General features: G+C 64.7%; 105 protein-coding genes, 1 tRNA gene and 2 pseudogenes (2 of these 108 running past the window's edge). 55 read left to right on the forward strand and 53 right to left on the reverse strand.

Annotated features, from left to right (window positions below; translation table 11 throughout):
- On the forward strand, positions 1 to 391 hold the end of the coding sequence (locus ARTSIC4J27_RS11050) for a PAC2 family protein (protein ID WP_050055257.1). 515 nt of this gene lie to the left of the window's left edge; the window shows 391 of its 906 coding nt (coding positions 516-906); its start codon lies off the left edge, out of view; it ends in the stop codon at positions 389 to 391.
- A 71-nt stretch (positions 392 to 462) separates the two neighbouring features.
- Here the strand turns inward: ARTSIC4J27_RS11050 and mshC are convergent, their stop codons facing one another.
- Together mshC and ARTSIC4J27_RS11060 are read right to left on the reverse strand one after the other, a co-directional pair.
- Positions 463 to 1,740, reverse strand: coding sequence for a cysteine--1-D-myo-inosityl 2-amino-2-deoxy-alpha-D-glucopyranoside ligase (gene mshC / locus ARTSIC4J27_RS11055; protein WP_050055258.1), 1,278 nt, complete (start codon positions 1,738 to 1,740; stop codon positions 463 to 465).
- Positions 1,741 to 1,755: 15 nt separating this feature from the next.
- Complete coding sequence (locus ARTSIC4J27_RS11060) at positions 1,756 to 2,589, reverse strand: undecaprenyl-diphosphate phosphatase (RefSeq protein ID WP_050055259.1); 834 nt, start codon at positions 2,587 to 2,589, stop codon at positions 1,756 to 1,758.
- 51 nt (positions 2,590 to 2,640) lie between these two features.
- On the opposite strand from ARTSIC4J27_RS11060, the gene ARTSIC4J27_RS11065 reads away from it, so the two are divergent.
- Positions 2,641 to 3,576, forward strand: a complete 936-nt coding sequence (locus ARTSIC4J27_RS11065) for an aldo/keto reductase (protein WP_050055260.1) — start codon at positions 2,641 to 2,643, stop codon at positions 3,574 to 3,576.
- Between the two features lie 32 nt (positions 3,577 to 3,608).
- On the opposite strand, the gene ARTSIC4J27_RS11070 is transcribed toward ARTSIC4J27_RS11065, so the two are convergent.
- Entirely contained in the window at positions 3,609 to 3,881 is a 273-nt protein-coding gene (locus tag ARTSIC4J27_RS11070) for a hypothetical protein (RefSeq protein ID WP_050055261.1), read from the reverse strand.
- 40 nt (positions 3,882 to 3,921) lie between these two features.
- On the opposite strand from ARTSIC4J27_RS11070, the gene ARTSIC4J27_RS11075 reads away from it, so the two are divergent.
- Positions 3,922 to 4,155, forward strand: a complete 234-nt coding sequence (locus tag ARTSIC4J27_RS11075; RefSeq protein WP_050055262.1) for a DUF5703 family protein — start codon at positions 3,922 to 3,924, stop codon at positions 4,153 to 4,155.
- A 23-nt stretch (positions 4,156 to 4,178) separates the two neighbouring features.
- On the opposite strand, the gene ARTSIC4J27_RS11080 is transcribed toward ARTSIC4J27_RS11075, so the two are convergent.
- Positions 4,179 to 5,339, reverse strand: a complete 1,161-nt coding sequence (locus ARTSIC4J27_RS11080) for an acyl-CoA dehydrogenase family protein (protein WP_050055263.1) — start codon at positions 5,337 to 5,339, stop codon at positions 4,179 to 4,181.
- Positions 5,340 to 5,349: 10 nt separating this feature from the next.
- A complete protein-coding gene (locus ARTSIC4J27_RS11085) occupies positions 5,350 to 6,654 on the reverse strand; it encodes a M20/M25/M40 family metallo-hydrolase (protein ID WP_050055264.1) in 1,305 nt (434 codons plus the stop codon).
- A 172-nt stretch (positions 6,655 to 6,826) separates the two neighbouring features.
- Here ARTSIC4J27_RS11085 and ARTSIC4J27_RS11090 point away from each other — a divergent pair.
- From ARTSIC4J27_RS11090 to ARTSIC4J27_RS22785, 3 genes are all read left to right on the forward strand, one after another.
- Positions 6,827 to 6,909 (forward strand) — tRNA-Leu (locus ARTSIC4J27_RS11090).
- A 138-nt stretch (positions 6,910 to 7,047) separates the two neighbouring features.
- Entirely contained in the window at positions 7,048 to 7,497 is a 450-nt protein-coding gene (locus tag ARTSIC4J27_RS11095; protein WP_050055265.1) for a hypothetical protein, read from the forward strand.
- On the forward strand, positions 7,494 to 7,664 hold the full coding sequence (locus ARTSIC4J27_RS22785) for a hypothetical protein (protein WP_161799570.1): 171 nt from the start codon (positions 7,494 to 7,496) through the stop codon (positions 7,662 to 7,664). Before ARTSIC4J27_RS11095 ends, ARTSIC4J27_RS22785 begins: the two co-directional genes overlap by 4 nt.
- 63 nt (positions 7,665 to 7,727) lie before the next feature.
- Here the strand turns inward: ARTSIC4J27_RS22785 and ARTSIC4J27_RS11100 are convergent, their stop codons facing one another.
- Positions 7,728 to 8,000, reverse strand: coding sequence for a hypothetical protein (locus tag ARTSIC4J27_RS11100; RefSeq protein ID WP_050055266.1), 273 nt, complete (start codon positions 7,998 to 8,000; stop codon positions 7,728 to 7,730).
- Between the two features lie 152 nt (positions 8,001 to 8,152).
- The gene (locus ARTSIC4J27_RS22920; protein WP_167344673.1) at positions 8,153 to 8,314 is read right to left on the reverse strand and encodes a hypothetical protein; all 162 of its coding nucleotides are present in this window, start codon (positions 8,312 to 8,314) and stop codon (positions 8,153 to 8,155) included.
- A gap of 115 nt (positions 8,315 to 8,429) precedes the next feature.
- Between ARTSIC4J27_RS22920 and ARTSIC4J27_RS11105 the strand changes: the two genes are divergently transcribed.
- Both ARTSIC4J27_RS11105 and ARTSIC4J27_RS11110 read left to right on the forward strand, forming a co-directional pair.
- Positions 8,430 to 10,232 (forward strand): SARP family transcriptional regulator, encoded by a 1,803-nt coding sequence (locus tag ARTSIC4J27_RS11105; RefSeq protein ID WP_235436644.1) that lies wholly within the window; start codon positions 8,430 to 8,432, stop codon positions 10,230 to 10,232.
- Between the two features lie 44 nt (positions 10,233 to 10,276).
- Positions 10,277 to 10,942, forward strand: a complete 666-nt coding sequence (locus ARTSIC4J27_RS11110; protein ID WP_235436645.1) for an SGNH/GDSL hydrolase family protein — start codon at positions 10,277 to 10,279, stop codon at positions 10,940 to 10,942.
- A gap of 85 nt (positions 10,943 to 11,027) precedes the next feature.
- Here the strand turns inward: ARTSIC4J27_RS11110 and ARTSIC4J27_RS11115 are convergent, their stop codons facing one another.
- Together ARTSIC4J27_RS11115 and ARTSIC4J27_RS11120 are read right to left on the reverse strand one after the other, a co-directional pair.
- Complete coding sequence (locus tag ARTSIC4J27_RS11115) at positions 11,028 to 11,999, reverse strand: glycosyltransferase family 9 protein (RefSeq protein WP_050055269.1); 972 nt, start codon at positions 11,997 to 11,999, stop codon at positions 11,028 to 11,030.
- On the reverse strand, positions 11,996 to 13,138 hold the full coding sequence (locus tag ARTSIC4J27_RS11120) for a glycosyltransferase family 9 protein (protein WP_235436646.1): 1,143 nt from the start codon (positions 13,136 to 13,138) through the stop codon (positions 11,996 to 11,998). The genes ARTSIC4J27_RS11115 and ARTSIC4J27_RS11120 overlap by 4 nt, the downstream gene beginning before the upstream one ends.
- Positions 13,139 to 13,348: 210 nt before the next feature.
- Here ARTSIC4J27_RS11120 and ARTSIC4J27_RS11125 point away from each other — a divergent pair, with 210 nt between their 5' ends.
- Positions 13,349 to 13,651: a DUF4193 domain-containing protein gene (locus ARTSIC4J27_RS11125; RefSeq protein ID WP_009358564.1), complete on the forward strand. Its 303-nt coding sequence runs from the start codon at positions 13,349 to 13,351 to the stop codon at positions 13,649 to 13,651.
- Positions 13,652 to 13,733: 82 nt separating this feature from the next.
- Here ARTSIC4J27_RS11125 and ARTSIC4J27_RS11130 read toward each other — a convergent pair whose 3' ends face one another.
- Positions 13,734 to 14,198: a GatB/YqeY domain-containing protein gene (locus ARTSIC4J27_RS11130; RefSeq protein WP_050055270.1), complete on the reverse strand. Its 465-nt coding sequence runs from the start codon at positions 14,196 to 14,198 to the stop codon at positions 13,734 to 13,736.
- Between the two features lie 133 nt (positions 14,199 to 14,331).
- On the opposite strand from ARTSIC4J27_RS11130, the gene ARTSIC4J27_RS11135 reads away from it, so the two are divergent.
- The 4 genes from ARTSIC4J27_RS11135 to ARTSIC4J27_RS11150 all read left to right on the forward strand — a co-directional run bounded on the left by ARTSIC4J27_RS11135 (position 14,332) and on the right by ARTSIC4J27_RS11150 (position 18,529).
- Positions 14,332 to 15,072, forward strand: a complete 741-nt coding sequence (locus ARTSIC4J27_RS11135) for a M50 family metallopeptidase (protein WP_050055271.1) — start codon at positions 14,332 to 14,334, stop codon at positions 15,070 to 15,072.
- 9 nt (positions 15,073 to 15,081) lie between these two features.
- Positions 15,082 to 16,173 (forward strand): glutathione S-transferase family protein, encoded by a 1,092-nt coding sequence (locus tag ARTSIC4J27_RS11140; RefSeq protein WP_050055272.1) that lies wholly within the window; start codon positions 15,082 to 15,084, stop codon positions 16,171 to 16,173.
- A gap of 32 nt (positions 16,174 to 16,205) precedes the next feature.
- A complete protein-coding gene (locus ARTSIC4J27_RS11145) occupies positions 16,206 to 17,315 on the forward strand; it encodes a serine hydrolase domain-containing protein (protein ID WP_050055273.1) in 1,110 nt (369 codons plus the stop codon).
- An 80-nt stretch (positions 17,316 to 17,395) separates the two neighbouring features.
- The gene (locus tag ARTSIC4J27_RS11150) at positions 17,396 to 18,529 is read left to right on the forward strand and encodes an FUSC family protein (protein ID WP_235436647.1); all 1,134 of its coding nucleotides are present in this window, start codon (positions 17,396 to 17,398) and stop codon (positions 18,527 to 18,529) included.
- On the opposite strand, the gene ARTSIC4J27_RS11155 is transcribed toward ARTSIC4J27_RS11150, so the two are convergent.
- The 3 genes from ARTSIC4J27_RS11155 to ARTSIC4J27_RS11165 are packed head-to-tail and all read right to left on the reverse strand — an operon-like array spanning position 18,526 to position 22,155.
- Complete coding sequence (locus tag ARTSIC4J27_RS11155) at positions 18,526 to 19,449, reverse strand: MaoC family dehydratase (RefSeq protein ID WP_050055274.1); 924 nt, start codon at positions 19,447 to 19,449, stop codon at positions 18,526 to 18,528. The two genes, ARTSIC4J27_RS11150 and ARTSIC4J27_RS11155, sit on opposite strands and share 4 nt — an antisense overlap.
- Positions 19,446 to 20,786: a 3-oxoacyl-ACP reductase gene (locus ARTSIC4J27_RS11160; RefSeq protein ID WP_050055275.1), complete on the reverse strand. Its 1,341-nt coding sequence runs from the start codon at positions 20,784 to 20,786 to the stop codon at positions 19,446 to 19,448. The genes ARTSIC4J27_RS11155 and ARTSIC4J27_RS11160 overlap by 4 nt, the downstream gene beginning before the upstream one ends.
- A 10-nt stretch (positions 20,787 to 20,796) precedes the next feature.
- Positions 20,797 to 22,155 carry an acetyl-CoA C-acetyltransferase gene (locus tag ARTSIC4J27_RS11165; protein WP_050055276.1) on the reverse strand — a complete coding sequence of 453 codons (1,359 nt, stop codon included), beginning with the start codon at positions 22,153 to 22,155 and terminating at the stop codon, positions 20,797 to 20,799.
- Between ARTSIC4J27_RS11165 and ARTSIC4J27_RS11170 the strand changes: the two genes are divergently transcribed.
- Both ARTSIC4J27_RS11170 and ARTSIC4J27_RS11175 read left to right on the forward strand, forming a co-directional pair.
- Positions 22,154 to 22,906 carry a TetR/AcrR family transcriptional regulator gene (locus ARTSIC4J27_RS11170; RefSeq protein ID WP_083435421.1) on the forward strand — a complete coding sequence of 251 codons (753 nt, stop codon included), beginning with the start codon at positions 22,154 to 22,156 and terminating at the stop codon, positions 22,904 to 22,906. The two genes, ARTSIC4J27_RS11165 and ARTSIC4J27_RS11170, sit on opposite strands and share 2 nt — an antisense overlap.
- Before the next feature lie 101 nt (positions 22,907 to 23,007).
- Positions 23,008 to 25,119, forward strand: coding sequence for an acyl-CoA dehydrogenase family protein (locus ARTSIC4J27_RS11175; RefSeq protein WP_050055277.1), 2,112 nt, complete (start codon positions 23,008 to 23,010; stop codon positions 25,117 to 25,119).
- A gap of 85 nt (positions 25,120 to 25,204) precedes the next feature.
- On the opposite strand, the gene glgA is transcribed toward ARTSIC4J27_RS11175, so the two are convergent.
- The gene (gene glgA, locus ARTSIC4J27_RS11180; protein WP_050055278.1) at positions 25,205 to 26,410 is read right to left on the reverse strand and encodes a glycogen synthase; all 1,206 of its coding nucleotides are present in this window, start codon (positions 26,408 to 26,410) and stop codon (positions 25,205 to 25,207) included.
- 102 nt (positions 26,411 to 26,512) lie between these two features.
- Between glgA and glgC the strand changes: the two genes are divergently transcribed.
- The 3 genes from glgC (at position 26,513) to ARTSIC4J27_RS11195 (ending at position 29,938) form a co-directional block, all read left to right on the forward strand.
- Complete coding sequence (gene glgC, locus ARTSIC4J27_RS11185) at positions 26,513 to 27,922, forward strand: glucose-1-phosphate adenylyltransferase (RefSeq protein WP_050055279.1); 1,410 nt, start codon at positions 26,513 to 26,515, stop codon at positions 27,920 to 27,922.
- Between the two features lie 80 nt (positions 27,923 to 28,002).
- The gene (locus ARTSIC4J27_RS11190; protein ID WP_050055280.1) at positions 28,003 to 29,454 is read left to right on the forward strand and encodes an SDR family NAD(P)-dependent oxidoreductase; all 1,452 of its coding nucleotides are present in this window, start codon (positions 28,003 to 28,005) and stop codon (positions 29,452 to 29,454) included.
- 16 nt (positions 29,455 to 29,470) lie between these two features.
- Positions 29,471 to 29,938, forward strand: a complete 468-nt coding sequence (locus ARTSIC4J27_RS11195) for a pyridoxamine 5'-phosphate oxidase family protein (RefSeq protein WP_050055585.1) — start codon at positions 29,471 to 29,473, stop codon at positions 29,936 to 29,938.
- A 21-nt stretch (positions 29,939 to 29,959) separates the two neighbouring features.
- Here the strand turns inward: ARTSIC4J27_RS11195 and ARTSIC4J27_RS11200 are convergent, their stop codons facing one another.
- The 3 genes from ARTSIC4J27_RS11200 to ARTSIC4J27_RS11210 are packed head-to-tail and all read right to left on the reverse strand — an operon-like array spanning position 29,960 to position 33,351.
- Positions 29,960 to 30,811 (reverse strand): transglutaminase family protein, encoded by an 852-nt coding sequence (locus ARTSIC4J27_RS11200; protein ID WP_050055281.1) that lies wholly within the window; start codon positions 30,809 to 30,811, stop codon positions 29,960 to 29,962.
- Positions 30,808 to 31,734: an alpha-E domain-containing protein gene (locus tag ARTSIC4J27_RS11205; protein WP_013600945.1), complete on the reverse strand. Its 927-nt coding sequence runs from the start codon at positions 31,732 to 31,734 to the stop codon at positions 30,808 to 30,810. Before ARTSIC4J27_RS11205 ends, ARTSIC4J27_RS11200 begins: the two co-directional genes overlap by 4 nt.
- Before the next feature lie 60 nt (positions 31,735 to 31,794).
- Entirely contained in the window at positions 31,795 to 33,351 is a 1,557-nt protein-coding gene (locus ARTSIC4J27_RS11210) for a circularly permuted type 2 ATP-grasp protein (protein ID WP_050055282.1), read from the reverse strand.
- A gap of 113 nt (positions 33,352 to 33,464) precedes the next feature.
- Here ARTSIC4J27_RS11210 and ARTSIC4J27_RS11215 point away from each other — a divergent pair, with 113 nt between their 5' ends.
- Both ARTSIC4J27_RS11215 and pepN read left to right on the forward strand, forming a co-directional pair.
- On the forward strand, positions 33,465 to 34,550 hold the full coding sequence (locus tag ARTSIC4J27_RS11215) for a YeiH family protein (protein WP_050055283.1): 1,086 nt from the start codon (positions 33,465 to 33,467) through the stop codon (positions 34,548 to 34,550).
- A gap of 33 nt (positions 34,551 to 34,583) precedes the next feature.
- A complete protein-coding gene (gene pepN / locus ARTSIC4J27_RS11220) occupies positions 34,584 to 37,193 on the forward strand; it encodes an aminopeptidase N (RefSeq protein WP_050055284.1) in 2,610 nt (869 codons plus the stop codon).
- 106 nt (positions 37,194 to 37,299) lie between these two features.
- On the opposite strand, the gene ARTSIC4J27_RS11225 is transcribed toward pepN, so the two are convergent.
- The 7 genes and pseudogenes from ARTSIC4J27_RS11225 to ARTSIC4J27_RS11250 form a co-directional block, all read right to left on the reverse strand.
- The gene (locus ARTSIC4J27_RS11225) at positions 37,300 to 38,391 is read right to left on the reverse strand and encodes a lipoate--protein ligase family protein (protein WP_050055285.1); all 1,092 of its coding nucleotides are present in this window, start codon (positions 38,389 to 38,391) and stop codon (positions 37,300 to 37,302) included.
- A 127-nt stretch (positions 38,392 to 38,518) separates the two neighbouring features.
- Positions 38,519 to 38,776 carry a type B 50S ribosomal protein L31 gene (locus ARTSIC4J27_RS11230; RefSeq protein WP_009358283.1) on the reverse strand — a complete coding sequence of 86 codons (258 nt, stop codon included), beginning with the start codon at positions 38,774 to 38,776 and terminating at the stop codon, positions 38,519 to 38,521.
- 157 nt (positions 38,777 to 38,933) lie between these two features.
- Positions 38,934 to 39,353, reverse strand: a pseudogene (locus ARTSIC4J27_RS11235) (TrmH family RNA methyltransferase); the annotation flags it as partial.
- Positions 39,354 to 39,516: 163 nt separating this feature from the next.
- Positions 39,517 to 40,572 (reverse strand): RES family NAD+ phosphorylase, encoded by a 1,056-nt coding sequence (locus ARTSIC4J27_RS11240; protein WP_050055286.1) that lies wholly within the window; start codon positions 40,570 to 40,572, stop codon positions 39,517 to 39,519.
- A complete protein-coding gene (locus ARTSIC4J27_RS11245) occupies positions 40,565 to 41,497 on the reverse strand; it encodes a sce7725 family protein (RefSeq protein WP_050055287.1) in 933 nt (310 codons plus the stop codon). The genes ARTSIC4J27_RS11240 and ARTSIC4J27_RS11245 overlap by 8 nt, the downstream gene beginning before the upstream one ends.
- A 6-nt stretch (positions 41,498 to 41,503) precedes the next feature.
- Positions 41,504 to 42,394: a sce7726 family protein gene (locus ARTSIC4J27_RS22520; protein WP_161799571.1), complete on the reverse strand. Its 891-nt coding sequence runs from the start codon at positions 42,392 to 42,394 to the stop codon at positions 41,504 to 41,506.
- A 154-nt stretch (positions 42,395 to 42,548) separates the two neighbouring features.
- A pseudogene (locus ARTSIC4J27_RS11250) lies at positions 42,549 to 43,001 on the reverse strand (TrmH family RNA methyltransferase); the annotation flags it as partial.
- 176 nt (positions 43,002 to 43,177) lie between these two features.
- On the opposite strand from ARTSIC4J27_RS11250, the gene ARTSIC4J27_RS11255 reads away from it, so the two are divergent.
- Positions 43,178 to 44,563, forward strand: a complete 1,386-nt coding sequence (locus ARTSIC4J27_RS11255) for an NAD(P)-binding protein (RefSeq protein WP_152683857.1) — start codon at positions 43,178 to 43,180, stop codon at positions 44,561 to 44,563.
- A gap of 681 nt (positions 44,564 to 45,244) precedes the next feature.
- Here ARTSIC4J27_RS11255 and ARTSIC4J27_RS11260 read toward each other — a convergent pair.
- Together ARTSIC4J27_RS11260 and ARTSIC4J27_RS11265 are read right to left on the reverse strand one after the other, a co-directional pair.
- Entirely contained in the window at positions 45,245 to 46,729 is a 1,485-nt protein-coding gene (locus ARTSIC4J27_RS11260; RefSeq protein ID WP_050055288.1) for an ApeA N-terminal domain 1-containing protein, read from the reverse strand.
- A gap of 162 nt (positions 46,730 to 46,891) precedes the next feature.
- Positions 46,892 to 48,169: an AlbA family DNA-binding domain-containing protein gene (locus ARTSIC4J27_RS11265; protein ID WP_050055289.1), complete on the reverse strand. Its 1,278-nt coding sequence runs from the start codon at positions 48,167 to 48,169 to the stop codon at positions 46,892 to 46,894.
- Positions 48,170 to 48,272: 103 nt separating this feature from the next.
- Between ARTSIC4J27_RS11265 and ARTSIC4J27_RS22525 the strand changes: the two genes are divergently transcribed.
- Entirely contained in the window at positions 48,273 to 48,833 is a 561-nt protein-coding gene (locus ARTSIC4J27_RS22525; protein ID WP_152683858.1) for a hypothetical protein, read from the forward strand.
- Between the two features lie 197 nt (positions 48,834 to 49,030).
- On the opposite strand, the gene ARTSIC4J27_RS23415 is transcribed toward ARTSIC4J27_RS22525, so the two are convergent.
- Positions 49,031 to 49,294, reverse strand: a complete 264-nt coding sequence (locus ARTSIC4J27_RS23415; protein ID WP_268794392.1) for an alpha/beta hydrolase family protein — start codon at positions 49,292 to 49,294, stop codon at positions 49,031 to 49,033.
- Entirely contained in the window at positions 49,255 to 49,626 is a 372-nt protein-coding gene (locus tag ARTSIC4J27_RS23420; protein WP_050055291.1) for an alpha/beta hydrolase, read from the reverse strand. The genes ARTSIC4J27_RS23415 and ARTSIC4J27_RS23420 overlap by 40 nt, the downstream gene beginning before the upstream one ends.
- Positions 49,627 to 49,929: 303 nt before the next feature.
- Between ARTSIC4J27_RS23420 and ARTSIC4J27_RS11280 the strand changes: the two genes are divergently transcribed.
- The 4 genes from ARTSIC4J27_RS11280 to ARTSIC4J27_RS11295 all read left to right on the forward strand — a co-directional run bounded on the left by ARTSIC4J27_RS11280 (position 49,930) and on the right by ARTSIC4J27_RS11295 (position 53,643).
- Entirely contained in the window at positions 49,930 to 50,940 is a 1,011-nt protein-coding gene (locus ARTSIC4J27_RS11280; protein ID WP_083435425.1) for a restriction endonuclease, read from the forward strand.
- A 148-nt stretch (positions 50,941 to 51,088) separates the two neighbouring features.
- On the forward strand, positions 51,089 to 51,859 hold the full coding sequence (locus ARTSIC4J27_RS11285; protein WP_050055293.1) for a YfbU family protein: 771 nt from the start codon (positions 51,089 to 51,091) through the stop codon (positions 51,857 to 51,859).
- Between the two features lie 150 nt (positions 51,860 to 52,009).
- Complete coding sequence (locus ARTSIC4J27_RS11290) at positions 52,010 to 53,185, forward strand: hypothetical protein (RefSeq protein ID WP_050055294.1); 1,176 nt, start codon at positions 52,010 to 52,012, stop codon at positions 53,183 to 53,185.
- On the forward strand, positions 53,182 to 53,643 hold the full coding sequence (locus ARTSIC4J27_RS11295) for a hypothetical protein (RefSeq protein WP_050055295.1): 462 nt from the start codon (positions 53,182 to 53,184) through the stop codon (positions 53,641 to 53,643). The genes ARTSIC4J27_RS11290 and ARTSIC4J27_RS11295 overlap by 4 nt, the downstream gene beginning before the upstream one ends.
- Before the next feature lie 136 nt (positions 53,644 to 53,779).
- On the opposite strand, the gene ARTSIC4J27_RS11300 is transcribed toward ARTSIC4J27_RS11295, so the two are convergent.
- The 4 genes from ARTSIC4J27_RS11300 to ARTSIC4J27_RS11315 form a co-directional block, all read right to left on the reverse strand.
- The gene (locus ARTSIC4J27_RS11300; protein WP_050055296.1) at positions 53,780 to 56,917 is read right to left on the reverse strand and encodes a hypothetical protein; all 3,138 of its coding nucleotides are present in this window, start codon (positions 56,915 to 56,917) and stop codon (positions 53,780 to 53,782) included.
- Between the two features lie 342 nt (positions 56,918 to 57,259).
- Positions 57,260 to 58,153 carry a TrmH family RNA methyltransferase gene (locus tag ARTSIC4J27_RS11305; RefSeq protein WP_050055297.1) on the reverse strand — a complete coding sequence of 298 codons (894 nt, stop codon included), beginning with the start codon at positions 58,151 to 58,153 and terminating at the stop codon, positions 57,260 to 57,262.
- 7 nt (positions 58,154 to 58,160) lie between these two features.
- Positions 58,161 to 58,946 (reverse strand): sulfite exporter TauE/SafE family protein, encoded by a 786-nt coding sequence (locus tag ARTSIC4J27_RS11310; RefSeq protein WP_050055298.1) that lies wholly within the window; start codon positions 58,944 to 58,946, stop codon positions 58,161 to 58,163.
- 18 nt (positions 58,947 to 58,964) lie between these two features.
- The gene (locus ARTSIC4J27_RS11315) at positions 58,965 to 59,750 is read right to left on the reverse strand and encodes an ABC transporter ATP-binding protein (protein ID WP_050055299.1); all 786 of its coding nucleotides are present in this window, start codon (positions 59,748 to 59,750) and stop codon (positions 58,965 to 58,967) included.
- Positions 59,751 to 59,870: 120 nt separating this feature from the next.
- Here ARTSIC4J27_RS11315 and ARTSIC4J27_RS11320 point away from each other — a divergent pair, with 120 nt between their 5' ends.
- Positions 59,871 to 60,227, forward strand: a complete 357-nt coding sequence (locus tag ARTSIC4J27_RS11320; protein ID WP_050055300.1) for a VOC family protein — start codon at positions 59,871 to 59,873, stop codon at positions 60,225 to 60,227.
- 68 nt (positions 60,228 to 60,295) lie between these two features.
- Complete coding sequence (gene serB / locus ARTSIC4J27_RS11325) at positions 60,296 to 61,189, forward strand: phosphoserine phosphatase SerB (protein WP_050055301.1); 894 nt, start codon at positions 60,296 to 60,298, stop codon at positions 61,187 to 61,189.
- An 82-nt stretch (positions 61,190 to 61,271) separates the two neighbouring features.
- Here serB and ARTSIC4J27_RS11330 read toward each other — a convergent pair whose 3' ends face one another.
- Complete coding sequence (locus tag ARTSIC4J27_RS11330) at positions 61,272 to 62,033, reverse strand: SDR family oxidoreductase (RefSeq protein ID WP_050055302.1); 762 nt, start codon at positions 62,031 to 62,033, stop codon at positions 61,272 to 61,274.
- Positions 62,034 to 63,164: 1,131 nt separating this feature from the next.
- On the opposite strand from ARTSIC4J27_RS11330, the gene ARTSIC4J27_RS11335 reads away from it, so the two are divergent.
- On the forward strand, positions 63,165 to 65,108 hold the full coding sequence (locus ARTSIC4J27_RS11335) for an oxidoreductase (RefSeq protein WP_050055303.1): 1,944 nt from the start codon (positions 63,165 to 63,167) through the stop codon (positions 65,106 to 65,108).
- A 368-nt stretch (positions 65,109 to 65,476) separates the two neighbouring features.
- Here the strand turns inward: ARTSIC4J27_RS11335 and ARTSIC4J27_RS11340 are convergent, their stop codons facing one another.
- The gene (locus ARTSIC4J27_RS11340) at positions 65,477 to 66,682 is read right to left on the reverse strand and encodes an LLM class flavin-dependent oxidoreductase (RefSeq protein ID WP_152683860.1); all 1,206 of its coding nucleotides are present in this window, start codon (positions 66,680 to 66,682) and stop codon (positions 65,477 to 65,479) included.
- Between the two features lie 247 nt (positions 66,683 to 66,929).
- Between ARTSIC4J27_RS11340 and ARTSIC4J27_RS11345 the strand changes: the two genes are divergently transcribed.
- Positions 66,930 to 68,096: an LLM class flavin-dependent oxidoreductase gene (locus tag ARTSIC4J27_RS11345; protein WP_050055305.1), complete on the forward strand. Its 1,167-nt coding sequence runs from the start codon at positions 66,930 to 66,932 to the stop codon at positions 68,094 to 68,096.
- Positions 68,097 to 68,608: 512 nt separating this feature from the next.
- Here the strand turns inward: ARTSIC4J27_RS11345 and ARTSIC4J27_RS11350 are convergent.
- Positions 68,609 to 70,525 (reverse strand): oxidoreductase, encoded by a 1,917-nt coding sequence (locus ARTSIC4J27_RS11350; protein ID WP_200900817.1) that lies wholly within the window; start codon positions 70,523 to 70,525, stop codon positions 68,609 to 68,611.
- A 451-nt stretch (positions 70,526 to 70,976) separates the two neighbouring features.
- Positions 70,977 to 71,702: a beta-ketoacyl-ACP reductase gene (locus ARTSIC4J27_RS11355; RefSeq protein WP_050055306.1), complete on the reverse strand. Its 726-nt coding sequence runs from the start codon at positions 71,700 to 71,702 to the stop codon at positions 70,977 to 70,979.
- Between the two features lie 153 nt (positions 71,703 to 71,855).
- Here ARTSIC4J27_RS11355 and ARTSIC4J27_RS11360 point away from each other — a divergent pair, with 153 nt between their 5' ends.
- Genes ARTSIC4J27_RS11360 through ARTSIC4J27_RS11375 form a run of 4 tightly spaced genes read left to right on the forward strand, consistent with a single transcriptional unit; the run spans position 71,856 to position 73,912 of the window.
- Positions 71,856 to 72,290: a DUF3099 domain-containing protein gene (locus tag ARTSIC4J27_RS11360; RefSeq protein WP_050055307.1), complete on the forward strand. Its 435-nt coding sequence runs from the start codon at positions 71,856 to 71,858 to the stop codon at positions 72,288 to 72,290.
- Positions 72,287 to 72,556 carry a hypothetical protein gene (locus ARTSIC4J27_RS11365; RefSeq protein WP_050055308.1) on the forward strand — a complete coding sequence of 90 codons (270 nt, stop codon included), beginning with the start codon at positions 72,287 to 72,289 and terminating at the stop codon, positions 72,554 to 72,556. Before ARTSIC4J27_RS11360 ends, ARTSIC4J27_RS11365 begins: the two co-directional genes overlap by 4 nt.
- Positions 72,557 to 73,432, forward strand: a complete 876-nt coding sequence (locus tag ARTSIC4J27_RS11370; RefSeq protein ID WP_050055309.1) for an SURF1 family cytochrome oxidase biogenesis protein — start codon at positions 72,557 to 72,559, stop codon at positions 73,430 to 73,432.
- 3 nt (positions 73,433 to 73,435) lie between these two features.
- Positions 73,436 to 73,912: a YbaK/EbsC family protein gene (locus ARTSIC4J27_RS11375; protein WP_050055310.1), complete on the forward strand. Its 477-nt coding sequence runs from the start codon at positions 73,436 to 73,438 to the stop codon at positions 73,910 to 73,912.
- A gap of 45 nt (positions 73,913 to 73,957) precedes the next feature.
- Here ARTSIC4J27_RS11375 and ARTSIC4J27_RS11380 read toward each other — a convergent pair whose 3' ends face one another.
- Positions 73,958 to 75,556: an ABC-F family ATP-binding cassette domain-containing protein gene (locus tag ARTSIC4J27_RS11380; RefSeq protein ID WP_050055311.1), complete on the reverse strand. Its 1,599-nt coding sequence runs from the start codon at positions 75,554 to 75,556 to the stop codon at positions 73,958 to 73,960.
- 239 nt (positions 75,557 to 75,795) lie between these two features.
- Between ARTSIC4J27_RS11380 and arfB the strand changes: the two genes are divergently transcribed.
- From arfB to ARTSIC4J27_RS11410, 6 genes are all read left to right on the forward strand, one after another.
- Positions 75,796 to 76,218, forward strand: coding sequence for an alternative ribosome rescue aminoacyl-tRNA hydrolase ArfB (gene arfB, locus ARTSIC4J27_RS11385; protein ID WP_050055312.1), 423 nt, complete (start codon positions 75,796 to 75,798; stop codon positions 76,216 to 76,218).
- Between the two features lie 444 nt (positions 76,219 to 76,662).
- A complete protein-coding gene (locus tag ARTSIC4J27_RS22535; RefSeq protein ID WP_152683861.1) occupies positions 76,663 to 77,061 on the forward strand; it encodes a hypothetical protein in 399 nt (132 codons plus the stop codon).
- Positions 77,045 to 77,728 carry a DUF4166 domain-containing protein gene (locus tag ARTSIC4J27_RS11395; RefSeq protein WP_050055314.1) on the forward strand — a complete coding sequence of 228 codons (684 nt, stop codon included), beginning with the start codon at positions 77,045 to 77,047 and terminating at the stop codon, positions 77,726 to 77,728. The genes ARTSIC4J27_RS22535 and ARTSIC4J27_RS11395 overlap by 17 nt, the downstream gene beginning before the upstream one ends.
- A 52-nt stretch (positions 77,729 to 77,780) precedes the next feature.
- Positions 77,781 to 78,845, forward strand: a complete 1,065-nt coding sequence (locus ARTSIC4J27_RS11400; protein WP_050055315.1) for a spore photoproduct lyase family protein — start codon at positions 77,781 to 77,783, stop codon at positions 78,843 to 78,845.
- A gap of 82 nt (positions 78,846 to 78,927) precedes the next feature.
- Positions 78,928 to 79,311, forward strand: coding sequence for a DUF1304 family protein (locus ARTSIC4J27_RS11405; RefSeq protein WP_050055316.1), 384 nt, complete (start codon positions 78,928 to 78,930; stop codon positions 79,309 to 79,311).
- A gap of 72 nt (positions 79,312 to 79,383) precedes the next feature.
- A complete protein-coding gene (locus ARTSIC4J27_RS11410) occupies positions 79,384 to 80,196 on the forward strand; it encodes a hypothetical protein (RefSeq protein ID WP_050055317.1) in 813 nt (270 codons plus the stop codon).
- 55 nt (positions 80,197 to 80,251) lie between these two features.
- Here the strand turns inward: ARTSIC4J27_RS11410 and ARTSIC4J27_RS11415 are convergent, their stop codons facing one another.
- Complete coding sequence (locus ARTSIC4J27_RS11415) at positions 80,252 to 80,788, reverse strand: GNAT family N-acetyltransferase (RefSeq protein WP_050055318.1); 537 nt, start codon at positions 80,786 to 80,788, stop codon at positions 80,252 to 80,254.
- A 106-nt stretch (positions 80,789 to 80,894) separates the two neighbouring features.
- On the opposite strand from ARTSIC4J27_RS11415, the gene ARTSIC4J27_RS11420 reads away from it, so the two are divergent.
- The 5 genes from ARTSIC4J27_RS11420 (at position 80,895) to ARTSIC4J27_RS11440 (ending at position 83,950) form a co-directional block, all read left to right on the forward strand.
- On the forward strand, positions 80,895 to 81,104 hold the full coding sequence (locus ARTSIC4J27_RS11420; protein ID WP_050055319.1) for a hypothetical protein: 210 nt from the start codon (positions 80,895 to 80,897) through the stop codon (positions 81,102 to 81,104).
- 89 nt (positions 81,105 to 81,193) lie between these two features.
- The gene (locus ARTSIC4J27_RS11425; protein ID WP_050055320.1) at positions 81,194 to 81,775 is read left to right on the forward strand and encodes a dihydrofolate reductase family protein; all 582 of its coding nucleotides are present in this window, start codon (positions 81,194 to 81,196) and stop codon (positions 81,773 to 81,775) included.
- A gap of 154 nt (positions 81,776 to 81,929) precedes the next feature.
- Positions 81,930 to 82,589, forward strand: a complete 660-nt coding sequence (locus ARTSIC4J27_RS11430; protein WP_050055321.1) for a biotin transporter BioY — start codon at positions 81,930 to 81,932, stop codon at positions 82,587 to 82,589.
- Positions 82,590 to 82,598: 9 nt separating this feature from the next.
- Positions 82,599 to 83,330 carry an energy-coupling factor ABC transporter ATP-binding protein gene (locus ARTSIC4J27_RS11435; RefSeq protein ID WP_050055322.1) on the forward strand — a complete coding sequence of 244 codons (732 nt, stop codon included), beginning with the start codon at positions 82,599 to 82,601 and terminating at the stop codon, positions 83,328 to 83,330.
- The gene (locus ARTSIC4J27_RS11440) at positions 83,327 to 83,950 is read left to right on the forward strand and encodes an energy-coupling factor transporter transmembrane component T family protein (protein WP_050055323.1); all 624 of its coding nucleotides are present in this window, start codon (positions 83,327 to 83,329) and stop codon (positions 83,948 to 83,950) included. The genes ARTSIC4J27_RS11435 and ARTSIC4J27_RS11440 overlap by 4 nt, the downstream gene beginning before the upstream one ends.
- Here ARTSIC4J27_RS11440 and ARTSIC4J27_RS11445 read toward each other — a convergent pair.
- On the reverse strand, positions 83,947 to 85,140 hold the full coding sequence (locus ARTSIC4J27_RS11445; RefSeq protein WP_050055324.1) for a thiolase family protein: 1,194 nt from the start codon (positions 85,138 to 85,140) through the stop codon (positions 83,947 to 83,949). The genes ARTSIC4J27_RS11440 and ARTSIC4J27_RS11445 overlap by 4 nt on opposite strands.
- Entirely contained in the window at positions 85,130 to 86,536 is a 1,407-nt protein-coding gene (locus ARTSIC4J27_RS11450; RefSeq protein WP_050055325.1) for a class I adenylate-forming enzyme family protein, read from the reverse strand. Before ARTSIC4J27_RS11450 ends, ARTSIC4J27_RS11445 begins: the two co-directional genes overlap by 11 nt.
- 59 nt (positions 86,537 to 86,595) lie before the next feature.
- Between ARTSIC4J27_RS11450 and ypfJ the strand changes: the two genes are divergently transcribed.
- A complete protein-coding gene (gene ypfJ, locus ARTSIC4J27_RS11455; protein ID WP_050055326.1) occupies positions 86,596 to 87,474 on the forward strand; it encodes a KPN_02809 family neutral zinc metallopeptidase in 879 nt (292 codons plus the stop codon).
- Between the two features lie 188 nt (positions 87,475 to 87,662).
- Here ypfJ and ARTSIC4J27_RS11460 read toward each other — a convergent pair whose 3' ends face one another.
- The 6 genes from ARTSIC4J27_RS11460 to ARTSIC4J27_RS11485 all read right to left on the reverse strand — a co-directional run bounded on the left by ARTSIC4J27_RS11460 (position 87,663) and on the right by ARTSIC4J27_RS11485 (position 92,852).
- Positions 87,663 to 87,995: a metal-sulfur cluster assembly factor gene (locus ARTSIC4J27_RS11460; RefSeq protein ID WP_050055327.1), complete on the reverse strand. Its 333-nt coding sequence runs from the start codon at positions 87,993 to 87,995 to the stop codon at positions 87,663 to 87,665.
- A gap of 13 nt (positions 87,996 to 88,008) precedes the next feature.
- Positions 88,009 to 88,797 carry a Fe-S cluster assembly ATPase SufC gene (gene sufC / locus ARTSIC4J27_RS11465; protein ID WP_050055328.1) on the reverse strand — a complete coding sequence of 263 codons (789 nt, stop codon included), beginning with the start codon at positions 88,795 to 88,797 and terminating at the stop codon, positions 88,009 to 88,011.
- Positions 88,798 to 88,876: 79 nt separating this feature from the next.
- The gene (locus tag ARTSIC4J27_RS11470; protein ID WP_050055329.1) at positions 88,877 to 89,236 is read right to left on the reverse strand and encodes a non-heme iron oxygenase ferredoxin subunit; all 360 of its coding nucleotides are present in this window, start codon (positions 89,234 to 89,236) and stop codon (positions 88,877 to 88,879) included.
- A 24-nt stretch (positions 89,237 to 89,260) separates the two neighbouring features.
- A complete protein-coding gene (sufD, locus tag ARTSIC4J27_RS11475; protein WP_050055330.1) occupies positions 89,261 to 90,544 on the reverse strand; it encodes a Fe-S cluster assembly protein SufD in 1,284 nt (427 codons plus the stop codon).
- A 2-nt stretch (positions 90,545 to 90,546) separates the two neighbouring features.
- A complete protein-coding gene (gene sufB / locus ARTSIC4J27_RS11480) occupies positions 90,547 to 92,010 on the reverse strand; it encodes a Fe-S cluster assembly protein SufB (protein ID WP_050055331.1) in 1,464 nt (487 codons plus the stop codon).
- On the reverse strand, positions 92,010 to 92,852 hold the full coding sequence (locus tag ARTSIC4J27_RS11485; protein ID WP_407681127.1) for a helix-turn-helix transcriptional regulator: 843 nt from the start codon (positions 92,850 to 92,852) through the stop codon (positions 92,010 to 92,012). Before ARTSIC4J27_RS11485 ends, sufB begins: the two co-directional genes overlap by 1 nt.
- A 117-nt stretch (positions 92,853 to 92,969) precedes the next feature.
- Here ARTSIC4J27_RS11485 and ARTSIC4J27_RS11490 point away from each other — a divergent pair, with 117 nt between their 5' ends.
- The 3 genes from ARTSIC4J27_RS11490 to ARTSIC4J27_RS11500 are packed head-to-tail and all read left to right on the forward strand — an operon-like array spanning position 92,970 to position 95,708.
- The gene (locus ARTSIC4J27_RS11490) at positions 92,970 to 93,938 is read left to right on the forward strand and encodes an ABC transporter ATP-binding protein (RefSeq protein WP_050055332.1); all 969 of its coding nucleotides are present in this window, start codon (positions 92,970 to 92,972) and stop codon (positions 93,936 to 93,938) included.
- A gap of 47 nt (positions 93,939 to 93,985) precedes the next feature.
- On the forward strand, positions 93,986 to 94,756 hold the full coding sequence (locus ARTSIC4J27_RS11495) for an ABC transporter permease (RefSeq protein ID WP_050055589.1): 771 nt from the start codon (positions 93,986 to 93,988) through the stop codon (positions 94,754 to 94,756).
- A gap of 7 nt (positions 94,757 to 94,763) precedes the next feature.
- A complete protein-coding gene (locus tag ARTSIC4J27_RS11500; RefSeq protein WP_050055333.1) occupies positions 94,764 to 95,708 on the forward strand; it encodes a COX15/CtaA family protein in 945 nt (314 codons plus the stop codon).
- Positions 95,709 to 95,808: 100 nt separating this feature from the next.
- On the opposite strand, the gene ARTSIC4J27_RS11505 is transcribed toward ARTSIC4J27_RS11500, so the two are convergent.
- Both ARTSIC4J27_RS11505 and ARTSIC4J27_RS11510 read right to left on the reverse strand, forming a co-directional pair.
- Entirely contained in the window at positions 95,809 to 98,151 is a 2,343-nt protein-coding gene (locus ARTSIC4J27_RS11505; RefSeq protein ID WP_050055334.1) for a SulP family inorganic anion transporter, read from the reverse strand.
- Between the two features lie 327 nt (positions 98,152 to 98,478).
- Positions 98,479 to 99,435 (reverse strand): heme o synthase, encoded by a 957-nt coding sequence (locus tag ARTSIC4J27_RS11510; protein WP_050055590.1) that lies wholly within the window; start codon positions 99,433 to 99,435, stop codon positions 98,479 to 98,481.
- Positions 99,436 to 99,976: 541 nt separating this feature from the next.
- On the opposite strand from ARTSIC4J27_RS11510, the gene tkt reads away from it, so the two are divergent.
- The 6 genes from tkt to pgl are packed head-to-tail and all read left to right on the forward strand — an operon-like array spanning position 99,977 to position 108,209.
- Positions 99,977 to 102,094 carry a transketolase gene (tkt, locus tag ARTSIC4J27_RS11515; RefSeq protein WP_050055591.1) on the forward strand — a complete coding sequence of 706 codons (2,118 nt, stop codon included), beginning with the start codon at positions 99,977 to 99,979 and terminating at the stop codon, positions 102,092 to 102,094.
- A gap of 27 nt (positions 102,095 to 102,121) precedes the next feature.
- Positions 102,122 to 103,237: a transaldolase gene (gene tal, locus ARTSIC4J27_RS11520; protein ID WP_050055335.1), complete on the forward strand. Its 1,116-nt coding sequence runs from the start codon at positions 102,122 to 102,124 to the stop codon at positions 103,235 to 103,237.
- A gap of 6 nt (positions 103,238 to 103,243) precedes the next feature.
- Positions 103,244 to 104,878 (forward strand): glucose-6-phosphate isomerase, encoded by a 1,635-nt coding sequence (locus ARTSIC4J27_RS11525; RefSeq protein WP_050055336.1) that lies wholly within the window; start codon positions 103,244 to 103,246, stop codon positions 104,876 to 104,878.
- 13 nt (positions 104,879 to 104,891) lie between these two features.
- The gene (gene zwf, locus ARTSIC4J27_RS11530) at positions 104,892 to 106,463 is read left to right on the forward strand and encodes a glucose-6-phosphate dehydrogenase (RefSeq protein WP_050055337.1); all 1,572 of its coding nucleotides are present in this window, start codon (positions 104,892 to 104,894) and stop codon (positions 106,461 to 106,463) included.
- Positions 106,460 to 107,401, forward strand: coding sequence for a glucose-6-phosphate dehydrogenase assembly protein OpcA (locus ARTSIC4J27_RS11535; protein ID WP_050055338.1), 942 nt, complete (start codon positions 106,460 to 106,462; stop codon positions 107,399 to 107,401). Before zwf ends, ARTSIC4J27_RS11535 begins: the two co-directional genes overlap by 4 nt.
- Positions 107,391 to 108,209: a 6-phosphogluconolactonase gene (gene pgl, locus ARTSIC4J27_RS11540; protein ID WP_050055339.1), complete on the forward strand. Its 819-nt coding sequence runs from the start codon at positions 107,391 to 107,393 to the stop codon at positions 108,207 to 108,209. Before ARTSIC4J27_RS11535 ends, pgl begins: the two co-directional genes overlap by 11 nt.
- On the opposite strand, the gene ARTSIC4J27_RS11545 is transcribed toward pgl, so the two are convergent.
- The 5 genes from ARTSIC4J27_RS11545 to gap all read right to left on the reverse strand — a co-directional run.
- Complete coding sequence (locus ARTSIC4J27_RS11545; RefSeq protein WP_050055340.1) at positions 108,162 to 108,554, reverse strand: RNA polymerase-binding protein RbpA; 393 nt, start codon at positions 108,552 to 108,554, stop codon at positions 108,162 to 108,164. The two genes, pgl and ARTSIC4J27_RS11545, sit on opposite strands and share 48 nt — an antisense overlap.
- A gap of 113 nt (positions 108,555 to 108,667) precedes the next feature.
- A complete protein-coding gene (gene secG / locus ARTSIC4J27_RS11550) occupies positions 108,668 to 108,925 on the reverse strand; it encodes a preprotein translocase subunit SecG (protein WP_050055341.1) in 258 nt (85 codons plus the stop codon).
- 49 nt (positions 108,926 to 108,974) lie between these two features.
- Positions 108,975 to 109,790, reverse strand: coding sequence for a triose-phosphate isomerase (gene tpiA, locus ARTSIC4J27_RS11555; RefSeq protein WP_050055342.1), 816 nt, complete (start codon positions 109,788 to 109,790; stop codon positions 108,975 to 108,977).
- Between the two features lie 116 nt (positions 109,791 to 109,906).
- The gene (locus ARTSIC4J27_RS11560) at positions 109,907 to 111,133 is read right to left on the reverse strand and encodes a phosphoglycerate kinase (protein WP_050055343.1); all 1,227 of its coding nucleotides are present in this window, start codon (positions 111,131 to 111,133) and stop codon (positions 109,907 to 109,909) included.
- Positions 111,134 to 111,143: 10 nt separating this feature from the next.
- Positions 111,144 to 111,851, reverse strand: the 3' portion of a protein-coding gene (gap, locus tag ARTSIC4J27_RS11565; RefSeq protein ID WP_050055344.1) for a type I glyceraldehyde-3-phosphate dehydrogenase. The gene runs 303 nt beyond the window's last position; only the last 708 of its 1,011 coding nucleotides appear in the window; its start codon lies beyond the right edge, outside the window; its stop codon occupies positions 111,144 to 111,146.

The raw sequence follows: 111,851 nt of genomic DNA on the forward strand, positions 1-111,851 counted from the left end.
GAACCTGGAAGCGCCGCAGTATGAAGGGCCCGTGGGCATCGTGGGAGTCCTCTCCGAGGTTTCGCTGCTGGCCGGCATCCCCGCCGTCTCGCTGTGGGCTGCGGTTCCGCACTACGTTGCCCAGGCCCCTTCGCCGAAGGCGCAACTGGCTCTCCTCCACCGCATCGAGGAGCTCCTCCAGGTGCCGCTGGACACGCACGAGCTGGCGGAGGAAGCGGACGCCTGGGAGCGCGGCGTGGACGAACTTGCCACCGAGGATCCGGAAATCGCGGCTTACGTCCGGCAGCTTGAGGAGGCGAAGGACACGGCAGATCTTCCGGAAGCAACCGGTGAGTCCATCGCCCGCGAGTTCGAACGCTACCTCAAACGCCGGGGCCAGGACCGGCCCTAGCCGGCACAGCCGCCCCGAAGCTGCCCCCGGACCTGCCCTCGGGCGGGTGCGGAGGCAGCCCTTTTTTACCTTTAAAGGCGGATGCCGAGGAGGGCGTCGACGGCGTCCCGCACCAATGCCTGGTCCTCGCCGCTGGCGGGGCTTCCGGCGGCGTTAGCCTGTCCTGCCCAGCGGGTGACGGCCGCCACGGCCGCGGGAGCGTTGAGGTCAGCAGCGAGGGCTGCGCGCATTTCAGCGATCAGGGGGGCAGCCGAGCCGGCGGGCGCGGAGGCCAGCGCCTGGCGCCACGCGGCGAGATCCGCCTTCGCGGCCTCGAACCCTTCTTCAGTCCAGGACCAGTCAGAACGGTAGTGGTGGCCGAGGATGGCCAGGCGGATGGCGGCCGGGTCCTCCCCTGCCGCCCGCAGCTTCGAGACCAGCACCAGGTTGCCTTTGGACTTGCTCATCTTCTCGCCGTCCAGCCCCACCATGCCGGCGTGCGCGTAGTGCTTGGCGAGCGGGACGCCGGCCAGGGAATAGGCGTGGCCCGCTCCCATTTCGTGGTGCGGGAAAATCAGGTCGGACCCGCCGCCCTGAACCGTGAACGGCGACGGCAGGTACTTCTGCGCGATCACCGTGCATTCAATGTGCCAGCCGGGCCGCCCTGCTCCGAGGCTGCCGCCGGGCCAGCTCGGCTCGCCTTCCCGCGCCACCCGCCACAGCAAAGGATCCAGGGCCTGCCGCTTGCCGGACCGGCCGGGATCTCCGCCGCGTTCGGCAAAAAGCTCCAGCATTTCGCTTTCCGCCAGCCCGGAGATGGAACCCAGGGTCCAGGCTTCCGGGGACACTGACTGCTTGCCGGCCGCTTCGACGTCGTAATAAACATCGCCGTCAGGCTCGCCGTTGGTGCCCTGCACCTTGTAGGCCAGCCCGAGGCTGACGAGGCGTTCCACCTCCGGAACGATGAGGGAGATGGATTCGACGGCGCCGACGTACTGGTCCGGAGCGAGGACGTTCAGCGCCTCCATGTCCGTCTGGAAGAGCTCGATCTGGCTGGCCGCCAGGTCCCGCCAGTCCACGCCGGTGGCCGTGGCGCGTTCCAGCAGCGGATCATCCACATCCGTGACGTTCTGGACGTAGGAGACGCGGTGGCCGGCGTCCCGCCAGGCCCGGTTCAGGAGGTCGAACGCTACATAACTGGCCGCATGGCCCATGTGCGTGGCGTCGTACGGGGTGATGCCGCAAACGTACATGGACGGCTGCCCGTCCGGTTCCAGGGCCACCTCGCGCCCTACAGCGGTGTCGAACAACCGGATGGCGGGCATGCTGCCGGGCACGTCAGGAACAGGGCGGGAAGTCCAGGATTTCACAGACCAAGCCTAGTGCTAGGCGCTGATGACACCGAAACCGAGAAGCAGGTACAGGGCGAGGCCCAGGAGGATCCGGTACCAGACAAACAGGCGGTAGCTGCGGGTGGAGACGAACTTCAGGAACCAGCCGATGATGACGTAGCCCACCACCAGGGCGATAACGGTGGCGAGGGCCGTTTCCGGCAGGCCGTAGGGGCCCGTGATGCCCTCTTTGGATACCGTTTTGTACAACTGGAAGAGTCCGCTGCCAAAAACGGCCGGAATGGCCAGCAGGAAGGAGTAGCGCGCGGCGGCTTCACGGGTATAGCCCATCAGGAGGCCGGCCGTTATAGTGCCGCCGGACCGGGACACGCCAGGGATCAGGGCCATGGCCTGCGCGAAGCCATAGAGAATGCCGTGCTTGTAGGTGAGATGGTTAAGGTCCCGCTTCTGCTTGCCAACCGCGTCTGCGACGGCCAGGAACAGGCCGAACACAATCAGCATGGTGGCGACGATCCACATGCTTCGAAGCACGGACTCGATCTGGTCCTGGAACAGCAGGCCCAGGACGATGATGGGAAGGCTGCCCAGGATGACAAGCCAGCCCATCCGGGCGTCAGGGTCCTGCCGGGACACTTTTCCGGTGAGCGACCCGGCCCACGCCTTGACGATCCGGACGATGTCCCGCCAGAAGTAGATCAGCACCGCGGTTTCGGTTCCCAGTTGGGTGATGGCGGTGAAAGCCGCGCCCGGATCCTCGGCGTTGGGCAGGAATTGCCCCACAATCCTCAGGTGCGCACTTGATGAAATAGGAAGAAATTCGGTCAGTCCCTGCACAAGGCCCAGCAGGGCCGCCTCAAACCAGTTCACGCTAAGACCCTACGGCATGCCAGTGCTGCTTCTGCCCGTAAGCTTGCTGCTATGCAGCAGCGTTACGTCGGCAACAGTGGATTGCGAGTCTCCGCCCTTTCCCTTGGCACCATGTCCTGGGCCGGCGAGACGGACGAACAGGACGCTTCGGAATTGCTGCGCACCTTCCTCAATGCCGGCGGCCGGCACGTTGACACGGCGGCGTCCTACGCGGACGGACGGTCCGAGGCGATGATCGGTTCGCTGCTGGGCGACGTCGTGGCCCGCACCGAGATTTCCATTTCCACCAAGGCCGGAATGACGACGCCGGATGGCCGGCGGGGTGTGGACACGTCCCGCAACGCTATGCTCAGCGGCCTTGAGGCCAGCCTGGCCAGGCTCGGCACCGACTATGTGGACGTCTGGTTCGCGCAGGCCTGGGACGGCAATGTGCCGTTGGACGAGACACTGTCCGCTTTGGAGTTTGCGGTGCGGACCGGCCGTGCCCGTTACGCCGGAGTCTCGAACTTCAACGGCTGGCAGACGGCCAAGGCTGCGGCGATCGCCGGGATTCCGCTGGTGGCTGCGCAGGCCGAATATTCGTTCCTGGAGCGGAAACCGGAGGCGGAGCTTATCCCCGCCGTCGAGGATGCCGGCCTGGGCCTTATGGCGTGGGCGCCGCTGGGCCGTGGTGTGCTGACCGGCAAGTACCGCGGCAGTATCCCGTCCGGTTCCCGCGGAGCGTCGGCGGCGGCAGCCGGCTACGTTGAACCGTACCTTGATGGCAAGGCATCCCGGACGGTCGAAGCCGTGTGCATGGCGGCGAAAGGGCTGGGCCGGACACCGCAGGATGTGTCCTTGAGCTGGCTTTTGTCGCAGCACGGGGTTTCCACCGCAATTGTCGGGCCCCGCACGCCAGCGCAGCTGAAGGAAATTCTGGATGCGCAGCTGACACCGCTGCCGCCCGAAATTGCCTGCGCCCTGGAAGACGCTTCAGCACTCAACTAGGGCTTCGGCCGGACCATGGTGCGGCCTTTGTATCAGAGGTTCCGGTCCTCGACGATTTCCAGGTCCTCGTCATCGACGTCGCTCTCTTCATCCTCTTCGTCCTCGTCATCAAAGACCTGGAGCGGGGTGACCTCGTTGTAGGCCTCGTAGAGGGCGTCCTCGTAGACTTCAAAGGCATCGGCAACAGCAAAAAAGGCCGCTTCGACGGAGGGATCTCCATCTCCGCGGCGGTTCGATGCTGCTATAAGGTGTTCTTCCAAAGCGGTGGTCAAGGACTGAAGCGCGACACGCGGATCGATGCTCATGACTTCACGTTAGCCGGAAAAGGACGAAAATGGAGAGCAAATGAAGGAACAATTTCTCACCAGCTCGGTCCAGCGGGAACGGGACTATGCGAAGCAGTACGAGTACCTCGTACTGACGGTCAGCCCTGTGGATTCACTGCACGAAGCACGGCGCCGCCTGGTGGAACACTCCGAATACGGCAAGTGGGAGCTGGAGCGCAGCAAGCTGTATCTGGGCGGAGGCAGGCGGTTCTGGCTCCGTCGCCGGGTTATGCAGGTCCAGCGGACCGTCTAGGAAACACCTGCCCAGCGGACCGTCTAGTCCTCCAGCGGCCCCAGCCAGGCGGTGGCTACCGTGTTGTGGGCCGATTCGTCGTCGGACGGGTGGAACATGCCCGCCAGGACGTCCCGGTACAGCCGCTCGAGCTCGGAGCCGCGGAAGTAGCTTGATCCCCCGCTCACCCGGACGGCCAGGTCCACCACGCGCCGTGCGGTTTCGGTGGCATTCACTTTCAGGCCCACGAGCTTGGGGACCCACTGCGGGCCGTGGTCTGCGAGGCTGTCGACGTCGGCCGTGACCGTTGCCAGCTGCGGGTAGAGGTTGTCCATGGCCATCGCCGCGTCCGCGACTTTCCAGCGGATGTCCGGGTCCTGCGCGTAGCTGCGTCCGGCGTTCTTGAACGAGGTACGCCGTTTGACGGCCTCCACCCCCACCGCCAGCGCACGCTCCCCCACGCCGGTGTAGACGGCGGCCAGAAGCGTCTCGAAGCACGCGAAGATGGCGAAGATCAGGGGATCCCGGTTGGGACCCACGGGGAGCAGGCGGAAGATCCGCTCTGCCGGGACTTCAACGCCTTCCAGGACCGTGGTGTTGGACTGGCTGGCGCGCATCCCGAGTGTGTCCCAGTCGTCAAGGATCCGGTAGCCCGGCGTTTCCCGGGTGATAAAACCGTGGACGAGTTCGCCGTCGCCGTCCCTGCCGGATGGATCCTTCCCGAAGATCCCCAGCCTGGTCCAGGCCGGCGACAGGCTGGTAAAGATCTTGGTTCCCGTGAAGGCGTAGCCGCCGCCGGGCAGTGGCTCCGCCATGGTGCGGGAGTCGAAGAGGACCGAGTCGTTGCCTGCTTCGGAATTGCCGAAGGCGAAGATTTCACCGGCGGCCGCTTCCTTCAGGACGAAGTCCAGTGATGTGTCCCCGCGCATGCCGAGGACCTGCGCGACGCCGGTCCATACCAGGTGCATGTTCACCGCCAGGGCCGTGGCGGGGGCAGCCGTTGCCAGCCTCCGCTGGCACTGCGCCGCCGCCGCGAGCCCCAGTCCCTTGCCGCCGTCGTCCGTGGGGACAAAAAGCTTCAGGTAACCGGCCTCCACCAGCTCCAGCAGATCCTCGTGGAAGAAAGTGTTGTGCTGGTCGTAGCCGGCGGCGCGGGCGCGGATCCGATCCAGCAGTTCCTCCGGCAGGACGTCTTCCGGGGTCATGGCCGCCTTCTCAGTAGTTGGTGAGCAGGGTGTTGAGCACCCTGGCGCCGAACTTGAGCGAGTCCGCGGGGACGCGTTCGTCCACCCCGTGGAACATGCCGGTGAAGTCCAGCTCGTCCGGGAGCATCAGCGGTGCGAAGCCGTAGCCGGTGATGCCGAGCCGGCTGAGGGACTTGTTGTCCGTGCCGCCGGAGAGCGTGTACGGCAGGACCTTTGCGCCGGGATCTTCCGAGTGCAGGGCGTCGATCATGGAGTCCACGAGGTTGCCGGCGAAGGGAACTTCGAGGGAGACATCGTTATGGACGTAGCTCACATCCACGCCGGTTCCCGCCAGTTCCCGCACGATTTCCAGGACGTGCTCCTGCTGGCCCGGCAGGGTGCGGCAGTCGATGAGCGCCTCCGCGGATTCCGGGATGACGTTGTGCTTGTAGCCGCCCTTGAGCAGCGTGGGGTTGGTGGTGTTCTGCAGCGTGGCGCCAACGAAACGGGATACGGTGCCCAGCTGGTCCAGCAGGAGGTCCGGATTGTCGGCGTCGAACTCCACTCCCGTGAGTTCGGTCACGCCGTCCAGGAACTGCCGGGTGGTGGGGGTCAGTTCGATGGGCCACTTGTATTGGCCGACCCGGGTCACTGCGGCCGCCAGGCGGGTGACAGCGTTGTCCGTGCTGATCTGGGAACCGTGGCCGGCCCTGCCGTGCGCTACCAGGCGCAGCCAGGAGATACCCTTCTCCGCGGTCTGGAGCAGATACGTGCGCTGCCCCCCGATGGTTGCCGAGAATCCGCCAACCTCGGAAATTGCCTCCGTGGCGCCCTCGAACAGTTCGGGCCGCTTGTCCACCGCATACCGGGCACCGAGGGCTCCACCGGCCTCCTCGTCTGCGAAGAAGGCGAAGATGATGTCCCGCTTGGGCTTCTTGCCGGTCCGGGCAAAGCTCCGCAGGACCGAAAGAATCATGGCGTCCATGTCCTTCATGTCCACGGCGCCCCGGCCCCAGATGAGCCCGTCCTTCAGTTCGGCTCCGAACGGGTCCACGGACCACTGGTCCTGGAGCGCGGGAACCACATCGAGGTGGCCGTGCACTACCAGGGCGCTGGCGGAAGGATCCTGGCCGGCCATCCTGGTCACAACATTCGCCCGCCCGGGAGCAGACTCGAAGATCTCGGCATCCATGCCGACTTCTTCAATGAGCCCGGCTGCGTACTCAGCGGCTGCCCGCTCACCCGGCCCCGACCCGTCACCGTAGTTTGAGGTGTCTATCCGGATGAGCTCCTGGCAGATACGGACAACTTCATCCTCGGGCAGGACATCAGGCATGTGAAAGCTCCTCACTTGGAAATGACAGGTGGAACACAGCGCCGGTTCGCTGCCCTCAGCCTACCCATGTGGCCCGATTCGTTGTTCCCGAAAAGTCGTGTTAGAGTTTTTCTCGCTGCTTCGGAGAGATGCGAAACGCTGAAAGGCGGAAACGGTTCCCGAAATACCACCTGCGCGGGTGGCGGAATGGCAGACGCGCTAGCTTGAGGTGCTAGTCCTCGAAAGGGGGTGGGGGTTCAAGTCCCCCTCCGCGCACAAACGGAAGCCCCGGAAAATCATTGATTTTCCGGGGCTTCTTTGTTTTTGGGCGCTGCTCCCCCGCTGCTTGCCATGCGCGGGCTGTGTGAGATGTCCCACTCTTTCAGCCGGCAGGTGCCGAACTAAGCTGGGTCGGTGAACACCACCACACCACCGCCAGGTCCCGTCCATGTCACGTTGGACAGCGGACCAGCCGAGTGGTGGCAGATCGTTGCCGCCCTGGGTCCGCTGGCCGTGGTGCTCGGCGCCCTGCTGGCGGCCTTTATAGGGTGGAATACGCTTCGGCAGCGGACGGTCGCTGATGATCGGGCCTTACGGCAAAAAGCCGAAGCGGACAGCCGTGCCGAATGGTGGCGCAGGGCCCAGTGGGCCCTGGAGGCATCGGTGGACAGCAAACCCGAGAAACAGGACATTGGCCTCGCGGTGCTGGAGCTGCTTAGCACCAGCAATCTTGCCGGACCGGAAGAGGCCCAAATCATTGCAGAAGCCTGGACCCGGCCCTTGGCCAACGGAGAGGCCACACTGGACCTGTTGCCTCCGTTGCCGGACAATGAAGTGGACGAGGACCCGAAGGAGGATCGATGAGTGCAGTAGCGGAAAAGAAAACGTCAGACGGCGAGCAGAAGCCTTACGTCTCGCCCGCGCAGGAACGCGTCATCGTCCGGGCCGCCCGCCTTCGTCTCTCAACTGATAAGAAGCAAGGCCTCGAGTCCCCCGCGTGGGTCAAGAAAATCGCCAAGCGCCCGTTATGACATAACAGCTTCCCGGCGGAGTTTTCCGGGCGGCCTGCGTTCCTCGACCTTGCCGGGCTTCAGTTAGTCCTGCCGCCCCATTCCGGGATACACGCGCACAAAGTCGATCTTGTTGCCTGAGCCCGTCTTCTTCCGGGGCCCCCGCTGGAAGCCTTTAGCATCCAGGTGGTTCTGCCCGCGGTATTCAGCCAAAGCGTCATCGTAAGCACGGTTGAGCCGGCGGCCCGGGAACTCCTCCGTTACACCATCGGCGAAGACCACGGTGACAGTGAGGTTCTCGGGAAAGTGCCGGTTCATCCGGATAAAACCGTCGGCGTCCTGCTGGAGCTTGATCAAGGTGGTCCGCTTTCGTCGTGGGGCTTCCAGTGTCCCGCGTTTTCCCGTTCCGGCAAGCGCCGGGCCCCTCGCCTGTACACAAGCGCGACGGCGGGAGCCGGCACCGCAGCCGGCTCCCGCCGTCGTACTTCCTGCTGATTGGACCGAAGGACCTACATGCGAAGCGCCGCGTAAGGCTCGCTGGGAAGGTTACCTGCTGACCAGGGCGCGGTGGAGCGGACGTCGGGCGTGTGGCCCCGGCCGTCCGCCAGGACACCGCAAACGGTGGCGATGAGGACCCAGAGTCCCAACAGCAGTAGGCCGAGCAGTTCCATGATGCACCTCGTGTGAGTGTGGGTTGATGTGGTGAAGCCAGTGTGTGCGGCGGGCGTGTGAGCAAGCGTGTGAGCGCCACAGACGCCCGGCACGGGTGGCAGTAGCATGGGCCGTATGGCCGAGAAATGGATTCGGCTCCTCGGTCCCCCTGTGATCGAGTCCCTTGGCGCACCTCCCCTGCAGCCCAGAGGCCGCAAGGCCTGGGCCGTGCTTGCCTACGTTGCCCTGCAGGGCGAAGGCACCAGCAGGTCACGCCTGGCATCGCTGCTGTTTCCGGATGCTGCCGACGCCCTCGGTGCCCTGCGCTGGAATCTGTCCGAGCTGCGGCGCGCACTGGACGGCATGACAATGGCCGGTGATCCCCTGCGGCTGGTGCTCCAGCCCCCGTGGCGCTGCGACGCCCTGGAAGTGGTGGACTCGGCCGCCAATCCTGGCACGGACCCGCGCGGTTTCACCGGACAATTGCTGGAGGGATTGTCCTTCGTCGACTGCCCAGTCTTCGATTCCTGGCTGGCGGACCAGCGCTACCGCTTCGACAACATCGTCCAGTCCCTGCTTTACGAGGCAGCCCTGGCAGCCCTGGCCGCGGGCACTCCCGGGAAGGCAGCGGAGCTGGCAACCCTGGCCCTTGACCGGGATCCCTTCCATGCAGACAGCAACGCCGTCCTGGTCAAGGCCCTGGTAGCCCTGGGCGAGCACCGCCGGGCCCGCCAGCACGTCACCAAGTGCGGGGACCTCTATCGGCAGGAGCTGGGCCTGCCGCTGCCCGCGGAAGTCCGGCAGGCACTGTCCGATGCGACCCCGGAGAAGGACCCTTTGATGCCGGCTACCCCGGCGACGGTGCGTTCTTATCTGGACGCCGGCGGCGCATCGCTGTGGGCGGGCGCCGTGGACCGGGGGCTGGAGCAGCTGCGGCTCGCCGTGGTGCTGGCGCGCGGCACGGGCAACGGCCATCTGCTCGCCGAGTCCTTGGTGGCATTGTCCGGGGCGCTGATTCACCAGGCGGGCGGCCGCGGTGCCGAAGTGGCGGACTTCCTGCACCGGGCCCTCCAGGCTGAAGGGCCCGTGGGCCCGTCCCGCACCGCCGCTGCCGCCTACCGCGAGCTGGGCTACTTATCCGTGCAGCGGGGTGTGCCGGATCGTGCTGCCGGCTGGCTGGACCGGGCGATGCTCGCAGCTGAGGGATACCCGGATGAACAGGCGCGGGTCCTGGCAATCCAGGGCATGCTGGCCTCGGACACTGCGCGGTATGACGCCGCCGTGACCGCGCTGGTGGAGTCCGGGCGGCTGGCTGAGGCTGTGGGGAACCGGCGGCAGCAGGCGTTCAGTGCGGCGCTGCTGGGACGGGTCCGCCTGCTCCGTGGAGAGCTGGAGCAGGCGGCCGTGTCCCTGGACCGTGCGCAGGCCTGGATCGCGGAAGAACACTGGACCTCGTTCGAGCCGTTTGTGGCCGGGCTCCGGGGAGAGACGTACTTGGCATCCGGGCAGCTGGAGGAGGCTGCAGCCCTGATCGACCGGTCATGGGTGATGGCCGAACTGGCCGGTGACCACTGCTACATGGCCCTGGCGGCCGGTGCGGAAGCACGGCTGTTCATGGAGCACGGCGACCTCACGGCTGCCGCGCACTGGATAGACCGGGGCCTCGGACCCAAGCCGTGGTACCTCTGGTATTCGGCGCGGCTGCTGGATACGGCAGCGGAAGTTTCCATTGCCAGCCGCTCGCCGCGTGCCTCGGCCTTCGTGGACCAGCTGGCTGAGCTGGCGAGCCGGAGCGGAATGCGGGAATTCGTGGTGCGGGGACAGTCCCAAAGGGCTGTGCTCGGCGATGAAGCGGCGGCGCAGGCAGTTCCCTGGCTTTCCCGCGAGATTGACAACCCGGCGTTGGCGGCATTTTTGGCTGCCAGGCATGGCATCTAGGCCGGCCGTCCCCCGGGGTGCCCTTGAGCGGGCAAGGGTGGAACATGGCATCCATGAATAATGCAGCCGACCAGGGCCGTGAGCCGGGCCACGTGGTGCTCCTGGGCGATTCCATCTTCGACAACGGCGCCTACGTTAGTGGCGGCCCGGACGTCGTCACCCAGCTGCGGCAGGAACTGCCGGGGTGGACATGCTCCCTTTTGGCGATCGACGGGGACGTCACCACCGGCGTCGCCCGCCAGCTTGGCCGCCTGCCTGAGGACGCGAGCCACCTCGTGGTAAGCGTCGGTGGAAACGACGCGCTGGGCTACGTGCCGCTGTTGCAGGAGCAATCCGCCTCAGTTGCCGGGGCGCTGCTGCTGCTGGCGGAGGCGAGGGACAGGTTCGACGCCGACTACCGGGCCATGCTGGCTGCGGTCCTGGCATTGGGGTTGCCGACGGCGCTATGCACCATCTACGACACGCCGTCCTCCGAGCCGAACCAGAAGGTCATCAAGGCGGCACTGGCCCTTTTCAATGATTCCATTACCAGGGCTGCCTTTTCGCAGGGAACAGCACTGGTAGACCTAAGGCTCATTTGCAGCCAGGACGCGGACTACGCGAACCCCATCGAGCCGTCGGCCAAAGGCGGACGGAAGATAGCCCGGGCCATCGCCGCACTGGTTCGGCTTGCCCATCCCGGCCCGCATTCGGTTGTCGTGGCGCAATGACCGTTGCCGGCGTCAATGCGGGTGCAGGATGCGCGGATGCTTGCCCCGGCCGCCCGGTACCTGATCTGGCTGTGCCCTGCCGGACCTACATCACGCCCAACTCCCGCACCGCCGCCAGGACGTCCTGGACGGTAACGGCCAGCAATGCGGGATCCGGTTGGTCTGCAAAGGTGTCGCCGCGCCGAAGTTCGGCACGCGTCAGGACAACGTGCGGACCAGGGGGCGGACCCCAGATCTCTGGTGGAGCCGGCCCAAACAGCACTACTGACGGCGTCCCGTACGCAGACGCCAGGTGGGCTGCTCCGGTATCCGCAGAGACTACAAGCCGTGCTGCTGCGATGGTTGCTGCAAACTCGGCCAGCCCCAGCCGCCCCGCCAGCACCCTGTCCTCCGAAAAGCCGGACCGGCGGCAGACGTCCAGGGCGCGGTCCCGTTCTCCGCTCCCACCGGTGAAGACAACGTTGTGCCCCGCCGAGGCAAGGGTGGAGGCGACTGCCGCGAAGCGTTCAGCCGGCCAGAGGCGGCTGCCGTAAGCGGCGCCCACGTGCAAAACCGTGGCGCCGGGAACCGGGCTCGGCACGTGGGGTGTGTTCAGGTGGATATCCAAAGGGTCGGCCTCGATGCCGTGCCATTCCAGGAGCTTCACCCAGCGCTCGCGTTCATGCAGTTCGGCACGCCACGGCGGACCATCCCGGTACTGGCTGCGGTGCCCTATTGTCTGCCGGGCCTGCAACGCCTCGATCCGGTCCTGGCTTTCCGGCCCGCTGCCGTGCAGGTTCACGGCAACGTCCACAATGCCGGGCTCCATGGCCAAAGGCTCATCAAGGCCATGGGTGGGGAAAAGCTCATAACCGCCGACGAGTCCCAATGCCTCGGACAACCATCCCTGGGCCGCATACCGGAGCCTGTGCTCCGGGAAGGTCCGGCGGAGGGCCTTTAGTGCCGGCACTGCGACGAGCAGGTCCCCGAGTTTGAGCGCCCGGAGGACCAGGAGTTCGGGTTTCCCGTCATGCACTTCATTGGCCGTTGCGGCGGACGCAGTCTCCTGGAGGCTCATACGCCCTGCCCGCTCACATCAGTTGCCGCCAGGCTGCGGACGTCCTCATGCACATCACGCACCGAAACGCCGGCCACCACGGAATCGTCATGGGCGCAGCGTGGCGCCGTCCAGCCCACCTGCGTGACATCGATCCCGCAGGTGGGGCAGGCAGTAACCCAGGAGGCGTGGAGGCGGTGAAGACTCCTGCCAAGCGCCCCGGCATTGATGACATTTCCGGCCCAGAAAATTCCCACGGTGGGCACGCCCAGGGCTTGTGCAAGGTGCCGCGGGCCGCTGTCGTTTCCCACTACCACTGCCGCTCCGGCCAGGAGCGCCACCAGACCAGCCATGTCCAGTTCTCCCGCCAGGGACCGGACCGGTCCCGCGGCGGCAAGTTGGACGATGCTTGCGGCAAGTTCCTGCTCACTCTTGTCCCCCGCAACAATGACCTCGAAGCCGTCGGCGGCGCAGGCCGCAGCCAATTCGGCGAACCGCCCGGCGGGCCAACGACGGCGGGGGTCGGTGGCGCCGGGATGCATCACCACCAAAGGCTGGGTGCCGTCGTCGGACGTTCCCGAAAAGAGGCGCAACCCTTCCGCCGGAGCGAGCCGCGCCTCAAGGTCAACCGGGAACGCGCCGGCGAAACCCGCCACTTCGAGGGCCCGCAGCGGTTCATGCTGGTAATAGAGGTAAGGGACTGTACGCTCGAGGCTCGCCGCGTCCGGTGTGCGGGTCCCCACCGTATGCCGGGCGCCCAGCCGGAGCAGGAACGGATTCGAGTACCGTCCGCCGCCGTGGAGCTGGACTGCCAGGTCAAAGCGGCGTTCCCGCATGTCCTGGAAAAACCGGTCGAGTTCTTCCTCGTTTTCCTCGCCTGGCCGGACGCCTTCGGAAAAGGGCAGGACACAGACTTCGTCCACCGGGCTTTTTGTCGCGGCTATCAGTGCCTGGTGCGTTGGAGTGCCAAGAAGCGTTATGGCAGCCCCCGGGTAAGCTGCTTTCAGCGCGGCCATGGCAGGGATGGCAAAAATCAGGTCACCCAGGCCGCCGCCGCGCAGGACGGCAATCCTGTCCACTGCATCGAACTTTTCGAGGACGGGACCAACGCCCATACCGGCCTGTCCGGCACCACCAAATTCTGCAGTCAGCTGCTCCACATATACCCCTTCGACTCAAGCCGGGGCCGCTTCTTTTCCGACGGCCTCCCCTGCCCCTGCGGCCGGCGCAGCAGAACGAATACTGCCCCGGCCTTCGTTTAAACCTGTACCCAGAGGGCGGTCAATATACTCCGGCTATTGGGGAATACCCGGATGATGCTGTACGTTTCATACGCGACAGACGAACCAAAGAAAAGAGAAGCACCTAAATTGGCAACCGATTACGATGAACTGCGTTCCGACGTCAAGGAATCGCAGGACAACTCACTCGAGCAGCTCCAGTCAGCAAATGCTCCCGACGCACGCAGCGTTGTGCTTGAGCTGGACGAAGCTGACGGCCTGGACGGTGCGGGCGTACCCGGCGGCGAATTCGTCGCCGAGGAGCTCGTGGTGCAGGTCATTCCGCAGGCCGATGACGAATTCACCTGCTACTCATGCTTCCTGGTCCGCCACCGCTCGCAGATTGCGCGCCAGAAAGACGGCCACAGCTACTGCACCGAGTGCGAGGGCTAATCAGGCGGTCATGTGGAGCGGCGGATTCAGCCATTCCAACTGAGCAAGAGGCACGTCCCATCGGGAGACGTGCCTCTCGCCTTTAAGCGAGCTTCCGCCGGACGATCTGGCTGACTTCCTTGCCGTCGAAGCGCCCTGCCACCTCCGCCGTCACAGGCTTCATGACTTCGCCCATCTGCCGCGGTGTCAGCTCACGGCCTGCGGCGCGCAGTCCGGCAATGACCTCGTCCACGATCGCCTCGACTTCCTCCTGCGACAGCGGTTTGGGCAGGTACGACTCTATGACTTCCGCCTCAGCGATTTCCGCCGCGGCACGGTCCGGCTGCCCCGCTTCTGCGTAGATTCCCGCCGTTTCGCGGCGCTTCGCGGCTTCCTTCTGCAGCAGGGACGTCACCTGCAGGTCGTCGAGCTGCACCGGAGTTTTACCCGATTTCTCACGGGTCTCGATTTCGCCCAGGACGTTCCGGACGGTGGTGAGCGCGGTTTTGTTGCGCTCCTTCATGTGGATGACCACGTCGGCCTGCAGCCGTTCTTTCAGTGATGACACGTTGTTCCTCTGTTCCTGGTTTCCAGTTGGCCCTTGTTCGCTGGGCGGCACCGTACTCCGGCCGCACCCAGCCATCCCTAGTACCGTAGGGGCTTATGCCCGAAAAAGCCCACCCCTTCCCGGACCGCACCCCGTGAGCCTCCCCACCGACCCCTGGACCACGTTCCTGGATGCATTCGGCCGAACGGATATCCCCACCATCACCGCCACTGAGCTGCTGCTGGTGGTGTGCGTCGCCACTGCCTTGGCAATCCCCCGCCGTTCCTGGCGGTACGTGGGCCTGCTCGCCACCGCCACCCATGAACTGGGACACGCCGTCGCTGCTGTCACCAGCGGACAGCGGCTCTCCGGCATCCGGCTCAGGTTTGACCATTCAGGCACCACCACCACCTACAGCCGGAGCAAGCTTGCCACCGCCTGGTCCTGCTTCTGGGGCTACCCCGTGCCCGCCCTGGTTGGCGCAGCATTTGCATGGTGCGGATTTAATGGATGGGGGCCGGCTGTGATTGCTGCAAGTGCCGTGGCCCTGGCCGCCACCCTGATGTTCCTCCGCAACGCCGCAGGCTTCCTGATCACCACTGGAGCGATCCTTGGCTGCATTGCGCTGATTTTCCTGGTTCCTGCAGCGTTTGCCGGCCACGTAACAGTCATTCTGGGCCTGGTACTCCTGGTCGGTGCGGTACGGGACCTTTGCAAGCTCACCCATGTCCACCTGCGCCGGAGGGACAGGCTTGCCACGTCCGACGCCTACTTGCTGTACCGCGCGACGGCGGTCCCCTCCGGCGTCTGGATCCTCCTGTTTGCTGCCCTGGTGGCCGGATCCTGGCTGGCGGCCTGGCAGCCAATCTCAGCAATCCTGCGGCAGGGCGCATAGGGTGGTTTTATGAGCCAGGAAACGGACAGCACCCAGCAGACGGCAAGTGGCAAACCCGCCGGGCACAGCACCCGCGGCGCCTACGTAACGGGCGGCGCGGAGTTCAACCGCGACACCAACTACATCGAAGACCGGATCACGGCCGACGGCAGGCCCGGCCCCAAAGGAGAACCCGGTTGGCCGGTTGAGGCCGGACGCTACCGCCTTATTGCGGCACGGGCCTGCCCCTGGGCCAACCGGACTGTGATTGTCCGGCGCCTCCTGGGGCTTGAGGATGCGATTTCCCTTGGCCAGCCCGGCCCCACCCACGACGCCCGGTCCTGGACGTTTGACCTGGACCCCGGCGGCCTGGATCCGGTCCTGGGCATTGAACGCCTCCAGCAGGCCTTTTTCAAAAGGTTCCCGGGCTACCCCCGCGGAATCACTGTCCCTGCGATCGTGGACGTCACAACCGGTGAGGTGGTCACCAATAATTTTCCGCAGATCACGCTGGACTTTTCCACCGAATGGACCCGGTTCCACCGGCCCGGCGCACCCCTGCTGTACCCCGGCCATCTCCGGGACGAGATCGACCAGGTCAACAAGCGGGTGTTCACCGAGGTCAATAACGGTGTGTACCGCTGCGGCTTCGCCGGTTCGCAGGAAGCCTATGACGCTGCCTATGAACGGCTCTGGACGGCCATGGACTGGCTGGAAGAGCGCCTTTCCCGGCAGCGGTACCTGGTGGGCGACACCATCACCGAAGCAGACGTGCGGCTGTTCACCACCCTGGCCCGGTTCGATGCCGTCTACCACGGCCACTTCAAATGCAACCGGCAGAAACTCAGTGAGATGCCGGCACTGTGGGGATATGCCCGCGACCTCTTCCAGACTCCCGGATTCGGGGACACCATCGACTTTGTCCAGATCAAGCAGCACTACTACATCGTGCACGAAGACATTAATCCCACGGGGATCGTTCCCGCCGGCCCCGCGCTTGGCGGATGGCTTGAACCTCACGGGAGGGAGTCACTGGGGGGAAGGCCATTCGGAGACGGAACGCCGCCTGGGCCGGTGAAGCCCGGTGAGGAAGTTGCGCCGGGGCACGGCGCTACTTCCTGAAGGAAAGCGGTTTCTCGCTTTAGACTGACGGGATGCAGATTTCTCAAGGCTTTGTAGCGCCCGGTTTCGCAAATGTACAGGAGTTGTTCGAATCCCTCCTGGCCGAGGACCCGCAGTACAGTGCGCAACTGGCCGCGTACCGGAACGGGGCCCAAGTGGTCCAGCTTGCCGGCGGCCCGGACATGGACCAGGAAACCATCACGGGTGCCTACTCCTGCTCCAAGGGAGTGGCCGCCATGGTCATCGCACTCCTGGTCCAGGACGGTTTGCTTGACCTTGACGCCCCCGTGGCGAAGTACTGGCCCGAGTTCGCTGTCCATGGCAAGGACCGGCTCCTGGTGCGGCAGGCGTTGTCCCACCAGGCCGGCCTCATGGGGGTGGAGGGCGGGTTCGCCCTGGATGAGTTCACCACTGCTGAGGCTGCTGCCCGGCTGGCCGCGGCGCAGCCCTCCTGGCAGCCCGGCCGGCAGTTCGGCTACCACGCACTGACCATTGGAATCATCATGGAGGAACTGTGCCGCCGCACGGCGGGGGAATCCCTGCAAAGCATCTATGACCGGCGGATCCGGACAGCGCTGGGCATCGACTTCTTCCTCGGCCTCCCCGCAGAGCTGGAGCCCCGTTACCGGGATGTCCTTTACACCGCGGCTGCGGACGAGCCGTGGGTCGATCCCCTGAGCCTCGAGGGACTGAACAGCAACGCACCCGTCAGCACCATCATGGAACTGCCCAATATCCGCAGCGTCCGGAGCGCAGGTATGTCCGCTGCCGGCGGGGTGGGCTCCGCGGAGGGACTGGCCCGGCTTTACGCGGCGGCCACCACGGGAGTTGACGGCACGCAGGGTTTCCTCACCCCACAGACACTGGAGCTGATGTCCCAGGAGCAGGTGTGGGGCCTGGACCGGTCATCCGGGCTGGACAACGCCTTCGCCGTGGTGTTTATGAAACCGCATCCGTCCCGGAACTTCGGCAGCCACCGCGCGTTCGGCCACGAAGGAGCCAACGCCGCCCTCGGGTTCGCCGACCCCGCCTACGGCCTCGGTTTTGGTTACGTTCCACGGCGCGCGGAGGACGGGCGGACCCCCGGAAAGGCGCACCGGCTGGCTGCTGCCGTTCGCCGTTCAGCGGCTGTTTTGTCCTGAACTGGCCGCCCGGCCCGATTTCTGCGGGGACCTGACCTGCGCCTTTGTGGTTGCGGACCAGGCACCCTAGTGTTGGCCGGATGGGCAAATCTCAAGCACGACCGGCCGTCCGGTGGGCCGGGGGAACCCGATTCCTGAAGCAGGCAGTCGAAGGACTGTCCGCTGCGTTCGCTGCACAACGGCTGCAGTTGGCGGCAAAAGCGGCACTGGCCGCAGGTCTCGCCTTCCTCATTGCCCCGCTGATGCCCGGCAGCGCGGCACACTATGCCTACTACGCGCCCCTGGGAGCCCTGGTGGCCATGTACCACAACGTTGCGGGCTCGGTCCGGCAGGGCGTGCAGGCCCTCACCGGGCTGGCCGTGGGCATCGGGCTCGCCGTGATCCTGGTGAATATTACCGACCCCTCACCACTGACGGTGGCCATCTTTATGGGGATAGGGGTGCTGCTGGGCGGTTTGCCGGGCCTCGGCTCAGGCAGTGATTGGATTCCGACGGCGGCCCTGCTGGTCCTGCTGGTGGGCGGAAGCAATGCCGACGACTTTTCCTTCGGCTACCTGGTGCAGATGGGTGCCGGCGTCGCAGTGGGTATTGCCGTCAACTTCCTGGTCTTCCCCCCTCTGCACCTCAAAGCGGCGGCGGCGAGCCTGGACGACCTCCGCCTCGCCCTGGGCAGGCAGATGACGGACATGGGTACCGCGCTCAGGGAAGAGTGGCCGCCCGAGCACGAAGAATGGTCGCGCCGTTCGGACGAGCTGGCCTCGGCCACCCGCTCGGTCCGGCACCTCGTCAAGGAGGCCGACGCCAGCCGAAGGGCCAACCCCCGGCGCAAGCTCCATCCACGCGACATCGATCTGGATTACCAGAATCTTCGGCAACTGGAGCGGGTCTCGTTCCACGTCCAGGACATGACCGACGTCCTGTCCGACGTGATCTGGGAAAGCGATGTGCCGTACACCGTCCCCCTGCAGGACAACCTTCCGCTGGCCGACGCCATCACCGCAACAGGGGAACTGCTGTGCTCCTTCAGCAACGAAGATCCGGACCGGCAGGCGGAGCGTTTCACGGCAGCCAAGGCGGCGGTGGAAGCCTGCATGGCAACCACCGCCGCCAGGGACGTGGACGAGGGCGCCGTTCCGGCCTCGGAGTCGATCCTGCTCAGCCTGCACCGGATCCTGCGGTCCGTCCGTCCGGGCACCGAGTCCGCGGCGTCCTAAAGGACGGGCTGGAGCAAGGCAACGGAGCCGCTGAAATGCCGGCGGCCCGACCGGGGGTTCCAGGCTGTGAAATCGGAACGCTCCCATGTTCCGCCAGGACCCTGAACGGTGCTGATGTCCAGGGCCACCCGGCAGGGAAGGAACACCGGCGCCTCAAAGTCCACCTCCCAGCTGAAGGAATCCCCGCGGACAGCACCGACGTCGGCAAGCGCCCGGGAAGCCAGGTACATTCCGTGGGCGATGGAGCGGCGCATTCCCAAAGCCTTCGCCGAGAGCACGCTGAGGTGGATAGGGTTGAAGTCGCCGGACACGGCCGCGTAGGCCCGGCCGGTATCAACTCCAAGCTGCCACAGGGCTGTGGGGTCGGGGGCCTTGAAATCGGCCCGGACCGGCGCAGGCGACGGTTTGTCGATCCCGGGCAGGAAGACCCCCTTCGCGAGGTAGGTGGAGACACCCCGCCAGCAGGTCTCTGCCGACCCCGCCAGCCGCACTTCGCTGACCAGGTCCACCTGGGTGCCGGCCCGGTGACCGCGCAGGTTCTCCACCCGGGCCGTGATGTCCAGGGCGTCAGTGAAAAGCACCGGGGACCGTTGTTCCACCTGGTTCCGGAGGTGGATCATGCCGAGCAGCGGAAGCGGAAAGTCGTCCCGGTTCATCACGCTCATGGCGACGGGAAACGCGAGTGCGTGGATGAAGCCGGCCGGCAGGACATCGCTGGCGGTCTCACCAATGAGGTGCTGGTAGGCAGTCAGGTTCCCGACGTCCACCGCCACCCCGCGGACCTCATGGCTTTCAGCCGGGAGGGCGGAACCGTCATGGGCCCCCAGGAGCCGCCGGCGGGCCGCCTGTGCCGCGGCATTGACGTACAGCTTGGAAAGCGACGGCATCTCCCCCAGGATCACCGGCTGCGCGGGCATCATGCCCCCGCCAGGTTCTGTCCACAGACCCGCAGGACCTCGCCGTTGATCCCGCCGGCGGCGCTACTGGCGAAGAAGGCGATGGTTTCCGCCACGTCCGTGGGCTGCCCGCCCTGCTGCAGCGAATTCAGGCGCCGGCCCAACTCCCGCAAGGCAAAAGGTATCCGGGCGGTCATCTCGGTTTCGATGAAGCCCGGGGCGACGGCGTTGATGGTTCCCCCTTGGGCAGTGATCAGCGGAGCGGTGGCCCGGACCATCCCCATCACGCCTCCCTTGGAAGCTGCATAGTTCGTCTGTCCCCGGTTGCCGGCGATGCCGCTGGTGGACGCCACCGAAACTATGCGGGGAGACCTGCCGAAGTGTTCCGAGGCGAGCAGGGCCTCGTTGATCCGCAGCTGCGCGGCAATGTTGATATCGATCACGGAACTCCAGCGGGACTCATCCATGTTGGCGAGGAGTTTGTCCCGGGTGATGCCGGCGTTGTGGATCATGATGTCGAGGCCCCCGTGCCGCTGCACCGCATGCTCCAGGATCCGTTGCCCTGCGTCCTCCCCGCTGATGTCCAACTGGAGGGCAGTGCCCTTGACCTCGTTGGCCACCGCGGCCAGATGATCACCGGCCGCCGGGATATCCACCAGCACCAGTGTGGCTCCGTCGCGGTGCAGGGTCCTGGCGATGGCAGCACCGATCCCCCGCGCCGCCCCGGTGACGACGGCGACCCGTCCAGCCAGCGGTTTCCCGGCGTCTTCCGGAAGTTCCCCCGCGGTCGTCGATACGGTCACGAACTGTCCGTCCACAAAGGCGGACCGGCCGGAGAGGAAGAACCGGACGGCCCCCAGCGTGCTGGGGCTTGTTGTCCCCACGTCCGGACCCAGGAGCACGCCGTTGCCCGTGGCGCCGGCACGCAGTTCCTTGGCCAGGGAGCGCAGGAATCCGTCTACTCCCTGCCGGGCGGCTGCCTGGGCAGGCGAGGCAGCGTCGGAAGCCGGCCTGGACACGGTGATGATCCGGCCTCCCGGGCTGAGGTCACGCAGGGAAGCCGCGGCGGCAAGAACCGGTTTTCCGAGGTCTTCCGGGCGTGCCACTTCATCCAGGACCAGGATGATGCCCCCGAGCTTCTCCCGGGGAACTGCATGCCTCCTGACGTCGAGGTCCCAGGACAGCAGTTCCGCAGCCAGGCTGTCGGCGCCGGCAGTATCACCCTGGACCACGATGGGCCCGGTGACCAGCGGCTGGCCGGGCTGGTAGCGGCGCAGGACTGCCGGCTGGGGCAGTCCGAGCTTCCTGGCCACATTCCTGCCCAGGCCGTGGTTAACGAGTTGTGCATATGTGTCAGTCATCCGGTGCCCCCTACAGTGATTCCAGAACCGCGGCAACGCCCAGGCCGCCGGCCGCACAGACCGACACCAGGCCCCTCGCGGGCCGGCCTTCCTGGCGGGCCTTGGCGTGCAGCGTCTTGGCCAGCGACGCGACGATGCGGCCACCGGTCGCTGCGAAGGGGTGGCCGGCAGCGAGGGAGGAGCCGTGGACGTTCAGCCGCGACCGGTCAATGCTGCCGAACGCGCCGTCCAGGCCAAGCCTGGTCCGCCCGAAGTCCTCGTCCTCCCAGGCGGCGAGCATGCTCAGGACAGTGGACGCAAAGGCTTCATGGATCTCGAAGAAGTCAATGTCCGCCAAGGCGAGTCCTTGCCGGGCCAGCAGCCTGGGCACCGCGAAGACCGGCGCCATCAGCAGGCCGTCCTTGCCGTGCACAAAGTCCACTGCCGCAGCTTCAGCGTCCACCACAGCAGCAAGTTTGGGCAGGTCGCGGGCGTCGGCCCACTCCTCGGAGGCCAACAGTACGGTGGAAGCGCCGTCGGTCAGCGGAGTGGAGTTGCCGGCCGTCATGGTGGCGTCGGCGCCGAGGTTCTTCCCGAAGACCGGCTTGAGCCCTGCGAGCTTGTCCAGTGAAGTGTCAGGACGCAGATTCCCGTCGCGGGTCAGTCCGCGGTATGGGGTGATGAGGTCGTCAAAGAATCCGGCGTCGTAGGCCGCTGCCAGGTTGCGGTGGCTGTTGAGCGCCAGTTCGTCCTGCGCCTCACGGGAGACCTTCCACTGCGAGGTGGTGAGAGCCTGGTGTTCACCCATGGAAAGCCCGGTCCGCGGCTCCGACGTGCCGGGGGCCAGCGGGGCGAGGTCCTTGGGCCGGAGGCGGCTGAGGATCTGCAGCCGCTGCGGAAGGCTCCGGGCCCGGTTGAGGTCGAGGATGACTTCGCGAAGCCCTTCGCTGACCACCACGGGTGCGTCGGAGGCGGAGTCCACACCGCCGGCGATACCCGAGTCAATCTGGCCCAGCTTGATCTTGTTGGCCAGGCCGACCACCGTCTCGAGCCCGGTGGCGCAGGCCTGCTGGAGGTCATAAGCGGGGGTCTCGGGTGACAAAGCGGAGCCGAGGACTGCTTCGCGGGTGAGGTTGAAGTCCCGGGAGTGCTTCAGGACGGCACCGGCGGCCACTTCCCCGATCCGCTCGTCCTGCAGGCCAAAGCGTGCAATCAGCCCGTCCAGGGCCGCCGTCAGCATGTCCTGGTTCGAGGATTTGGCATAGGCCCCGCCGGCCCGGGCGAACGGGATCCTGTTGCCGCCAACAACGACTGCCCGGCGGAGGCCTGGGGCAGCTGCGGCGGTAGCGCCGGATTCGGGTCCGGCGGTGTTCTGTCCGTCAATGGACATGGATATCTCCTCGGGTCACGTGCGGTTACCGATACCCAGCGTACCTGATACGCTGGGTATCGTGAACATCCAGCAAACCGGTTCCTCGCCCGCGTCCGCCGCCGTGAGTGGCGACGGCCGCGCGTCCCGTTGGCAGAGCCACCGGGAGGAACGGCGCCGCGAGCTGATCAAGGCAGCCCGCCGGGCCGTGCACGCACTGGGCAGCGACGCCTCGATGGAGGACATCGCGGCTGCCGCCGGTACCTCCAAGTCCGTCTTCTACCGCTATTTCGGCGACAAGGCAGGACTACAGCAGGCCGTCGGCGAGGTTGTCCTCAGCCGGATGCAGCACCGGATCCGGGAGGCTGCGCAGAGTGCCGACACTCCGCGCGAAGGTCTGCTGGCCATGGTCACCGCCTACCTGCAGATGGCCAGCACCAGCCCCAACGTCTACACCTTTGTGACCAGCCCTGCCGTCGACGCGGACAGTGCCCGGGACCCCGGGGCGGGATCCGCCGCTTTGGGGCACTTCTTTGACGCCGTGGCGGAAATGATTGCCACGCCCATGCGCTCGCACCTGGGTGACGGCAAGGAAGCGGTCATCGGCTACTGGCCCAAAGCTGCCATCGGCATGGTGCGGAACGCGGGCGAACAGTGGCTCAGCACCCCCGATTCCCCTGCCAAGCCCGGCCAGGAAGCGATGGCGCTGCAGATCACCGACTGGCTCTGCGTCGGCATCGCCCCCGAGCTGTCAGCACCTGCCCGGACGTAACGCCTCACCGCATCTCCGCAATGGTCCAAAGAACCCAAGCGGCAGCACCAGTGAGCCGCAGCACCACCACACATCTGTCAGCACCAACGAAGGACTACGAGATGACTGAACTAGTTGACCGTCCCGCCGGAAGAAGGCAGCGCCCCGGAACAGTGGCAGCTGCCGCCTCGAGGACAGCTGAGGCACAACCGGCCGTCGATGTCGACGTGCTGGGTGAACAGCTCCTGGGGAAGTGGGCCGAGGTCCGGCGCCAGGCCAGGACACTTGCCGCGCGCCCCGAGCTGCACAAGATCGAGGGGCTCACGCACACCGAACACCGTGCCAGGGTGTTCGGGCAGCTGAAGTACCTCGTGGAGAACGAGGCCGTGCACCGTGCCTTCCCGGAGTCGCTGGGCGGCTCAGATGACCACGGCGGAAATATCGCCGGCTTCGAGGAATTGGTGGTGGCGGACCCGTCGCTGCAGATCAAGGCCGGTGTCCAGTGGGGGCTCTTCGGTTCGGCCGTGATGCACCTCGGGACCGAAGAGCACCACGCCAAATGGCTTCCGGGCATCATGAGCCTGGCCATCCCCGGCTGCTTTGCCATGACCGAAACCGGGCACGGCTCGGACGTAGCCAGCATCGCCACCACCGCCACGTACGATCCCGCAGCCGGGGAATTTGTGGTGCACACGCCGTTCCGCGCGGCCTGGAAGGACTACATCGGCAACGCGGCTATTGACGGCCTGGGCGCGGTGGTGTTCGCCCAGCTGGTCACCCGCGGCGTCAACCACGGTGTCCATGCCTTCTATGTGGACCTTCGGGACCCGGAGACCCGGGAGTTCCTGCCCGGCATCGGCGGCGAGGACGACGGCATCAAGGGCGGGCTGAACGGAATCGACAACGGCCGCCTGCACTTCACCAACGTCCGTATCCCGCGGGCCAACCTGCTCAACCGCTACGGCAACGTGGACGCCGACGGGACCTACACCTCCCCCATCGCCAGCCCCGGCCGCCGCTTCTTCACCATGCTGGGAACTCTGGTGCAGGGCCGCGTGTCACTCGACGGTGCCGCCGTGGCAGCCTCCAAGGTGGCCCTGAAGGCAGCCGTCCAGTACGCCACCGAACGCCGCCAGTTCAACGCCTCCTCCCATACGGAAGAGGAAGTCCTGCTCGACTACCAGCGTCACCAGAAACGCCTGTTCACCCGGCTTGCCACCACCTATGCGGCCGGTTTTGCCCACGAGCAGCTGCTGCAGAAGTTCGACGACGTCTTTTCCGGAGCGCACGACACCGACGAAGACCGCCAGGACCTGGAAACCCTCGCTGCCGCGCTCAAGCCGCTCAGCACCTGGCATGCGCTGGACACCCTGCAGGAATGCCGGGAAGCCTGCGGCGGCGCCGGCTTCCTGATTGAGAACCGCTTCGCCTCGCTGCGGGCGGACCTGGATGTCTATGCCACTTTCGAAGGCGACAACACCGTGCTGCTGCAGCTCGTGGCCAAACGGCTGCTGGCTGACTATGCCAAGGAATTCCGCAGCGTGGACTTCGGTGTGCTGGCCCGGTACGTGGTGGGCCAGGCTACCGGGGCGGCCATCCACCGGACCGGCCTGCGCCAGGTGGCCCAGTTCGTCGCCGACACCGGCTCGGTGCAGAAGGCCGCCCTCGCCCTTCGCGACGAGGAAGGCCAGCGTGCGCTGCTCACCGACCGGGTGCAGGCCATGGTGGCGGAAGCCGCCGCCGCGCTCAAGGGCTCGGGCCGGTTGTCGCACGAGCAGGGCGCGGCCCTGTTCAACCGGCACCAGAACGAACTGATCGACGCCGCGCAGGCCCATGCAGAGCTGCTCCAGTGGGAGGCCTTCACGGACGCGCTGCGCGAGGTTGCCGATCCCGGCACCAAAACGGTCCTGACCTGGCTGCGGGACCTGTTCGGACTGTCCCTGATCGAGAAGAACCTGTCCTGGTACCTCATGAACGGCCGCCTCTCCATGCAGCGCGGCCGGACGGTGGGTGAGTACATCAACAGGCTGCTGGTCAAGATCCGCCCGCATGCCCTGGACCTCGTGGATGCCTTCGGCTACGGGGAAGACCACGTGCGCGCAGCGATCGCCACCGGCGCCGAGAAGGAACGGCAGGACGAGGCGCGCGCCTACTTCCGCAGCCAGCGGGCCAGCGGCAAGGCGCCGGTGGACGAGAAGGTCTTGCTGGCGCGGACGGCCGGGAACCGGAAGTAGCCGTCCCCCAACGGCAGCAATCACGACGGCGCCGCCCACCTTGCGAGGCGGGCGGCGCCGTCGTCGTTAGTACCTTCGGGTAACGTCAGCCCTGTGCCGGCAGCACGGAGCGGTACACCTCGAGGGTGGTCTCGGTAATGGACTCCCAGGAGAAATGTTCCTCGGCACGCTTCCGGCCGGCCTGGCCCATGGCACGGGCGCGGGCAGGATCCGACACCACCTCGGTGAGTGCGGCAGCGAATTCGGTGACGAACTTTTCCGGGTCAAGCGGTGTGCCGGTTCCGTCGGTGACCTGCTCCAGGTCCACCAGCAGGCCGGTTCGGCCGTGGTCCACCACCTCAGGGATGCCGCCGGTGGCACTGGCCACCACGGCAGCGCCGCACGCCATGGCCTCCAGGTTGACGATGCCCAGCGGTTCGTAGATGGACGGGCAGGCGAAGGCGGTGGCGTGGCTGAGCACCTGGATCAGTTCGTGGCGGGGCAGCATGCGCTCGATGAGCACCACGCCGGTGCGTTCGCGCTGCAGGTCCTCAATCAGGCGGGCCGTCTCGGCGGCGAGCTCCGGGGTGTCGGCTGCGCCCAGGCACAGGACCAACTGGACGTCGGCGGGGAGCTTTGCCGCCGCGCGCAGGAGGTAGGGGACGCCCTTCTGGCGGGTGTTCCTGCCCACAAAGACCACGCTGGGCTTCTCCGGGTCGATACCCAGGGCGCGGACGGCGTCGTCGTTCTCGTCACGGTGCCACATCTCAACGTCGATGCCGTTGTGGACCACGCGCACCTTGGCCGGATCCACGTTGGGGTAGCTGCGCAGGATGTCCTGCCGCATGCCCTCAGAGACGGCGATGATGGCCGCCGCTGCCTCGTAGGCGGTCTTTTCCACCCAGGAGGACAAGGCGTACCCGCCGCCGAGCTGCTCCGCTTTCCAGGGGCGCAGCGGTTCCAGGCTGTGGGCGCTGAGCACGTGCGGAATTCCGTGGAGCAGGGACGCGAGGTGCCCTGCCATGTTGGCGTACCAGGTGTGCGAATGGACAAGGTCCGCGCCTTCGATGTCCGGAACGATCCGCAGGTCCACCCCCAGCGTCTGCACAGCGGCGTTGGCTGAGCCGAGGTCCTCCGGCACCGCGTAGGAGGTCACCGCCGCGCCATGATAGTCGGTGTCGCGCGGAGCCCCAAAAGCACGAACCTGCAGGTCAACATGCTTACTAAGCACCCTGCTCAATTCGGCCACGTGGACCCCGGCGCCACCGTAAATTTCCGGCGGAAACTCTTTAGTCACAATGTCTATTCGCACAAGACCCAAGGTAGTCCTTCACGCATAACTGTTCTAGTGTGAAGGAGTCCGGGCATGCCGGATTGTCTTGGGGAGTTACGAAGGCGTACAGGAGCGACCATTATGCCGTTGAACAAAAGAGTCCTGGCCATTGTCCTCGCCGGCGGCGAGGGAAACAGGCTGATGCCACTGACGGCAGACCGCGCGAAACCGGCGGTGCCCTTTGCAGGAAGTTACCGCCTGATCGACTTCGCCCTCTCCAACCTGGTGAATTCCCGCTATCTGCAGATCGTTGTCCTCACCCAGTACAAATCGCACAGCCTGGACCGGCACATCTCCGAGACGTGGCGTATGTCCACCCAGCTGGGCAACTACGTTGCCTCCGTCCCGGCGCAACAGCGTGTGGGCAAGAGCTGGTTCCTGGGCAGTGCGAACGCCATCTACCAGTCGCTGAACCTCATTCACGACGCCAACCCGGACATCGTTGTGGTGGTGGGCGCCGACCACGTCTACCGCATGGACTTCGCCCAGATGGTGGCCCAGCATGTCAACAGCGGTGCCAAGGCAACGGTCGCGGCGGTGCGGCAGCCGCTGCACATGGCCGATCAGTTCGGCGTGATCGAAGTGGACCAGAACGATCCCCAGAAGATCGCGGCCTTCGTCGAAAAGCCCGCCAGCACGCCTGGCCTGGCAGCGGACCCGTCCCAGTTCCTGGCCTCCATGGGCAACTACGTCTTTGACGCCGACGCCCTGGTGGCGGCGCTGCACGTGGACGCCGAGCGGCTGGACACCAAGCACGACATGGGCGGGGATATCATCCCGTACTTCGTCAACAAGGGCGAGGCCGGCGTCTACGACTTCACGCTGAACGACATCCCGGGCTCCACCGAGCGGGACCGCACCTACTGGCGCGACGTCGGCACCATCGACTCCTTCTACGACGCCCACATGGACCTCATCTCCCCGCTGCCGGTCTTCAACCTCTACAACTCCGAATGGCCCATCTACACCCGGCAGAGCATCTCCCCGCCGGCCAAGTTTGTCCGCGGCCAGAACAACACCGTCGGCACCGCCCTGGACTCGATCGTCTCCAGCGGCGTGGTGATCTCCGGCGCCGTTGTGGAAGGCTCAGTCCTTTCCAATGACGTCTTCGTGGGTACCAGCGCCCGCGTCATCGACTCCGTCCTCATGGACAAGGTGTATGTCGGCGAGGGCGCTGTCATCCACCGGGCCATCCTGGACAAGAACGTCAAGGTCCCGGCAGGCGCAGCGATCGGACTGGATCCCGAGCTGGACCGTTCCCGCGGCTTCAAGGTCACCGAATCCGGCATCACCGTGCTGTCCAAGGGCCAGGAAGTCCCGGAACCCGGTGACAAGGAGCGGCAGCTGGCAGCGGCGAACCTGCACCTCGTGCCGAACGCCGTGAAGGCCGCCGCAGAGCAGTACCCCGAAGTCCGCCAGTCCGTGGACAAGGTAGCCGCGACACACGCCGCCGCGGCGGCGGAAGCAGCACCCGGAGCACGTATTTCCTGAACCGCTCGGCATGGATACTCCCCCGGCGGTCCCCTGTGCAGTGGGGGCCGCGGGGAGTTCCAGGCTGTAAAATCAGTACAATGAGCTCCCCCGATCTGACGCCTGAGGAAATCCAGGCATGCCTCAAGGTCCTCAACACGATCCACGCCTATGACGAGGAGCACCCGGACTACATCTCGGTGCGCCGCGCCACCGGCAAGATGTTCAAGGCCGTCAAGAGGCACCGCCGCGTCACCAAACGGGACCTCATCTCCGAGGCGGACCGGGCGGTCCTGGCCCTGACGGCCACCGCGGCGCCGGACCGGATCGACGACGAAACCCGCGGCAACAAGCTGGCGCCCTCCACTACCGGTAAGGTGGCCGGGCACCTGATCAGGTCCCGCCCCTGCTACATCTGCAAGCAGCACTACACGCAGGTGGACGCTTTCTACCACCAGCTGTGCCCGGAATGCGCCACGTTCAACCACGCCAAGCGCGACGCCCGCACCGACCTGACCGGCCGGCGCGCGCTGCTCACCGGCGGACGTGCCAAGATCGGGATGTACATCGCGCTCCGGCTGCTCAGGGACGGCGCCCACACCACCATCACCACCCGGTTCCCCAAGGACGCCGCCCGTCGGTTCGCCGCCATGGAGGACAGCGGTGAGTGGCTGCACCGGCTCCGGATCGTGGGCATCGATTTGCGGGACCCCGCCCAGGTGATGGCCCTGACCGACTCACTCAACGAGGCCGGCCCGCTGGACATCATCATCAACAACGCGGCCCAGACCGTGCGCCGGTCCGGTAATGCCTACAAGCCTTTGGTCGATGCGGAGGATGAGCCGCTGCCGGCAGCCCTCGAACAGGCCAACGGCGGCCCCGAGCTGGTGACGTTCGGCCACGCGCACGACAAGCACCCCCTGGCGCTGGCCAGCAGCGTCACCGAGCACCCGGTGCTCGCCGGAGATGCCATCACTTCACTGGCGCTTTCCACGGGTTCGGCTTCGCTGGAGCGGATCGCCTCGGGAACAGCGATCGACGCCGGCGGCCTGGTGCCGGACCTGGCAACCATCAACAGCTGGACGCAGGTGGTGGACGAGGTGGATCCGCTGGAGATGCTCGAAGTCCAGCTCTGCAACGTCACAGCCCCCTTCCTGCTGGTCAGCAGGCTGCGGCCGGCCATGAAATTGTCCACGGCGCGGCGGAAGTACATCGTCAATGTCTCGGCCATGGAGGGCCAGTTCTCGCGTGCGTACAAGGGCCCCGGCCACCCGCACACGAACATGGCCAAGGCTGCGCTGAACATGATGACCCGGACCAGTGCCCAGGAGATGCTGGAAACCGACGGCATCCTCATGACCGCCGTGGACACAGGCTGGATCACGGACGAACGCCCCCACTTCACCAAGGTCCGGCTCATGGAAGAGGGCTTCCACGCGCCCCTGGACCTGGTGGACGGAGCCGCCCGCGTCTACGACCCCATCGTCATGGGCGAGAACGGCGAAGACCAGTACGGGGTGTTCCTCAAGGACTACAAGCCCAGCCCCTGGTAGGCGTATGCTCAGCGGCATGAACCGCGAGACTTCCCCTGACGTACAGAATCTGGAACACCACGAGTGCTGGGCCATGCTGCGGACGGTGTCCGTGGGCAGGCTCGCGGTCCTTGCTGACGGGCGCCCGGACATCTTCCCAGTCAACTACACCGTGGACGGCGGAACGCTCGTCTTCCGGACCGGTGAGGGCACCAAGCTGGCCGGCTCCTCGAAGGGTGCCGCCGTGGCCCTGGAAGCGGACGGCGTGGATCCCGGCACCGGGCTGGCCTGGAGCGTGGTGGCCAAGGGCACGGCCGACATCGTTACCGGCACCGAACAGATCATGGAAACCACCCAGCTGTACCTGTTCCCCTGGCAGGCGGGGAAGAAGGACGCGTTCGTCCGGATCACGCCGGACAGCATCACCGGCCGGCGTTTCAAAGTCACCGAACCGCTAACCTGGTGGACCCAGCTCAGCGGCGCGGCCAAAGCCTCCCCGGAGTAACCCGCTTCGAAACCGTGCCGGTCAGGCGAGCTGGGTGATCTCCACGCTGACGCTCAACGCCGATCCGCCGCCGCCGGACAGGATGCCCTTCAACGGGGGCACGTCACGGTAGTCCCTGCCCCGGGCCACGGTGACATGGAAATCCCCGGCAGGCTTGTGGTTGGTGGGGTCCCAGCTCCGCCAGTCCCCGTCCCACCACTCCAGCCAGGCGTGCGACTGCCCGGCCACCGTTTCACCGATGCCGGCACTGGAGCGCGGGTGCAGGTACCCGGACACGTACCGGGCCGGAATGCCGCAGCTGCGCAGCGCACCGATAGCAAGGTGTGCCAGGTCCTGGCACACGCCCTTTCGCTGGCCCCAGGCTTCCTCAGCGTTGGTGGTGACAGCCGTGGAGCCGGACATGTAGGTCATCTCGCCGCGCATCCACTCAAAGACCGCCATCGCAGCCTCGTGCGGGTTCTTCCCTTCGACCACAGCGGGAATGAGGCCCAGGACTTCGTCGCCGGGCCCGCTCAGCCGGGACTGCGGAAGCCAGTCGCTGAAGGTGTTGAGCGTTTCGGGCGCGGCCAGGACGTCCCAGCCCGCGATATCGGACTCGGATGGGATTTTCTCGGCGCGGTGGACTTCCACCGTGATGTTGGAGACCACTTCAAGGTGCTCATGTGGCATCTGCATGTCGAACGCAGTGACCCTAGTCCCCCAGTAGTCCCGGTAGCTGCTGACGGCCGCCTGCGAAGGCGACACCTTGACCACCGATTCCAGCACCACCTGCTGGGAGTCGGTCAGCGGCGTCATCCGTGCCTCGTTGTAGGACAGGGTGACGCGTTTGTTGTACTTGTACGCCGTCTTGTGCACGATGCTCAGCCGGGTCATGAAACTTCTCCCACCCAGGCCAGTTCGTCCGCCTGATTGAAGTACTTACGGGAAATGGCGTCCGAGGCCTGGGACACTGCCTTCTGCACCCGCTCCATGTGTTCGGGCAGCTCGGACATGAGGTCGTCGGTGCGGTGGAACTCCAGGAAGGTGCGGGCCTGCCCCACGATGCGGCGGGCGTCGTTGATAAAGCCCACCCGCTGGGCCGAGGGATCAAGTTTGGCCAGGCACTCGTCGGCGTCGCGCAGGGCGTACACAATGGAGCGCGGGAACAGCCGGTCCAGCAGCAGGAATTCTGCCGCGTGCTGGTCACCGAAGGCGGCCCGCCGGGTACGCAGGAAGGACTCGTAGGCGCCGGCGCAGCGGAGCATGTTCACCCAGGACATACCAGCGGACAGGACGTCGCGGGTGGAAAGCATGCGTGCGGTCATGTCGGCCCGCTCCAGGGAGCGTCCCAGAACAAGGAACAGCCAGCTCTCATCATGGCTCACCGTGGTGTCGGCGAGGCCGCTGACCATGGCGGTGCGTTCCAGGGTCCAGTTGCAGAACCGGTAGGTGCCCACCACGTCCTTGCGGTGCTGGCTCAGCCCGTAATAGGTGGTGTTCAGGCTCTCCCACAGGCCGGACGAAACAGTTTCCCTGGCGCGGCGGGCGTTCTCGCGGGCAGCGCCGAGAGACCCGGCAATGGAGGTGGCACTGGTCTTGTCGTAGGCCAAGGCGTGCAGCAGCTCCGGCAGGCCGAAGTCCTCGCTTTGCGGGCGCGCGCCCATCACCGCCAGGAGCTCCTGTGCCACGCTCTTGCGTTCCTCCATGGGGAGGTGGTTCAGGCGTTCCAGGTGGACGTCGAGGATACGGGCGGTGCCGTCGGCCCGTTCCACGTACCGGCCGATCCAGAAAAGGGACTCGGCAATTCGGCTAAGCATTCGCGGTTACCTCCTGCGGGCCCGAAACGGTCAAAACGATTGGCCCGACGTCGGACGGGCTCACTGCTGCTGCTCCGACTGGCGGTCGCGCCAGTTGCTTTCCACTGGCCACACGGACACGCGTTCGCGGACGGAGATGGAGGGCCGCGGCACGGTCTCCACCGGTACCTGCGGCGAATCCGCCAGGACCCAGGTGTCCTTGGAACCGCCGCCCTGGCTGGAGTTGACGATCAGCGAACCTTCCTTCAGCGCCACACGGGTCAGGCCGCCGGGCAGCACCCAGACGTTCTCGCCGTCGTTCACTGCGAAGGGACGCAGGTCCACGTGGCGCGGCCCGAACTTGTCCCCGCTCAGTGTTGGCACCGTGGAGAGCTGCAGCACCGGCTGTGCGATCCAGCCGCGGGGGTCGGCGATAACCCGCTGGCGGAGGGCGTCAAGTTCGTCCTTGGAGGCGTCCGGCCCGATCACCAGGCCCTTGCCCCCTGACCCGTCCACCGGCTTGACCACCAGTTCGGAGAGGTTGTCCAGAGTGTATTCCCGCGCTTCCTTTTCCTCGAGGCGGTAGGTGTCCACGTTGGCGATAATGGGCTCCTCGCTGAGGTAGTAGCGGATCAGGTCAGGGACGTAACTGTAGACGAGTTTGTCGTCGGCGACGCCATTGCCCACGGCGTTGGCGATGGTCACCCCGCCGGCCCTGGCCGCGTTGACCAGGCCGGGGCAGCCCAGCATGGAATCGGCCCGGAACTGCAGCGGATCCAGGAAATCATCGTCGATCCGCTTGTAAATCACGTCCACACGCTGCTCGCCGGCGGTGGTGCGCATGTAGACGCGGTTGCCGCGGCAGATCAGGTCGCGGCCTTCCACCAGTTCCACACCCATCAGGCCGGCCAGCAGGGTGTGCTCGAAGTAGGCGCTGTTGAACACGCCGGGAGTGAGGACGACGACGGTGGGATCGTCCACGCCCGCGGGTGCAGTTTTGCGCAGGGCCGAGAGGAGCCGGCGGGGGTACTCCTCCACCGGCCGGATGAGCTGCTGGCCGAAGGCTTCGGGCAGGCCCTTGGCCATGGCCCGCCGGTTCTCCAGGACGTAGCTCACGCCCGAAGGCACGCGCACGTTGTCCTCCAGCACCCGGAACGTTCCGGCGGCATCGCGGACCACATCGATGCCCGAGATGTGCACCCGGACGCCGCCGGCCGGCTCAAAACCGTGCACCTGGCGGTGGAAGTGCGCACTGGTGGTCACCAGCTGCCGCGGGATCACGCCGTCGGACACCACGGTCATTTTGTCGTACACGTCGTTGAGGAAGGCTTCGAGCGCGCGCACGCGCTGCGCAACACCGCGCTCCATCACGTCCCATTCGGCTGCGGGGATGACCCGGGGGACGATATCCAGCGGGAACGGGCGCTCCTCGCCGGCGAAATCGAAGGTGACACCACGGTCCAGGAAGGTGCGGGCCATCGAGTCGGCGCGTGCGCTGACATCGGCGAGGGAGAGCTTGCGAAGGGCGTCCGCCACTTGCTCATAGGAGCCCCGGGCCTGCTGCCCGGGGGCGAACATCTCGTCGTAGGCTCCGGTCCGGCCGGCGGCCACGGAGTAATCCTGGAATAGGTCTGACATGTCCACAAGCCAACCATCTTTTTGTTTCGAATTCATTACTGCCATCCATTCTGGCGTGTTGGCGCAGGCCGCCTGGTTCGTGGATTCCTGAACTTTTCCGGCACAGTAGGTGAGTGCCAGTCAGCAGAAGCCTCCCAGCCCCGGGTTCCGGCCTGCCCGAACGTGCTGACCGGCTCATCCCCGGCCTGGCTACGGCGGCGGTTGCACTGGCTGTTGCCTTCCTGGTCCACCGGCTGGTTCCCGTCCTTCCGGCGATGACCCTGGCAGTCGTTTTGGGCGTCCTGGCCGCCAACCTGCCCGCGGCAGGGGTCTGGACCGCGGGAAGGGCCCGGCCCGGGCTGGACTTCGCCGGAAAACACCTGATGCGCGGCGGGATCATCCTGCTGGGGCTGAAAGTGAGCATCATGGACGTGCTGGGACTGGGCTGGCTTGCCCTGGTCCTGATCGCCGGGGTGGTTGCGGCCAGCTTCGGCGGGACCTACCTGATCTCCCGGCTGTTCCGGCTGCCGCCGGTAACCGCGCTGCTGGTGGCGACGGGCTTTTCGATCTGCGGCGCGTCAGCGATCGGTGCCATGGCCGCTGTCCGGCGGATCCGCCACGTGGACACTGTCCTGCCGGTGGCGCTGGTGACCCTGTGCGGAACGCTCGCCATCGGCGTCCTGCCCTTGTTCGTCCATCCCCTGCAGCTCTCCGCTCCCGCATTCGGCGCCTGGACAGGCGCCTCCGTGCACGACGTGGGGCAGGTGGTGGCCACGGCGCAGACTGCGGGAACCGCGGCGCTGGGCATCGCCGTCGTGGTTAAACTCACCCGGGTGCTGCTGCTGGCGCCCGTCGCCGCAATAGCGGGCGCCCAGATGCGGCTGGCCGCCCGAAACGGCGCGGGCGGCGGCGACGGCACCGGCGGTTCCGGCGGGGCAGGTGATACCCGCGCCAAGCTTCCGCCGGTGGTGCCCTTGTTCGTGCTGGGTTTCATGGCCATGGTGGGCCTGCGGTCCACAGACTGGCTTGGCGCCGGATGGCTGGAGGCAGGGGCGGCGCTGCAGGACATCCTGCTCGGCGCGGCACTGTTCGGTTTGGGGTCGGCGGTACGCATCCGCACCCTGCTGCTTACAGGTGGGCAGGCGCTCCTGGCAGCACTCGCATCCTGGCTCCTGATCGCCCTCCTGGGGCTGGCCGCCGCCCTGCTGATCACCGCGTGATTTTGGACACCAGCCCCGTGATTAGATAGCTGGGTGTCACATGAGAATCTGCAGCGTGATGAAGCTGCCGCCCGGTCAGCCCTGATCAGCACCACCAGCTATGACGTTTCGCTGGACGTGCGGCAGGCGCCGGACCCGGACATTGCCGGCTACCCCACCCGCAGCGTGATCAACTTCACCGCCCGGCCGGGCGCCTCAACCTTCCTGGACTTCATCGGCAGCGCGGTGCACAGCGTGCTCCTGAACGGCCACCGGCTTCGCGTGGAGGACGTGGTGGACGGTGCCAGGATCAGGCTGGACAACCTCGAGGCGGAGAACCAGGTGACCGTCACCGGAACGGCCCGCTACAGCCGCTCCGGTGAGGGAATGCACCGGTTCGTGGACCCTGCGGACGGGCGCTGCTACCTCTACACCCAATATGAGCCGGCAGACGCCCGCCGGGTCTTCGCCAATTTTGAGCAGCCGGACCTGAAGGCCACCTACACCTTCCACATCATTGCTGCCGCAGACTGGCACGTCGCTTCCAACGGGGCGGAGGTCAACCGCACCCTCCTGACGGACGATCCCGCCGCGGCCCGCTGGGACTTCGCCACCACTGAGCCCATGTCCACGTACATCACCACCGTCCTTGCCGGGCCCTACTTCAAGGCGGAAGACCGCTGGCAGGCAACGCTCGACGACGGGACCTCCCTGGACGTCCCCCTCGCGCTGTACTGCCGCGCTTCCATGGCTGACTCCTTCGACGCGGACGAATTGTTCCGGCTCACTAAAAAAGGCCTGGACTTTTTCAACCGGCTCTTCGACTACCCCTACCCGTGGGGCAAATACGACCAGGCCTTTGTGCCCGAATACAACCTCGGCGCCATGGAGAACCCCGGCCTGGTGACGTTCACCGAAAGCTACGTCTTCACCTCCCGCGCCACGGACGCCCAGTACCAGGCACGGGCCAACACCCTGATGCACGAGATGGCACACATGTGGTTCGGCGACCTGGTGACCATGCAATGGTGGGACGACCTGTGGCTCAAGGAATCCTTCGCCGACTACATGGGCACCCTGGGCGTGGACCGCGCCACGGACTGGGACACCGCCTGGGTCAACTTCGCCAACAAACGCAAGGCCTGGGCCTACGTCCAGGACCAACTGCCCACCACCCATCCCATCGTGGCTGACATCCCGGACCTGGAGGCCGCCAAGCAGAACTTCGACGGCATCACCTACGCCAAGGGCGCCTCTGTGCTGAAGCAGCTGGTGGCCTACGTGGGGTTCGAGGCCTTCATCGCCGGCTCCCGCGCATACTTCCGCAAGCACGCGTACGGGAACACGTCCCTGACGGACCTGCTGGCAGCCCTCAGCACCGCGTCCGGACGGGACCTGGCCGGCTGGGCGCAGCAGTGGCTGCAGACCTCCGGCATCTCCACGCTGTCTCTGGATTTCGAGTCGATGGACGACCAGGGCGCCCCGGACCGGGTGGTCATCGTCCAGGAGGCCACGGATCCGGTGACGGGACGGGAAGAACTGCGGCCGCACCGGCTTCGTGTGGGCTCCTACACTTTCGACGGCGGCGGCGCGCTCGTGCGTACCGGGAGCTTCGAAACGGACGTGTCCGGTGCACGGACGGAACTCCCCCAGCTCGCCGGCAGGCCGCGGCCCGCGCTCCTGCTCGTCAATGACGACGACCTCACCTACGCCAAGGTCCGGCTGGATCCGGCATCTGAGGCAACAGTGCGTGCATCGCTGGACCGGATCTCCGATCCCATGGCCCGCGCCCTCTGCTGGACCGCGCTATGGAACTCCGCCCGGGACGGAGAGAGCCCGGCTTCCCGGTACGTGGACGCTGTTGCCGCGTTCGGCCCGGCTGAAACCGGGATTGGCGTGCTGCTGAACATCCTCGAAAACGCAGGCACCGCCGTCGACCGCTACACTCCGGCCCCGGAACGTGATGCGGTGCGGGCCGCCTTCCTGGCCACGGCCGCCGCTGAACTGGACCGCGCAAAGCCGGGCTCGGACCAGCAGCTGGCCTGGGCGCGGACCCTTGCCACCCTCAGCAGGCATAACCGCTCCATGCTCCCCAGGCTCAAGGGCCTGCTGGACGGGACCGGGCCGGTGGAAGGCCTCGCAGTGGACGCGGAGCTGCGCTGGCACCTCTGGCATGCCCTCGCGGCGAACGGCGAGGCAACGGTTGCCGAGCTGGACGCCGAGCTGGCACGCGACACTACGGCCTCAGGACGTGCCGGCCACGCCACAGCCGTGGCCGCCCGGCCGGTTCCGGACGTCAAAGCCGCGGCCTGGAACGCGGCCGTGCACGGAAACGAACTCTCCAACCAGCTGCTGACCGCCACCATCAGCGGGTTTATGACAGCCCCTGCCGACCTGCTGGAACCGTACGTGGAGCCGTACTTTGAGTGCCTGCGCAGCGCCTGGGACTCGCGGAGCATCGAGATCGCGAGCCGGATAGTCCGGGGCCTCTACCCTTTGGCACAGGACCTCGCGGAAGGCGCGGAGCCGGCTGCGCATCCGGTGATGCGCCGGACGGACCAGTGGCTGGAATCCCATGCCGACGCTCCCCGTGCTCTGCGCAGGATCATCATCGAGCAGCGCAGCCATTTGCTGCGGGCACTCAGGGCGCAGGCCGCGCGGTAACGGTCCCTTATACGGCGCTGCGCAGTGAAGTCCGGGCTCAGCGCGCAGGGGCGGTCCGTGCGCAACAAATTGGGGCGTCAGTGCGCACGTACGTACAGCGTGGGACTCACGGCACCCGGTGGAGCCATTCGTCGGTGCCGAACTTGGTGGCAACACGCTCGCGGGCCGTGGCCAGCTCAGCTTCGGTCAGCTCCGAGGGCGTGGCGCCGTACCGCTCGGCGAAGACTTCCATCATGGCCGCGATGATGTCCGCGCGGGCCAGGCCGGTCTGGCGGCGGAGCGGGTCCACCCGTTTCTTGGCACTCCGGGTGCCCTTGTCCGAGAGCTTTTCCTTGCCGATGCGGAGCACTTCCACCATCTTGTCGGCGTCGATGTCGTAGCTCATGGTGACGTGGTGCAGCATGCCGCCGTTGGCCAGGCGCTTCTGCGCCGCCCCGCCGATCTTGCCCTGGTCCGTGGCGATGTCATTCAGCGGCACGTAGAACGCGGTGATGCCCAGTTTCTCCAGCGCGGCCATCACCCACGCGTCCAGGAAGGGGTAGGAGTCGGCGAAGCTCAGGCCGTCCACCAGGGTCTGCGGCAGGTACAGCGAGTACGTGATGCAGTTGCCCGCCTCCATAAACATCGCTCCCCCGCCGCTGATCCGGCGGACCACTTTGATGCCGTGCCTGGCCACTCCGTCCGGGTCCACCTCATTGCGGTAGGACTGGAAGCTGCCGATCACCGTGGACGGCTCCTGCCAGTCCCAGAACCGGAGGGTGGGATTGCGGCGGCCGGCCCCTACTTCCTCGGTGAGCACCTCGTCCAGGGCGACATTGATTTCCGTGGGCAGGACCGTGGGGGCGATGAGGTTCCAGCGATGGTCGGCCCAGGACGTGGCTTTGGCCAGGGCGCGGCGGACCGCGATGGCGACGGCGTCGGCAGAGAAGCCGAACAGGGCGGCGTCGGGAGGCAGCGAAGCGGTGACGACGGCGGCAAGCTCGGACGCCGTCGTACCTTCCGGCAGTCCCGTGAGCCCGCGGTTGATGTCCAGGAGTGCCTCGTCCGGCTCCAGGAAAAAATCACCGCTGACGGAGACATTGGCGAGCAGGTTGTCCGTGACGTCCAGGTCCACCACCACCAGCTTGCCGCCGGGGACTTTGTACTCGCCGTGCCGGCGGGAAGCAGAATCAGCTGCTGGGAATGGCGTAACGGTCATGGCTTCCATCCTGCCCCACCAGTGCGCCCCGGCGCCAAGCCGCCCCGACCCTGCGTTGGGGTCTATAACGCGAAAAGCCCGCACCGTTGCCGGTGCGGGCTTCCCTGGAAAGCTTGGGCGAAGTGAATTACTTCTTGCCGCCGAAGCCCTTGAAGCGAGCGTTGAAGCGCTCGACGCGGCCTGCGGAGTCCATGATGCGCTGCTTGCCCGTGTAGAACGGGTGGGACTCGGAGGAGATTTCGACGTCGATGACCGGGTAGGTGTTGCCGTCCTCCCACTCGATGGTCTTCGAGGAAGACACGGTGGACTTGGTCAGGAACTTGACGCCGGAAGCCAGGTCGTTGAAAACAACAGCTTCGTACTTCGGGTGGATATCAGACTTCATAATGGGACCTTTGTTCGCACAACTGGATTTTGCCAGTTGTCAGGTATGAATGGGATGGCCGCGTCCGCGCCGAAAGACTCAGGACGGCCAGCTATCAATAATAGCGGATAAGGACGGTGCCAGCGAACCGCGCCGCTGCTTCGTTCCGGAGCCCGTCGCGGGGGCGCAGCTCCCAGAACGCCACGGCCGAGGCGGCAGCCACATTGAGCGAATCCACACCGTTGCGCATGGGGATTTTGACGGCGAGGTCGACGGCGGCAAGTGTCTCTGCGCTCATGCCTGCGCCTTCGGCGCCGAGCACCAGGGCCAGTTTCTCCGGGTTCTGCGCGGCGACTTCGTCCACGTCCTGCGCATCATCGGTCAGCTCCAGGGCCGCGACGGTGAAGCCGTGGTCCTTGAGCAGGTGCAGGTCCTGCGGCCAGCTGGTGAGCCGTGCCCACGGCACCTGGAAGACGGTGCCCATGCTTACGCGGACGCTTCTGCGGTAGAGCGGGTCTCCGCAGCGGGGCGAAACCAGGACCGCGTCGATGTCCAGGGCGGCGGCTGACCGGAAGATGGCACCCACGTTGGTGGTGGTTGCAATGTGTTGGGAATTGATGGGCCACGCGACACCTGGGATTGCACGGTCACGAATTCATGACCGTTACACGTAGCCGAGGCGGCACCCGACCGGAGGTGGCATTCGGATATGACAAGCCGCTTGGACGCATTCGAGCGCTAGGCGACAACTCGTGAGTAACTCAGATGTGAGCGTTTGAGGGTGGGCTGATCTGAACGCTCACCTGTTCAACAGAGACTTCTTCGACGTGTGTTGCCGTTGCCAGCCTTGGGTCAAAGAGTGCGATATTGACACCTTCGTCACTACTAACGGAGCTGCGGTACATGACGCCGTGAAAGCCACACGTCTTCACAAACTCGCATAGGTACTGTGTAGGAATGTATTCATAAGGTGCCCCACGAGGGTGAACCGGGCGGGTGAGTTCGTCACCGAGCCTTTCCAGGAGTGGCAGGTCCGCGCGAAGTTTGATCATCTGACTTTCATCGCCGAACAACGGCGAAATCAGACTTCGCGGATCCCTTAGATCCGCAAGTTTCAGATCGGGCTTCGCTAACTGGAACTCAGCTACACATGCTCGCTCTCCAGTGTGCGGCCTTAGCTCGGCTACCGAAGTCGCTCGAGTCGAACCGAGGTAGAGGTATGGAATACCTGCGGGGTTCGCGCGACCATGTCCTGCTAGGCGAGGTGGTGGTGCGCCCATTTCGTGGACCTCGTAGGGCGCGTCGCTACCCAAGAGGCGAGCTCGATACCATTTCAGATCGCTAAGGGTGGATGGCGATGCAATCAGCTGGCTTAGGAGCTCCTTGATTCGATCCATGTCCATCGGTTCGGCAAGGAACCACCGGTTCACGTGCATCATCTCATCGCGCAAGTCTTCCCAGCGCTTGAGGTTCCCGCCGCCAAAGTGTTCAATGGGGACGAATAGCCTGCGAACAAGCTCGCCGTCGTCGAGCACGTCAGCGAGCAAGTCTTTGGCTTCTGCCGGACGAAGTCCTGAGTCCCGGAAGAATCCCCATTCCTCGTCCAGGAGTTGCACGATTGGTTTGCCCTCATTGACCTCCTCATATGTCGCCATGAGGGTCGAGAACCACTGGCCGAGCCGATCCGGTTCCACGCACGAGACATTCTCTGCGCCGCAATAGTCGCAGGTTTGGTCAACGGGGTCACATTGAGCGATGAGTTCTTCACGAATCAGGCGGTCACTAAAGCAGTTCGCGCAACAACGCCGGCTAGCCATTTGCGTGAAAGTCCGCGAGTGTCTCGAGATGATGCTTGATTGACAATTTCTTTACGAAACCGAGGCCAGGGAAGTGCCTTCGGTCGTGAAGATCGCGGAACTCTTGCACCGCCGATGTGTTAAGAACCTTCGACCCCTCGCGGTCCACCTCCCGGATCAGCTTGTCGAGCGCCTGCGCAAACTTACCCGCTGGGTCGACGGGTGTGTCGTTCGAGTCGGAAACGAAGTGGTAGACGAACATGGCGTCGTCTTGATCAGGGTCAATAAACGTCAGATGGATCGCTACAGCATAAGCTGGGCCGCCGCCTTCGGCGTAATGGTCCCCAATAGTCAGGAAGTCTCCGTAGCCGTCACCGCCCAATTCATCGAAAGTGACGTGAAGGTCCGAAAAGCGATCGATGGGTCCATAATCCGCGTTCTTCTTGCGCTCGAATCCGTCTTCCACGAGAATCCGTCTTCCGCCCTTGAACGGCCGCCTGTAAAGGGTGTTGCGAGCATCAAGGAACACGTGGGTGAAGTCCCCGGGGGGCAGGTTGGCGGCCAGACCCTTTCCATCCGTAAACCCTGCATGAACAAAGGTGAGGGACCGGTCTTCATAGGGAGCGATCTTCGCTAACGCCTCCTCCAAGCTCATCGCGCTGGTCAACAGGATGGCCGGCGTGATCGCGTCGTTGTCGCCATAATTCTCGCGAAGGTCGGCGGCGAGGTGATCACCCCCGTTCCTGTGGTCACCGTGTCGCGGATTAATTATGACCGCAGCCGTAGCCCCCTGATCAACTAGCTCCTTGAGCGCTCGTTGGAGGCCGCTGAGTGTCTGACGAACAGGTTCAATTATCGGAGTAAAGCCTGCGTCTGCGATCACCTTCGCTGACTCGCGGATCGCCAGGAGCTCAAACTGCTTGCCACGGAAGAACGGGTAATACATCGGATCCTAACTCCAAGCTAATACGGACGTGAGCGGTTGCCACGTCGCCGTGCTCAGGTTCCGAGTCGCGGCAGGGGATGGGACTGTCGACAGGACTGCTGCTGCGAGATGAACGGGAAGCAGCTTCACTGCCGGCTCGAGTCCGGCGCGTGAGCGCGTGGATTTGAGGACGCGAACCACACCCGAATGGACGCTTGCTGCTTCCAGCCCGCCGAAGATTTCACGAAGCATGCCCCACCGTAGGGTGTTGGGGACATCTGGGCACGAGATGCGAAGAAGTGAAAGTACTTGAACTGCTTCGTCGACGCGAAGAGTCTCGAGTAGTGCCACCGGTGATGTACGTTCCGGTCGGTCCACAGCTTCGCGTACGGTTTGAAGCCGATAGCGCGACGAGAGGGCGAGAACACCGACATCTTTCGGAGCTATCTGCAGGACAGTTTCCACCTGATTTGGACTCGTTACTACGTTGACCGACGCAAAAACAGAACGATAATCGGCGAGCTGTTGCGGTAATCGGCGAAAAGAGTCGCGTTCGGACTTAATCTCGTAAGCCGTGGCGGTGCCGTTGAGCACCACGACATCAGCCTTTGAGCGTCCGGCCCTAACCTCATTTAAAACCGTAGCCGTGCGCAGGCTATGCCTGCCCAAGACGACCTTCTGTGTGATCGCTGTCCGATACACGTAATCGTCACGGTTGCCCATCCTGCACAGCGTGGCGAATGCCAATTCAAAGGCGTCCGCGAGCGTCGCATCCCAGGGAAGGGCATCTGGCAGGCTTGTTTCCCGCAGCAATCGCGCGAGGAGTGGTGAGGTCCCGGACTTCCCGATCTCCCGCATCACGGCGGGCGAAAACATCCGAGATAACGCCGAAAGCTCCTGCTTAGTGGAGGTTCTCATAGTTTCCCTCCCTGCAAGTTGGTCCCCCGTCGAATCAATCATAGTCAGGAGAACCCTTGACGCGGACATCGACGGACCGCGGTTCACACAGGCAAAAAGCTTCGGTGGTTCGAATGGACTCGGCCCGCGGCTTCAGCGCTAGTAGCCACTAACGCTACCGCGTTGCGTAGAACGCCACAGCAGAGGAAGCCGCGACATTGAGCGAGTCCACGCCGTTCATCATCGGGATAGTTACGCGCGCGTCGAGGGCCTGATCGGTTTCAGGCCTCAGTCCCTCACCCTCGGTGCCGAAGACCAGCGCGAGGTTCTGGTGGTCCTGCGCTACCAGCTCATCAAGGGTGATGGCACCTTCACCGAGCGACATACCGGCCACGAAATAGCCCGCTTCCTTGAGTACCTCAAGGTCCCCAGGCCACGATTCGATCCGGGTCCACGGGACCTGAAACACCGTGCCCATCGAGACGCGGATGGAACGTCGGTAGAGCGGGTCGGCGCACTGTGGCGAGACCAGGACAGCGTCGACGCCGATGGCCGCGGCACTCCGGAAAATCGCCCCAACGTTCGTGTGATCTGTAAGGTTCTCAAGAACCGCGATCCGTGATCGTCCTCGTAGCTGAGCGGTTTCCTGCCCTTGTACTTTGGAACCGCTGACCTTGGTGAGTGTTGCAATCTGTTCGGGAGCGAGAGCCACTGTCGGCTGGCCGGCGGAGCGGTGGTGAGCCCGGACGATGGGGCTCCACCGGAGGATTCCCCTGCGCAGACGGCCGGGTTTACTGTGGGTGCGTGCGCGGGCGCATCGAAGCCGACTATCTGGTGGTCGGCGCTGGGACAGCGGGGATGGTCTTCACCGACCGGATCCTCGCGCATTCGGATGCCACGGTTGCGATAGTCGATCGTCGGCACGCACCCGGCGGACACTGGCAGGACGCATATCCGTTCGTTCGGCTGCACCAGCCCGCGAACCTCTACGGCGTCGAATCCGTGCCATTCGGAGCCGACAGGCGCGACGTCAGCGGCACGAACGCAGGCATGTACGAGCTGGCCGGCCCTAGCGAGGTCTGCGCGCATTTCGAAGAGGCGATGACGCGGGTCTTCCTGCCGACCGGTCGTGTAGTCTACCTGCCCGAATGCGAGTTCGTTGACGAGGGGCGGGTTGTCTCCCGCCTGGACGGCCGCACCGTGCCCGTCACAGTGCGCCGTCGCGTGGTGGATGCCAAGTATCTTGAGGGCCGCATCCCCGCAACCTCCGCCCCGCCGTTCGCCGTGGCTGAGGGAGTCCGCTGCATCCCCACCGGTGGGCTCGCCCGACTCGCCCACCCGGCCGGACGCTTCACCGTAATCGGAGCGGGAAAGACCGCCCTCGACACGTGTGTGTGGCTCCTCGAGCGGGGTGTGGATCCGGCCGACCTCACGTGGATCAAACCGCGCGAGGGATGGTGGCCGAATCGACGCTACCTGCAGCCGCACGACCAAGTCGTCGAGCAGTACCTCGCGAACGCTGCACAGATCGAGGCCATGGCCCAAGCGAAGACGGCTGACGATCTCTTCGCACGGCTCGACGAACAGGGAATCCTGCTGCGGGTCGATCCCTCCGTGCCACCCACGATGTTCCACGGTGCGATCGTCGGAGAAGCCGAGATCGCTCTCCTCCGGCAAATCGAGGATGTCGTCCGCCTCGGCCACGTGCGCACTGTCGAACGCGACCGCATCATCCTCGACGACGGTGTCATCCCCACGACACGCGACACGCTGCACCTCCACTGCGCGGCGTCGGGGCTCGTCCGGCCGCCACTTCGTCCGATCTTCGAACCTGGCCGCATCACGCTTCAACCGATGTTCTGGGGCACCGTCTCGTTCCAGTACGCGATGCTTGGCGTTGTCGAAGCCGAACTCCACGACGACGACCAGAAGAACAAGCTGTGCCGCCCGCTGCACCTCTGGGATCGGAATGTCGACTTCCTCATCGCTTACGCCGCGCTGATGGCGAACGCCCGGGCACGCGCCCAGCATCCGGCCGTGTCCGCCTGGTCGCGCACGAGCCGGCTGTATCCTTTCGCCGAGCTGGAGCGTTACGCCGACGACCCACGCATCCCCGAGGCTCGCGAGCGCAGCCGAGCCCATGCCGCCGGAGCGCTCTCCAACCTCCCCCGCCTCATCGCCTCGGCATGACCCGGCCATCGTCAGGACTCATGCTGCGGGCTCGAGACAAGACCGGCGGCTGCGGCTTCATCCGTGATGGGCTGCATGGTCTTCCCGGCTCCCCGGGGTCCGCGCAGCGGTGTATTGGTGCGCTCATTTTCGAGGAGAAAAGATCCCTGCTAAATCAGCACAAACAGCCCTCTCCCACTGCGATTACCACATGTTCACTAACTGTCGAGTTCCGACAGCACACGCCGGCCAAACTCGGCGTCGAGGGTGCAGGAAAGAGTTGGTGGTGCATCCGCGTAGGTTCCTGGAACTGGAGGCTCGTCTCTGGTTCGCCGCCGCTCGGATTTCAGCCGGTGGTCACAGGAGGCTCGCGGGCAGAGCGCTCCGATGCCGTTACCTGGGGTTTTCCACATAGACCAAGATCCCCTACCGGCGGCCGGCCGGTGCTGTTGGACTGAAGCCATGCTCAGCTACGAAGACATCATCCTGCTCGGAGAGCGACGGGTCCTCGTCATCCAGGAACACTAGGACGGCCGCTGCTGGTGTGGTCAGACTTGGGATTGACTAACGTTGATGGCTGCATGTTCGTGCTTCTGCGGCCGGACTACTTGCAAAAGACCGGATGAGGTAGCCCCCCGAGGCAACGTGCGACACCGCGCGAGGCTGCCGCATCAAGACTCTCCTCGACCGCCGACGACAGCGTTAGGAACCGGTTCCGGGTGCAAAGAACCATTCGCGCGCGCTCTTGGCTGTCGAGCGAAGCTGCGGGTGATCCCGTACGATCTCGCGCTGCCGCTCGGCAGGCACACCGAGCTCATGCAGCAGGTTGAGGGTCACGATGGCGGTGGTCACGTCCACGATAGCGATCAGCTCGTCGAAGGAGTGCTTGGGAGTTCGGCCTTCATGCGCCAGGTCGTTCCGGGCTTGAGTGGTCCGTTGTGCCCACCTGTCCACACTCGGCATGAGCGTAGAGATTGCCTCCTGGTCGGGGCGCGCAGCGAGGGCGTGCAGCCGGTCCCGAAGCGTTGGATCGTTGCGGATGGCTCCCTTGAATCTCTCGCGGTGTTCGTCAGGCACGTGCTCAAGCATCGCTTCTCGCATCGGTTTGAACGCGTCCGCCGGGATCGGTCGCTCATCGATTCGGAGACCACGGTGCAGCACTTCGGCCGCGCCCACTGCTGTCAGGAGATTGTTCTCGATGTAGCGGGCAGGTGCGTAGCGGAGGCCCAAGATCATGTTGGTCGCGGCCTGTAGCCGCCCGTGCGCTTCAATCCAGCGGCGAAGGACTTCCTCGAACGGGATCGATGCGCACGTGAAGAAGACTCGGTGGTGGTCAACAACCTTGACATCGTGTTTACCGAGGGCTGTTGGCGAGTAGAGCACGTCGGCGTTGCGGGGTAATGCAGGGCGGTTGCCGCGCGGTTCAGCCTCGGTTTCTGCCACGTCCAGCCGAAGCCAAATTACGCCGGCGGCGCGGTGCATCGCGAGGGCGACCAGATCCTGTATCAGGGTGGCCGCTTTCAATGCGCTGCTCAACGAAAATGCTTCTGCGGGGGCGATTCGTGCGAATACGGTGTCGCGCATGCGCCCGACGGTACCGCCCTTACGTTGATCGAAGTACGGCAGTGTGTACCGGTGCGACAGACGGTACTCGGTTCCATCGACGACGACCGACTGGTCTTTCACCCGCTTCACTGAGATACTCCCGCTTCCGTCCGGTTTGCCGCCGGGAGTGCCGAGAAGAGCCGTGAACACCGACGAGGCCGACCAGAGGCCGAGGTCTTCGACCGACACCTCGGCCGCAGCGAACGCCTCGTCATCGTTACCACTGACAAGCGCCCCGATTATCGCGATCGTTGCTGCGACGGTCTGCTTGTCGGGGCTCTTGACTCTCGCAGCAATGGTCCGCGTCCCGCCATTCGGGATGCAGTCGAGCAGGGTGATCTCGCGCTGTTCGGCCGCACCGTGGATCACCTCCCACGTCTGTTGCCCTTCGTGGACCGCGACAAGTCCTGGAGCGAGCGTTGTCATGAGGCGGTCTTCAAACGTACCGATCAGGGACAGCATTAGACCGTCCTCAGGCTCGTATCGAAGGAATCCGGGGACCCGGTAGTCCGGGTCCTCTGGCAGCCACCAGAGACCAGCCCACTCGGCAGACGCATCGAGGTTCAAAGGGTCATTGGCCATGGCGCTTCCTATCGCAGCTCGGAATAGAACAGGTGCGAAACGGCCCTGGGCCCGTCTGCAAGCGGGACTGGTCTAGATACTAATATCGGGCGCGCTCATGATTGGGAAAGGCGCGAGCGGCGCTGAACGATACCGGTGATTGAAAAGCCAGCCCTGAGCAGCCTAGCTCCGCAAAACCTCATCCTGCATTCCGCGGATCAGATCGGTTGTAACACCGGTCCAGCCGAATCGGAGAAGCAGGTCGCGGGATACTTCCGCTGCAGCATTCTTGATGTCATCTTCAATGAAGTCTGGCGCGAGTACGATACGCCGCTCCCACCGGTGTCCACCCATGCGGTACCTGCCATGGAAGCCGCTCCGCCGTGGATCCGCAACTACCAGCTCCCATCCTTGCGCTCCCTCTACCGCGAATTCCACCACGAGCGGCTCGGTCGATGTCGTGGCCTTCTGCAACCGAGCAGCGAACGCCATCGCCTCAAGAATGAACATGACCGGGAACCACACGGGGAGATACGATCCCTCAGAACCAGTGTCCGCGTACCCGTCCCAATCGGGACCGTATCCATTGGGAAATGGGCGAATGTCCACGAACTGCCCCGACTGATAAATCCCCCATGCCTCGGGATGCATGCTCGTTTGCGCCTCACCGACCCAGCGATCGCCGAACACAACGCTCTGGACGAACGGGAACGGCCAGCCACGAAAACGCACTGCGTTGCTCCCCACGAGGCCAGGGAGCCCTTCGTACGACAATCGCTCGGCGTGATAGACCTCCGGTCGGGTCGCAACCGATATCTGAGGCAGACCCGCAACTCCCGACGCGACGGACTCCTGCAGGAAGGCTGCACGCTCGGCCATGAACTGATCGACGTCATTCTGGCCGATGGCCTCCACCGCCAGTCCTGCGTGCCGGGCGGTGCGGAGAAACGTCTGGAGCTGCTTCTCAGTGGCGATTGCGAGCACTTCGCGCAACTCGTTCTGCGTGTTGCTTGCCGAGCTCTCCGGCTTCGCCATGGATCGCGTGTAGAGCTGTCCGCGGACGATCTTGCCGCTGAACTCCTTGGCGCTGAGAATCGGGATTTCGGCGAACTCTGCGACCTCGATCACGACGACCGATGCCCCGCTCGGGAGGTGCCTTTCCGCGAGCTGAAGTTGAAGCGGTGGATCCGCGTATGCGTTCACCTTCGCAACCACGATGTCGTAGCTCAGCCATTCAGCCAGCTGAGTCTCGTCGAGCCCACCCTGGGCTCCCCCGGGATCCTTGTCCACTACCCCAATCACAAGGTGACCTCCGTCACGCTGGTTGGCCAGTGCTATGCAGGCTCTGGCCACCACCGCGACAAACTCGGACGAGGAAGTCGAGCCCGGACCCTTGAACTCGATGCTCCGCGACTCGGTGCCGACCTCAATGAGCGCGGCAAGTTCGTCATCATTCAGCATGGGCTCATACTCCCATACGCCCCTCCCGACAGTTCTATCGATGGGAAGCGATTTCTTGACCGGGGTCTACAGCCCTTAAGCCTCCGTAGATTACAGTCGGCTCATGGATGCTGAGTTCTGGGTTGCCGTGGCCGCTGTCGCCATATCGGTAGTTGCGTTGATCCGCGGCGAGATTCACCAGCGCCGTGGAGGGCCTGAAACTGCCCGGCGACGTGCCGTGGATAGTGTCGTGGAAGCTTTAGGTGCCGTCGTGGCCCTCATCGAGCATGCTGACATCAAGATGCCGTCGAGCTCTGAGATTAGCGCTGCCATGCAGAACTTCGAGCGTGAATGCTTGCGGTGGGAACCCATGCTCCCTACCGGAGCAAGGCACGTCCGAGTCAGCGTGCGGCAAGCGATGGCCCATTGTTTTGGGCCTCCTGCATGCGGAGCCATCGACCCATCAGCTTCAGAAAAGCCGGTGCATCCTTTCGACAGATACTGGTGGGACATCGGCACGACTTACCTGGAACACGCAAGGAATTGCCTGGGTACGTGGCTGATAGACGATCGCCGCAACCGCCAGACGCGACTTTCTCCGTACTATCTCTGGCGGCGCGACGAAGACGACGCTGCCCGAGCTGGCTATTCTCAAAAGCCGGCAGTCGCACCCATTGAAGACTGAGTCGATCATTGGTTCTGGACATTCCTATGCGCCATGGACCGGCTCGGATGGGATATTCCATTGCCACAGCACCCTAAGCCACTCAGCGCTCTAAGCAGTAGGTACCGTAACCCAGGCAGTGTTGACCAAGGGCAGCCATCCCTGAATTTGCGGACGATTGCATACAGGAGCCCGGCCAGCATGTTGTGGTTTCGAGGTCAGTGGCTTGCTCGCAGTGTGAGCCTCCCCGAATCGTTGTGGTGTTGCATGCCGAAACGCGATCCAGCCGGCAGCCCGTACAGCAGCCAGTGGATGTCCCGGAGCACCGGGGCTGACGCCGCATAGTAATCATGGCCCAGGAACGAGACGTCGACATTTCCGGCGTCGACGAATGTCATCCGGTCAGGAACCTCCGGAATACGCACGACGGGCTTGCCGCTTCCTACTCGTGCGGCATTGTGGAGGAGTTCAGAGACGCGCAAGGCACGGTCGCGTCGGGATGTATAAATGGTGGTGCGCCGAGCGACGCCCGGTAGGACCGGCGCGACTTGAGCGAATATTTCTCTGAGACGTCCGGCGCAGCGAGGATCAGCTCGCCCAGTTCGAACGGGGCCATGCCGCTGTCGGCCGCCCTCACCACGGCCCGGAGCGCGGCCCTGCAGCCCATGCTGTGCGCCAGGACGTGGACTGGTCCGACATCCGGCAGGTCGTGCAGGGTGGTCAGGAAATCGTAGAGGGGACGTTCGGCGGCGATGATGGAGTCTTCATCAGCGTGATACGCGAGTTGGTGACCGCTTCCGCGGGAGGTCCACATCTTTGTGAGATCCTGCCAAAGCGATTCAAGCGGCCGCCTTTCCGGAACCCTGCGGGTGTCAGTCCCCGCGGTATGACGTGTCGAGCCCCAGCGTAATACACCTTCTTCGGCCGCACCTTCAGGCGTCCTCAACATGACGGCGCAGGTCCAGGGCGCATGTTTGACGGAAAGTCGGCAACCGCTCGTATGCCCGCATCGCCGAAGCGTACAACCTCCCCGCGAGATCGGATCGCTACCGACCACCGCGGCTCTTCGGCGATGTCATCGAAATAGTCTGGGTGCCATTGATGTAAGAAGAGAGGTATGAGTGCCACTTCAAAACAACTTCCCGCTGGCTACAACTGGCGCACAGCCTTCAAGAAGGCTGACGAGCTTCCCCCGACAGCATCAGGATCCGCGAAAGCTGAGCGCGGGCGCGAATTTGAACGGATCCTCCATGGCATGTTTGAAGAATCAGGCTTGGAGCCTCGGCTGGGCTACCGCCCAAAGGGAGAAGAAATTGACGGGTCCTTCTGGTTGCACGGCCGTACCATGCTCCTTGAAGCGAAATGGACTGCGGACGCACATCCTGCCTCCAGCCTCTATCAGTTTCGGGGCAAGGTGGACGGGAAACTCGTCGGCACCCTCGGCTTGTTTGCAAGCATGGGTGGCTTCAGTACTGACGCCGTTGATGCCTTGATCGCCGGGAAGGAACTGAATCTCATCCTGATGGACGGGGACGACGTCAGGATGATTGTCGACGGCCACATGACGATTGCCGAAGCGATCAACATCAAGCTAAGAGCAGCTGGAGAGTCCGGGACCCCATTTTTTCCTCTGACGAAGTCTCCGGCTCAACCGGGGCAAGGCGGACAGGAGGTTGTCTTGGTTGAGGGACGCTTCGACGCTCGCGTGCTCGAGATGATTCGCAAAGAGTATGGCGACATGAGACCCGTGACGATTCTGCCTGCCGGTGGCCCTGGAAATATGGTCCCACTAGCCCAAGCACTGGCAACTGAATTCGACGGTGTCGGCGGCATAACCATGATTGTGGATGGCGACGGGCTTAAGCCTCGGATCGAGAGCGATCTGCGCGAAGCTGTTGCAGGGGCTGTCGAAGGCATAGCGGCTGCGATAGTAGTTGCGCACCCGGATCTGGAAGCAATACTTGGGCTGGTCCGTCCCGATGCGCCTTGGAGCGATCGCCGCTACCTCCGGCAGATTAACGATGATCTGTTGTTGACCACGATTCAGCAAGCAGACGTTCTGACGCGAGCAAAGAGCGACCCCACCGTCTCTACCATCCTCCGTTCCATTGGTGTCCCTGCCGTGTAAACACCTTGAATCGTAACGCTGACGCAGCCGATGGACGTCCTTCTCGAACTCCCGGAGGGCTTCCTTTTGGAGACGCGCCCGTCGGTTGCACTCGCATCCTGTATGACAGTGGTACAGTTTGCGTCATACAAGATGATTGGAGGACGCCATGGCGGTTCTGAACATACGACTGGACGACCGAGTCCGCGACCAGCTCAAGGAAATGGCGGGCGACCAGGGCGTCACCCTCAGCGAGTTTGTCCGAGACCTCCTCATGGAGGCTGTCGTTCCCGTCTACGAGCGGGAGGTGAAACATGGTGACGAGCCGTCGCAAGAGAGCCTACGGATCATCGACCGGCAGATCCTCTCACTTCTGCATCGGATCCTGGGTCGCGTTCTTCCGGAAGATGCCAACGATGTCGACGGCGACCGGGAGTACCAGCTCATGCGCGCACAGATCCTCGAGGCGGGCTACACGGGTGAGTACTGGTACGAGACAGCCGGCTTCCAGACGGAGCTGTCGAAGCGCGACTGCGGTCGAGTGGCCGACATCCTCGACATGTTCCGTATCATCACCTACAGCATTGATCACCTGGCCGAGGAGGGATCTCCGGTCCACGAGAAGTTGGCGTTCGAGCTCGAGTTTCAAGGGTTCGACCACAACGACTCGCTGGAAGGCCACATGGCCAGCTACGTGGAGTTCCTGATGCGGAACGACCGCTGGACCGAGCTGAAGCCGCAGCTGAAACGCAACGACAACGGAAACTCGCACGCACGCGTGCTGGATAAGTACATGCGGATGCTGGGCGAGTACCGACGGATCATGGACAGCCGCGGACGCGGATTCAGCCGCATGGACCACCTCCTGTCCGGGGAAGAGTTGAAGCAGATTTCCGCGGCACGCATCCACCCCTCGAACAGGAAGAACGCGCAGGGCTGACGGTGGAGCGATCGCGTGTTGCATTCTTGGAGCAGCAGTACCTGATTGGCAACGCCGAGGGCGCGCTCGCGCCTCCGCGAAGTGGGGGCACCACAGACCACGAGGCACCGCGCATTAACTCTGCCGCGTTCCATCGAGAGGACCAAGGAAATGACGATTGACGTCCTCCTGAACGGGACGCGAACCCCCATCGACGAAGAGGTGTTCACCGCACTCCTGGACAACTCGGTCGCCAGTACCTACGCGGCCTACGGGAAGGCGATCGCGTCCTCCTCGATCGACTTCACCGACCTCGTCTTCCTGGCCCGGAAGGGTGAGATCCCATACGTGCTCTTCTTCGCCCCACTGCCGGTCGTCGAGGCCCAGATCAAGGCGAAATCGGAGAAACTCCTGAGCGGCCTCACCAAAGAGACCTTCTCCGTGAACTCCCGCGACAGGGTGAACCTGAGGGACGTCGAGTTGATCGTCAAGGATCTCCTGCGGAAGCAAGAACTGCTGAAGAAGAACGACAAGACGCTTACGCCAAACAGGATCGTCGGTCTGCTCGGCAAGCCTGGAAGGTCGGTCGAGGAGGACGCCGGCAAGCTGATGGACGCCCTCGGGCTCTCGCACGATTCGATCCGATCGGTGCGCAAGAAGGAGGACGCGCTCGAACTGCTGATCGCACGGCTGGAGACGAACCAGGTTCTCGTGTCGCGCAGCGTCAACAACTTCATGCCGCAAAGGATTACCGGTGTGAAGTTCAGCGGCATGACAGTCAAGGACGCGAAGGTGCCGTACATCTTCCTCTCCGGCGGGGACCATGGCGACTATCAGGAGCCCGCAGGGCGCATGGTCTTCACGCTCGCTCTGATGAGCGTGCTCGTGGCGCGGAGGATCTTCGCACCCGTGACATATGACGGTTCCAGCACAGGGTCCGACGTGGGGCGGGAGTACGACATCGTTGGGGCCATGCTCATGCCAAAGCAGGAGTTCCGCGGCGCGTCTTTTGGGTCGCTGGATGACGTGAAGGCCGGTGCCGATGTGTTCAAGGTGACGCCGAGCGCAATGGCTGTGCGGGCGATGCGGCTCGGGATGATCACCCCCGAAGTGGCTGCTTCCCATCTGCAGGAGCTGAGACGCGAGTACGCGCAGCGCGCGAAGACGCAGGCGCGGCAACCGAAGGCCGTCAATGCCGTGCGCAAGTACAACGGGCGCGAGCTCTCGCGGCGGATGCTCGACGTGCTGGACGCGGGGCAGATCTCCAAGAGGGAATTCTGTCGGGTCGTCTGCCTGCGCCACATCAAGCCCCACCAGATCAACGACTTCCGCGAGGCTCTCCGATGAACGGCTACGGGCACGTATACGTGATCGACAACAACGCCCTGTCGGTCGTCAACCGCGAGCACCGAGGCAGCGACTTCTTCAAACAGCACTGCCGCATTCCAAGCGAGGTACTCCACGAGGCCGAGGGGTTCCCTGACATCGAGGAGCTGAAGCACCTCGAATATCCAACCACCGTGAGCGTCCTCGCACTGCTCACCGAGGTCATGGCGTCGGTGCCCGTTGGCGATACAAAGCTCGTAGATCTTTACGCCAACCTCGGCAACGCCGACCCGCTGGTCGTCGCCTGCGCACTGGACGGCCAGCGCGGCGACGCAGACAAGCTGTTCGCGCCGGCGTGGACCGTTGTTTCGGGCGACAAGGCGGTGCAAGCCAAGGCGACTGAGTTTGGGCTCGCGGTGATAACCAATCAGGAGTTCCTCGCTGTTCTGGAACCCGGGAGACCCGATGGTGGCGACTGACGCCGACAGTCCGCTCACGAATGAGAACACCAACAGGAGCGACTCACGCAAGCAGTGGGACGCACCACAAGCATTGGCGACCCTCGCCACCACGCCGGGAGCAAAAGGAGCCCACCCAACACGACGCTGGCAACAACTAGGCCGTTGCGGTTCCTTCCCCGCGATCGCTGTTGTCTTCGCTGTCAAGGGAGGCTGGCAGGTCAAGGAAGGAGAGCAGGTTGCCGTGCTCGTCCATACAGTCGAGCAGGTCTCGATGTGGAACGTCATCGACGGCGTACCGGTACCGGCGCACGAGGAGATCCCGCATCGCATACTCGCCGGGCGATTCTGATCGTCCCCGTAGATCCCATCGGCGGGCTACGGCGGCCGCTTGGATGGCCGCATACATGTTGACCTCTTCGTCGGCGAACTCGGATAAGGGGATTTCCGGGGACGACTCTGTCTCGGGTTCACGTGCAAGTTGAAATGCCCGCTTGGGATCTCCTCCGCCGATCTGCATCCCGGCATGTTTCATCCGACAGTTCATTGCGATGTTGACCAAGGTGACAAGAATCTGCCAGTCGAGCCACCCCTCGTTGCGCAGCCGCACAATAGTAGCCCTGCCGGCTTCGTCGGAGAGAAGGCGCGGGAGCGTTAGCCGCAAGGAATCATAGGCGACTTCGTAGCGTTCGCGGATAGCCTGAAGTGACTCAGCTCGATGGTAGCCCGGTCCCTTGGCGGTGGAAGGTGAGAGATGCTCCGGTTCTGCGGGACGGAAGGCTTTGGACGACGATGGTCTGCCGGCGCTGGCGCAGCGGGTGTAGTGATCGTCGTCCAGCAGGGCCGCAATCTCTTCGTAGGGGCGTCCAATGGATACCTTGTGGATGATGCCGCCCTTGAAGAGCGGTTCCAGGAGATTTTGGAGCTCGTCAGGCGGGCGCACGTGGACAGAATGCAGTAGCTGGAAACACAAAGCTAGGGTTCTTGGGGTCCGCGTTTCAGGCTCCGTCACTGAGCTAGAGAGGACAACGCCGGCCACAATCTCGGGTTGCGACTCGTCTATGGCGAACTGGTCATCTTGTGCACTCGTATCGGGTTGAACGTCAACGTTGATGCGGACAGTGCTGCGGATCAGGACCGGATTCATTGGCGCGATGTCAGCCAAGACGATTTGCAGGGCTGCCACGAAGCCTTCGGCTGTCAACACCGTGTCCCGGTTGTTGTCGAACTCGATGATCCAGCGGACGCCGAGGGCCTGGAAGTCGATAATTCGTCCGTCGCCGATGTCGCCAAAGAGCGGGCCCGCGAGCTGATCGACGGCCCTGGCCTGAAACTCGTCCTCGGTCAGCTCAAACGAGGAGTCGCCGTACTCGACCACTTCGACCAGCTGCTCGTACCATTCCGTTGTCCGATGAGCGGCTTCGATGAGCGGCTCGAGTTCCGGCCAGAAGCTGCGAATTGCTGCCAGTTCCAATGTTGCATTGGTGCGGTGGGCGGCGAGCTCGCGGTACTTATCGTCGTTGAACGGATCAACGAGCAGTTGGGCACGGGCGAGGAGCGCAATCTCGGTCAGCGCGGCACCGTCGATCCAAGTACCTGCATGCTGAGCGTGCGCGGCTGCTTCCAACAGTGCCTTTGGGACGTGCGCCTTCACGTCAGCATCTTCACTCTGAAAAGCCAATGCAGCCGCGGTACATGTGTACATCTTCGCGGCAAGCATCAAGCCAAGATCGGCGTACAACTTGCCCAGATAGCGCATCGTCAGGATCGATCCGTAGATGGTGTCGCCGTTGAACCACCTCACCTTCGCGATGTGCAGTTCGGCCAGTGCCTTCAACGGCTGGCCGGCCCGAACGAATGCCATTCCACGGTCTCGGCATCGTTGGGCAACCGCGGCATCGCCCTGCACGCCGGCTTGCGCGAGGTCGAGACCGTCACGAATCTTCTCGTAACCCGGGTAGTTGGAAACCACCGGTGCGAACAGCGTGAACACACGGGCAAGAACACTTGATGAGTACGCCCGGGCCTTCGGCAGCAGATCCACCACCTGCTCCAGGCACACCATTGCAGCACCGACATCAAAGAGGTAAGACTCTGGCATAGCGGTGGTGTCCACCGCACCTTCGTCCAGCTGCCCGCCAGCGCTCGAAGCGACCTCGGCGGGCTTCGGCTTGCCCTCGGCCGTCTCGATACGTTCCCACTCCGGGGCGAGGTATGCACAGGCCAGCGTTCCTACCAACGACACGGAGCGCACCGGGTGCGTAGCCGGATCCGCTGCCTCGATCAGATCCGTCAAGTGTGCTCGCAGCCTTGCCATTGCCCCAGAAATCTCGGAGGCTTCCGCTTTCGCAACGCCCGAGATCCACATGGTTCCCCAGTAGGACACAAGCGTCACCGCATCATCGACAATGTTCGGCTGCACGCTTGTGCAGGCATAGTCCACCGCACGGCGCACCAGGTCTTCGATTCCGGCAGCTGTTCCCATGCCCCGGAACCGTGCCACGGCCATCTCATAGCAGGCGCTGAAGCCCAGCTCTGTGTCCGAGCCCCCATCGGAGTCAGCGAGGAACGCTCCCATGAAGTCCAGCCACTCCGGCAGGTCGGAGTTTGTGTTCTCATCCCACATCGCATGCCGAAGTCCGTGAATCACTTCTCCCTGCACCGCTGGCGTTAGGGCTATAGGTCCGTTGTTTTTCCGTAAGCCCTCGAGCAATTCGGCATACCACTGCGGTGCGGGTTCTTTCTCCGGCGGCGGGACCAGGTGGGAAGGAAGCTCCAGATAGTGCCGTGCGACCCAAATCAAGTCTTGCTGAGCCAGGAACGTCGCAATGTCGCCACCGCAGAAAATGTCGAGTGTTACCCCGTACGATGCCCGGGCGGTCTGCTGCAGCTCGTGGGTGATCCCCTCGGAAATGGGGTGCACGCTGAAGAACGCCACATGTTCGACCGGTGCGGCGTTTTCGGCGCAGATACCCGTAAGGTCGTTGAGGACCTTTTGCTTCAGGCCCGTGCTCTGAACAGTGCAGGCCACGACCACCGGAGAGGTCGAGGCCGCAGCCGCGAAGCCTGCCGCATGCGGAAGCTCGTTCGGAAGCCGGGTCTTGAAGGACTCCGCGTCCCGCTGCTGATCGCCACTGGAACTGACTGGTCCTGTCGCGATCAGGATGTTTGAGCTGATGCGTTTCTGAGCAACCCGAGTGGCGATCTCTTCAAATCGGTGATGCTCGTTCCGGGACGAGAGTTCGTTTAGGCGGAACCGGATGTAGGCTTCCGCCTCGGGGATATGCTCAGTCACGCGTCCATTCTCTCGTATCGCTATCTACCCCGATTCGCTGCAGACCCGCAGCCCAGACATTTTCGCGGAGAGCACAAGCGCAGTATCCGAAAACCAGTATCTTTTACCCCGGTTATCACTGGCAACTTGATGGCGAGGCGGCCGTAGCACGCACTCTTGAGGCATGCATACTTAGGGGCGTAGACCCGGAGGGCCGACGAAGAGCAGGTGATGCTCTGGCGCGCCTAACGGTGGGTAGCAAAATGGTGCTCTGACCTGCGGTTCGCCTCAGAAACCAGAATATTCTGGCCTAATATCTGCCTCTGACGCCGCGGTCGGGTGGGTGCAGTCCACGCTCAGCCACTACCTGGTCGCGTAGAACGCCACAGCAGAGGAAGCCGCGACATTGAGCGAGTCCACGCCGTTCATCATCGGGATAGTTACGCGCGCGTCGAGGGCCTGATCGGTTTCAGGCCTCAATCCCTCACCCTCTGTGCCGAAGACCAGCGCGAGGTTCTGGTGGTCCTGCGCTACCAGCTCATCAAGGGTGATGGCACCTTCACCGAGCGACATACCGGCCACGAAATAGCCCGCTTCCTTGAGTACCTCAAGGTCCCCAGGCCACGACTCGATCCGCGTCCACGGGACCTGAAACACCGTGCCCATCGAGACGCGGATGGAACGTCGGTAAAGCGGGTCGGCACACTGTGGCGAGACCAGGACAGCGTCGACGCCGATGGCTGCGGCGCTCCGGAAAATCGCCCCAACGTTCGTGTGATCTGTAAGATTCTCAAGGACCGCGATCCGTGATCGTCCTCGTAGCTGAGCGGTTTCCTGCCCTTGTACTTTGGAACCACTGACCTTGGTGTGGTCCACGATGTCCTCCAGCACGGCCACGCGGCGCGCGCCGGCGAGCAGTTCGGGTAGCGGCACCGGTGCGGGCCGCTGCATGGCCGCCATGGCGCCGCGATGGAGATGGAAGCCTGTGATCTCCTCCAGCAGGGCGGCGCTGCCGATGAACGCGGGTACATCCGGGTACGCCCCGAGGATGTCCTGGAGATCGTCCAGCCACTTCTCCGCCAGGAAGAACGAACGCGGCTGGTGCCCCGCGGCCAGCGCACGGCGCAGCACCCGCGAGGATTCTGCAATGTACATGCCCTCGGCGGGTTCCCGGAGCTTGCGCAGGTGCACGTCCGTGAGCTGGGTGTAGTCGGTCACGCGCGGATCCGCGGCGGACTCGAGATAGTGGATTGTCACCGGGAGATTATTTCAGCAGATTGGCGATCATGAAGCCGAGGGCCACCAACCCCAGGACGAAGATCACCCCGCGCAGCACTGTGGGGGAAAGCCTGCGGCCCACCTTGGCGCCCAGGAGACCGCCGATGCTTGAACTGACGGCAATCAGCAGCACCACGAGCCAGTTGATCCGGTCGAATGCGAACAACAGATAGGAGATGGCAGCCACCAGATTCACGCCGAGCACCAGGATGTTTTTCATGGCGTTGGCGTTCTGGATAGTGCCGGTGAGGAAGACGCCCAGGATGCCCACCAGCAGGATCCCCTGTGCGGCAACGAAGTAGCCGCCGTAGACACCGGCAAGGTAGACCAGCACCACCAGCAGGACAGCGTGCCGTTTGTCCCGGACCGCGTGCTCCGGGTTCTCCTCGCGGTTGCGCACCCAGGCCTGCATGCGGGGCTGGAATACCACCATCAGCAGGGCCAGTACCAGCAGGACCGGGGCCACGTAGTGGAAGACCTTTTCCGGCAGGTGCAGGAGCAGCCAGGCGCCGGAGATGCCGCCGAGCAGGGACGCCGGCAGCAGCCGCATCAGTTGCCGGCCGCGGCCTTTGAGCTCCCGGCGGTAGCCGAACGCCCCGGCGGCCGTCCCGAAAACGAGGCCCATCGCATTGCTCATCGAAGCAACAACGGGTGTAACTCCCAGGGCGATCAGGACGGGGAACGTCACCAGGGTGCCGGAGCCCACCACGGCGTTGATAGTGCCGGCCCAGAGGCCGGCGATGGACACAAAGATACTGCTGAGGAGATCCAAGGTGCTGCGGTGCCGCCGTCAGCGGCGGGCGACGGCGGTGTACCGGCCGGCGTTCTCAGTTACATCGAGGTCCAGGCCGAAGGTTTCACTGAGGTTTTCCGCCGTCAGTACCTCAGTGATCGGTCCCGCAGCCACCACGCCGCCGTCGCGCAGCAGCATGGCATGCGTGAAGCCCGGCGGAACTTCCTCGAGGTGGTGGGTCACGAGCACCATGGCAGGCGCCGCCTCGTCACGGGCCAGTTCTCCCAGCTTGTGGACCAGTTCCTCGCGGCCGCCGAGGTCCAGGCCGGCGGCCGGCTCATCCAGCAGCAGCAGCTCAGGATCGGTCATCAGGGCGCGGGCGATCTGGACGCGCTTGCGCTCCCCCTCGGACAGCGTTGCGAAGGTCCGGTTCAGGAGTGGGCCCATCCCCCAGTCATTGAGGAGACGGAAAGCCCGCCGCTCGTCGTCGCGCTCGTATCCCTCGCGCCAGCGGCCCGTCACGCCATAGGCGGCGGTGACCACCACGTTAAGGACGTTCTCGTGCTCGGGAATCTGGGTGGCGAGGGCGGCTGAGGAAAGCCCGATGCGGGGACGGAGCTCAAAGACGTCAACCCGGCCCAGGATCTCGTCAAGGATCCCGGCCGTGCCGCTGCTGGGGTGCATACGGGCGGCAGCGATCTGGAGGAGCGTGGTCTTGCCGGCGCCGTTCGGGCCGAGGATCACCCAGCGTTCGCCGTCGTTGACCTGCCAGTCCACTTTGTCCAGCAGGGTCTTTTTACCGCGGACAACGCTGACGGAGTCCAGTTCCAGAACATCACTCATAGGAGTAGACACTAGGACAAAAAACATGGCGACTGATAACTGGTGTGACCAGCCCGACACCGCAAATTCAAGCCGGTTAAACCGTTTGCCGATCCGGGAGCCGCGCCTAGAGTGTTGGCCATGGCTATCGCACGCTTTCCCGTAGTTGTTCTCGATTGTCCTGACCCGAAAATACTCGCGGAGTTTTATGCCGCCCTGCTCGACTGGAAGATCGAGGAGGGTGAGGACTGGTGGTCCATTAAGGCCGATCACGGCGATTCCCTGAGCTTCCAGAAGGTGGACTCCTACCGGCCGCCGCAATGGCCCGGCCAGGAGGTACCGCAGCAGATGCACCTCGACGTTGTGGTGGACGACCTCGACACCGCCGAAACAGAGGTGCTCAAACTTGGCGCGACCAAGCACGAATACCAGCCGGGAACAACCTTCCGGGTGTTCCTTGACCCGGCCGGCCACCCGTTCTGCCTCTGCCTGAGCTAGCGTCTTCACTTGCCGGGCGGACGCAATGAATTCAAGGGACCGTACCCCCGCTCGCTAAGATTGCAGGCATGACTTCGAACGTGACTGCGGTCAGCTATGGCCTGAATGTGACCCCTACCGGGCTGGAGCAGCTGCGTTCCGTCCTCACCACCGGTGGCGCCAGGGTGCTCCCGGAAAACAGCCTCGGTGACGAGCGCTACCAGGTCAGCGTGGCCGAACTCGAGCTTCCCGACGCAACGGCGGCCGGCCTGGCCGGGCTGCGCCGTGTGGTGGCCGAGGCCTCGATCAGCGGATTCGATACCGCTCTCGTTCCGAACGGCCTCCGTTCAGCCGGACGCAAGCTCCTGATCATGGACGTTGATTCCACCCTGATCCAGCAGGAGGTCATCGAACTCCTCGCCGCCTACGCAGGCAAGCGCGAGGAGGTGGCCGCTGTCACTGAAGCTGCCATGCGCGGGGAACTGGACTTCACCCAAAGCCTCCACGCACGTGTGCAGGTGCTCGCCGGGCTGCCGGCCGACGTCGTCCATTCCGTCCGCCGGGAAGTGAAGCTCAGCGAGGGGGCGGCCGAGCTCGTGGCCGCCTTCAAGGCGGCAGGGCATGTAGTTGCCGTGGTGTCCGGCGGGTTCAACCAGATCCTGGAGCCCATTGCCGGTGAGCTGGGCCTGGACTACTGGCAGGCGAACGAGCTGGAGATCGTTGACGGCGCCCTGACAGGCAAGGTGCTTGGCGCCGTGGTGGACCGTGCGGCAAAAGAGAAGTACCTGCGTGAGTGGGCGGCGGCCGAAGGCATCGCGATGGAGCACACCGTGGCAGTGGGTGACGGCGCCAACGACCTGGACATGCTCGGCGCGGCCGGGATCGGCATCGCATTTAATGCCAAGCCTGCGGTGCGCGCCGTCGCTGATGCCGCCATCAACATGCCGTACCTGGACGCCGTCCGCCACGTCGCCGGAGTTTAGCGACTCTTAACTCTTTAAGGGAAAGGGCCCACGTCCGCAGGAATTTCTTGCGGCGTGGGCCCTTCTCGTGTGCGTGGGAAGCCTAGCTCGCGGGCTGAGCGCCCTTGCCAAAGTAGTCGGCGCCGCCAGCGTATTCGGTGTGGCCCGATTCGACGTCGGCCGTGACCATGCTTGCCACAACCTCCGCGAACTCCTCGACGGAGTACAGCTTGCCGGCTTCAGCCCGCCGCGCTTCGATGGCACCCGGGGTGGAGCGGTCCAGGAGCGTCGCCGTGACAGTGCCCTCGATCATGTCCCCGGACACCACCACCAGGGAGATGCCCTTTTCGGCCAGGTTCGGGATGAGATCGCGCAGGGCGTCCTCTCCTGCGCGCTTGCTGCGGGCCACCGGCTCGTAGGCCTCCATGGTGGGCACCGTGTTGATGAAGTGGGCCTGGTGGCTGGTGACGAACACCACGCGGGAGCCTTCCTTCATGAGCGGCACCGCAGCGTTGAGCATGTTGACCTGCGCGTCACGGTTGAGCTTGAGGGCGTAGTCCTCGCCCATGCCGGTCTCCATGCCGCCGGAGGCGTTGAGCACCAGGATATCCAGCGACCCGAAGTTCTCCATGGCGGCGGAGGCCAGGGCCTGTACGCCTTCCTGGGTAGTGAGGTCAGCACCTACGGCGACGGCGCGGCCGCCGGCGGCTTCGATCCCCTGCACCACCTTGTTGGCGCGAGGAGCCTTCTGGCGGTAGTTGACCACAATGGCGGCACCCTGGCCGGCGAGGATCTTGGCTACGTCAGCGCCGATGCCGCGTGATGATCCAGTGACGATGGCGGTCTTGTTGTCGAGCAGTCCCATACGAGCTCCCTTTGTTCGAAACGTCTAAATCGCTGATGGTCTGCTGTCCATCATGCCAGTGGGTCCTGATGATTCGCTTGTCCGACCCCCACAAAGAAGCCGCCGACGGCTAGTGAGCGGACCGCGTGGCTTGGCCCGGGGACCACGAAGAGGCACCGGGCAACAGTGTCCGCCGTAAGCTCCCCCTTCGAAAGCAGGCGGGGGCGGCCGGTACGGGTCCGATCGTTTTAGGGAGATTGTCGAGCCGTCGTCCGGAATCCGGATGCACCTTGAGCTGTGAATCGCGCGCTACATGGCGTTCTTTTTGTGGCACTTTTCGCGTAGGGTGCCGCCCCATCGGTCCTTCGTGGGTTCGCCTTTGAAGCTAGCGGAACACAGTCTTCCGTGACGCCCCGAACAGTTCAGCGAGTTCGGCCTGTGTGTATTCGCCGGCGTCATGCAGTTTCAGAAGGTGACTCCGCTGCATCTTGGACAGTTTTGGTTGCTTGATCGGTGCACTGGCGATGCGTCGCGTTACGGGGATTGCTGCCGCTGACGAAGCAGCTCTGAAGCTCGGTGTTTCCCGGCGTCAGGTTTATGTATTGCTTGGCCGCTACCGAACACGTAGCCCGGCACGCATCGTCTTCGTTGGGAACTTTGACGCTTCCACCTTGGACCCCCATCCATCAATCAGATGAGTACCAGACAAAACAGCAGAACACGCCTGCCGCAAGAAGTTGGTTAAGAACGTTAACTCTGGACACCGGAGATGGTTCACGTGCCTTCGCAGCGGATCCTTCGCGCCGCGGGAAACTGAATGGGCCGGAGGGACGGCCATGAGCACATTCCAAAGATGGCCGCCCGCAGCCCGTCCCGTTAGGCGATCCCCAGCGGGCAGCAGGGCGTCCGCTCGGGATCCTTCAGCGGACACTATTTGAGGCGATGGTCCCCTGCCGGCTTGGCATTGGTCTGGTGATGGATGAGTATCCCCCGATTGAATTCGTTCCCAATCAATCATTGCCTTCGTATTCAAACCTGTTTAGGATTTCGGTTGCAGTGTGTTGAAAGTGCAGACGCCATCGCCTATGCCGCGCCCGCGCAGTCTTGTGTCCATACGAACAGCTTCAGGAAGCTTTGACAGGTGGTCTCCCCATGACGCGGTATCCTCACGTTTTCAGTCCGATGATGCTCGGCGGCAAGCAGCTCAAGAACCGTCTCATCGCCCTGCCGGCCGGTACGAGCCTCGTTACGGACGGTGTGCCGACCCCGGAAGACTCCATTCATTTCGAGCGGCTCGCCGCCGGGGGTGTGGCGATGATCATCCAGGGTGCGACGATCGTGCACCCGTCTTCGGGGACGCACAGCCGAAAAAACGTGGAAGCCTACCTCGAAGAGGTTGTCCCGGCCATGGAACATAAGGCTGAAGTCGTCCATAGGCACGGTGCACTGCTGATCGGACAGCTCGCCCACGTCGGCCGCGAATTCATCGGCGGTGCATCGGAATACCTTCCCCTAGCGCCGAGTATGATCAAGACTCCGCGCGACGCCTATCCGCCGCGTGAGCTGACAAAGAGGGAGATTCTCGACATCGTCGAGGGGTATCGGGTTTCGACCGCTCATATGGTCCAGGCCGGACTGGACGGGATCGAGATCCACGCTGCCCATGGCTATCTGGTCGCCCAGTTCATGTCGGAATCGACCAACCTGCGCACGGACGAGTTCGGAGGATCGCTCGAGAACCGGATGCGGTTCATGCACCTGGTGCTGGAATCGATTCGCAGCGAACTGCCACAGGGTGCGATTCTAGGGGTCCGCTTGAGTGGCGAGGAGGAGATTCCCGGCGGCATGACGATTGAGGACACGTGTCGCATCGCGGAGATGCTTGCTGTTACCGGGCAGGTCGACTACTTCAGCATCACCCACGGCATCCGCGGCTCCTACGTCAAGGACTCCACAAATGAAGACGGGGTTGCGGTTCCCTCTGCCGCTCGTGTGCGCGCCGCCACCAGACTGCCGGTGCTCGTGGGCCAGCGCATCCGGGACGTAGACAGCGCCGAGAACGTGATTAAGAACGGATCGGCGGACATGGTCGGCATGGCCCGAGCTCTGTTGGCGGACCCTGAGCTGCCCAACAAGTCCCGTGCGGGACGCTTGACCGAGATCAGGGGCTGCCTGGGGATCAACCAGGAATGCCGCGCCTTAGATCCGCACGTGCGCTGCGCGGTCAACGCAGAGATCGGTCGTGTGCGGCCTGATTCAGCGGACATCAGGGTCGACCGCCCTCGAAAGGTCACCATTATCGGCGGGGGGATAGCTGGTATGGAAGCCGCTCGGTTGGCGGCCGGCCGCGGGCACAACGTGACGATCTACGAGCGCGGCACTTCCTTGGGTGGCAGCGTGCGGATCGCATCGAAGTCACCCCACCGGGGGAGTCTGGGCGATATCGTCGACTATCTCACCAGGGAAATGGGGCGGTTGCGGGTGACGGTGCACCTGGGCGTCGAGATCGGGAAAGGCGACCTGGCCAACATCAAGGGGATGAGCGACCACGTAATCATCGCGACTGGGTCACGTCCCACCCCACCGCCTGAATATGGGCAAGTTCCTGTCCGCACAGTCGACGACGTGATCATGTCTCCTGCTGACCAGCTGCAACCTGGCATGGCAGTGGTGTTTGATGAGGACGACGGATTCTGGCCCGCGTACAACGCCGCTGAACGGTTGGTACTTCTCGGTTGGAGGGTCTTATTCGTAACCCGGCTGGGCGCCATAGCCTCACGTGTGCCGCATGAGAGTATCGGTCCGCTTCTCACTCGGCTGGGGGAAGGCGGCACACGGTACTTGCCTTTGCATGACCTTTCCGCAGACGACAACGACGCCAGCAAGGTCCGCTTGACGCCGGTGTTCGGGGGCGAAGCCGAGGTGCTGCGACCTGACCTGATCGTTTGGCACCGTCATCGCATCCCGAACGCGGAACTGCCCCTTGCTGCGGAGGAACTCGATATGTCCTCGATCTCAGTCATCGGTGACTGCGTTATCCCGCGGCGCATCGGCGATGCGATCTCCGAGGGATACCGCGTTGGGTCTGCAGTATGACTCGTATGATGCCCGCTTTCAGGTTCCTGGGGAGTGGAACACCGGGCGGTAGCGATCATAGCCAACGTGCCAATCCCCCGACCGCAGCCCGGTGAGGTGCTTACCGTGCAGGCAGGCTGGGATGGGGGATCTTCTGCGGGCTCTCGACACGCAGAAAGACTCCCAGTGATGCTTCTCACGTGCCCATGTCCTGCAATCAGTTCACGGGGGGCGTGCAGCTGCGGACACTCGCCTCACAGCCGAACCGTTCAGTAACACTCGACGTTCCTTTCTCCAGTGCGCAGGTTTTGTGTGCGCCGCACGATACCCAATTCCCAGGCTGCCACCCCCGACGGGGTAGCAGCGCTGGCAGATCGGAACAGGCCGTATTAGGCGGACCGGAGGCCAGCCTGGACCATGAGGGGCAGGATGTCGTCTTCCATCTGCTGGAGGCCTTCGTCGTAGTTGACCCAGGAAATCGCGACACCATCAAGACCGGCATTGGAGAGCTCCAAGAGCCCGTCGACGACTTGCTCAGGGGTACCGACCAGTGTCAACGCACCACGCCCTGCAGCAACCCGCTCGATCGTCTGCCAGTGCTCCTCGGGAATGCTGTCCATGCTTGCGGAGTTCCCGTTCAACCCTGCTAGCAGCGTTTCTATCGCAGCGACATCGGCGTTGTCGCGATGCACCCAACGGAAGTACTGCTGCGCTTCCTTCTCAGTCGGACGGCACACGATGTGCACCCGCCCGAAGACCCGCACCTCACGACCATGCTTCTGCAGCGCGTCTTGCTTGATCTCGGCAATCTGCCGCTGCGCGATCTCCATATTCTGCAGCGACGCGAAAATCAGGTCGCTGTGCTTGCCGGCAAAATCACGGCCAGGACCGCTCGTACCAGCGTTCATCACCAACGGGTACGGATCCTGCAACGGGTGCGGATCCGAGAACGCGTCAATCGCCTGAAGGTACTCGCCCTTGAAATCGAACCGGTCATCACGGGTCCACAACATCTTGAGTAACGTCGTCCACTCATCCGCGTAGGCGTAACGGTCGGCGTGCGCGCGCTGCTTGAGCCCGAACATCGCAAACTCCTCCGGGAACCAACCAGCCGTGAGGTTAACCCCCATACGACCCCCCGAGACGTGATCCGCCGTCACGATCATCTTGGCCGCCATCATCGGGTGGATCACGGGAACCTGAACAGTGGCGAACGACATGACCCGCTTCGTCGACGCCAGCACCGCCGTGGCCCACGTGAACGGATCAAACGTACGGTCCGACAAGTTCCACTGACCGCCGAACCCCCGCCACCGCATCACCGGAATCACCGCATCGAACCCGATCCGGTCAGCATGCTGAGCCAACCGCAGGCTCTCCTCCCAGCTGGTCTGGACCTTGCCTTCGACATTCGCGAGCGTCACACTCCCGCGCATGTTGGTTGCGAACGTCGCCACCTTCAAACGATTCTCATCATTCAACAGCGGCGTCGACCACTTATCCACACGAACATCAACTGCTTCCGATGGCACGCTCGTCATCTCTTCCATCCTCCTCAACTCGTGCGCGGCTCCGAAGATAATCCCGATAGCCACGTCGCTCAACCTCTTCGTGCATACGATACCAAGCTATGATGAATACGATACCAGCGCTGCCCTCAACGCCGCTATTTGTGATTTGGATACGATGCCATTAGCATCTGAATACGATTCCATAAAGGTCGACGGTTAGCTTGACACGAGATCGAGCAGGTTACCGCGAAGACATGATTCTGAGGCGGTCGACTGACTCCGCATCGCACGTTCCCGACGACACTTCCGTTCTCGCTCAGAAAGGTCTCTAATGCGGTACTATCCTGACAGCTCCGACCCGGCCACCCGTCCCGGCCTCGAACACTGCGTCGAACGGGCGTTGCCCGCCCGCGACGATTCGGTGATGCTGGGTGTCTTCCTGCCCAGCCAAGCGTTCAGTGAGTGGCCCACGCTGGCGCCGAATTCGACGGAGTGGACATACCAGTACATCCTCGAGACGGTCCTGGCCGCGGAGGAAATGGGGATGAGCTTCGCGCTTCCTCCCGCACGCTGGGCCGGTTTGGAAGGCGATGAAATCGTCTGGCGGGGCGCGAGCCTGGAAACGGTCACGTTGACGGCCGCGCTGCTGGCCGCGACGACGAAGATCACCCTGCTGACCACGATCAACGCCAACCTGCACAACCCAGTGGTCGCCGCGAAATTCGGCGTCGGTCTCGATCACATCGGTGGTGGCCGTTGGGGGTTCAACGTGGTCAGCGGATGGGGCGTGCAAGAGTTCGCCGCGATGGGCGTCGAGCTCCTCGAACACAAGGAACGCTACGCGTTCACCCGAGAATGGCTGGATATCATCCAGATGCTCTGGCGCGAAGGTGAGGCAACGTATGACGGTCAGTACTTCACAATCAACAAGGCCTCTGGGCGTCCACGCCCCATGCAGGTCTCTCCGTTGATTGTGAATGCCGGCCAGTCCTACACCGGCATGCGTTTCTCAGCCGAACGTGCGGACTACATCTTCTGCTACGGCGACCAGGCGGAGAAGTTCCGCAAGATCCGAGGTGAAGTGGCCAGCAACTGCGGCTTCATCGGTGCGAAGGCCGTGATCCTCGGCAAGACCACCGCCGAAGCGCAAGACCGCGCGAACCAGATCGTCGACCAGGCCGACCGGGGCGCACTCCGGAACATGCTCCTCTCCAGCGGTGCCGTACCAGCCGAGTCGGCTGACGAACGCATGGTCTCCCGCGATGACGTCTACGACTTCCTCCTTGGGGAAGCGATTATCGCCAGCGCCGAAGACGCCGGCACCCAGTTGGCGGACTGGGCTGCAATGCAGAACGTCGACGGGATCTGCCTGAACCTGTTCGAATACCGGGGTGACCTCAAACTGATCGCCTCCGACACCATTCCCGCCTTCGAGGCCCAACTCGCTGCCCACGGCAAGACCTATCGTCGCCCGTCCACCCCGACGCCCGTTTCCTGACCAGACACCAGCCGATGCACGCTCCTACGGGAACGGAGGTGCCTGCAGCAATCTTGGGCCTGACGCGCTCCAGATAGACATCTGGAGGTGCGAACACCCAGGTCAGGACCAGTGGTTTCACTGCAGTACGGTGGTTTAATTGGAGCACTTCTGCGGTCTCCTCGAGGGGGCGCGCCTCGGCGGTGTTGAGATGCCGCATGGAAAGAAGGCATCGGATCAATCCTGTCCGTTCCGCTCCCCCTCGAATGCGGCCCCCAACCTATACTCGCCGCGCACATACGCGTTCACTGGCGAAGACTCAAAAAGACGCAGAAGCCTACGCTGCCCAAGCCACCAAAGCCCTGCGCCTGGCAGTACGAGTCTCACAGCATACCGACGCCCGGAATCACCTCACCACAGCAACGGAATCCCGGACCACCATCGACATCGCCGTCTGGGGCGATCATGGCCCCAAATCGCAGCAACCCGGAATCGGCCCCCCAGCTAGCTCGCTCGCGTACCCGCTGACGCTGTCAGACTGCCAGCCCGGCCTCGTGGCCGTCTTTGAAAGCCTGCATGGCCAGGCGGGGAGCGACGGCGTCGCCGGCGACACGGTAGGGAATGCCCAGGCGCTTCAACACCGGCACGACGGCGAGGTCAGGCTGCGGTGCTGCCACCACGACGATCGAGTCGCACGGCAGCGTGTCGATATCTGCACCCTCCGGAGTCGCGATCAGCGCGTTGCCGTCCTCGATGAACCCGATGAGTCCGCGGACGATGACGCGGTTGACCACCCCGTAGAGCGTCTTGCCGTATTGCGCACGGTGCAGGTATCCACTATGCGGTCCTACCGTCTCCTCAGGCGTCACAAAGGTTACCTGGTGTCCCCGTTCGGCGAGTGCCTCAGCGACGAGCGGCCCCTCATTAGCACCCACTGTGTCGTAGACAAGCACGCGGTGCCCGAGGTCGACATCCAGTGCGTCCGAACTGTCGATCGCTCCAGCGGCCTGGGCTCCAACGAACGCTTGCTCGACATTGGAGCGGGTCCCGGTTGCCAAGATAACCTCGTCTGGCGCAATCTCCTGCAGCTCGGCCTCACCGACGTTCTGCGGGATCAGCTTCACCCCCAGTTCGGCCAGCTCGGCGGACAGGTAGTCGATCGAGCTCACCAGGGCCGAACCTGCCGTCTCGGCGGCGTGTCGCAGGCGGCCACCTGGCCGACCCGCGCCGTCGTAGAGGTGGACATCGTGTCCGCGGAGTGCAGCGACCTCGGCGGCCTTCAGGCCGGCAGGCCCGGCACCGATCACCAAGACCTTCCGCTTCTCGGCCGCTGGGAGGACCGCAAGTTCCTGCTCACGCAGAACCTGCGGGTTGTGGAAACAACTGATTTCCGGATATCCGGACTGCACGCGGTTCACGCAGTCATTAGCACCCACGCACGGTCGAGCGCGGTGACCCTGGCCGGCGACGACCTTGAGAATCAGTTCAGGATCAGCAATGTGGGCCCGGGTCATGGCTACAAGCTCGCAGGCTCCGCTGGCGAGAACCGACTCGGCGACGCTCGCCGTCAGAATGCGCCCAGTTCCGATGATCGGAATTTTGACGTCGGCGGCCTCACGGAGACGCTTCACAGTGGGGATGTTGGGCGCATCGCCGTACCTGTAGTCCGGGATGGAGCGCGGGTAACTCGACCCACCTTGGCCGATGGTGGTGTTCAGCACGTCCACCTCTCCTGTGGCCAGGATCTCCTTCAGCAGCTGGGCGCCACGCGCAAAACCGATGCCGCCGTCCTCCGGGCTCCGCAGGTCGTCAGTGGTGGTGCGGTAACCCACGATGCGGTTCGGTCCGACCTCCTCACGCAACGCCTGGATGATGCGGCGCGCGAACAGCGTAGGGTCAGTCCCCCAGCGGTCGGTTCGTGAGTTGAACTCCGGAGTGAGTGACTGCTGGATCAGGTAGCCGTGTCCACCGTGTGCTTCGACACCATCGAATCCAGCTTCGGCGGCGAGACGCGCCACCGAGCGGTAGCCTTCGATCACCATCATGATCTCGGCATCGTCCATCTCGTGGGATGTCTCGCCTGCCGCTGACTGATTGACGCCGAATCCATACAAGGGCGACCCATGCAAATCCGGATCGCTTCTCCCGTACACACCCAGATGCACAATCTGGAGCAATATTTTTGCTCCCTCAGCATGCACTGCTTCGGCCAACTCACCATGTCGGTCAATGAGCCACTGAGGCTGCACGACGCCGAGCGACCAGAGCTGCGGCTGGGTGATGATCAACCCCGCGCTGGCGGCGCGTCGGCGCATGTACTCGATGTACGTTGCCGCTGGCAGCGCGGGGTTGAAGAACGACTGGCTCGCCGTGTGCGCGGTGATGACTGCGCGGTTCCGCAACTCATGACCGCGGATATCCAACGTTGACAGAAGCATGGGGTAATGCATCGGACTCCTCTAACTTCGAACGGCACTGCGTTTGCGATGGTCTGGATCCGGCGGCCACCCGTCGAATGACATGCATGATATTTACACTAATGCCACACCGTAGCGCGTGTGAATACGTGTCCACAAGGCTGTCCTGCCAGAACATCCGGGACGTGGTCTTGGACGATGGTGTTCCACTCGATGAGGACGTCCGTGTTCGACGCCCCGGCGCTCGACACTGCCGTTAAAACGAGAGCGGCGCTCAGTGCCGGGATCAAGCAGAGCGCCCGTCGTCGACGCGCACCGGCCCTCGAAGTCGGCGACTACAGCTTTTCAGCTCTGGCGCTCAAGCAAGCGACAGGGCCAGAGGACCGCCGCGAGTTGGAGGACGTACGGCATGCCGCACGTCCCCCAACTGCACTGGGGGGTCGGCTTCCACCAGCCGCTAAGGGATGTTTCTGTCCCGCTACGGTCAGTGCCCCATGCCCAGGCCGCCGTCAACAGGGATGACGGCGCCGGAGATGTAAGCCGCCTCGTCGCTGGAAATCCAGCGGACCACGTTGGCAACTTCGCTGGCTTCCGCGAAGCGGCCGGCGGGGATGCTGGACAGGTAGTCCTTCTGGGTGGCTTCGGGAAGCTCTGCCGTCATGTCCGTGTTGATGAAGCCCGGCGCCACCACGTTGGCGGTGATGCCGCGCGAGCCCAGCTCGCGGGTCAGGGAACGGGCAATGCCCACCAGGCCCGCCTTGGAAGCGGAGTAGTTGATCTGACCGGGCGCGCCGTACAGGCCCGATACGGAGGAAATCAGGACCACGCGGCCCTTGCGGAGGCGGATCATGCCCTTGGAGGCGCGCTTGATAACGCGGAAGGCGCCTGTGAGATTGGTGTCGATGACTGATGTGAAGTCGTCTTCGCTCATGCGCAGCAGCAGGGTGTCCTTGGTAATGCCGGCGTTGGCCACCAGCACCTCCACGGGACCGTGGGCAGCTTCCACCTCTTTGAAGGCAGCGTCCACGGAAGCTTCATCGGTGACGTCGGCCTTGACGCCCAGGATCCCCTCCGGCAGTTTCGATTCGCTGCGGTAGGTCACCGCCACTTTGTCGCCATTGGCCAGGAAAGCTTCAGCGATGGCGAGCCCGATGCCGCGGTTTCCGCCGGTGATCAGGACGCTGCGGGGGGCGGTGGCTGCTTCAGTCATGTAGGGGCTCCGGATTTCTGCGGCATGATGCACCGCGGTAGAAGAGGGTGGTTTGGCTGACTTTGATCTTAGCGTCCCGTCCGGGCAAGGGTTTGGGCGCCACTGCCGATGGTGAGAGAATTGATGCAAGCCTTTGGAGCGTGATCAGCCACCGTGACCCTTGAAAACCATGCGGGACAACCCGCGGCCGGAGAACCCGGGCGGTTCTCCGGCGATTCGGAAGTCCACAGCATCACGGAAGCTGCGGGCGCGCATTCGGAGGACATGCACCAGCGCATGGTGAAGTACGCGCTGGCCATGGGCATCCGCATGGTGTGCCTGATCATGATCTTCGTCGTGGATGGCTGGTTTAAGATCGTGATGGTTGCCGGGGCGGTCTTCCTGCCGTGGATTGCAGTAGTCATCGCCAACGGCAACGACAAGGCCGAGGGGCACAGCGACTTCCTGCTCGATTCCGCGCCGCTCGCGGAAATTGAAAGTCCGCCTCCGCCGTCGGCCGACGACGGGCATGGCAGCGAGGTCCTGCAGGGCGAGCTGATCACCGACGACGAGGAAACACCAACTGAGCAGGAGCGGAGGGCATCATGAGTATCTTTGACTTCGCTGCGGGAACCGATCCCGTGATGGGCGAGTCGGCTGCCTTGTGCTCCCGCAAGGCGTGCCGGTCGCAGGCTTCATGGCAGCTGCTGTGGAACAATCCGAAGATTCATACCCCGGAGCGCCGCAAGACCTGGCTCGCCTGCGGCGACCACCGCGAGTGGCTTGAGGATTACCTCCAGACACGTGGACTGTGGAAGGAAACTGTGCCGCTCGATGACGGCCGGGTATCCGGTGCCTTGGAGCAGGACAGCTGAATGTACCGGTTCCTCTTTTCCAGCAAATGGCTGGGTTATCTCCTTCTGGCCGCGATCTTCGCCTCCGCCTGCGTTTTCCTGGGCCGCTGGCAGATGGACCGGCGGGCCGAGACCCTGGCCGAGATCAACCGGGTGGTGACCAATTATTCGGCGGCCCCTGTCCCCTTCGCCGCTGTCAGGGACGAGTTTGATCAGCTGGACCCGGCCAGCGAGTGGACGCAGGTTGAGCTGAAGGGCTCCTATCTTGTTGACGGGCAGCGCATCGTACGGAACCGGCCGCTGAACGGCCAGCCGGGCTACGAAGTGGTTGTCCCGTTCCGGCTAACGACTGGCGAGACCGTGGTCATCGACCGGGGATGGCTGCCTATCGGCAACAAGAATCCGGGCAGCCCCGATTCCGTGCCGGCTCCTCCCCCAGGTGACGTGACCGCGGTCGTGCGTTTGAAGCATCCAGAGCCTGAACTGCAGCGGGGCGCGCCCGAGGGGCAGTTGGCGTCCATTGACCTCGCGGCCTACTCCGCGCAGCTCGGCTATCCCCTGCTGACCGGCGCCTACGGGCAGCTCGCCTCGGAGACGCCGCCCGCCGCAGAGATGCCTATGGCGTTCCCGAAGCCCTCCACCGAGGAAGGCACCCACCTGTCCTACTCACTCCAGTGGTTCGCGTTCGGGGTGCTGATGTTCGTCGGCTTTGGCTATGCCGCCCGCCAGCAGGCCCGCAATGCCGCCATTGATGCGGAGGACGACGACGAGTCCGCCGACGGCGCGCTGCACTCGGCTGCCGCGGCAGCCCGCCGTCGTCCTTCCCCTCCCCGGAAGCGGAAGAAGGCGACGGCTGAGGAAGAGGAAGACGCCCTCCTGGACGCGCAGGGTTACTAGCGGATGATGGAGTACGACGGCGGCCCTGTTGCCTTGGTGCGTTCGGCGTTGGTCCGCTCAGGTATCGGCGACACCTTGCGGACCTTTCCGGCCGGTGTCCCGACCGCACTCGCGGCGGCCGAGGCATTGGAATGCGACCTTGCGGCAATCACCAACAGTCTGATCTTCGACCTCAACGGGGAGCCCCTGCTGATCCTGGCCAGCGGCGCAGCCCGGGTGGACACAAAACTGGTGGCAGAGCAGTTGGGCGAAGTCCGGATCCGGCGTGCCTCCCCCGAGTTCGTCCTGCAGCACACCGGTCAGGAAGTAGGCGGAGTAGCCCCAGTTGGCCACCCTGGAAAGATCAGAACCCTCCTGGACGAGTCGCTCCAGAAGCACGATCTCCTCTGGGCGGGAGCCGGTGACCACAACTCAATGTTCAGCGTCACCTATAAGCAACTTCAAGAAGTTACCGAAGCCCTGGAACTGAAGGTCCGCTGAAACCCAAAGGCTCCATACGCCGCGTAGCGGAGCTAGGGAAGCCGACTAAGCCAGGGTTATCAGGTCCAGGTAGTCTTCGTTCCAGTGGTCTTCGACGCCGTCGGGCAGCAGGACGACGCGCTCCGGGTTGAGGGCTTCGACTGCGCCTTCGTCGTGGCTGACCAGGACGACGGCGCCGCTGTAGTTCTTTAGCGCGCCAAGAATTTCTGCCCGGCTGGCGGGGTCGAGGTTGTTGGTGGGCTCGTCCAGGAGCAGGACGTTGGCGCTCGAGGCGACGATGGTGGCGAGGGCAAGGCGGGTCTTCTCTCCGCCGGAAAGGACCCCTGCAGGCTTGTCCACGTCGTCACCCGAGAACAGGAACGAGCCCAGGATGCCGCGGACTTCGGCGTCCTTCATGTCGGGAGCAGCGGAGCGCATGTTTTCCAGCACGGTGCGGTCGACGTCGAGGGTCTCGTGTTCCTGGGCGTAGTAGCCCACTTTGAGGCCGTGCCCGGCAATAACGTCACCGGTGTCGGGCTTGTCCACGCCTGCCAGCATGCGCAGCAGGGTGGTCTTGCCGGCGCCGTTCAGGCCCAGGATAACCACTTTCGAGCCACGGTCGATGGCGAGGTCCACGTCGGTGAAGATCTCGAGGGAACCGTAGGACTTGCTGAGGCCCTCCGCGGTGAGCGGGGTCTTGCCGCAGGGCGACGGATCCGGGAAACGCAGCGCTGCCACCCGGTCCTGCTCGCGGACAGCCTCCAGTCCGCTCAACAGGCGTTCGGCACGCTTGGCCATGTTCTGGGCGGCCACAGCCTTCGTGGCCTTGGCACGCATCTTGTTGGCCTGGTCCATCAGGACCTGTGCCTTCTTCTCGGCGTTGGCACGTTCCCGCTTGCGGGCACGCTCATCGGTTTCGCGCTGCGTGAGGTAGCGCTTCCAGTCCATGTTGTAGAAGTCGATCTGCGCGCGGTTGGCGTCGAGCAGGAAGACCTTGTTGACCGTGGCTTCGAGCAGTTCGGTGTCGTGGCTGATGACAATCAGTCCGCCCTGGTGGTTTTTCAGGAAGTCACGGAGCCAGGCGATCGAATCGGCGTCGAGGTGGTTGGTGGGCTCGTCAAGGAGCATGGTCTCGGCATCCGAGTACAGGATCCGGGCCAGCTCCACACGGCGGCGCTGGCCGCCGGAGAGGGTCTTGAGCGGCTGGTTCAGGAGGCGGTCCGGCAGCGCGAGGTTGGAGCAGATCGCGGCTGCCTCCGCTTCGGCAGCGTAGCCACCGGCCGCCAGGAATTCGGACTCAAGCCGGTCATAGCGGTTCATGGCCTTGCGCTGGACGGCGGCGTCATCGCTGGCCATTTCGTCATGGGCCACGCGCAGCTTGCCAAGTGCGATGTCCAGGCCTCGAACCGACAGGATCCTGTCCCGGGCCAACTGTTCCATGTCCGGCGTGCGCGGGTCCTGCGGCAGGTAACCGATCTCGCCGCTGCGGGTCACCTTTCCGGCTGCAGGAAGTCCTTCTCCCGCCAGGACGCGGGTCAGCGTGGTCTTGCCGGCACCGTTGCGGCCCACCAGGCCAATCTTGTCTCCCTTGTCGATGCGGAAGCTCACCTGGTCCATCAGGAGCCGGGCGCCGGCTCGCAGTTCAAGATCCTGGACAGTAATCACAGCAGGTAAAGCCTTTCACAGCAGGGATAAGCCGCAGCCCGAAGCAACTGTGGTGGGCGTGGGCGGCAATGGCCGACAGAACGGCCCGTCCAAGTCTACCGTTGAACGGCCCTGGTGCCGGCACTTCGAGACTGGAGTCACGTAAGGAACGCCCGGACAGGGCCGTCGCGGGTGACGGGTTACTGACGGTGGCCGCTACCGCTTCGTGAATGCTTCCAGATCCGTGCGACGCTGGTTGCATGGATCTGGAGGTGTTGCCTGAGCTTACGATCCCGGCGTCCGAGCTCCGCTGGCGGTTTTCGCGGTCGTCCGGGCCAGGCGGTCAGCATGTGAACACTTCGGACAGCCGCGCGGAACTTTCGTGGAACGTCAAAAATTCGCTGGCCATTTCAGACAGCCAACGACTGATCCTGCTCTCGCGCCTCGGGCCGCGTCTGACGGCGGGAGTGGTTACGGTGACGGCCTCTGAGCAGCGATCCCAGCTGCGCAACCGGGAGATTGCCCTGGCCAAGCTCGCTGACCTTGTGGCAGGAGCGCTTGCTCCGGCTCCTCGCGACCGCCGGGCAACGAAACCCACCCGTGGCTCCACCCGCCGTCGCCTGGTGGCCAAGAAGCAGCGGTCAACAACCAAGCAGCAGCGCAGGCGGCCTGCCGCGGAGTAGGTGCGGCCTGCCGCTTATGATGCTCAAATGGGGGAAAGTTCAGGCAGGGAAAAGTCCGGCGCGCGGCGGCCGATTTATGTTGAGATCCGCATTCAGGCTCCACTCGAACGCGTTTGGAAGTTGAGCCAGGACACGTCCTTGCACCCCGCATGGGATCTGCGGTTTTCCCGGATAGTTCCGATATCGGAAAACGAACAAGGGCTTCAGCATTTCCGCTATGAGTTCCGTCTTCCGTTCCACACCATTCATGGGACCGGGACATCCTTAGGGCATCGGTTCCGGCCGGACGGCCAGGCGACGTCGGTACTGAAATTCGATACCGCCGACCATTTCTCGCCAATTGGCCAGGGTTCGGGATACTGGCGGTATATCCCCACCGGGGACGGGCTTCGCTTCATCACGGGCTACAACTACTCGCCGGGCATGGGAGCGCTCGGAAAAGCAATGGATTCATGGTTGGTCCGGCCGGTATTGGGTTGGGCGACAGCCATAAGTTTTGACCGGTTGAGGATGTGGGCGGAGCGGGACCTTGATCCGAAGGACTCCCGGAACCGGTGGTTCCTGGACGCCGCGGCCAGGACAGGGGGCGCCCTGGCCGCCTGTTGGCTGCTGCGCGAAGCGATGGACAAACGAAGTGCGGGTGGCGCATTCACCGGCCTGGGACTGGCAGCTGCCTCCTGGCTTGTACCGCCGCACCGGACGGTGCCCCGGGCAGGCCGATGTTTGCGCAGTGCACCCGATCTGCGGTCCGGGCGGGCCCCCTCCGCCCACGCCGGCCTGGACGCGCCACTGGTCGCAGGCGTCACCCCTTCCGGAGAGGACAGCCATGGCGTCGATCTTTGAGCTGGGACTGGGAAAGGACTTCCAGAAGCTGCACCCGATGCTGCAGAAGCGTTTTGGTGTTGATGCGGCTGCAGGCTACGCGTGCGTGGGGCGCGGTGTGTTCTCCGAAGTGCGCCGCGGGGCCTGGTGGACTGTTCCCTTCCTGCGGCTGGGCGCCTACCGCAACATTCTCTTCCCCGACCGCGGCAAGGACATCCCGTTCACCATCGAGAACTATCCGTACATAGATGGATTTGGCCGCCCCACGGTGACTTTTGCCAGGACACTGGAACTGCCTGGGGCCAAGCGGCGCCGGTTCGACGCCACCATGGTGCACAGCGCACAAAGGGGCGGAGTCGTTGACTACCTTGGCACTCACCAGCACCTGGCAACCGACCTCGCCCTGGAGGTTCTGGCCGACGGCTCTCTGCACCTGCAAACGGGTGCGCAGCGGTTCTACGAGGGCTTCGCCGCATTCGAGTTTCCAGCCGCCCTCACCGGCACGGCCGACTTGTATGAGAACTTCGACGACGATCGAGGGGTCTACACCATCCAGATGCAGGTGCGGAACCCGTTCCTCGGTTTCCTGTTCGGATACCGGGGCGAGTTCACCTGCACGTTTCCGGCGCTTACCGCAGGAGGAGTCCCCGGGCACCTGAAACCGGTGCGGGAAGAAGCCCGGGAATAGGCCGTGGGCTTAACCGTCCGGGGCGGCTGTGGCCGCTTGGGAGAATGTTTTTATGGAATTCAACCGGCTGCTGCAGATCCGGCGGATTTATGCGCAGCCTGCCGCGCTGGAGCTTCCCCGGGGCAAGGAGATCGTTGAACGCTGGCCGGACGCCGAGGTGAGGCTGGTTGAAAACCACTGGAATATTCCGGAAGTGCATGGGGATGAAACAAATGTGCCGCGGTGGTCCCGGATCAAGACGGAGGCCCTGGTCCTCGGGGTCAAAAAGGCGATGACCGTCAAACCAAATGGCAGGTCGGCGGACTTCATTGCGCCCTCAAGCGCTAACGGGTGCGCCATGGCATGCGCCTACTGCTATGTGCCCCGGCACAAGGGCTACAGCAACCCCGTGACAGTGTTTGCGAACATCGACCAGATTGCCCGCGCCCTTGAACGGCATGCCATCCGCCAAGGCATGAAGCTTGAGCCCAACCAGTGCGACCCGGAGCTCTGGGTCTACGACATCGGCGAAAACAGCGACTGCTCCGTCGATGCCCTCATCAGCGACAACGTGGAGGACCTCGTCGCGCTCTTCCGCGACCTGCCCACCGCCAAGCTGTCCTTTGCCACCAAGTACGTGAACCCCGCAATGCTGGACTGGGACCACGGCGGCCACACCAGGATCCGCTTTTCCCTGATGCCCGCCGACCTGGCGAAATCGATTGACGTCCGGACCTCGCCGGTGGCCGAACGAATGGCCGCAATTAACGACTTCGTGGATGCGGGGTACGAGGTGCACGTGAACTTCTCCCCCGTCATCATCACCGACACCTGGCTCAGCGACTGGGAGGAACTGCTGCGCCAGCTCGACGCCACCCTGTCGCCGGCCGCCAAGGCCCAGCTCGCAGCAGAAGTGATCTTCCTGACCCACAACGAGCGCCTCCACGAGGTCAACCTGGGGTGGCACCCGCTGGCCGAGCAGGTGCTGTGGCGCCCGGACCTGCAGGAATCGAAAGTCTCATCCAACGGCTTCAGCAATGTCCGTTACCGCGCAGGAACCAAGGCCCGCTACGTGCGGCAACTGACCGCGCTGATCAACGAGATCGCCCCCTACTGCCGCATCCGCTACGCCTTCTGAAACCTTGAAGACGATCCCTTTCAGGCCTTATCCTTCACGAGAGGCAGCAGGGTGGCCTGCCCTGCCCTGAGGAGGGCGTGGGATGAATCTACTGAGCCAGATTTTCGCCGGGACCACCGCGTTGGCCCTGATCGCCGTCGGACTGCTGGAGATTTTCCGTCACGGCGATCGCCGCTTCTACCGGATTTTTCTGATCAAACCTGAAGATGTCCCGGCCGTGCGCATGTGGGCGATGAACATTGGTGCCTACAACATCACCTTTGGGTTGGGCATCCTCGCAGGACTGTGGCTGTTGAACGGCGCTGGCAACACCGCTGGCGGGTCGGCCGTCGTGATCTTCTGCTGTGCCGGCCAAGTGCTCCTTGGGGTTTGGCTATGGGTCACCGAGAAGCGGCTGTTGTTCAGTGCTATAGGACAGTCCCTCGGGCCCGGCCTGGCTTTGCTCTTTTACGCCATGTTCCGGTAGTTACCGGCCGGGGGCGCTGCATAGGTTTCGGCCCGGGGCTTTCCAGGCGCGCCGCGCTAGACTGGATCGATCATGAATGGTGCCCGTACCCGTCTTCTGGCCTGGCTTATTGTCCTGGCGGGCTTCATCACGGGCTGCACACCCACCGTCGGCCTCGACGCTGCATCCACTGAGCAGCCGCCGTCGACCGCCTCCGCAACAACCGCCGTGACCGAAGCCGCTGTGGCCCCTCAGCAGGCGCCGGCCGCCGAGACCCCTGCACCGGTTCCCACCCCAGCCAGTGTCCCCCAGCCGTTCGCCCTCAACCTCTACCAGGAGGGGGACTTTGTGCCGCAGTACACCTTCGACTGGTGTGTTGCAGCGAGCATCCAGATCGCGCACAACCTCATCGACGACACAGGGGGCGGCAGTTGGACCGATCCCGGCCAGCAGGGTGAGCTGTGGGAGAGGGCCCGGGCACATTCATCCAACTCGTACAACGGTGCCAACCCGTTTGGCTGGGCGCAGGTCCTCACCGAGGCCGGGATGGGACCTTACAGCGTGGTGAGCATTCCCGATTACGAGGATGCGCTCCAGACGGCGGCACGCGCCATGGCCGGCACTGGCCGGCCCGTTGGGCTCGTTATGTGGAGCGGCCGCCACGCGTGGGTGATGAGCGGGTTTGAGTCGGTCGGCGATCCAACCGGGTTCCCCGAGTTCACGGTAACGGGCGTCCGCGTCCAGGATCCGCTCTACCCCCACGGCAGCGGGCAGTGGGGTCCTTCCCCCGAACCCAACAGCCTCCTCACTCCCGAACAGCTGGCCAGGCAGTTCGTGGTCCGCGAACCGCGTCGCTGGAGCAGCGGACTGCCGACCGGCTACCTGCTGGTGCTGCCGCAGGCCTAGAGCCGGGTTCACTCGCGGTGCTTCCCGGCCGCCTGCAGCGAGGGTCTATCCAGATTTAGAGGATTAGCTGATACATGCGGTGGTCCTGCCACAGGCCGGCTATGCGGAGGTAGGCACGCGCGGTGCCATAGGCCTCGAAGCCGTTCTTGTCGAGCACCCTCTGTGATGCGACGTTGTGCAGCAGGGTCGCGGCTTCGAGACGATGCAGGCCGAGGTCGTCCCTGGCGATCTTTATGCCTGTGCCTACAGCTGCAGTCATGAGGCCTGCTCCCTGGGCCCTCTGCGCGGTCCAGTAGCCTACATGGGCGTTCTGGAAGGCACCGCGTACGATCGAACTGAAAGTCAGCAGGCCAAGGATTCCGCCTTTTCCTGCCAGCACCATGGGAAGTGATGTCCCCGCCTCAAACTCGGCCCGGCGTCGTGCAATCACCTCCCGCTGACCCGCAACAGTGTAGAAGTCCTCGGGCCTGATGGGTTCCCAGGGAGCCAAGTAGACCCGGTTTTCTTGAAGCGCTGCTGCCAGGGCCGGGGCATCTGACTGCTGGACTGGACGCAGCACGGTGCCGTCAGCAAGTTCACGGGAGAAGTCCACCCCCTCACACTACCCAGCAGGCCGAAACGGCCTGCGCAGTTGCTCTTGCGCGTCCCCAACGCCACTGGTTCCCGCCAGCACCGGGAGGAACTGCAATACTCTGACCATGGCTGTCACCTTCGAATGCATAACGCGGACAAACAGAAAGCAATCCGAGCTGTTTGATCTTGCCCGGAGCATCGATGTCCACAAAAGTTCGCTGGCAAAGTCTCGCGAAAAAGCCGTAGCCGGTGTGAAACTGCTGCTGGCCCGCTACCTCCAAGAACTGATCGAGTCGCGTAATCAGCACCTCGCAGGTGCTGTGCAGCTGCCATAGAGAACGGTGCAGCCGGCCGGTTCATTTCCTGCTGGAGCGGCAGGTCACCACACGCTACTGTGGGGGCACCCCGAAAAGAGGAGAGGCCCGTGGGCAAGGTAGTCATGTCTGGCTCGGTGTCGGTGGACGGCTTCATCGCGGACGGGAATGACCAGCCCGGACCGCTGTTCGACTGGTTGACCAGCGGAGATGTCCCGTTGGACGGGAGCGGCGTATTGAAGGTGTCGCAGACGTCCTACGACTACACCCGGCCGTACTGGGACCGGATCGGGGTGACACTTGCGGGCCGCCATGTCTTCGACCTGACCGACGGCTGGGATGGTACGCCGCCGAGCGGGATCGACCACGTGGTTGTTGTGACGCACCGGCCGCAGCCCGAGGGCTGGGATCCCGAGGCGCCGTTTTACTTCGTCGACGGCGTCGAGGCAGCCATGGCCAAGGCGCAAGAGCTTGCGGGTGGCCGCATCGTCGAGGTCGCTGCCGGTGACGTTGGTGGCCAGATGCTTGTCGCGGGCCTGGTGGACGAGGTGCGCATGGACGTCGTACCCGTCGTGTTCGGGTCCGGCAAGCGCTACTTCGGGTCGGTCCACGCACAGCACCTGTTGGAGGACCCCGACGTGGTTCTCCAGGGCAATCGGGTGCTTCACCTGAACTACCGGGTGCGCCGGTGACCGATCCGGGCGGCACATGAAGACGGCGAAGTTGTGCCCAGCCGTCAGCCGCTGCTCCCGGCTTTAGTAGGCCCCCTACAAAATAGGGGCAGTCGCGCGCCGGTAACGTCGGCAGTACATTAGATTCCGCTTGTACAACCCCGACAGGACTCCCATGAGCAGCACCGACACCGCCGTCACGAACGCCCCCAAATCCAGGCGCCGCTGGAACGCCACCGACCTCGGCCTGATCGCCGTCTTCGCCGCCCTCGTGGCCGGCGCAGCCCTGGTGCCCGGCCTCGCCGTCAACGGGTTCGGCGTCCCCATCACCTTCCAGACCCTCGCAGTGATGCTCACCGGACTGGTCCTCGGCCCCGGAAGGGGCTTCGCCGCCGTCGGCCTGTACACCCTGCTGGGCCTCGCCGGCCTGCCCATCTTCAGCCAGGGCCGCAGCGGCCTGGGCATCCTCGCCGGACCCTCAGCCGGGTACATCGTCGCCTTCCCCATCGCCGCGCTGGTAGTCGGATGGCTCGCCACCCTCGTGCTCCGTCGGACCACCAAAGCCCGCGCCCTCTGGCTCTTCCTGTCCGCCACGGGGACCAGCATCGTGGTGGTGCACTCACTCGGCGTCGCCGGCATCGCCCTGAACACCAAGGCCACTTTGGGCCAGGCCTTCCTGAGCGACCTGGTCTTCTACCCCGGCGACATCATCAAGAACATCCTTGCCGCGGTCATCGCCGTCGCCCTGCACCGCGCGTTCCCGGACATCCTGGTCCGGCGCGTCCGCCGCACCGCCGCCAAGAGCGCCGCCACCACGCAGACCACCAAGGCCTAGGATTCCCGCATGCCCGCAGTGACCTTTGACCAGGTAACGGTCGCCGTCGAGACGGATAACTCGCCGGAGCCCAAAGTCCTCCTTGACGCCGTCGACCTCCGGCTCACGGAAAGGCGCGTGGGCGTGATCGGCGCCAACGGGTCCGGGAAATCCACCCTCCTGCGCCTGGTCAACGGCCTCATCCAGCCAACAAAGGGCACGGTGGAGGTCGACGGCGACAGTACAGTCAGTGCCGTCCGCAGGGTCCGCAGGAACGTCGGCTTCGTCTTTACGGATCCCCTCTCCCAGCTGGTGATGCCCACCGGCAGGGAAGACGTGGAACTCTCCCTCCGCCGCTCGGTGAAGAACGGCACCGAACGGCGGAGGCAGGCAGAGGAGGCGCTGCAACGCCTTGGGCTCCTGCACCTGGCCGACCAAAGCATCTACGAGCTCTCCGGCGGCGAACGGCAGCTGATGGCCCTCGCCGCCGTTCTCGCGGTGGACCCCACAGTCCTGGTGCTCGACGAGCCCTCCACCCTCCTGGACCTGCGCAACCGCGAACTCCTCCGCAGGACCCTCGCCGGGCTTGACCAGCAGATCATCATGTCCACCCACGACCTTGACCTGGCCCTCGAAATGGACCGTGTGCTGGTCATCGAAAACGGCCAGGTCGCCTTCGACGGTGCTCCCGCCGACGCCGTGGCCGCCTACCGCACCCTCTGCCTGGACGGCCTGCACACCACTGAACCGAGCCCCCGATGAGGGGCCACGGCTTCCTCCTGGCCAACTACGTCCCGGGGAACTCCCTGGTTCACCGCGCACCGCTGGGCCTGAAGTTCCTCCTGGTGTTCGGCTGCGGCCTCGCCTCGTTCATCATCCAGGACTGGAGCATTTCGACGGCGGTCCTCGCCGTACTCTGCGGCCTCTTCCTGCTCACCGGCGCCGGCCTGAAACGACTCTGGGGTGCGGTCCGGCCGCTGGCCGCAGTCCTTCTGGTGATCGGGCTCTTCCAGTGGTGGCAGCTCGGCGCCCCCACGGCTGCGCGGATCGTGCTGAACATCCTGATCTGCGTAGTTGCAGCATCGCTGCTCACAGCCACCACGCCGGTGCAAAAGCTCCTGGACGGCGTGGTCACGGCAGCGACGCCCTTCAAAAGATTCGGCGCCGACCCCGAGCGCTTCGCCCTCACCATCGGCATCATGCTGCGCAGCATCCCCTACATCGCCGGCACCTTTGCGGATGTCCGGGACTCGGCCCGTGCACGGGGACTGGAGCGCAATCCGCGGGCACTAATCCTGCCCGTGTTTATTACCTCCGTGGCCTTCGCCCGGCAGACGGGCGAGGCGCTCGCCGCCCGAGGCCTGGGCGAGGCGGAGGACTAAAGCTGCGGAAGAGGCGGCTGGAAGCGTTCGTACCGGAGCAGCGCGGCGGTACCCATGCCGCCGGCGATGCTGATCATGGCCAGTGCCAGGCTTCCCGGCGTACCATTCCTGCGCGCCTGGGCCAGCAGCCGGGTCACGAGGACAGCCCCCGATGCACCGTAGGCGTGCCCCAGGGCCAGCGCACCGCCGTCGAGGTTTACCCGCCCGGCGTCAATCCCCAGCTCGTCAAGGCTGGCCAGCGTCTGCGAGGCAAATGCCTCATTGAACTCCACCAAATCCAGCTCTTCAGCGGTCACCCCTGCTACAGCCAGCACATCCCGTGCAGCGGAGGCCGCGCCAATGCCGAGCACTTCCGGTTCCACCCCGGCGGTGCCGGTGCCCAGCACCAGCAAACCGTCGGGCATGCCCAGGTCCCGCGCGCGTTGCAGTGAAGTGATCACGACGGCGGAGGCAGCGTCCGCGTCAAAGCAGGAGTTTCCAGCAGTGACGGTTCCCCCGTCCACGAAAGCCGCCGGGAACCGCGCCATCACGGCGGAACCCAGCCCGCGGCGCGGTCCATCGTCCACCGCAACGGTGCGGGTCCCGGCAGTCAGCGGCACCAGCTCGCCGTCGAAGTATCCTGCCTCTGCTGCCGCGAGGGCCCTCCGGTGGCTGCACAGGGCGAAGGCGTCCTGCCGGTCCCTGCTGATGCCGTACTTCCGGGCCACGGTCTCGGCCGCCACACCCATGTCGGGGTCGCCGAACTTTTCCGGCACAAACTGGGCCCGCGGGTAAAACTCGGGCCCGCCGTCGTCATTCCGGTGCGCCCGCAAAGGAGCGGTGCTGGTGCTTTCCACTCCCCCGGCCAGATACAAGGGGTTGCCGCCGCCTGCCACCAGCCCGGCAGCGAGGACAATGGCGTCCAGCCCGGAACCGCACTGGCGGTCTACTGTGAGGCCGGGGACGCTGACCGGCAGACCGGCTTCCAGCAGTGCAAGCCGGGCCACATTTCCGCCGCCACCCACGGCGTTGCCGATCAGCACGTCGGTCACGGCAGCAGGCTCCAGCCCTGCCGCGAGCTCACGCAGGACGGGCGCGAGGAGCTCGTGGGCGCGGAGTGTCCGCAATGCACCATTGGTCCGGCAGACGGGAGTACGCCGCGCAGCGATGATAACGGGCTGGCGGCCGGGCGGCAGGAGCTCAGGCGCCAAGGCTGTGGATCCTGGGGTCTCCCGCGCTGATCCAGTCCAGCAGCAGGTTCCGGCTGACTTTGCCGCGGTCGGTGGTCGGCAGTTCAGTCACTGAGTAGTAGTGAAGCGGCCACTTGTCGCGGGCCAGGATATCTTCCAGCCCAGCCCTCAGCTGGGTGGCAGTGACGGCGCCGGCGGACGGCACAATCCCGGCCACCACGCGCTGGCCCCGCAGGTCGTCCGGCATTCCGGCCGCAATTGCGGCGGCCACGCCGGGCACAGCCGCGAGGGCAAGTTCCACCTCGTGCGGATAGACGTTTTTGCCGGCGGTGAGGATCATGTCCGCGCGGCGGCCCAGGATATGCAGCTCCCCCGCTTCGAGGTAGCCCTGGTCCCCCACAGTGAACCAGCCATCGAAAGACCGCAGGGCCTGGCCGTCATCACCCCAGAGGTAGCCATTGCTGACCATCCCGCTGCGAACACAGATGTTGCCGGCGGCACCGTCCGGAAGGGGTTCGCCCGAGTCGTCGAGGATCCTGACGTCCACTCCGGGGAAGGGCCGGCCGATGCCGGTCCCGCCCACCTCGGCAGCTTCGCCTGCTGGCAGGCCCGCCCCGGAGACAAAGCTCAGCTCGGATGCGCCGTAGTACTCATAAATCGTAGCGTTGGGCGCCCACCGGCGGGCGGCTTCAAGGGTCCGCGCATCCAGCTTGGACCCGGCGCAGATGATGGTGCGGACTCCGGATGCATCCACGCATCCGGTCAATCCACGTTCGCTCAGCATGCGCAGCATGGTGGGCACCAGCACCAGCCGCGTGACCCGGTCGTAAGTGATGGCCGCGTGGACGTCGCCGACGTCAAAGGTTTCGAGGGTCTGGAATTCCGAACCTGCGTACAGGCATTCGGACAGTGCGTAGAGGTTCAGGCTCGCGGCCAGCGGGCCCGGTGCCAGCGTCACATCGTCCTGGCCCAGCCCGAAAAACTCGATCGAAGCCTTAAACGACTCCTGCCAGGACCGCCGCGACCGCGTGAACGCCTTCGGGACGGAGGTGGTGCCCGACGTGAGGCCGACCAGGAAGGTGGCGTCCGGCCCGCCGTCGGCCAGTTCATCCTCAGCGGAAACGGCCGCCGGCTGCGCGGATGACTGGACCAGGCGGACAATGTCCTCCTGCAGGGATTCGGGCCAGGCGGGATCGAGGACGGCGCACTGGCGTCCGCCGGCTACTGCGGCGGCGAACTTTACGGCAAAATCCACCGAGTTTGCTTCGCACAGGGACGTCACCGCTTTGGTGTTGGGCACCAGGCCGGCAGCGGCATCGCGGAGCTCCGACCACGTGAGGCGGCGACCGCCAACCGCGAGGGCGGTGTGGTGCGGCCGCTCTTCGGCCCAGCGCTGGATGTGGTTGAGGAAAGGCATCGGATCAACTTTACCGGCGCGCACCGGTTGAAGTCCGGGCCCGCGGGTATTGTGACTTTATGAGCTTCAATGACAATGTCCAGCTGGATCCGTCACAGGTCCAGGACCGGCGCGGCATGGGCCGCGGAGTGAAGGTGGGCGGCGGCATCGGCGGCGGGCTCATCCTGCTGATCGCCACGCTTTTGGGTGTGAATCCGCAGCTGCTGGAAGGGCTGGCCGGGGCCGGGCAGGAACCGCAAAGCCAGGGCACGGCACCGGCCTGTAAAACGGGCGCCGACGCCGATGCCCGGGTGGACTGCCGCATCACAGGCACGGTCAACAGCCTCAACGCCTTTTGGCCCGCCTACCTGCAGCAGTACAACGTGCAGTACCCGCAGCCGGAGACAGTGATATTCGAACAGGGGGTCAGCACAGGCTGCGGCACGGCCTCCAGCGCCGTTGGACCGTTCTATTGCCCCGCGGATACCACCGCCTACTTCGACCCAGGCTTCTTCCAGGAGCTGGTGGACCGGTTCGGATCCTCGGGCGGTCCGCTCGCGCAGGAGTACGTTGTGGCCCACGAGTTCGGGCACCACATCCAGAACGTGCTGGGAAACCTGGACCGGGCACAGCAGGATCCGCAGGGCCCGGAGTCAGGTGCGGTCCGCGTTGAACTCCAGGCGGACTGCTACGCCGGGTTGTGGGCAAGGCACGCCTCAACCCAGCCGGGCCCCGACGGCCAGCCGTTCCTTGAACAGCTCACCCAGCAGGACCTCAACGACGCCCTGTCCGCTGCTTCGGCCGTGGGCGATGACCGGATCCAGGAAGCCGCAACCGGCCGCGTCTCCCCCGAGGCCTGGACGCACGGATCCAGTGAGCAGCGCCAGCGGTGGTTCTACCAGGGCTACCAGACGGGCGACATCAACCAGTGCGACACATTCTCCGCGCCTAACCTCTAGTCTCGTCGATTGCTCCGTAACTGCCGTTTTCAGCCGTGATAACGGCCGCTACGGAGCAATCGATGTGTAGGAACGACGACGGCGGGTCACCTCTCCTCTGAAAGGTGCCCCGCCGCCGTCGTACTTGGGCCCACGCCGCCGAGGGTTCCCTGGCCGAAGCGAAGCGAGGCCAGGGAAGGCGGTGGGGATTAGATGTTAAAGCCGAGGGCCCGCATCTGGTCCTTGCCGTCATCGGTGATCCGTTCGGGACCCCAGGGAGGCATCCAGACCCAGTTCAGGCGCCAGTCGTCAACCACGCCGTCCAGGGCCTTGCCCACCTGCTCCTCGAGGACATCGGTGAGCGGGCACGCGGCGGTGGTCAGGGTCATGTCGATCAGCAGCGCGCCGTCGTCGTCGGAGTACTTCAGGCCATAAAGCAGGCCGAGGTCCACGATGTTGACGCCGAGCTCAGGATCGATCACATCCTTGAGCGCTTCTTCAACGTCCTCCAGACTGGTACGGGACGCGTTGATTTCGGTCATGGCGAGGTCCTAACTAGGCCTGGACCGCGGCGGGTGCAGCGGCGGCGCCGGCACCCTTGGCGTAGCGGTCGTAGCCTTCTTCTTCCAGGCGGTCGGCGAGCTCGGGGCCGCCTTCCTCAACAACCTGTCCGTCCACGAACACGTGTACGAAGTCAGGCTTGATGTAGCGCAGGATGCGGGTGTAGTGCGTGATGAGCAGCGTGCCCATGTTGCCTTCGGCGTGCGCGCGGTTGACGCCCTCGGAGACAACCTTCAGTGCATCGACGTCCAGGCCGGAGTCGGTCTCGTCCAGGACGGCGAACTTGGGCTTGAAGAGTTCGAGCTGGAGGATCTCCACGCGCTTCTTTTCGCCGCCGGAGAACCCTTCGTTGACGTTGCGCTGGGCGAAGTCGGCGTCAATACGCAGCTGCTCCATGGCAGCCTTGACGTCCTTTGTCCAGGTGCGCAGGGCCGGTGCCTGGCCGTCGATGGCGGTCTTGGCGGTGCGCAGGAAGTTGGTCATGCTGACACCGGGGACCTCCACGGGGTACTGCATGGCCAGGAAGACGCCGGCGCGGGCGCGCTCGTCAACGCTCATCTCCAGGACGTCTTCGCCGTCCAGGGTGATGGAGCCGCTGGTGACGTTGTAGCGAGGGTGGCCTGCGATGGTGGAAGCCAGCGTGGACTTGCCGGAGCCGTTGGGGCCCATGATGGCGTGGGTTTCGCCGGTCCGGATGGTCAGGCTGACGCCCTTCAGGATTTCCTTGGTGCCCTGCTCCGTCTCAATGCTGACGTGCAGGTCCTTGATCTCAAGAGTAGACATATGTCTTGTTCTCCTCTGCACCGGGCCTGGCGGCTCCGGTGCGGTCTCTGTCTGGAAGTTGGTTCGTAAATCTGTGGTGCTAGCTGAAGTTGGGGGCTTCGGCGCCGTTGAGGATGTTGGTGAAGTCCACATAGACCTCATCGCCCCGCACCTCGACGGCGAACACGGGCACGGGATCGTAGGCCGGCAGCTGCAGCGGCTCCCCGGTGCGCAGATCGAACTGGGAACCGTGGCCCCAGCATTCGATGGCGCAGCCCTCCACTTCGCCCTCGGACAGCGAAATGTCCGCGTGCGAGCAGGTATCGCCAATAGCGTGGATCTCCCCCATGGAGTCCTTGACGATGGCCACCGGGTAGTCGTCGATCAGGATCCGCAGCGCCTGCTTCAGCTGGATTTCATCCACTTTGCAGACAAGCTCGCCCTTTGGCTGGTCAGTCATTTGTAAACCCGTGCTCCGTGCCTTCTAGTTGTCCGTCAGTGCGAGTTCGCGCTCAACAGCGTCGGTCAGCCGCTCCTCGATGGAGGGGACCTTGATCTGCTGGATGATCTCGTTCAGGAAGCCGCGGACCACCAGGCGGCGGGCAACATCTTCCGGGATGCCGCGTGCCATCAGGTAGAACAGGTGCTCGTCGTCCATCCGGCCGGTGGCGCTGGCGTGGCCTGCACCCTCGATCAGCCCGGTCTCGATTTCGAGGTTGGGCACTGAGTCGGCGCGGGCGCCCTCAGTCAGCAGCAGGTTGCGGTTGGCCTCGTAGGTGTCGGTGCCTTCAGCTTCCTTGCGGATCAGGACGTCGCCAACCCAGACGGCGTGGGCGTTGCGGCCCTGCAGTGCGCCCTTGTAGAGCACGTTGGACTTGCAGTTGGGCACGGCGTGGTCGACGAAGAGGCGCTGCTCCAGGTGCTGGCCGGCGTCGGCGAAGTACAGGCCGAACATTTCAGCCTCGCCGCCGGGGGCGGTGAAACGGGCCGACGGCGTGACGCGGACCAGGTCGCCGCCGAGGCTCACCATAACGTGCTTGAGCTTGGCGTCGCGGCCGATCTTTGCCTGCTGTGAGGAGGCGTGCACGGCGTCGTCGTTCCATTCCTGGAGGGAGATGACCGTCAGGCTGGCGCCGTCTTCGACGATGATCTCCACGTTTTCCGACACCACGGCGGAGCCCCTGTGGTTCAGGACCACAACTGACTTGGAGAACTTCCCGGCGACAATCACCAGGTGCTGGGCGGCAGCCTCCAGGGAGGTGCCTTCGATGTCGACGCTGATCTCCGTCGTCGCCTCGAACTCTGACGGGATGGTCAGCACGGTTGCTCCCGCGAAGTTCTCCCATGCGTTGGCGGACACGCGGTCCTCAGGAATGCCGGCGGTACCGATGCGCCGGTCCTCGCGGCCGACGCTCTCAACGGTGACCTGCTCGGGACCGCTGACCACCACGGTGGGTGCGGCGCCGGACAGGACCTCGGAGTGCAGCCCGCGGAGGCGCTTGAGCGGGGTGAAGCGCCAGTCTTCCTCCATGCCGGTGAGCGGCTTGAAGTCGGCCAGCTTGTAGGACGTGAGGCGCCCGGCGCGTGAGCTGTCCGGGATGCCGACGCCGCCGCCGTGGGAGTGGCTCTTGGCCGAATCCCCGGCGAGCGGTGCCTTGTTGCCCGCGTTGATGGGCGAAAGGCTCTCGCCTTCCTCGGTGAAGCCGTCGATGAACGGCTGGGCTGAGGGCGCGCCGATGCGTGCCTTTTCAGTAGTGATTTCAGTCATCGTTATCCGACGGACCCTTCCATCTGCAGTTCGATCAGGCGGTTCAGCTCAAGTGCGTACTCCATGGGGAGCTCGCGGGCAATCGGCTCGATGAAGCCGCGGACGATCATCGCCATGGCTTCGTCTTCGCGCATGCCGCGGGACATCAGGTAGAAGAGCTGCTCTTCGCTGACCCGGGAAACAGTTGCCTCGTGGCCCATCACAACGTCGTCCTCGCGGATGTCGATGTACGGGTAGGTGTCCGAGCGGCTGATGGTGTCAACCAGCAGCGCATCACAGCGGACGGTGTTGGCGGAGTGCTTGGCGCCTTCACGGACCTGGACCAGGCCGCGGTAGGCTGCACGGCCGCCTCCGCGTGCCACCGACTTGGAGATGATGGAGCTCTTGGTGTTCGGCGCGATGTGGACCATCTTGGAGCCGGTGTCCTGGTGCTGGCCTTCGCCGGCGAACGCGATGGACAGGGTCTCGCCCTTGGCGTGCTCGCCCACGAGGTACACGGCCGGGTACTTCATGGTGACCTTGGAACCGATGTTGCCATCGACCCATTCCATGGTGGCGCCCTCTTCGCAGATGGCACGCTTGGTCACCAGGTTGTACACGTTGTTGGACCAGTTCTGGATGGTAGTGTAGCGGACGCGGGCGCCCTTCTTCACGATGATTTCCACCACTGCGGAGTGCAGGGAGTCCGAGGTGTAGATCGGCGCGGTGCAGCCTTCGATGTAGTGGACGTAGGAGTCCTCATCCGCGATGATCAGGGTGCGCTCGAACTGGCCCATGTTTTCCGTGTTGATGCGGAAGTATGCCTGCAGCGGGATATCCACGTGGACGCCCTTGGGGACGTACACAAAGGAGCCGCCGGACCAGACGGAGGTGTTCAGCGACGCGAACTTGTTGTCGCCCACCGGGATGACGGTGCCGAAGTACTCCTGGAAGATCTCCGGGTGTTCCTTCAGTGCAGTGTCGGTGTCGAGGAAGATGACACCCTGCCTCTCAAGGTCCTCACGCAGCTGGTGGTAGACGACCTCGGACTCGTACTGGGCGGCGACACCGGAAACCAGGCGCTGCTTTTCGGCTTCTGGGATGCCCAGCTTGTCGTAGGTGTTCTTGATGTCCTCGGGGAGGTCTTCCCACGTGGCTGCCTGCTTCTCGGTGGAGCGGACAAAGTACTTGATGTTGTCGAAGTCGATGCCGGACAGGTCCGCGCCCCAGGTGGGCATGGGCTTGCGGTCGAAGTACTTCAGGCCCTTGAGGCGAAGGTCGAGCATCCATTCCGGCTCGCTCTTCTTCGCCGAAATGTCCCGGACTACCTCTTCGTTGAGCCCACGGCGTGCGTTGGCGCCGGCGTCGTTCTTGTCGGCCCATCCGTACTCGTAGGTGCCGATGCCGTGGAGCTCGGGATTCTTTTCCAGAATCTCCGAGATCACAGTGTTTTCGGCTACCGCTTTCTCTGATAGTTGGTCCGTCATCACGGCCTTTCTTGCTGCTGGTTGGTTACTTCATTCAGGCTGGCGGGGGCTGCCGGGAGCTTTGTGGGCGCCTGGGCAGACAGCCGGCCTGTAGGAATGTGGGTGGTGCAGACGTGCCCGCCGCGCGCCAGGGTGGAAAGCCGGCGCACGTCCACGCCCACCAGCCTCGAGAACACTTCGGTCTCCACATCGCAGAAAACGGGGAACCGGGCGGCGAGTTGCTGGATGGGGCAGTGACCCTGGCACAGCTGCACGCTGGAGAGGGCCGCCGGGAGCGGAGCTTTGGCCTCGATGGAGGCTGCGGACGCGACGAAATTATCACGGCTCAGCGCGTTGGCCAGCGCCCTGGCGCGGTCGGTGACGTCCGGGCCGGCCTTTTCGATTTCGGGCGCGTAGCGGCGCTCCATCTCCGAGAAGCGTTCGACGGCGAAAGCCCGCACGGCGTCCGGGCCCGCCATCTTCTGGAGCTGCTGGAGAGCCAGAGCGGCGATATCAAGGTAGTCGTTGCCGAGGCTGGACTGGCCCTGCGAGCTGAGGACGTAGCGGCGGGCGGGACGTCCGGCGCCCGCACCCGACCTGGCCACGCGCTTTACTTCGATGACGCCTGCGCGGGACAAATGATCCAGGTGCCGCCGTACGGCCGCCGGGGTGAAGCCCAGCAGGTCACCGAGCTCGGCGGCGCTGACAGGTCCGTGCTCCAGGACGGCGGACAGGACCCGGTCCCGGGTGCGCTCGTCGGCGTCGGCCACCGGACCGGCGGCCGGGCGGCCACGGTCTGCGGGAGCCTCTAAGGCCCCGTGCCCGGCAACGGGCACAGCAGTAGCGTTGGTCATGGAATACACAACACAATAGTGTCGTAATTTAGTCCCGCGTTCCAGTAAGGGCAGGCTGGCCTGTGCTGCCGCTTCCCGCCGTTCCCGGAGGACCGGAGAAAATACTACATCCCGTAGAATACTGGGGTGCGATCCCCCCAATCCCCGGTTCTGTCCATCAGCGGGCTAGTTAAGGATGTCGGCCCGCTTGCCAGCCTGGACGGAAAAATGCTCCGGGTGGTGAGCGGCGTCTCCCTCATTGCCGAGCGCGGCCAGGTGACCGCGCTGCTGGGTGCCAACGGCGCCGGAAAAACCACCACCCTCGAGTGCGCCCAGGGGCTCCAGAAGCGCAGCGGAGGCACTATCTCGCTGCTGGGCCAGGACCCCGCGACGGCCGGGGCGGACCTGCGCTCCCGCGTCGGTGTGATGCTCCAGGACGGCGGGCTGCCGCCGTCGTCCAGGCCCGTTCCCCTGCTGCGGCACATCGCCGGACTGTACGAACGCCCGTGGCCCGTGGACGACCTGATCCGGCGGCTGGGCATTGATACTTTCAGCCGGACCACCGTCCGCCGCCTCTCCGGGGGGCAGAAGCAGCGGCTGGCCCTTGCTGCGGCGTTGATCGGCAGGCCGGAAGTCCTGTTCCTGGATGAGCCCAGCGCCGGCCTGGATCCGCAGTCGCGCCAGCTCGTGTTCGACCTGATCACCGAGCTTCGGGATGCCGGGATGGGGATCGTTCTCACCACGCACCTGATGGACGACGCCCAGCGCCTGGCCGACTACGTTTACATCATCGACGGCGGCAGGAACGTTGCCGAGGGAACCGTCCAGGAATTGCTCCAGCGCAATCCCGGTGTGGAGGCCGGCGCCGAACACGTCCGCACCCTTGAGTTTGAGGCTGCCGCGGGATTGGATTTCGACGGCGTCCTGCCCGAAGGCATCGCTGTCTCCGAGACCCGCGCCGGCAGCTACTCAGTGACCGGCAGCCTCACTCCCGCCCACCTCGCGGCCCTCGCCCGCTGGTGGGAAGCGCACAACATCATGCCTGCTTCCATGAGCCTGCAGGCGCGTAGCCTTGAAGACGTCTTTCTGGATATCTCGGGAAAGGACATCCGATGAACGGGACAGCCTCCGGTGCCCCTTCCGCTGATGCCGGCAGCGCACCCATGGCCGCGCTGGGCGGAGTGTCCGGCGGCCAGCGGCCCGCATTCCTGCTGCGCCGTGTGCTGCTGCAGGGCAAATACGAGGCCCTGGCCATGCTTCGCAACGGCGAGCAGCTGATCCTGGCAGTGGTGCTGCCGCTCCTGGCCCTCGTAGGCCTGACGGTGACGCCGTTCCTGGACGGGATGGGCGGCAGCCGAGTGGACGTTGCGGTCCCCGGAATCCTGGCACTGTGCGCCATGTCCACGGCATTCACGGGCCAGGGCATCGCCACCGGTTTCGACCGCCGGTACGGGGTGCTCCGCTTCCTTTCCACCACGCCGCTGGGCCGCGCCGGCCTGATCGCCGGCAAGGCACTTTCGGTCCTGGCCGTGCTCTGCCTGCAGGTCGCCGTCGTCAGCGCCGTTGCCTTCGCCCTGGGCTGGCAGCCCGCGGCAGCCGGCTGGGTGCCCGGCCTGCTGCACCTGGCGCTGGGCGCGGCCGCTTTCACCGCACTTGGCCTTCTGGTGGCCGGAACAGTCCGGCCTGAAGCCACCCTGGCCATCACCAACCTGCTGTGGATCCTGCTGGGTGCCCTGGGCGGAATCGTCATCCCGGCGGAACGGCTGCCCGCCGGCCCCCAGTCACTGGTGCACTTCCTGCCCTCAGGTGCCCTGGGTGAATCCCTGCGCGAAGCTTTCCTTGGCGGTGCGCTCGACGGCGGCGCCGCCCTCATCCTGCTGCTTTGGACGGTCATTGCCGGGGCAGCAGCCATCCGTTGGTTCAAGTGGAATTGAGATATCCGTGAGCACGGCGTCACGCCTCCCCCAGTTCGTAAACCGTCTGTCATCCCGGCTGCCGCGCACCGTGGACGTCCGGGTGCGGCGCCTTGCCGTTGCTTCGCTGATCGGGCAAACCCTCCTGGTGGTAACCGGCGGAGCGGTCCGCTTGACGGCCTCCGGCCTGGGCTGCCCCACGTGGCCCCGTTGCACCGACAACTCCCTGGTGAACACCCCGGAAATGGGGATCCACGGTTTCATCGAATTCGGCAACCGGCTCCTGACCTTCGCCCTGGCGGCCGTGGCGGCCCTGATGCTGGTCTACCTGTGGAACCTCCGCAAGGAGCGCCGGGACCTCTTCCTGCTGGCCCTGGGCCTGCTGGCCAGCATTCCGGCCCAGGCCGTGATCGGCGGCATCACGGTGCTCACGAACCTCAACCCCTGGGTGGTGGGGCTGCACTTCCTCGTGTCCATGGCCCTGGTGGTGTTTGCCACGCTGCTGGTGAACCGCGCCTTCGGCCGGACCGGCCGGTTCCTCTCTGCCCGCCACCCGGCACTGCCGGGGATCATGCGCCCGGTGACGGCCGCCGTCGCACTTTTCTCCGCCATTGCCGTAATGCTCGGCGTGGTGGTCACCGGAGCGGGCCCGCACGCCGGCGACGCAGATGCTCCGCGCAACGGGCTGGACTGGGACCTGTTCTCCCACATCCACGCCGTGCCCGCCTACCTGATCACGGCCGGGACCGTCGTCGCGCTGGCGCTCGTGGTCATGCGGCGGATTAGCGGGCCTTTCCGCGCCGCTGTGCTGGGGCTCCTCGGCGTGACCGTCCTGCAGGCCATTATCGGCTTCACCCAGTACTACAACGGTATTCCGGCCCTCCTGGTGGCAGCCCACATGCTGGGGGCCGCGCTGCTGATGGTGGCGGCGACCAACGCCTGGGATCTCGCCAAAGCGAGCCCGGTGGAGTAGCTTCCCGCCACTCTAAACGACTCGCCCCCGGTTCGAAACGAACCGGGGGCGCTGCTATATCACCGCTGACGCATAAGCCGCAGGTGGGCTTAGTTGCCTGTCAGCGGGCGAACGCCGGTGCAGCAGATGGTGCGGCAGCCTGGGCAGGATCGAGGAACTGGATGCCGTCCCGCTCCACCAGCAGCACGCGGGCTGTGGCGATGTCGTAAAACAGGCCGGTTGCCTGCACCCTGCCCGCGGCGAGTTCAGGGCCGACCACCGGATGGCGCTCCAACTTGCGCAACTGAACGGCCACATTCACCATGGCCAACTGGTCCACCCGGTTGTAGCCGGCGGCCTCAGCGGCCATCGCTACGGGATGGCCCGCGAGTTCCCGGTAGCTGGGGCGCGAGTGGTTGAGCCAGGCATCGAAGCCGCGGCCGAGCGAAGCGTTGCCGTTTTCCTCGGCATCCGCGATCAGTGCCTTCATCGCACCGCAGTTCGAGTGCCCGCCAATGACGATTGAATCCACACCGAGGGCCTTCACCGCGAAGGACAGGGCCGAGTCGATCGACGCGTCCTGGCCATCGTGGCACACCACGTTGCCGATGTTCCGCAGGGTGAGGAGGTCCCCGGGCCCGCTGCTGGTGATCAGGTTGGGGTTCACGCGCGAGTCAACGCAGGCAACAAAGAGGGTGTCCGGGTTCTGGCCTTCCACCAGGTCCTGGACGAGGGGTTTGACCTGGTCGGCGAAGCGGCGGTGGTATTTGTTGATCCCGTCCAGGAGGGATCCCAGCGGCCCGGCTTCCCTGCCGGCCGGGCCCGCGGCTCCATCCCCGGCGGTTCCGGAGGACCCGGCGGACTGCCAGGAGGTCCTGGGCGGAAGCGGAAGCTCCCGGGCTTCCTGCCGCTGCGGTGTCCGGTGTGCGGCGTCCTGGAAGAGGGTGTTTCCGTGTTCCTCAAGGCGGACAGATCCCCCGGCCGCTTCGTGCTGCTTCTGCCAGGCGATCAGGGCCTCGCGGAAGGCATGGTCCACGTAATCCGCGTTCAGCTCCACCACCGTCTCGGTTCCTGCGGGAACCGAGTGCAGCACCCGGTTCAGCCGCGGCAGGGCGAAGAAGCTGCAGGAGCCGCCGATGGTGACGCGCCAGGGGGCCGACGCCGAGACGGGCTGGTGTGCGTGGACTGCGGCCCGGAGCACACGCCACAACACGCTGGCCGCGGCAAGTGCCAGGCCGATCATGACGCCTTCGAGCAGGTTCAGGAACACCACGCAGAGGAGGGTCACCACGTAGATCAGGAGGTCGCCGGTGCGCAGGCTGGTGCGGATGTCGGCAACCTTGATGAGGCGGGCACCAATGATCACCAGTAGCCCGGCCAGGACGGACAACGGAATCAGCTGGATGAGTCCGGCGAAAATGGCGGAGAAGGCCAGGACCCACACGCCGTGCAGGACTGCTGAGGCTCGGGTGGCTGCTCCTGCCTCCACGTTCGTGGCACTGCGCACAATCACGCCGGTTACCGGCAGGCCACCCAAAGAGCCGGAGAGGATATTGGCCGCCCCCTGGCCCACAAGCTCGCGGTTGAGGTTGGTGCGCGCCCCGGTATGCATTTTGTCCACGGCCACCGCGGACAGCAGGGATTCGATGCTGGCGATCAGGGCCATGGAGATGACGGCGAAGGCGACGGCACGCCAGTTGCCCTCGGGCAGTTGCGGCAGCGCAACGGCGTCGAAAATGGACCCCTCGAAGGAGATGCGCTGGACGCCCGGTGCGAACGCAACAGAGAGGGCAGTGCCGGCAACGACGGCAGCCAGCGGCCCGGGAACGCGGCGCACCGCTGCCGGGAGGTACTTCCAGCCCAGCAGGATGCCGACGACGGTGAGCCCCAGCAGGGCTGCGTGAAGTTCGACGTTGGTAATGGCCGCGGGCAGTGCGCCGAGGTTCTCCAGTGCGGATCCGGCCGGCTGGGAACCCAGCAGGACGTGGATCTGCTGCAGGATGATCGTGATGCCGATGCCGGCGAGCATCGCCTTCACCACCACGGGCGAGACGGCCAGCGCGGCCCGCCCCACCCGGCTGATGCCCAGCAGCAGCTGCACGACGCCGGCCGCAGCGGTGATTGCGCAGGTCACCTGCCAGCCGAACTCCTGGACCAGGCCGGCCACCACTACGGTGAGCCCAGCAGCGGGGCCGCTCACCTGGAGCGGGGACCCGCCCAGGCTCCCGGCCACGATGCCGCCGATGGCGGCGGCAATCAGCCCGGCCATGATAGGCGCGCCGGAGGCTGCGGCTATGCCGAGGGAAAGCGGGAGCGCAACAAGGAACACCACGAGTGACGCCGGCACGTCGGCGCCGAGATGTTTTAGGAAGCCGGGCCGCCCGGACTTCAGGACGCCCTTTCCTGGTGTCGGCGGGCTGTGGACCGCAGTGGGGACGGTGGAGGGATCGGGCGCCTGTGCCATGGATTTTCCTTTGCTCGCGGGCAGGATCCATTCCACAGTAACCAGATCGTCACAGTGTCTGACATTAAACGTGACGGACATGACAAAGTTGTCAACCCCGCGAAAAGAGTTCGGCTGTCCGGGGAACTTCACGGGAGTACTGGTCGTCGCGGACCGACAAGACAGCGCGCCGGTATGGGAGGGGCCACGAGTGAGCGCGCGTTGGTGACCAGGCGGCCATGAGTGAGCGCGCGTTGGGAGCCGGGGTGGTTAAACGACTCCGGTGGTTGAGCCGGTCGAAATCAGGGTTTCAACAGACTCAACCACCGGAGCGTGGACGGTGTACTGTCAGCCGGCCAACACCGCGGGTCCGACGAACGGATCCACCGCGAGGGCAATAAAGAGCAGAGTGAGATAGCTGATGGAACCATGGAAGACCTTCATGGCGCGCTTGTCCGAGATGTCCTCGCGCTGGGCCCGGTTGTAAAGGGAGTGCGATTCGTACAGGAACCAGGCACCGGCCAGAACAGCGGTGACGGTGTAGACCCAGCCTGCCCCGCCGGCGGGAATCATGAGCAGCGAGCAGGCCACCATGGCCCAGGCGTAGAGGACCACCTGGACGGAAACCACCTTGGCGCCGGCGATGGCTCCGAGCATGGGGACGTTGGCGTTGCGGTAGTCCTCGCCGTAGCGCATGGACAGCGGCCAGTAGTGCGGCGGCGTCCAGAGGAAAATCACCATAAAGAGGATGACAGCGGGCCACTCCACCGAGTTGGTGACGGCAGCCCAGGCGATCAGCACCGGGAAGCAGCCTGCGGCGCCGCCCCACACGATGTTCTGCGCTGTGCGCCGCTTGAGGATGATCGTGTAGATCACTACGTAGAAGAAGATGGCGGCCAGTCCCAGCCAGGCGGACAGCGGGTTGGCCCCGAACCACAGGATGGCGATGGCTGCCGCGCCGAGGAGCCAGGAAAAGACCAGGGCTTCACGCGGCGTGACTTCGCCGGTGACCAGCGGGCGGTTCTCGGTGCGGTGCATCAGCTTGTCGATGTCGCGGTCGATGTAGCAATTGAAGGCTCCCGCGCTGCCGGCGGCGAAGGCGCCGCCCACCAAGGTGGCCAGGATCAGCCCGATGGAGGGAAAGCCGCGTTCGGCGTAGATCATGGTGGGCAGGGTGCTGACCAGCAGCAGTTCAATCACGCGGGGCTTGGTGAGGGCGAGATACGCCTTTGCCTTACGGGCAATCCCGGCACTCGACCGGGATGCGTTCAGCGGCGTATCTGTTGTGCTCACGGTGGCAGTCACCCGTTCTGTTGGCAGTTCTGTCTGGCTGTCCAGCTTTGTCATGAGGCCCTGCCCTTGCGGGCGCCCGCGGAACCATCAGTAACGTGATCCGCGCGCCTTCCGGGAGTTCCGGCGGCCGGAAAGGTCCGCAACCCGGCGCTGGCCTCCAAATATCATACCGTGCTGCTCCCCTCCCAACGGCCCGCCACGTCCCCGCGGCAATCGGCCCCCATTTGGTGCTGATGATTGCTCGCGCACCGATTCGAGCAGATTAACTCAACCTCACTTCAGAGGGATTCATATAAGCGGAAATTGCGTCCACAACGTGAGATTTGGGCCGCCCGGAGAATGGAATAGAGCTAAGCTGTCAAACAGATCAGCACGCAGCAAGGAAGCGGTGGAAACCGCATTCCCAGGTTGGCCAGTGGCTGAGTGAAAGATCAACGTTTCGATGGTGAACGGCTGGTACACACCGCAGCGGGCGCCACACAGCGTGCCTTTAAACGGAACCCGTGTGCCGCCTGCCACCAGCACAGAGAGGGGCCCGGTTTTCGTGCCACATTTGGAAGAGCAAGAACTGTCTTGGACCGACCTGGACCAGCGCGCGGTGGACACCATCCGCGTCCTGGCTGCGGACGCGGTGGAGAAGGTGGGTAACGGCCACCCCGGAACGGCTATGAGCCTGGCGCCGGCCGCGTACCTTCTCTTCCAGAAGCTGATGCGCCACGATCCCCGCAATCCGGAGTGGCTGGGCCGTGACCGTTTCGTCCTGTCCCCGGGGCACACCTCACTGACGCTTTACATCCAGCTGTTCCTCTCCGGCTACGGCCTGGAACTGAAGGACCTCGAGGCCCTGCGCACCTGGGGTTCGCTGACTCCGGGCCACCCTGAGTACAAGCACACCGCCGGAGTCGAAATCACCACCGGTCCGCTGGGCCAGGGCCTGGCGTCCTCGGTTGGCTTCGCGTACTCCCAGCGCCGCCAGCGCGGCCTGTTCGACGCCGACGCCGCCCCGGGGACCAGCCCGTTCGACCACACCATCTGGGTGATCGCGTCCGACGGCGACCTGCAGGAAGGCGTCACGGCAGAGGCTTCCTCGCTGGCCGGGCACCAGGAGCTGGGCAACCTCGTTGTTGTCTACGACGAGAACCACATCTCCATCGAGGACGACACCGACATCGCCTTCACCGAGGATGTGCTGAAGCGCTACGAGGCCTACGGCTGGCACGTCCAGCGCGTGGACTGGACCAAGACCGGCGAATACAAGGAAGACGTGCAGGAGCTCTACTCCGCGCTCCTGGCCGCCAAGGCTGAAACGTCCAAGCCCTCCATCGTCTCCCTGCGCACCATCATCGGCTACCCGGCCCCCAAGAAGCAGAACACCGGCAAGATCCACGGCTCTGCCCTCGGTGCCGAGGAAGTCGCAGCACTCAAGGAAGTCCTGGGCTTCGACCCGGCCAAGTCCTTCGACGTTGACCAGGAAGTCCTGGCCCACGCCCGTGCCGTGGTGGACCGCGGTGCAGCCGCCCGCAAGGAATGGGAAGAATCCTTCAACGCCTGGCAGGCGGCCAACCCCGAAGGCGCGGCCCTGCTGCAGCGCATCGAGGCCAAGGAACTGCCCGAAGGCCTGGACGCCGCCCTTCCGGTCTTCCCGGCCGGCAAGGACGTCTCCACCCGCGCCGCCTCCGGCAAGGTCCTGAACGCACTGGGCCCGGTCCTGCCCGAACTGTGGGGCGGTTCCGCGGACCTCGCGGAGTCGAACAACACCACCATCGAAGGCTCGCCGTCGTTTGTTCCCGCCTCCAAGCAGACGGACGCCTGGAAGGGCAACCCCTACGGCCGCGTCCTGCACTTCGGTATCCGCGAACACGCCGCGGCCTCGATCGTGAACGGCATCAGCCTGCACGGCCGCACCCGTGCGTTCTCGGGCACGTTCCTGATCTTCAGCGATTACCAGCGCCCGGCGATCCGCCTCGGCGCCCTGATGGGTGTCCCGTCCCTGTACGTCTGGACGCACGACTCCATCGGCCTGGGCGAAGACGGCCCCACCCACCAGCCGGTGGAACAGCTCGCCTCGCTGCGCGCCATTGTGGGCCTCGACGTGGTCCGCCCCGGCGACGCCAACGAAGTGGCTGTTGCCTGGAAGACCATGCTGGAAAACCACAGCAACCCCGCCGGCATTGTGCTGACCCGCCAGAACATCCCCACCTGGGAGCGCGGCGAAGGCCAGGCCGACGGCGACACGTTCGGTTCCGTGGCCGGCGTCGCCAAGGGCGGCTACGTCCTGGCCGAAGCGTCCAAGGACGGCGCCACCGTTCCGGCCGACGTGCTCCTGATCGCCACCGGCTCCGAGGTCCAGCTGGCCGTCCAGGCCCGTGAAACCCTGCAGGCCGAAGGCATCGCCGCCCGCGTAGTCTCCATGCCGTGCGTTGAATGGTTCAACAAGCAGGACGCCGCGTACCGCGAGTCCGTGCTGCCCGCGGCTGTCAAGGCGCGCGTGTCCGTTGAAGCAGGACTTGCCCTTGGCTGGAAGGAATTCGTCGGCGACGCCGGCCGTTCCGTCAGCCTCGAGCACTACGGCGCTTCCGCCGACTACAAGCGCCTCTTCCAGGAGTTCGGCATCACCGCGGAAGCAGTAGCCGCCGCTGCCAAAGACTCCCTCGCCGCCGCCCAGGCCTAACAACCGATTTCTGAGGAGATAAACACCATGACTACTCCCACACAGCAGCTCTCCGAGGCCGGAGTTTCCATCTGGCTCGATGACCTTTCCCGCGGACGCCTCGAAACCGGCACCCTGCGCAAGCTCATCGAAGAGAAGAACGTGGTTGGCGTGACCACCAACCCGTCCATCTTCCACGCCGCCATCACCTCCGGCACGGACTACGACGCCACCATCGCCGCCCAGGCAGCAGCCGGGGCCAGCGTCGAGGACACCATCTTCGAGATCACCACCACCGACGTCGCCGACGCCTGCGACCTCTTCGCACCCGTGGCAGCAGCCACCAAGGGTGTCGACGGCCGCGTGTCCATCGAAGTCGACCCGCGCCTGGCCTGGGACACTGCCGGCACCATCGCCGAAGCCAAGCACCTGTACAAGAAGGTCAACAAGGACAACGTCCACATCAAGATCCCCGCCACGCTTGAGGGTCTTGAGGCAATCACCGCAACCCTGGCCGAGGGCATCAGCGTCAACGTGACACTGATCTTCTCCCTGGAGCGCTACCGCGCCGTCATCAACGCCTTCCAGGCCGGCTTGGAACAGGCCAAGGAAAACGGCCACGACCTCTCCAAGATCCACTCCGTGGCTTCCTTCTTTGTCTCCCGCGTGGACACCGAGATCGACAAGCGCCTGGACGCCATCGGCACCGACGAAGCCAAGGCCCTCAAGGGCAAGGCCGGCGTCGCCAACGCCCGCCTCGCCTACCAGGTCTACGAAGAGCTCTTCGCCACCGAGCGCTGGGCCCTGCTGGCCGAGGCCGGCGCACTCCCCCAGCGCCCGCTGTGGGCCTCCACCGGCGTCAAGGACCCGGCCTACCCGGACACCCTCTACGTCACCGAACTCGTTGCATCCGGCGTGGTGAACACCATGCCGGAGAAGACCCTGGACGCCACGTTCGACCACGGCGTGGTCACCGGCGACACCATCACCGGCAACTACGCGGAAGCCAACGCCACCCTCGACGCTCTCGAGAAGCTCGGCATCTCCTACAACGACGTCGTCGCCATCCTCGAATCCGAAGGCCTGGACAAGTTCGTGGCCAGCTGGAAGGAGCTGCTCGGCGACGTCGAGGGCGCCCTGGCCTCTGCACGGAAGGCTTCCTAACCAACAATGAGCACACTCAGCTACGAAGCCACCGGTGCCGCACAGCAGGCACTTGAACAGCACATTCCCGCCCTGGTGGAGGACCGGATCGCCACCCGGATCTTCGCGAAGGACCACACGCTGTGGGGTCCCGACGCCGAATCCGAGTCCGCGATCCGCCTCGGCTGGGTTGAGGCGGCCACCGTCTCGCAGCCGCTGGTAAAGGAGATCCTGGAACTCCGTGACGCCCTCCGGGCCGAAGGTGTGACCCGCATCGTGCTGTGCGGCATGGGCGGATCCTCGCTGGCTCCGGAGGTCATCGCCGGTACCGCCGGCGTCGAGCTGACTGTGCTGGACAGCACGGACCCGGACCAGGTCCGTGCTGCCCTGGCGGACCGGCTGGAAGAGACCGCCATCGTGGTCTCCTCCAAGTCCGGTTCCACCGTTGAGACCGATTCCCAGCGGAGGGTCTTCGAGAAGGCGTTCAACGACGCCGGCATCGATGCCGCGAGCCGGATCATCATCGTCACCGATCCGGGCTCCCCGCTGGACAAGGCGTCCTGCGAGGCCGGCTACCGGGCCGTCTTCAACGCCGACCCCAACGTCGGCGGCCGCTTCTCCGCCCTGACCGCGTTCGGCCTGGTGCCTTCAGGCCTGGCCGGCGTGGACATCCAGGCCTTCCTGGACGAGGCCGAGGAAGCAGCCGAGGTCCTCAACGAGGATGCCCCCGAGAATATCGGCCTGGCGCTGGGAACCGCGCTGGGCGGGACCAGCCCGCTGCGCAACAAGATCGTTATCGCCGAGGACGGTTCGGGCATTGTGGGCTTCGCCGACTGGGCTGAGCAGCTGATCGCCGAGTCCACGGGCAAGCTGGGCACCGGCGTCCTGCCGGTGGTGGCAGGTCCTTCTTCACCTGAAGTGACCTCTGGCGCACCGGATGTCCTTGTGGTGCGGCTGGTGGCCGCTGACGCCGACGTCGAACTCGGTGAGAACGAGGTTGCCATCGCCGGGGGCCTGGCCGCGCAGATGATGGTCTGGGAGTTTGCCACGGCCGTGGCCGGCCGCCTGCTGGGCATCAACCCGTTCGACCAGCCGGACGTGGAGGCCGCAAAAGTGGCCGCCCGCGGCCTGCTGGACGCGCAGCCCGAGCCCACCCCCGCAGCTTTCGTTGACGGTGCCATCGAGGTCCGCGGCGGCGACTGGCTGGGCGGTGCTTCCACTGCGGAGGGCGCCGTCAAGGCGCTGCTGGACACGCTCGAGGCAGACAGCTACCTCAGTGTCCAGGCCTACTTTGACCGGCTGGCCTTCGCGCAGCTGGAAGGCGTCCGCGACGAGCTCGCGGCCGTCACCGGCCGTCCGGTGACGTTCGGCTGGGGCCCCCGGTTCCTGCACTCCACCGGCCAGTTCCACAAGGGCGGCCCTGCAATTGGTGTGTTCCTCCAGGTAACCGCTGCTGCTGCGGAAGACCTTGCCATTCCGGAGCGTCCCTTCACCTTCGGGAAACTGATTGCCGCGCAGGCCGCCGGCGATGCCCAGGTCCTCAGCGAGCACGGACGTCCAGTGCTTCGCCTGCACCTGACCAACCGTGCCGCCGGTGTGGCACAGTTGCAGGACATCATTGCTGCGCTGTCCGCCAGGTCAGCCTCCGTCACCGAAAGCTAAGGCACAAAGCAACATGCCAGAAACTGAATACGGCAGGTCGCCCGGGACGCGTCCCGGCAAAACGCTGCGTAATCCGCTCCGGGATCCCCGTGACCGCCGTTTGAACCGGATTGCCGGTCCGTCCTCGCTGGTGCTCTTCGGAGTTACCGGGGACCTTGCCCGCAAGAAGCTCATGCCGGCCGTGTACGACCTGGCCAACCGCGGGCTGCTGCCGCCGAGCTTTGCGCTGGTGGGCTTTGGACGCCGGGAGTGGACTGACGAGGACTTCGCCGCCCAGGTGAAGGCCTCCGTGCAGGCCTATGCGCGCACACCGTTTGATGAGGCGGTGTGGAACCAGCTTTCCGAGGGCATCCGCTTTGTCCAGGGCGAGTTCGACGACGACGGCGCCTTTGAGCGTCTCGGCGAGACCATCAAGGAACTCGATGATGTCCGCGGTACCCGCGGCAACCACGCGTTCTATTTGTCGATCCCGCCGAAGGCATTCGAGCAGGTCTGCCGGCAGCTGTCCAAGCACGGCCTGGCGCAGGCCGAGGGGGACAAGTGGCGGCGCGTGGTGATCGAGAAGCCGTTCGGGCACGACCTTGAGTCGGCCCGGAAGCTGAACGACATCGTGGAGTCGGTATTCCCGCAGGATGCGGTGTTCCGGATCGACCACTACCTGGGCAAGGAAACGGTCCAGAACATCCTGGCGCTGCGGTTCGCGAACCAGCTGTTCGAGCCGTTGTGGAACGCGAACTACGTGGACCACGTCCAGATCACCATGGCCGAGGACATCGGCACCGGCGGCCGGGCAGGGTATTACGACGGCGTGGGCGCGGCCCGCGACGTGATCCAGAACCACCTGCTGCAGTTGCTGGCGCTGACGGCGATGGAGGAGCCCATTTCCTTCAACGCCGATGACCTGCGGGCGGAGAAGGAAAAGGTCCTCGCCGCCGTCAAGCTCCCAGAGGACCTGTCCACCCACTCCGCGCGGGGGCAGTTCACCGGCGGCTGGCAGGGCGGCGAGCAGGTCCAGGGCTACCTGGAGGAAGAAGGCATCCCGGCCAATTCCACCACCGAAACGTTCGCGGCGATCCGGGTGGACATCCACACCCGCCGCTGGTCCGGTGTGCCGTTCTACCTGCGCGCCGGAAAGCGGCTGGGCCGGCGCGTGACAGAGATCGCGGTGGTGTTCAAGCGCGCCCCGAACCTGTTGTTCCGTGACCACGGGGAGGATGACTTCGGCCAGAACGCCGTGGTGATCCGGGTCCAGCCTGACGAGGGCGTGACCATCAGGTTCGGCTCCAAGGTTCCGGGCACGCAGATGGAAGTCCGCGACGTGACTATGGACTTCGGCTACGGGCACTCCTTCACCGAATCCAGCCCGGAAGCGTATGAGCGGTTGATCCTGGACGTGCTCCTGGGCGAGCCGCCGTTGTTCCCGCGGCATGAGGAAGTGGAGCTGTCCTGGAAGATCCTTGACCCGTTCGAGGATTACTGGGCCACCCTGGACGAACAGCCCGAACCCTACGCCCCCGGCTCCTGGGGCCCGGCCAGCGCCGATGAGCTGCTGGCCCGCGACGGACGAACCTGGAGAAGGCCATGATTGTAGACCTGCCGGACACCACCACCTCGAACGTTTCCAAGAAGCTCATGGCCCTGCGCGAGCAGGGCGGCGTGATTGCCCTGGGCCGGGTACTCACCCTCGTGGTGGTCACCAAGTCCGGGCTTGAGGAAGAAGCGATCGAGGCCGCCAACGATGCCAGCCGGGAACACCCCTGCCGGATCATCGTCCTGGCCGACGCCGGAGCCGACGCCGATGACCGGCTGGACGCCCAGATCCGGGTGGGCGGTGACGCCGGCGCGTCCGAGGTGATCGTGCTGCGCGGCTACGGCCAGCTCGCCCGCGAGTCCGAGTCCCTGGTCGCAGCGCTGCTGCTCCCGGATGCGCCGATCGTGGCCTGGTGGCCGCACGGCGCCCCGGAAAACGCCTGCGAAACCTCCATTGGCCGGATCGCACACCGCCGGATCACCGACTCCGCCAACGAACCCGACCCTCAGGCGGCACTGGCCCGGATCCACAAAACCTACCGGGCCGGCGATACAGACCTGGCCTGGACCCGCCTGACCAACTGGCGGATCCAGCTCGCGGCGGCCCTGGACGAAGTGGACTCCTCGCCGGTGACTGCCGTGGCCGTCGAGGGTGCGTCGGACTCCCCGTCCACCATCCTCCTCGCGGCCTGGCTCACCCTCGCCCTGGAAGCACCGGTGACCATCGTGGCGGATCCTGCCGGGACCGGTATACGGCGCGTCCGGCTCACCCGCCACGGCGGCGACGTCCAGCTCTTCCGCCCGGGACTGTCCGTGGCCGAACTGACCCAGCCGGGCCAGCCCGCCCAGCGCATCTCTCTGCCGCGCCGCAGCCTTCGGGACTGCCTGGCCGAGGAGCTGCGGCGCCTGGACCCGGATGAAGTCTTCGGCGAAGTGATTACTATGGGACTGCCACGTACCAATCTAAGGAGCGTCCGACCCAGTGAGCGTTGAGCCAAGAGTAAGCATCCATCCTGATTCGTCGGTGCTGATGGCAGCCATTGCGGCCCGCCTGATTACCAAGCTTGTTGATGTGCAGGACAAATATGGTGAAGCTACCGTGGTGCTGACCGGCGGCACGGTGGGCATCGGGACGCTTAAGGCTGTTGCTGACTCTCCGGCTGCTCCCGCGGTTAACTGGTCGAAGGTCAATTTCTGGTGGGGTGATGAGCGGTTCGTCGCCTCCGGAGACAATGACCGGAACACCAAGCAGGCGTACGACGCGTTGCTCTCGCACATCCCGGTGGACCCTGACCGTGTCCATGAGCCCGGCTCGTCGGACCAGTTTGGCAGCCCGGAGGAGGCAGCGGAGGACTATGCTCGCCGGTTGCGGGAGGCCGCAGCCGAGGAACATGCAGCCGACATGTCTGATGACCGGCCGGAGGAGCCTTCCGCGCTCCCCCGCCTGGACGTTGTCCTGCTGGGTGTTGGACCCGACGCGCACATCGCGTCGCTCTTTCCGGAGCAGGCCGGCATCCGGGAGAAAACGCGTACCGTGGTGGGCGTCCGGAATTCGCCCAAGCCTCCTCCCCTGCGGGTCTCCTTGACGCTGCCGGCCATCAATACGGCGGCGGAAGTGTGGATGGTAGTGGCCGGGGAAGACAAGGCCGGCGCTGTGGGCCTGGCCCTGGCCGGCGCCAACCCGGTCCAGGTTCCTGCTGCGGGTCCCCGCGGTACCTCACGGACCCTGTGGCTTATTGATGAAAATGCCGCGTCACGCGTCCCGCAGCAACTCGTCCGGAAGGACGCTGCGGGCGCGTAGCTTTTCCACCGCTCCAGCCAGGAGGTCTTCGGCGTCCTGGCTGGAGCGCCGCTCTTTAACGTATTCCAGGTGGCTCTTGTAGCCGTCCTCGAGGCTGTCCGCATCAGCGGGCGCCGCGCCGTCCCTTGCCGCTGCCACACCGCACCGCCGGCAGTCCCACACCGCCGGGATCTGGTCCTCGGGGAGTTTGAGGAACACCAGCTGGGTTTCGTGTCCTTTGGCGCACCAGTAGGAGATCCGGATCCGCGGAAGGCTGTTCCCGTGCTCCCCCGACTCGAGGCTAGTTCCTGTTCCTGCCGTTGCACCCGCACGGGTGCCACGGAAACCTGATGTTGGATGGATCATCGCCGGCTCCTGCCGTGTTAAACAGAACTGTGGCTGCCGGGGAACCGACAGCCACAGTTTAGTTCGCGGACCGGCGCGGCGGCAGTGCCCGCGCGGAACGTTTTATCCGGAGGTCAGGAGTCTCCGCTGCCGGTGAATCGCATAATAAGTCCCAGGGCGATGATAACGATGCCCCAGGTGACGCCGAGGATGATGGTGAACCGGTTCAGGTTCCGCTCGGCAACCCCTGAGGAGCTCAGGCCCGAGCTCATGCCGCCACCGAACATGTCGGACAGTCCGCCGCCCCGTCCTTTGTGGAGGAGGATGAGCAACGTCAGCAGGAGGCTGGTGATGCCAAGGAGGATCTGCAGAATGACATGAAGAACGTCCACGACGGCCTTTCAGAAAGTTGGAATGCGGGAGTGTGCGCGGCGGGACGGACTAGTCCGTCACCAGGTGACTCTCGAACCTGACAATATTAGCAAACTCGGCCGGATCGAGGCTTGCGCCACCCACCAGCAGGCCGTCCACGTCGCGTTCCTTCAGGATGGCGGCGGCGTTGTTGGCCTTGACCGAACCACCGTAGAGGAGCCGGGTCTTGGCAGCCGTTGCGGCATCGAACAGGGACTCCAGCTCGGTGCGGATGGCGGCGCACATTTCCTGTGCGTCTGCCGGTCCGGCAACCTCGCCCGTTCCGATGGCCCACACGGGCTCGTAGGCCACCACAAGTTCGGCGGCCTGCTCCGGGGTCAACCCTGCGACGCCGGCGCGGAGCTGGGCAAGGGTGTGCTCGACGTGCGTGCCAGCCTGGCGGATCTCCAGGCCTTCGCCCACGCAGAGCACGGGAACGAGGTTGTGCTTGAAGGCAGCCTTGACCTTGGCATTGAGGACGTCGTCGGACTCGTTGTGGATGGTCCGCCGCTCGCTGTGGCCCACCAGGACGTACTTGCAGCCCAGCTTATTCAGGAACTGACCGGAAATGTCGCCCGTGTAGGCCCCGGAATCGAACTGGGAGAGGTCCTGGCCGCCGTAGGCAACATCGAGGTCGTCACCCTGGACCAGCGTCTGGACGCCGCGGAGGTCGGTGAACGGCGGGAAGACGGCTACTTCAACCCGGCTGTAGTCGTGCTTGGCGTCCGAGAGGGTCCAGGCTAGTTTCTGCAGGAGGGTGATGCCCTGGACGTGGTCCATGTTCATTTTCCAGTTGCCCGCGATGAAGGGCTTGCGGTCAAAAGCGCCGTTCGTTGACGATGTCACGTGTTCTCCAAAAAAGTCTTTGATATGAGTTCGGCCGGCAGGCTGCCGCGGGGCAACCTGCCGGCCGGAGGACGTCCGGTACTGGTATCGGACGCAGTTACTACCGGACGGTGTTGCTACCGATCGAGGACGCTGAGCCCCGGGAGTTCCTTGCCTTCGAGGTATTCCAGGCTGGCACCGCCGCCGGTGGAAATGTGGCCGAACTGGTTATCCGCGAACCCGAGGGTGCGGACTGCGGCGGCGGAATCGCCGCCACCCACCACGGTGAAGGCTCCGGTCTCCGTCAGAGCCTGGGCGATGGCACGGGTACCGGCGGAGAACGCCTCGAACTCGAAGACGCCCATGGGGCCGTTCCAGAAGACGGTCTTGGCACCCTTGATCCGCTCGGCGAAAGCAGCCGCCGAGTCAGGTCCGATGTCCAGGCCGATGCCCTGGGCGCCGAAGCCGCTGCCTTCGATGGCGTCCGCGGCAACTGTCTCGTGGGCGGCGTCAGCGGCGAACTTCTCCGCCACCACCACGTCCGTGGGCACCACGAATTCGGTACCGGCGTCCGCTGCGCGCTTCAGGTAGTCCTGAACCACGGGGATCTGGTCTTCTTCCAGCAGGCTGGAGGCAACCTTGTGGCCTGCCGCAGCCAGGAAGGTGAACAGCATGCCGCCGCCTACCAGGATGGTGTCTGCCTTGCCCAGCAGGTTCTCGATGACCGCGAGCTTGTCCGAGACCTTGGAGCCGCCCAGCACCACCACGTAGGGGCGCTGGGTGTCCGTGGTGAGCTTGCGCAGCACCTCCACCTCGGTGTGCACGAGGTCGCCCAGGTAGGACGGCAGCCTGGTGGCGACGTCGTAAACGCTGGCGTGCTTGCGGTGCACGGCACCGAAGGCATCATCCACGTAAGCCCCGTTATCGCCGGTCAGGGCCACCAGCTCGTCAGCGAAGGCGCCACGCTCGGCGTCGTCCTTACTGGTTTCGCGGGCGTCGAAGCGCACGTTCTCCAGGACCAGCACTTCACCGTCCTGGAGGGAGGCGGCAGCTTCCTTGGCGGAGCTGCCCACGGTGTCCCCGGCAAGCGAGACCTTGAAACCGGCCAGCTCGGCCAGGCGGGTCACTGCAGGGCGCAGGGAGTACTTTTCCTCCGGGGCGCCCTTGGGGCGGCCGAGGTGGGCTGTTACCAGCACGCGGGCACCGGCGTCCGTGAGCTTTCGCAGGACTGGCAGTGAGGCCTTGATCCGGCCGTCGTCAGTCACTGTAGAGCCGTCGAGCGGCACATTCAGGTCACTTCGAACCAGAATGTACCGCCCGCGGACACCTTCAGCGATCAGTTCGTTGAGGGTGTTAGATGTCATGTGTCTAACCCTAGCCCAGCTTGGATGCGACAAGCTCCGTAAGGTCAACGAGGCGGTTTGAATAGCCCCATTCGTTGTCATACCAGGAAACAACCTTGACCTGGTTGCCGATCACCTTGGTCAGGCCTGAGTCGAAGATGGACGAGGCGGGGTCGCCGACGATGTCGGAGGAGACGATGGGCTCGTCGGTGTAGGTCAGGAAGCCCTGCAGTTCCTCGGACTCGGCAGCGCGCTTGAGGGCGGCGTTGACTTCCTCCACGGTGGTCTCGCGGGAGACGGTGACGGTGAGGTCGGTGGCGGAGCCGGTGGGAACGGGAACGCGGATGGCGTAGCCGTCCAGCTTGCCCTTCAGCTCGGGCAGGACCAGGCCGATGGCCTTCGCAGCACCCGTGGAGGTGGGGACCATGTTGACGGCTGCAGCGCGTGCACGGCGCAGATCCTTGTGCGGGCCGTCCTGCAGGTTCTGGTCTGCGGTATAGGCGTGGACGGTGGTCATCAGGCCACGCTCGATGCCGAATTCGTCGTTGACCACCTTGGCCAGCGGGCCCAGGCAGTTGGTGGTGCAGGAAGCGTTGGAGATGATGTGGTGCGTCGCGTTGTCGTAGAGGTTGTGGTTAACACCCATCACGATGGTGATGTCCTCATCCGAAGCGGGGGCGGAGATCAGGACCTTCTTGGCGCCGGCGTCAATGTGCTTCTGCGCATCGGCGGCCTTGGT

Origin of the sequence: Pseudarthrobacter siccitolerans, assembly GCF_001046895.1 — a bacterium.
Classification (GTDB): Bacteria; Actinomycetota; Actinomycetes; order Actinomycetales; family Micrococcaceae; genus Arthrobacter; species Arthrobacter siccitolerans.

Coding starts and splice junctions, on each gene's coding strand:
- ARTSIC4J27_RS11110 (WP_235436645.1), top strand. CDS start 10,277: ATGGCATCCATGAATAATGCAGCCGACCAGGGCCGTGAGCCGGGCCAC.
- ARTSIC4J27_RS22535 (WP_152683861.1), top strand. CDS start 76,663: ATGGATTCATGGTTGGTCCGGCCGGTATTGGGTTGGGCGACAGCCATA.
- ARTSIC4J27_RS11370 (WP_050055309.1), top strand. CDS start 72,557: ATGTACCGGTTCCTCTTTTCCAGCAAATGGCTGGGTTATCTCCTTCTG.
- ARTSIC4J27_RS22785 (WP_161799570.1), top strand. CDS start 7,494: ATGAGTGCAGTAGCGGAAAAGAAAACGTCAGACGGCGAGCAGAAGCCT.
- ARTSIC4J27_RS11405 (WP_050055316.1), top strand. CDS start 78,928: ATGAATCTACTGAGCCAGATTTTCGCCGGGACCACCGCGTTGGCCCTG.
- ARTSIC4J27_RS11350 (WP_200900817.1), bottom strand. CDS start 70,525: ATGCATTACCCCATGCTTCTGTCAACGTTGGATATCCGCGGTCATGAG.
- ARTSIC4J27_RS11065 (WP_050055260.1), top strand. CDS start 2,641: ATGCAGCAGCGTTACGTCGGCAACAGTGGATTGCGAGTCTCCGCCCTT.
- arfB (WP_050055312.1), top strand. CDS start 75,796: ATGGATCTGGAGGTGTTGCCTGAGCTTACGATCCCGGCGTCCGAGCTC.
- ARTSIC4J27_RS11200 (WP_050055281.1), bottom strand. CDS start 30,811: ATGACCCGGCTGAGCATCGTGCACAAGACGGCGTACAAGTACAACAAA.
- ARTSIC4J27_RS11355 (WP_050055306.1), bottom strand. CDS start 71,702: ATGACTGAAGCAGCCACCGCCCCCCGCAGCGTCCTGATCACCGGCGGA.
- serB (WP_050055301.1), top strand. CDS start 60,296: ATGACTTCGAACGTGACTGCGGTCAGCTATGGCCTGAATGTGACCCCT.
- ARTSIC4J27_RS11400 (WP_050055315.1), top strand. CDS start 77,781: ATGGAATTCAACCGGCTGCTGCAGATCCGGCGGATTTATGCGCAGCCT.
- ARTSIC4J27_RS11290 (WP_050055294.1), top strand. CDS start 52,010: ATGACGATTGACGTCCTCCTGAACGGGACGCGAACCCCCATCGACGAA.
- sufC (WP_050055328.1), bottom strand. CDS start 88,797: ATGTCTACTCTTGAGATCAAGGACCTGCACGTCAGCATTGAGACGGAG.
- ARTSIC4J27_RS22920 (WP_167344673.1), bottom strand. CDS start 8,314: ATGGAACTGCTCGGCCTACTGCTGTTGGGACTCTGGGTCCTCATCGCC.
- ARTSIC4J27_RS11505 (WP_050055334.1), bottom strand. CDS start 98,151: ATGGCACAGGCGCCCGATCCCTCCACCGTCCCCACTGCGGTCCACAGC.
- ARTSIC4J27_RS11335 (WP_050055303.1), top strand. CDS start 63,165: ATGACGCGGTATCCTCACGTTTTCAGTCCGATGATGCTCGGCGGCAAG.
- ARTSIC4J27_RS11395 (WP_050055314.1), top strand. CDS start 77,045: ATGGCGTCGATCTTTGAGCTGGGACTGGGAAAGGACTTCCAGAAGCTG.
- ARTSIC4J27_RS11375 (WP_050055310.1), top strand. CDS start 73,436: ATGATGGAGTACGACGGCGGCCCTGTTGCCTTGGTGCGTTCGGCGTTG.
- ARTSIC4J27_RS11410 (WP_050055317.1), top strand. CDS start 79,384: ATGAATGGTGCCCGTACCCGTCTTCTGGCCTGGCTTATTGTCCTGGCG.
- ARTSIC4J27_RS11460 (WP_050055327.1), bottom strand. CDS start 87,995: ATGACCGAAATCAACGCGTCCCGTACCAGTCTGGAGGACGTTGAAGAA.
- ARTSIC4J27_RS22520 (WP_161799571.1), bottom strand. CDS start 42,394: ATGAGAACCTCCACTAAGCAGGAGCTTTCGGCGTTATCTCGGATGTTT.
- ARTSIC4J27_RS11190 (WP_050055280.1), top strand. CDS start 28,003: ATGAGCTCCCCCGATCTGACGCCTGAGGAAATCCAGGCATGCCTCAAG.
- ARTSIC4J27_RS11195 (WP_050055585.1), top strand. CDS start 29,471: ATGAACCGCGAGACTTCCCCTGACGTACAGAATCTGGAACACCACGAG.
- ARTSIC4J27_RS11430 (WP_050055321.1), top strand. CDS start 81,930: ATGAGCAGCACCGACACCGCCGTCACGAACGCCCCCAAATCCAGGCGC.
- ARTSIC4J27_RS11280 (WP_083435425.1), top strand. CDS start 49,930: ATGAGTGCCACTTCAAAACAACTTCCCGCTGGCTACAACTGGCGCACA.
- ARTSIC4J27_RS11365 (WP_050055308.1), top strand. CDS start 72,287: ATGAGTATCTTTGACTTCGCTGCGGGAACCGATCCCGTGATGGGCGAG.
- ARTSIC4J27_RS11225 (WP_050055285.1), bottom strand. CDS start 38,391: ATGACCGTTACGCCATTCCCAGCAGCTGATTCTGCTTCCCGCCGGCAC.
- ARTSIC4J27_RS11285 (WP_050055293.1), top strand. CDS start 51,089: ATGGCGGTTCTGAACATACGACTGGACGACCGAGTCCGCGACCAGCTC.
- ARTSIC4J27_RS11175 (WP_050055277.1), top strand. CDS start 23,008: ATGACTGAACTAGTTGACCGTCCCGCCGGAAGAAGGCAGCGCCCCGGA.
- ypfJ (WP_050055326.1), top strand. CDS start 86,596: ATGAGCTTCAATGACAATGTCCAGCTGGATCCGTCACAGGTCCAGGAC.
- ARTSIC4J27_RS11075 (WP_050055262.1), top strand. CDS start 3,922: ATGAAGGAACAATTTCTCACCAGCTCGGTCCAGCGGGAACGGGACTAT.
- ARTSIC4J27_RS11320 (WP_050055300.1), top strand. CDS start 59,871: ATGGCTATCGCACGCTTTCCCGTAGTTGTTCTCGATTGTCCTGACCCG.
- ARTSIC4J27_RS11470 (WP_050055329.1), bottom strand. CDS start 89,236: ATGACTGACCAGCCAAAGGGCGAGCTTGTCTGCAAAGTGGATGAAATC.
- ARTSIC4J27_RS11495 (WP_050055589.1), top strand. CDS start 93,986: ATGGCCGCGCTGGGCGGAGTGTCCGGCGGCCAGCGGCCCGCATTCCTG.
- sufD (WP_050055330.1), bottom strand. CDS start 90,544: ATGACTGAAATCACTACTGAAAAGGCACGCATCGGCGCGCCCTCAGCC.
- ARTSIC4J27_RS11265 (WP_050055289.1), bottom strand. CDS start 48,169: ATGCTGAATGATGACGAACTTGCCGCGCTCATTGAGGTCGGCACCGAG.
- ARTSIC4J27_RS11140 (WP_050055272.1), top strand. CDS start 15,082: ATGAGCCAGGAAACGGACAGCACCCAGCAGACGGCAAGTGGCAAACCC.
- zwf (WP_050055337.1), top strand. CDS start 104,892: ATGCCAGAAACTGAATACGGCAGGTCGCCCGGGACGCGTCCCGGCAAA.
- ARTSIC4J27_RS11230 (WP_009358283.1), bottom strand. CDS start 38,776: ATGAAGTCTGATATCCACCCGAAGTACGAAGCTGTTGTTTTCAACGAC.
- ARTSIC4J27_RS11170 (WP_083435421.1), top strand. CDS start 22,154: ATGGATATCTCCTCGGGTCACGTGCGGTTACCGATACCCAGCGTACCT.
- ARTSIC4J27_RS11560 (WP_050055343.1), bottom strand. CDS start 111,133: ATGACATCTAACACCCTCAACGAACTGATCGCTGAAGGTGTCCGCGGG.
- ARTSIC4J27_RS22525 (WP_152683858.1), top strand. CDS start 48,273: ATGGATGCTGAGTTCTGGGTTGCCGTGGCCGCTGTCGCCATATCGGTA.
- tal (WP_050055335.1), top strand. CDS start 102,122: ATGACTACTCCCACACAGCAGCTCTCCGAGGCCGGAGTTTCCATCTGG.
- ARTSIC4J27_RS11115 (WP_050055269.1), bottom strand. CDS start 11,999: ATGAGCCTCCAGGAGACTGCGTCCGCCGCAACGGCCAATGAAGTGCAT.
- ARTSIC4J27_RS11535 (WP_050055338.1), top strand. CDS start 106,460: ATGATTGTAGACCTGCCGGACACCACCACCTCGAACGTTTCCAAGAAG.
- ARTSIC4J27_RS11145 (WP_050055273.1), top strand. CDS start 16,206: ATGCAGATTTCTCAAGGCTTTGTAGCGCCCGGTTTCGCAAATGTACAG.
- ARTSIC4J27_RS11345 (WP_050055305.1), top strand. CDS start 66,930: ATGCGGTACTATCCTGACAGCTCCGACCCGGCCACCCGTCCCGGCCTC.
- ARTSIC4J27_RS11330 (WP_050055302.1), bottom strand. CDS start 62,033: ATGGGACTGCTCGACAACAAGACCGCCATCGTCACTGGATCATCACGC.
- ARTSIC4J27_RS11080 (WP_050055263.1), bottom strand. CDS start 5,339: ATGACCCCGGAAGACGTCCTGCCGGAGGAACTGCTGGATCGGATCCGC.
- ARTSIC4J27_RS11525 (WP_050055336.1), top strand. CDS start 103,244: ATGAGCACACTCAGCTACGAAGCCACCGGTGCCGCACAGCAGGCACTT.
- glgC (WP_050055279.1), top strand. CDS start 26,513: ATGCCGTTGAACAAAAGAGTCCTGGCCATTGTCCTCGCCGGCGGCGAG.
- ARTSIC4J27_RS11420 (WP_050055319.1), top strand. CDS start 80,895: ATGGCTGTCACCTTCGAATGCATAACGCGGACAAACAGAAAGCAATCC.
- ARTSIC4J27_RS11155 (WP_050055274.1), bottom strand. CDS start 19,449: ATGATGCCCGCGCAGCCGGTGATCCTGGGGGAGATGCCGTCGCTTTCC.
- ARTSIC4J27_RS23420 (WP_050055291.1), bottom strand. CDS start 49,626: ATGTGGACCTCCCGCGGAAGCGGTCACCAACTCGCGTATCACGCTGAT.
- ARTSIC4J27_RS11165 (WP_050055276.1), bottom strand. CDS start 22,155: ATGTCCATTGACGGACAGAACACCGCCGGACCCGAATCCGGCGCTACC.
- ARTSIC4J27_RS11085 (WP_050055264.1), bottom strand. CDS start 6,654: ATGCCTGATGTCCTGCCCGAGGATGAAGTTGTCCGTATCTGCCAGGAG.
- ARTSIC4J27_RS11260 (WP_050055288.1), bottom strand. CDS start 46,729: ATGGCCAATGACCCTTTGAACCTCGATGCGTCTGCCGAGTGGGCTGGT.
- ARTSIC4J27_RS11545 (WP_050055340.1), bottom strand. CDS start 108,554: ATGATCCATCCAACATCAGGTTTCCGTGGCACCCGTGCGGGTGCAACG.
- ARTSIC4J27_RS11295 (WP_050055295.1), top strand. CDS start 53,182: ATGAACGGCTACGGGCACGTATACGTGATCGACAACAACGCCCTGTCG.
- ARTSIC4J27_RS11435 (WP_050055322.1), top strand. CDS start 82,599: ATGCCCGCAGTGACCTTTGACCAGGTAACGGTCGCCGTCGAGACGGAT.
- ARTSIC4J27_RS11240 (WP_050055286.1), bottom strand. CDS start 40,572: ATGGCTAGCCGGCGTTGTTGCGCGAACTGCTTTAGTGACCGCCTGATT.
- ARTSIC4J27_RS11210 (WP_050055282.1), bottom strand. CDS start 33,351: ATGTCAGACCTATTCCAGGATTACTCCGTGGCCGCCGGCCGGACCGGA.
- ARTSIC4J27_RS11160 (WP_050055275.1), bottom strand. CDS start 20,786: ATGACTGACACATATGCACAACTCGTTAACCACGGCCTGGGCAGGAAT.
- ARTSIC4J27_RS11070 (WP_050055261.1), bottom strand. CDS start 3,881: ATGAGCATCGATCCGCGTGTCGCGCTTCAGTCCTTGACCACCGCTTTG.
- ARTSIC4J27_RS11150 (WP_235436647.1), top strand. CDS start 17,396: ATGGGCAAATCTCAAGCACGACCGGCCGTCCGGTGGGCCGGGGGAACC.
- ARTSIC4J27_RS11105 (WP_235436644.1), top strand. CDS start 8,430: ATGGCCGAGAAATGGATTCGGCTCCTCGGTCCCCCTGTGATCGAGTCC.
- ARTSIC4J27_RS11315 (WP_050055299.1), bottom strand. CDS start 59,750: ATGAGTGATGTTCTGGAACTGGACTCCGTCAGCGTTGTCCGCGGTAAA.
- ARTSIC4J27_RS11205 (WP_013600945.1), bottom strand. CDS start 31,734: ATGCTTAGCCGAATTGCCGAGTCCCTTTTCTGGATCGGCCGGTACGTG.
- ARTSIC4J27_RS11245 (WP_050055287.1), bottom strand. CDS start 41,497: ATGTATTACCCGTTCTTCCGTGGCAAGCAGTTTGAGCTCCTGGCGATC.
- ARTSIC4J27_RS11450 (WP_050055325.1), bottom strand. CDS start 86,536: ATGCCTTTCCTCAACCACATCCAGCGCTGGGCCGAAGAGCGGCCGCAC.
- sufB (WP_050055331.1), bottom strand. CDS start 92,010: ATGACGGACCAACTATCAGAGAAAGCGGTAGCCGAAAACACTGTGATC.
- ARTSIC4J27_RS11440 (WP_050055323.1), top strand. CDS start 83,327: ATGAGGGGCCACGGCTTCCTCCTGGCCAACTACGTCCCGGGGAACTCC.